The 112,858-nt window shown below is 56.8% G+C and carries 113 protein-coding genes, 1 tRNA gene and 1 pseudogene (1 of these 115 cut by a window edge); 87 read left to right on the top strand and 28 right to left on the bottom strand.

Features of this window, described 5'->3' with window-relative positions; genetic code table 11:
• Positions 1-1,037, top strand: partial view of an LPS export ABC transporter permease LptF gene (gene lptF / locus ACQY5R_RS05965; RefSeq protein ID WP_428605767.1) — the 3' portion only. 76 nt of this gene lie to the left of the window's left edge; 1,037 of the gene's 1,113 nt are visible here — the last part of the coding sequence; the start codon falls outside the window, past its left edge; the stop codon is at positions 1,035-1,037.
• Complete coding sequence (gene lptG / locus ACQY5R_RS05960) at positions 1,034-2,098, top strand: LPS export ABC transporter permease LptG (protein ID WP_428605765.1); 1,065 nt, start codon at positions 1,034-1,036, stop codon at positions 2,096-2,098. The genes lptF and lptG overlap by 4 nt, the downstream gene beginning before the upstream one ends.
• Positions 2,099-2,141: 43 nt before the next feature.
• Here lptG and ACQY5R_RS05955 read toward each other — a convergent pair whose 3' ends face one another.
• The gene (locus ACQY5R_RS05955) at positions 2,142-2,606 is read right to left on the bottom strand and encodes an RDD family protein (RefSeq protein WP_428605762.1); all 465 of its coding nucleotides are present in this window, start codon (positions 2,604-2,606) and stop codon (positions 2,142-2,144) included.
• A gap of 161 nt (positions 2,607-2,767) precedes the next feature.
• Here ACQY5R_RS05955 and ACQY5R_RS05950 point away from each other — a divergent pair, with 161 nt between their 5' ends.
• On the top strand, positions 2,768-3,121 hold the full coding sequence (locus ACQY5R_RS05950) for a PilZ domain-containing protein (RefSeq protein WP_428605760.1): 354 nt from the start codon (positions 2,768-2,770) through the stop codon (positions 3,119-3,121).
• Positions 3,122-3,335: 214 nt separating this feature from the next.
• Here the strand turns inward: ACQY5R_RS05950 and ACQY5R_RS05945 are convergent, their stop codons facing one another.
• A complete protein-coding gene (locus ACQY5R_RS05945) occupies positions 3,336-4,007 on the bottom strand; it encodes a hypothetical protein (protein ID WP_428605757.1) in 672 nt (223 codons plus the stop codon).
• Positions 4,008-4,133: 126 nt separating this feature from the next.
• On the opposite strand from ACQY5R_RS05945, the gene ACQY5R_RS05940 reads away from it, so the two are divergent.
• Complete coding sequence (locus ACQY5R_RS05940) at positions 4,134-4,970, top strand: c-type cytochrome (protein ID WP_428605754.1); 837 nt, start codon at positions 4,134-4,136, stop codon at positions 4,968-4,970.
• Positions 4,971-5,012: 42 nt separating this feature from the next.
• On the opposite strand, the gene ACQY5R_RS05935 is transcribed toward ACQY5R_RS05940, so the two are convergent.
• Positions 5,013-6,545 carry an ethylbenzene dehydrogenase-related protein gene (locus ACQY5R_RS05935; RefSeq protein WP_428605751.1) on the bottom strand — a complete coding sequence of 511 codons (1,533 nt, stop codon included), beginning with the start codon at positions 6,543-6,545 and terminating at the stop codon, positions 5,013-5,015.
• A 164-nt stretch (positions 6,546-6,709) separates the two neighbouring features.
• Entirely contained in the window at positions 6,710-7,810 is a 1,101-nt protein-coding gene (locus tag ACQY5R_RS05930; RefSeq protein WP_428605749.1) for a hypothetical protein, read from the bottom strand.
• Between the two features lie 47 nt (positions 7,811-7,857).
• Here ACQY5R_RS05930 and ACQY5R_RS05925 point away from each other — a divergent pair, with 47 nt between their 5' ends.
• The 26 genes from ACQY5R_RS05925 to ACQY5R_RS05800 all read left to right on the top strand — a co-directional run bounded on the left by ACQY5R_RS05925 (position 7,858) and on the right by ACQY5R_RS05800 (position 34,224).
• Positions 7,858-8,880 (top strand): c-type cytochrome, encoded by a 1,023-nt coding sequence (locus ACQY5R_RS05925; RefSeq protein ID WP_428605747.1) that lies wholly within the window; start codon positions 7,858-7,860, stop codon positions 8,878-8,880.
• 348 nt (positions 8,881-9,228) lie between these two features.
• On the top strand, positions 9,229-10,029 hold the full coding sequence (locus tag ACQY5R_RS05920) for a cytochrome c3 family protein (RefSeq protein ID WP_428605744.1): 801 nt from the start codon (positions 9,229-9,231) through the stop codon (positions 10,027-10,029).
• Between the two features lie 139 nt (positions 10,030-10,168).
• Complete coding sequence (locus ACQY5R_RS05915) at positions 10,169-11,218, top strand: peptidylprolyl isomerase (protein ID WP_428605741.1); 1,050 nt, start codon at positions 10,169-10,171, stop codon at positions 11,216-11,218.
• Positions 11,219-11,238: 20 nt separating this feature from the next.
• Positions 11,239-12,960: a hypothetical protein gene (locus tag ACQY5R_RS05910; RefSeq protein WP_428605738.1), complete on the top strand. Its 1,722-nt coding sequence runs from the start codon at positions 11,239-11,241 to the stop codon at positions 12,958-12,960.
• Between the two features lie 91 nt (positions 12,961-13,051).
• Positions 13,052-13,420: a c(7)-type cytochrome triheme domain-containing protein gene (locus tag ACQY5R_RS05905; RefSeq protein WP_428605736.1), complete on the top strand. Its 369-nt coding sequence runs from the start codon at positions 13,052-13,054 to the stop codon at positions 13,418-13,420.
• Between the two features lie 5 nt (positions 13,421-13,425).
• Entirely contained in the window at positions 13,426-14,442 is a 1,017-nt protein-coding gene (locus ACQY5R_RS05900) for a c(7)-type cytochrome triheme domain-containing protein (RefSeq protein WP_428605733.1), read from the top strand.
• The gene (locus ACQY5R_RS05895) at positions 14,409-15,248 is read left to right on the top strand and encodes a hypothetical protein (protein WP_428605731.1); all 840 of its coding nucleotides are present in this window, start codon (positions 14,409-14,411) and stop codon (positions 15,246-15,248) included. Before ACQY5R_RS05900 ends, ACQY5R_RS05895 begins: the two co-directional genes overlap by 34 nt.
• 19 nt (positions 15,249-15,267) lie before the next feature.
• Complete coding sequence (locus tag ACQY5R_RS05890; RefSeq protein WP_428605729.1) at positions 15,268-16,155, top strand: hypothetical protein; 888 nt, start codon at positions 15,268-15,270, stop codon at positions 16,153-16,155.
• Positions 16,156-16,164: 9 nt separating this feature from the next.
• Complete coding sequence (locus tag ACQY5R_RS05885; protein WP_428605726.1) at positions 16,165-16,722, top strand: c(7)-type cytochrome triheme domain-containing protein; 558 nt, start codon at positions 16,165-16,167, stop codon at positions 16,720-16,722.
• Positions 16,719-17,117, top strand: a complete 399-nt coding sequence (locus ACQY5R_RS05880; protein WP_428605723.1) for a c(7)-type cytochrome triheme domain-containing protein — start codon at positions 16,719-16,721, stop codon at positions 17,115-17,117. The genes ACQY5R_RS05885 and ACQY5R_RS05880 overlap by 4 nt, the downstream gene beginning before the upstream one ends.
• Positions 17,111-18,181 (top strand): 6-bladed beta-propeller, encoded by a 1,071-nt coding sequence (locus ACQY5R_RS05875; RefSeq protein WP_428605720.1) that lies wholly within the window; start codon positions 17,111-17,113, stop codon positions 18,179-18,181. The genes ACQY5R_RS05880 and ACQY5R_RS05875 overlap by 7 nt, the downstream gene beginning before the upstream one ends.
• The gene (locus tag ACQY5R_RS05870; RefSeq protein WP_428605718.1) at positions 18,178-20,595 is read left to right on the top strand and encodes a hypothetical protein; all 2,418 of its coding nucleotides are present in this window, start codon (positions 18,178-18,180) and stop codon (positions 20,593-20,595) included. The genes ACQY5R_RS05875 and ACQY5R_RS05870 overlap by 4 nt, the downstream gene beginning before the upstream one ends.
• Before the next feature lie 7 nt (positions 20,596-20,602).
• Positions 20,603-21,631 carry a cytochrome c biogenesis protein ResB gene (locus ACQY5R_RS05865; RefSeq protein WP_428605716.1) on the top strand — a complete coding sequence of 343 codons (1,029 nt, stop codon included), beginning with the start codon at positions 20,603-20,605 and terminating at the stop codon, positions 21,629-21,631.
• Positions 21,632-21,638: 7 nt separating this feature from the next.
• On the top strand, positions 21,639-22,448 hold the full coding sequence (locus ACQY5R_RS05860; protein ID WP_428605714.1) for a cytochrome c biogenesis protein: 810 nt from the start codon (positions 21,639-21,641) through the stop codon (positions 22,446-22,448).
• On the top strand, positions 22,448-23,782 hold the full coding sequence (locus tag ACQY5R_RS05855) for a hypothetical protein (protein ID WP_428605711.1): 1,335 nt from the start codon (positions 22,448-22,450) through the stop codon (positions 23,780-23,782). Before ACQY5R_RS05860 ends, ACQY5R_RS05855 begins: the two co-directional genes overlap by 1 nt.
• On the top strand, positions 23,775-24,401 hold the full coding sequence (locus ACQY5R_RS05850) for a tetratricopeptide repeat protein (protein ID WP_428605708.1): 627 nt from the start codon (positions 23,775-23,777) through the stop codon (positions 24,399-24,401). The genes ACQY5R_RS05855 and ACQY5R_RS05850 overlap by 8 nt, the downstream gene beginning before the upstream one ends.
• Before the next feature lies 1 nt (position 24,402).
• On the top strand, positions 24,403-24,939 hold the full coding sequence (locus ACQY5R_RS05845; RefSeq protein WP_428605706.1) for a TlpA family protein disulfide reductase: 537 nt from the start codon (positions 24,403-24,405) through the stop codon (positions 24,937-24,939).
• Between the two features lie 3 nt (positions 24,940-24,942).
• Positions 24,943-27,216 carry a PAS domain-containing sensor histidine kinase gene (locus tag ACQY5R_RS05840; RefSeq protein ID WP_428605703.1) on the top strand — a complete coding sequence of 758 codons (2,274 nt, stop codon included), beginning with the start codon at positions 24,943-24,945 and terminating at the stop codon, positions 27,214-27,216.
• Positions 27,217-27,218: 2 nt separating this feature from the next.
• Complete coding sequence (locus ACQY5R_RS05835; protein WP_428605700.1) at positions 27,219-28,592, top strand: sigma-54-dependent transcriptional regulator; 1,374 nt, start codon at positions 27,219-27,221, stop codon at positions 28,590-28,592.
• Between the two features lie 57 nt (positions 28,593-28,649).
• Entirely contained in the window at positions 28,650-29,174 is a 525-nt protein-coding gene (locus tag ACQY5R_RS05830) for a tetratricopeptide repeat protein (RefSeq protein WP_428605698.1), read from the top strand.
• The gene (locus ACQY5R_RS05825) at positions 29,171-30,286 is read left to right on the top strand and encodes a ligand-binding sensor domain-containing protein (RefSeq protein ID WP_428605695.1); all 1,116 of its coding nucleotides are present in this window, start codon (positions 29,171-29,173) and stop codon (positions 30,284-30,286) included. Before ACQY5R_RS05830 ends, ACQY5R_RS05825 begins: the two co-directional genes overlap by 4 nt.
• A 3-nt stretch (positions 30,287-30,289) precedes the next feature.
• Positions 30,290-31,492 (top strand): ligand-binding sensor domain-containing protein, encoded by a 1,203-nt coding sequence (locus ACQY5R_RS05820; RefSeq protein ID WP_428605693.1) that lies wholly within the window; start codon positions 30,290-30,292, stop codon positions 31,490-31,492.
• Between the two features lie 167 nt (positions 31,493-31,659).
• Positions 31,660-32,142: a bacteriohemerythrin gene (locus tag ACQY5R_RS05815; protein WP_428605691.1), complete on the top strand. Its 483-nt coding sequence runs from the start codon at positions 31,660-31,662 to the stop codon at positions 32,140-32,142.
• A gap of 83 nt (positions 32,143-32,225) precedes the next feature.
• Positions 32,226-32,759 carry a hypothetical protein gene (locus tag ACQY5R_RS05810; RefSeq protein WP_428605689.1) on the top strand — a complete coding sequence of 178 codons (534 nt, stop codon included), beginning with the start codon at positions 32,226-32,228 and terminating at the stop codon, positions 32,757-32,759.
• Between the two features lie 30 nt (positions 32,760-32,789).
• Positions 32,790-33,575: a cytochrome c3 family protein gene (locus tag ACQY5R_RS05805; protein WP_428605686.1), complete on the top strand. Its 786-nt coding sequence runs from the start codon at positions 32,790-32,792 to the stop codon at positions 33,573-33,575.
• A 70-nt stretch (positions 33,576-33,645) separates the two neighbouring features.
• Complete coding sequence (locus ACQY5R_RS05800; protein ID WP_428605683.1) at positions 33,646-34,224, top strand: hypothetical protein; 579 nt, start codon at positions 33,646-33,648, stop codon at positions 34,222-34,224.
• Positions 34,225-34,361: 137 nt separating this feature from the next.
• Here ACQY5R_RS05800 and ACQY5R_RS05795 read toward each other — a convergent pair whose 3' ends face one another.
• Entirely contained in the window at positions 34,362-34,607 is a 246-nt protein-coding gene (locus ACQY5R_RS05795; RefSeq protein ID WP_428605682.1) for a hypothetical protein, read from the bottom strand.
• Positions 34,608-34,768: 161 nt separating this feature from the next.
• Between ACQY5R_RS05795 and ACQY5R_RS05790 the strand changes: the two genes are divergently transcribed.
• The 3 genes from ACQY5R_RS05790 to ACQY5R_RS05780 all read left to right on the top strand — a co-directional run bounded on the left by ACQY5R_RS05790 (position 34,769) and on the right by ACQY5R_RS05780 (position 37,596).
• Entirely contained in the window at positions 34,769-35,272 is a 504-nt protein-coding gene (locus ACQY5R_RS05790; RefSeq protein WP_428605679.1) for a bacteriohemerythrin, read from the top strand.
• 113 nt (positions 35,273-35,385) lie between these two features.
• Positions 35,386-35,940 carry a heme NO-binding domain-containing protein gene (locus ACQY5R_RS05785; RefSeq protein ID WP_428605676.1) on the top strand — a complete coding sequence of 185 codons (555 nt, stop codon included), beginning with the start codon at positions 35,386-35,388 and terminating at the stop codon, positions 35,938-35,940.
• 36 nt (positions 35,941-35,976) lie between these two features.
• Positions 35,977-37,596, top strand: coding sequence for a diguanylate cyclase (locus tag ACQY5R_RS05780; protein WP_428605673.1), 1,620 nt, complete (start codon positions 35,977-35,979; stop codon positions 37,594-37,596).
• Positions 37,597-37,658: 62 nt separating this feature from the next.
• On the opposite strand, the gene ACQY5R_RS05775 is transcribed toward ACQY5R_RS05780, so the two are convergent.
• Positions 37,659-41,063, bottom strand: coding sequence for a bifunctional diguanylate cyclase/phosphodiesterase (locus tag ACQY5R_RS05775; protein WP_428605670.1), 3,405 nt, complete (start codon positions 41,061-41,063; stop codon positions 37,659-37,661).
• Between the two features lie 413 nt (positions 41,064-41,476).
• Here ACQY5R_RS05775 and ACQY5R_RS05770 point away from each other — a divergent pair, with 413 nt between their 5' ends.
• Complete coding sequence (locus ACQY5R_RS05770) at positions 41,477-44,038, top strand: PAS domain-containing sensor histidine kinase (RefSeq protein ID WP_428605667.1); 2,562 nt, start codon at positions 41,477-41,479, stop codon at positions 44,036-44,038.
• Positions 44,028-44,648, top strand: a complete 621-nt coding sequence (locus ACQY5R_RS05765; protein ID WP_428605664.1) for a response regulator transcription factor — start codon at positions 44,028-44,030, stop codon at positions 44,646-44,648. Before ACQY5R_RS05770 ends, ACQY5R_RS05765 begins: the two co-directional genes overlap by 11 nt.
• Before the next feature lie 334 nt (positions 44,649-44,982).
• On the opposite strand, the pseudogene ACQY5R_RS05760 reads toward ACQY5R_RS05765, so the two are convergent.
• From ACQY5R_RS05760 to ACQY5R_RS05750, 3 genes and pseudogenes are all read right to left on the bottom strand, one after another.
• Positions 44,983-45,330, bottom strand: a pseudogene (locus ACQY5R_RS05760) (gamma-butyrobetaine hydroxylase-like domain-containing protein); the annotation flags it as partial.
• A gap of 53 nt (positions 45,331-45,383) precedes the next feature.
• A complete protein-coding gene (locus ACQY5R_RS05755; protein WP_428605661.1) occupies positions 45,384-45,986 on the bottom strand; it encodes a TatD family nuclease-associated radical SAM protein in 603 nt (200 codons plus the stop codon).
• Positions 45,987-46,019: 33 nt separating this feature from the next.
• Positions 46,020-47,507, bottom strand: coding sequence for an HDOD domain-containing protein (locus ACQY5R_RS05750; protein ID WP_428605658.1), 1,488 nt, complete (start codon positions 47,505-47,507; stop codon positions 46,020-46,022).
• Between the two features lie 146 nt (positions 47,508-47,653).
• On the opposite strand from ACQY5R_RS05750, the gene ACQY5R_RS05745 reads away from it, so the two are divergent.
• The 16 genes from ACQY5R_RS05745 to ACQY5R_RS05670 all read left to right on the top strand — a co-directional run bounded on the left by ACQY5R_RS05745 (position 47,654) and on the right by ACQY5R_RS05670 (position 60,000).
• Entirely contained in the window at positions 47,654-48,301 is a 648-nt protein-coding gene (locus ACQY5R_RS05745; RefSeq protein ID WP_428605655.1) for an esterase/lipase family protein, read from the top strand.
• 125 nt (positions 48,302-48,426) lie between these two features.
• Positions 48,427-49,173, top strand: a complete 747-nt coding sequence (locus tag ACQY5R_RS05740; protein WP_428605652.1) for a YebC/PmpR family DNA-binding transcriptional regulator — start codon at positions 48,427-48,429, stop codon at positions 49,171-49,173.
• Positions 49,174-49,270: 97 nt separating this feature from the next.
• Complete coding sequence (ruvC, locus tag ACQY5R_RS05735; RefSeq protein WP_428605649.1) at positions 49,271-49,789, top strand: crossover junction endodeoxyribonuclease RuvC; 519 nt, start codon at positions 49,271-49,273, stop codon at positions 49,787-49,789.
• Entirely contained in the window at positions 49,786-50,394 is a 609-nt protein-coding gene (ruvA, locus tag ACQY5R_RS05730; protein WP_428605646.1) for a Holliday junction branch migration protein RuvA, read from the top strand. Before ruvC ends, ruvA begins: the two co-directional genes overlap by 4 nt.
• Before the next feature lies 1 nt (position 50,395).
• Positions 50,396-51,436, top strand: coding sequence for a Holliday junction branch migration DNA helicase RuvB (gene ruvB / locus ACQY5R_RS05725; RefSeq protein WP_428605644.1), 1,041 nt, complete (start codon positions 50,396-50,398; stop codon positions 51,434-51,436).
• Positions 51,437-51,522: 86 nt separating this feature from the next.
• Positions 51,523-51,927 (top strand): tol-pal system-associated acyl-CoA thioesterase, encoded by a 405-nt coding sequence (gene ybgC / locus ACQY5R_RS05720; protein WP_428605641.1) that lies wholly within the window; start codon positions 51,523-51,525, stop codon positions 51,925-51,927.
• On the top strand, positions 51,927-52,601 hold the full coding sequence (gene tolQ, locus ACQY5R_RS05715; RefSeq protein WP_428605639.1) for a protein TolQ: 675 nt from the start codon (positions 51,927-51,929) through the stop codon (positions 52,599-52,601). The genes ybgC and tolQ overlap by 1 nt, the downstream gene beginning before the upstream one ends.
• 27 nt (positions 52,602-52,628) lie before the next feature.
• Positions 52,629-53,054, top strand: coding sequence for a protein TolR (tolR, locus tag ACQY5R_RS05710; RefSeq protein WP_428605637.1), 426 nt, complete (start codon positions 52,629-52,631; stop codon positions 53,052-53,054).
• Positions 53,055-53,060: 6 nt separating this feature from the next.
• A complete protein-coding gene (gene tolA / locus ACQY5R_RS05705; RefSeq protein WP_428605634.1) occupies positions 53,061-54,050 on the top strand; it encodes a cell envelope integrity protein TolA in 990 nt (329 codons plus the stop codon).
• 2 nt (positions 54,051-54,052) lie between these two features.
• Positions 54,053-55,372: a Tol-Pal system beta propeller repeat protein TolB gene (gene tolB / locus ACQY5R_RS05700; protein WP_428605631.1), complete on the top strand. Its 1,320-nt coding sequence runs from the start codon at positions 54,053-54,055 to the stop codon at positions 55,370-55,372.
• Positions 55,369-55,917 (top strand): peptidoglycan-associated lipoprotein Pal, encoded by a 549-nt coding sequence (gene pal / locus ACQY5R_RS05695; protein ID WP_428605629.1) that lies wholly within the window; start codon positions 55,369-55,371, stop codon positions 55,915-55,917. Before tolB ends, pal begins: the two co-directional genes overlap by 4 nt.
• 205 nt (positions 55,918-56,122) lie before the next feature.
• A complete protein-coding gene (ybgF, locus tag ACQY5R_RS05690) occupies positions 56,123-57,007 on the top strand; it encodes a tol-pal system protein YbgF (RefSeq protein ID WP_428605626.1) in 885 nt (294 codons plus the stop codon).
• 167 nt (positions 57,008-57,174) lie between these two features.
• On the top strand, positions 57,175-57,816 hold the full coding sequence (queE, locus tag ACQY5R_RS05685; RefSeq protein WP_428605624.1) for a 7-carboxy-7-deazaguanine synthase QueE: 642 nt from the start codon (positions 57,175-57,177) through the stop codon (positions 57,814-57,816).
• Between the two features lie 27 nt (positions 57,817-57,843).
• On the top strand, positions 57,844-58,521 hold the full coding sequence (gene queC, locus ACQY5R_RS05680) for a 7-cyano-7-deazaguanine synthase QueC (protein WP_428605621.1): 678 nt from the start codon (positions 57,844-57,846) through the stop codon (positions 58,519-58,521).
• Between the two features lie 138 nt (positions 58,522-58,659).
• A complete protein-coding gene (locus ACQY5R_RS05675) occupies positions 58,660-59,868 on the top strand; it encodes a YeeE/YedE family protein (protein ID WP_428605618.1) in 1,209 nt (402 codons plus the stop codon).
• A 56-nt stretch (positions 59,869-59,924) separates the two neighbouring features.
• Positions 59,925-60,000 (top strand) — tRNA-Lys (locus tag ACQY5R_RS05670).
• Between the two features lie 130 nt (positions 60,001-60,130).
• Here the strand turns inward: ACQY5R_RS05670 and ACQY5R_RS05665 are convergent.
• The 3 genes from ACQY5R_RS05665 to ACQY5R_RS05655 form a co-directional block, all read right to left on the bottom strand.
• Entirely contained in the window at positions 60,131-60,874 is a 744-nt protein-coding gene (locus ACQY5R_RS05665) for a Crp/Fnr family transcriptional regulator (RefSeq protein WP_428605615.1), read from the bottom strand.
• A gap of 259 nt (positions 60,875-61,133) precedes the next feature.
• A complete protein-coding gene (locus ACQY5R_RS05660) occupies positions 61,134-61,598 on the bottom strand; it encodes a hypothetical protein (RefSeq protein ID WP_428605613.1) in 465 nt (154 codons plus the stop codon).
• A 229-nt stretch (positions 61,599-61,827) separates the two neighbouring features.
• Positions 61,828-61,968 carry a hypothetical protein gene (locus ACQY5R_RS05655; RefSeq protein ID WP_428605611.1) on the bottom strand — a complete coding sequence of 47 codons (141 nt, stop codon included), beginning with the start codon at positions 61,966-61,968 and terminating at the stop codon, positions 61,828-61,830.
• A 163-nt stretch (positions 61,969-62,131) separates the two neighbouring features.
• On the opposite strand from ACQY5R_RS05655, the gene ACQY5R_RS05650 reads away from it, so the two are divergent.
• Positions 62,132-62,476: a hypothetical protein gene (locus ACQY5R_RS05650; RefSeq protein WP_428605609.1), complete on the top strand. Its 345-nt coding sequence runs from the start codon at positions 62,132-62,134 to the stop codon at positions 62,474-62,476.
• Here the strand turns inward: ACQY5R_RS05650 and ACQY5R_RS05645 are convergent.
• Entirely contained in the window at positions 62,460-63,263 is an 804-nt protein-coding gene (locus ACQY5R_RS05645; RefSeq protein WP_428605607.1) for a TatD family hydrolase, read from the bottom strand. The two genes, ACQY5R_RS05650 and ACQY5R_RS05645, sit on opposite strands and share 17 nt — an antisense overlap.
• A 108-nt stretch (positions 63,264-63,371) precedes the next feature.
• Between ACQY5R_RS05645 and xthA the strand changes: the two genes are divergently transcribed.
• A complete protein-coding gene (xthA, locus tag ACQY5R_RS05640) occupies positions 63,372-64,187 on the top strand; it encodes an exodeoxyribonuclease III (RefSeq protein WP_428605605.1) in 816 nt (271 codons plus the stop codon).
• A 6-nt stretch (positions 64,188-64,193) separates the two neighbouring features.
• Positions 64,194-64,562, top strand: coding sequence for a hypothetical protein (locus tag ACQY5R_RS05635; protein WP_428605603.1), 369 nt, complete (start codon positions 64,194-64,196; stop codon positions 64,560-64,562).
• Positions 64,563-64,623: 61 nt separating this feature from the next.
• Here ACQY5R_RS05635 and mtaB read toward each other — a convergent pair whose 3' ends face one another.
• Positions 64,624-66,021, bottom strand: coding sequence for a tRNA (N(6)-L-threonylcarbamoyladenosine(37)-C(2))-methylthiotransferase MtaB (gene mtaB, locus ACQY5R_RS05630; protein ID WP_428605600.1), 1,398 nt, complete (start codon positions 66,019-66,021; stop codon positions 64,624-64,626).
• A 128-nt stretch (positions 66,022-66,149) separates the two neighbouring features.
• Here mtaB and rmuC point away from each other — a divergent pair, with 128 nt between their 5' ends.
• Positions 66,150-67,583, top strand: a complete 1,434-nt coding sequence (gene rmuC, locus ACQY5R_RS05625; protein WP_428605597.1) for a DNA recombination protein RmuC — start codon at positions 66,150-66,152, stop codon at positions 67,581-67,583.
• 108 nt (positions 67,584-67,691) lie between these two features.
• On the opposite strand, the gene ACQY5R_RS05620 is transcribed toward rmuC, so the two are convergent.
• Entirely contained in the window at positions 67,692-68,120 is a 429-nt protein-coding gene (locus tag ACQY5R_RS05620; RefSeq protein ID WP_428605594.1) for a rhodanese-like domain-containing protein, read from the bottom strand.
• A gap of 81 nt (positions 68,121-68,201) precedes the next feature.
• Here ACQY5R_RS05620 and ACQY5R_RS05615 point away from each other — a divergent pair, with 81 nt between their 5' ends.
• The 3 genes from ACQY5R_RS05615 (at position 68,202) to ACQY5R_RS05605 (ending at position 72,164) form a co-directional block, all read left to right on the top strand.
• Complete coding sequence (locus ACQY5R_RS05615; protein WP_428605591.1) at positions 68,202-69,092, top strand: lysophospholipid acyltransferase family protein; 891 nt, start codon at positions 68,202-68,204, stop codon at positions 69,090-69,092.
• Between the two features lie 280 nt (positions 69,093-69,372).
• On the top strand, positions 69,373-71,214 hold the full coding sequence (locus ACQY5R_RS05610) for a vWA domain-containing protein (protein ID WP_428605589.1): 1,842 nt from the start codon (positions 69,373-69,375) through the stop codon (positions 71,212-71,214).
• Positions 71,211-72,164, top strand: a complete 954-nt coding sequence (locus ACQY5R_RS05605) for a hypothetical protein (protein ID WP_428605586.1) — start codon at positions 71,211-71,213, stop codon at positions 72,162-72,164. The genes ACQY5R_RS05610 and ACQY5R_RS05605 overlap by 4 nt, the downstream gene beginning before the upstream one ends.
• Positions 72,165-72,237: 73 nt before the next feature.
• Here the strand turns inward: ACQY5R_RS05605 and soxZ are convergent, their stop codons facing one another.
• The 4 genes from soxZ to ACQY5R_RS05585 all read right to left on the bottom strand — a co-directional run bounded on the left by soxZ (position 72,238) and on the right by ACQY5R_RS05585 (position 75,806).
• Complete coding sequence (gene soxZ / locus ACQY5R_RS05600) at positions 72,238-72,552, bottom strand: thiosulfate oxidation carrier complex protein SoxZ (protein ID WP_428605583.1); 315 nt, start codon at positions 72,550-72,552, stop codon at positions 72,238-72,240.
• Positions 72,553-72,626: 74 nt separating this feature from the next.
• Complete coding sequence (soxY, locus tag ACQY5R_RS05595) at positions 72,627-73,103, bottom strand: thiosulfate oxidation carrier protein SoxY (RefSeq protein WP_428605581.1); 477 nt, start codon at positions 73,101-73,103, stop codon at positions 72,627-72,629.
• A gap of 443 nt (positions 73,104-73,546) precedes the next feature.
• Positions 73,547-75,007 carry a M48 family metalloprotease gene (locus ACQY5R_RS05590; protein ID WP_428605578.1) on the bottom strand — a complete coding sequence of 487 codons (1,461 nt, stop codon included), beginning with the start codon at positions 75,005-75,007 and terminating at the stop codon, positions 73,547-73,549.
• A gap of 244 nt (positions 75,008-75,251) precedes the next feature.
• Entirely contained in the window at positions 75,252-75,806 is a 555-nt protein-coding gene (locus ACQY5R_RS05585; protein WP_428605575.1) for a hypothetical protein, read from the bottom strand.
• Positions 75,807-76,023: 217 nt separating this feature from the next.
• On the opposite strand from ACQY5R_RS05585, the gene ACQY5R_RS05580 reads away from it, so the two are divergent.
• The 3 genes from ACQY5R_RS05580 to ACQY5R_RS05570 all read left to right on the top strand — a co-directional run bounded on the left by ACQY5R_RS05580 (position 76,024) and on the right by ACQY5R_RS05570 (position 78,008).
• Positions 76,024-76,626, top strand: coding sequence for a hypothetical protein (locus tag ACQY5R_RS05580; RefSeq protein WP_428605572.1), 603 nt, complete (start codon positions 76,024-76,026; stop codon positions 76,624-76,626).
• Between the two features lie 204 nt (positions 76,627-76,830).
• Positions 76,831-77,382 carry a hypothetical protein gene (locus ACQY5R_RS05575; RefSeq protein ID WP_428605569.1) on the top strand — a complete coding sequence of 184 codons (552 nt, stop codon included), beginning with the start codon at positions 76,831-76,833 and terminating at the stop codon, positions 77,380-77,382.
• 32 nt (positions 77,383-77,414) lie between these two features.
• Positions 77,415-78,008, top strand: a complete 594-nt coding sequence (locus tag ACQY5R_RS05570) for a hypothetical protein (protein WP_428605567.1) — start codon at positions 77,415-77,417, stop codon at positions 78,006-78,008.
• A gap of 51 nt (positions 78,009-78,059) precedes the next feature.
• Here ACQY5R_RS05570 and ACQY5R_RS05565 read toward each other — a convergent pair whose 3' ends face one another.
• The 4 genes from ACQY5R_RS05565 to ACQY5R_RS05550 form a co-directional block, all read right to left on the bottom strand.
• Entirely contained in the window at positions 78,060-78,404 is a 345-nt protein-coding gene (locus ACQY5R_RS05565; RefSeq protein ID WP_428605565.1) for a TusE/DsrC/DsvC family sulfur relay protein, read from the bottom strand.
• Between the two features lie 162 nt (positions 78,405-78,566).
• On the bottom strand, positions 78,567-79,226 hold the full coding sequence (gene cas6, locus ACQY5R_RS05560; protein ID WP_428605562.1) for a type I-MYXAN CRISPR-associated protein Cas6/Cmx6: 660 nt from the start codon (positions 79,224-79,226) through the stop codon (positions 78,567-78,569).
• Positions 79,227-79,247: 21 nt separating this feature from the next.
• Positions 79,248-79,952, bottom strand: coding sequence for a hypothetical protein (locus ACQY5R_RS05555; protein WP_428605559.1), 705 nt, complete (start codon positions 79,950-79,952; stop codon positions 79,248-79,250).
• 28 nt (positions 79,953-79,980) lie between these two features.
• A complete protein-coding gene (locus ACQY5R_RS05550) occupies positions 79,981-80,157 on the bottom strand; it encodes a sulfur relay protein DsrC (RefSeq protein WP_428605557.1) in 177 nt (58 codons plus the stop codon).
• Between the two features lie 507 nt (positions 80,158-80,664).
• On the opposite strand from ACQY5R_RS05550, the gene dsrA reads away from it, so the two are divergent.
• From dsrA to ACQY5R_RS05465, 17 genes are all read left to right on the top strand, one after another.
• On the top strand, positions 80,665-81,909 hold the full coding sequence (gene dsrA / locus ACQY5R_RS05545) for a dissimilatory-type sulfite reductase subunit alpha (protein WP_428605554.1): 1,245 nt from the start codon (positions 80,665-80,667) through the stop codon (positions 81,907-81,909).
• 101 nt (positions 81,910-82,010) lie between these two features.
• Positions 82,011-83,084 (top strand): dissimilatory-type sulfite reductase subunit beta, encoded by a 1,074-nt coding sequence (dsrB, locus tag ACQY5R_RS05540; RefSeq protein WP_428605551.1) that lies wholly within the window; start codon positions 82,011-82,013, stop codon positions 83,082-83,084.
• Between the two features lie 26 nt (positions 83,085-83,110).
• Positions 83,111-83,503, top strand: a complete 393-nt coding sequence (gene tusD / locus ACQY5R_RS05535; protein ID WP_428605548.1) for a sulfurtransferase complex subunit TusD — start codon at positions 83,111-83,113, stop codon at positions 83,501-83,503.
• A gap of 16 nt (positions 83,504-83,519) precedes the next feature.
• Positions 83,520-83,909 carry a sulfurtransferase complex subunit TusC gene (gene tusC, locus ACQY5R_RS05530; protein ID WP_428605546.1) on the top strand — a complete coding sequence of 130 codons (390 nt, stop codon included), beginning with the start codon at positions 83,520-83,522 and terminating at the stop codon, positions 83,907-83,909.
• 12 nt (positions 83,910-83,921) lie between these two features.
• Positions 83,922-84,230: a sulfurtransferase complex subunit TusB gene (tusB, locus tag ACQY5R_RS05525; protein WP_428605543.1), complete on the top strand. Its 309-nt coding sequence runs from the start codon at positions 83,922-83,924 to the stop codon at positions 84,228-84,230.
• Positions 84,231-84,279: 49 nt separating this feature from the next.
• Complete coding sequence (locus ACQY5R_RS05520) at positions 84,280-84,612, top strand: TusE/DsrC/DsvC family sulfur relay protein (protein ID WP_275097334.1); 333 nt, start codon at positions 84,280-84,282, stop codon at positions 84,610-84,612.
• 199 nt (positions 84,613-84,811) lie between these two features.
• Positions 84,812-85,531: a respiratory nitrate reductase subunit gamma gene (locus ACQY5R_RS05515; protein ID WP_428605541.1), complete on the top strand. Its 720-nt coding sequence runs from the start codon at positions 84,812-84,814 to the stop codon at positions 85,529-85,531.
• A gap of 39 nt (positions 85,532-85,570) precedes the next feature.
• Entirely contained in the window at positions 85,571-87,115 is a 1,545-nt protein-coding gene (gene dsrK, locus ACQY5R_RS05510; protein WP_428605539.1) for a sulfate reduction electron transfer complex DsrMKJOP subunit DsrK, read from the top strand.
• A gap of 89 nt (positions 87,116-87,204) precedes the next feature.
• On the top strand, positions 87,205-89,160 hold the full coding sequence (locus ACQY5R_RS05505; RefSeq protein WP_428605537.1) for an NAD(P)-binding protein: 1,956 nt from the start codon (positions 87,205-87,207) through the stop codon (positions 89,158-89,160).
• A gap of 8 nt (positions 89,161-89,168) precedes the next feature.
• Positions 89,169-89,690 carry a sulfur reduction protein DsrJ gene (locus ACQY5R_RS05500; RefSeq protein ID WP_428605534.1) on the top strand — a complete coding sequence of 174 codons (522 nt, stop codon included), beginning with the start codon at positions 89,169-89,171 and terminating at the stop codon, positions 89,688-89,690.
• Between the two features lie 2 nt (positions 89,691-89,692).
• Positions 89,693-90,466, top strand: coding sequence for a sulfate reduction electron transfer complex DsrMKJOP subunit DsrO (dsrO, locus tag ACQY5R_RS05495; RefSeq protein WP_428605532.1), 774 nt, complete (start codon positions 89,693-89,695; stop codon positions 90,464-90,466).
• Positions 90,467-90,484: 18 nt separating this feature from the next.
• Complete coding sequence (gene nrfD, locus ACQY5R_RS05490) at positions 90,485-91,690, top strand: NrfD/PsrC family molybdoenzyme membrane anchor subunit (protein ID WP_428605530.1); 1,206 nt, start codon at positions 90,485-90,487, stop codon at positions 91,688-91,690.
• A 407-nt stretch (positions 91,691-92,097) separates the two neighbouring features.
• The gene (locus tag ACQY5R_RS05485) at positions 92,098-93,483 is read left to right on the top strand and encodes a cobyrinate a,c-diamide synthase (RefSeq protein WP_428605528.1); all 1,386 of its coding nucleotides are present in this window, start codon (positions 92,098-92,100) and stop codon (positions 93,481-93,483) included.
• Positions 93,484-93,605: 122 nt separating this feature from the next.
• Positions 93,606-93,932, top strand: a complete 327-nt coding sequence (locus ACQY5R_RS05480; protein ID WP_428605526.1) for a HesB/IscA family protein — start codon at positions 93,606-93,608, stop codon at positions 93,930-93,932.
• A 224-nt stretch (positions 93,933-94,156) separates the two neighbouring features.
• Positions 94,157-94,378: a hypothetical protein gene (locus ACQY5R_RS05475; RefSeq protein ID WP_428605523.1), complete on the top strand. Its 222-nt coding sequence runs from the start codon at positions 94,157-94,159 to the stop codon at positions 94,376-94,378.
• Between the two features lie 172 nt (positions 94,379-94,550).
• On the top strand, positions 94,551-95,366 hold the full coding sequence (locus tag ACQY5R_RS05470) for a CheR family methyltransferase (protein ID WP_428605944.1): 816 nt from the start codon (positions 94,551-94,553) through the stop codon (positions 95,364-95,366).
• A gap of 77 nt (positions 95,367-95,443) precedes the next feature.
• Positions 95,444-95,851, top strand: a complete 408-nt coding sequence (locus ACQY5R_RS05465) for a GFA family protein (protein WP_428605519.1) — start codon at positions 95,444-95,446, stop codon at positions 95,849-95,851.
• 98 nt (positions 95,852-95,949) lie between these two features.
• Here the strand turns inward: ACQY5R_RS05465 and fusA are convergent, their stop codons facing one another.
• The 4 genes from fusA to grxC form a co-directional block, all read right to left on the bottom strand.
• Positions 95,950-98,007, bottom strand: coding sequence for an elongation factor G (gene fusA / locus ACQY5R_RS05460; protein WP_428605516.1), 2,058 nt, complete (start codon positions 98,005-98,007; stop codon positions 95,950-95,952).
• A gap of 166 nt (positions 98,008-98,173) precedes the next feature.
• On the bottom strand, positions 98,174-98,617 hold the full coding sequence (locus tag ACQY5R_RS05455; protein WP_428605514.1) for a hypothetical protein: 444 nt from the start codon (positions 98,615-98,617) through the stop codon (positions 98,174-98,176).
• 1 nt (position 98,618) lies between these two features.
• Positions 98,619-99,020 (bottom strand): RNA-binding S4 domain-containing protein, encoded by a 402-nt coding sequence (locus ACQY5R_RS05450; RefSeq protein WP_428605511.1) that lies wholly within the window; start codon positions 99,018-99,020, stop codon positions 98,619-98,621.
• The gene (grxC, locus tag ACQY5R_RS05445; protein WP_428605509.1) at positions 99,017-99,301 is read right to left on the bottom strand and encodes a glutaredoxin 3; all 285 of its coding nucleotides are present in this window, start codon (positions 99,299-99,301) and stop codon (positions 99,017-99,019) included. The genes ACQY5R_RS05450 and grxC overlap by 4 nt, the downstream gene beginning before the upstream one ends.
• A 146-nt stretch (positions 99,302-99,447) precedes the next feature.
• Here grxC and ACQY5R_RS05440 point away from each other — a divergent pair, with 146 nt between their 5' ends.
• From ACQY5R_RS05440 to ACQY5R_RS05425, 4 genes are all read left to right on the top strand, one after another.
• Positions 99,448-101,157 (top strand): diguanylate cyclase domain-containing protein, encoded by a 1,710-nt coding sequence (locus ACQY5R_RS05440; RefSeq protein WP_428605507.1) that lies wholly within the window; start codon positions 99,448-99,450, stop codon positions 101,155-101,157.
• A gap of 200 nt (positions 101,158-101,357) precedes the next feature.
• A complete protein-coding gene (gene pepN / locus ACQY5R_RS05435; protein WP_428605504.1) occupies positions 101,358-103,988 on the top strand; it encodes an aminopeptidase N in 2,631 nt (876 codons plus the stop codon).
• 152 nt (positions 103,989-104,140) lie between these two features.
• Entirely contained in the window at positions 104,141-105,739 is a 1,599-nt protein-coding gene (locus ACQY5R_RS05430) for a CHAD domain-containing protein (protein WP_428605502.1), read from the top strand.
• The gene (locus tag ACQY5R_RS05425; protein ID WP_428605501.1) at positions 105,736-106,482 is read left to right on the top strand and encodes a ParA family protein; all 747 of its coding nucleotides are present in this window, start codon (positions 105,736-105,738) and stop codon (positions 106,480-106,482) included. The genes ACQY5R_RS05430 and ACQY5R_RS05425 overlap by 4 nt, the downstream gene beginning before the upstream one ends.
• Positions 106,483-106,544: 62 nt before the next feature.
• Here the strand turns inward: ACQY5R_RS05425 and ACQY5R_RS05420 are convergent, their stop codons facing one another.
• The gene (locus ACQY5R_RS05420) at positions 106,545-106,886 is read right to left on the bottom strand and encodes a S24 family peptidase (protein ID WP_428605500.1); all 342 of its coding nucleotides are present in this window, start codon (positions 106,884-106,886) and stop codon (positions 106,545-106,547) included.
• Between the two features lie 66 nt (positions 106,887-106,952).
• Between ACQY5R_RS05420 and ACQY5R_RS05415 the strand changes: the two genes are divergently transcribed.
• From ACQY5R_RS05415 to ACQY5R_RS05395, 5 genes are all read left to right on the top strand, one after another.
• Positions 106,953-108,761 carry an ABCB family ABC transporter ATP-binding protein/permease gene (locus ACQY5R_RS05415; protein ID WP_428605499.1) on the top strand — a complete coding sequence of 603 codons (1,809 nt, stop codon included), beginning with the start codon at positions 106,953-106,955 and terminating at the stop codon, positions 108,759-108,761.
• Between the two features lie 70 nt (positions 108,762-108,831).
• Positions 108,832-109,968 carry a multifunctional CCA addition/repair protein gene (gene cca / locus ACQY5R_RS05410; RefSeq protein WP_428605498.1) on the top strand — a complete coding sequence of 379 codons (1,137 nt, stop codon included), beginning with the start codon at positions 108,832-108,834 and terminating at the stop codon, positions 109,966-109,968.
• Positions 109,969-110,158: 190 nt separating this feature from the next.
• Positions 110,159-111,814: an ATP-binding protein gene (locus ACQY5R_RS05405; RefSeq protein WP_428605497.1), complete on the top strand. Its 1,656-nt coding sequence runs from the start codon at positions 110,159-110,161 to the stop codon at positions 111,812-111,814.
• Complete coding sequence (locus ACQY5R_RS05400) at positions 111,814-112,461, top strand: response regulator (protein WP_428605495.1); 648 nt, start codon at positions 111,814-111,816, stop codon at positions 112,459-112,461. The genes ACQY5R_RS05405 and ACQY5R_RS05400 overlap by 1 nt, the downstream gene beginning before the upstream one ends.
• A gap of 50 nt (positions 112,462-112,511) precedes the next feature.
• Positions 112,512-112,858 (top strand): rhodanese-like domain-containing protein (locus tag ACQY5R_RS05395; RefSeq protein ID WP_428605493.1); only part of this gene is annotated, 347 nt, incomplete at its 3' end.

The raw sequence follows: 112,858 nt of genomic DNA, 5'->3' as shown, positions 1-112,858 counted from the left end.
TGATTGTGGTCACCCATAGTTATATTGACATCCTTCAGGACGCCGCAGCGGGGCTGATCGGTAATGACGCGATGGTGCGGCTGTTGGGGCTTGAGGTGTTGCAGGTGTTGGGGCCGGTGATTCCGCCAACTTTTTTCTTCGCCATCCTGTACTCCCTGGGCCGGATGTACCGCGACAGCGAGATGACGGCCCTGGCGGCTGGCGGTGTCGGACTCAGACGTATCTATCGCGCGTTTGCCCTGGTGGCCATTCCGGTCGCGCTGCTCGTAGCCTGGTTGACCCTGGATCTGGTGCCCTGGGTGAATGCCAGCAAGGCCGAGATCATGGATCGACAGAAGGACGAATCCGCCGAACTCGGCATGGCTGTGGCCGGTCGTTTTAACGAGTTCAGCAAGGGCGGCCTGGTTTTCTATGTCGAGAAGATGAGTGATGACAAGCAGCGCATGCGCAATGTGTTTGTGCAGAATCGACAGCACGGAAAGCTCGGCCTGATCACGGCGGCCGAAGGGTATCACTATACCGAACCGGACAGTGGCGACCGCTATCTGGTGCTGCTGCATGGACACCGCTATGAAGGTGAACCGGGGAATAACGGTTCCTACACGGTGGGCGACTTCGCGAAGTATGCGATCTTGATCGATCAGGGCGATCAAGAAGCGGGTCAGCTGCCAACCAAGGCGCTGCCTACAAGCCGGCTAATCGGGTCGGATGATATCCACTATATATCGGAACTGGAGTTTCGGCTCATGTTCCCGGTGGCGGTACTGGTATTCACCATTATCAGCGTGCCACTTAGCAAGTCCATGCCGAGGGAGGGCATCTACGGACGTCTGGTACTGGCGCTGATGTTCTATATCGTTTTCATCAATTTGCAGGCGGTCTCCGGCAGTTGGATGATCTCCGGGGCGACCCCGGTCTGGATGGGGCGCTGGTGGGTGCAGCCGTTCATGTTGCTGCTGGGCGGTTGCGTAATGCTGTACAAGTCGCCGCGCCTGCTGCGGGTGCTGACCGGTCGATTGCGGGGTGGAAAGGTATGAGGGTGTTAGATAGACACATCGGCACCAGCGTGCTGATGAGCATCCTGATGACGCTGATCATCCTGGTGGCACTGGTGGGTTTCATCACCCTGATGGATGAGTTGAAGGATGTGGGCAACGGCGACTACCAGACTCCGGATGCCTTCTACTATGTGCTGTTACTCTTGCCGCGCAGGGCCTACGAGGTGTTCCCCATGGCGGTGCTGCTGGGCAGTCTGGTCGGTCTGGGCGGGCTCGCCAGTCACTCTGAGCTGGTGGCGATGCGTGCGGCCGGGGTTTCGCTGACCCGCATCATCGGTTCGGTCTTAAAGGCGGGGTTGCTGGCCATGCTGGTGGTGTTGGTTATCGGTGAGGCGATCGCGCCCAATACCGAGCAATACGCCGAACGGATGCGCGCCAGCAAGTTGAGTCAGCAGATTACTCTCAAGTCCAAATACGGTTTCTGGGCCCGTGACGGGGGCTCTTTTGTCAATATCCGCCAGATTCTACCCGGTTCGCAACTGAGGGATATCTACATCTACGAGTTCTCCGAAGAGCGGGAGCTGCGGGTCTCCACGCACGCCAACTTCGCCCAATATCAGGATGGGCGCTGGTTATTGCGAGGGATCAACCAGACCCGTTTCCTGGCGGACCGGATAGAGAGCCGGCAATTGGACGAAGCTACCTGGGATTCGCTGCTTAACCCCAATATTCTCAACGTGGTGGTGGTCAGTCCTACCATGTTACCGGTTTGGGGGCTCTATCAATATATCGATTTTATGCATGAAAACGGCCAGGAGGCGACGACATACGAAGTGGCTTTCTGGAGTAAGGTGATCATGCCGCTGGTGACACTGGTGATGGTTTTCCTGGCGGTCCCCTTTGTCTTCGGTGTGTTGCGCACGGTAGGTATCGGTCAGCGGATTTTTGCCGGGTCTCTGTTGGGACTGGCGTTTTTCCTGCTGAATAAAGTATTTAGCCATCTGGCCGTGGTCTACTCTCTCAATCCACTTTTCGCAGCCGCTGTGCCGGGCCTGCTGTTTCTGGCTATCGGCTTCTGGTTTGTGCGCCGAATACACTGATCGCGAACCCTTATCTCTGGAGCGGCCACGGCAAGCGGCGATGCTACCGCTTGGCGAGTAGTACCAGGCGGGTCCCCGATAGACGGTCATGCCAGGCGAGTCTGTCCCGATCAACCAGTATCCAGAGATAACCCAGCCCCAGGGGCAACCAGGAGAGCAGTGCCGACAGGAGGCGTATCACTGCGTCCGTCCATCGCAACGGTGCCCCGTCCGTCCTGACAACGCGAAGGCGCCAGGAACGCATACCCAGGGTTTGCCCCCCCTTCAGCCAAAACAGCAGGAAAAATGCCGGTGGCACCAGCGCCAGCCAGAGTCGGAACAGAAGGTTGCCTGACAGCGCTTGCGAGGCTGCCTCGCCGGCCAGTATTCCTATCGGCAGCGTGACGATCATGGAGGCCAGCAACAGCAGGCCGAATACCAGTAGGGAGTCATAGAGCATGGCTGCCAGACGGCGCAAGAAGCTTGGATTAACAGCTTGATTAATATCTATTTTATTGCTTTTTTTCATATCCTGGCGTTGCCGGTAGGTAGGTGTGGTGGTGATCACTCATAGCGAGCAGTAGATCACAATGATGCAGTATATTTGGTCTATAGTTAAACAATAGTCATCAGGTTGCCAGCTAAGGCGAGGCGGCAGGGTGTCTTTATAACTATGGAGGATAGTCAGTTGTGGAACATCGCAATTCACCACGCCGGCCGGTAATGCTTTATACCATGCTGAACTATCCCAGCCTTGGATGGGTACGGGGTTGTATTCGAGATATCGGTATGGGAGGGATGTTTGTCGATATCGGACGCATCCAACTACCGGTGAATGCCACACTTCAGGCTTCTCTGATGCTCGGGGCCAGCGACCTTAAATGTCATATGCAGGTTGAGGCGATTGTGGTCCGCTGTGCTGAGCAAGGTGTGGGCCTGATGTTCGATGAACTGGATAGCGATATCCGCCATGCCCTTAACCGCCTGATTTTCGGTCCATCCGGTGTTCAGGATGACAACGGTTGTTCCGAATTTCTGCACTGAATACCACGAGTATACCCAGAGGCGTATTGTATAACCGGAAGATCGGGCGCTTTTGTTCTTGTATGTCAGGATTGAAGCGGTTGGTGGCAGGGTGTCCCGGCCGGCAGATCAGCCACCACAGGCTTGGTAGAAGTGGGGTGAATTTCGGTAATATTCCCGGGAATGGGAAGGCCTGTTTCCCGTTTCCTGGAAACAGGCCTTCCCGAGGGTGTGGTTAGCTAGCGTTTTTCAGCTTTTCGGCAGAGCTGATGAACCAGATGGAGTCGAAGGTTTTGTTCAGGCTCTTGCTATGGAAGTTCTGCATCTCTGAGCCGCCAATCCATCGAATCTGGTCACCGTTGTTGATGCGCATAGCGGGTAGTGCAAGCCAGACTGTCCCGGTGTCCGTTGCCACTTCCAGGTAGCTGTAGCCTGCGCTCTGGCTCGACGAAATTACCTTGCCCTGAACTCCATCGCCTCCCTGGACGATAAACGATGAGATGAAGATGATCTCAGGAAAAGAGCGATCCAAGGCCTTACTGTGGAAATTGCGCATTATGGCGCCATCGCGCCATGCGACCTTCTCGCCAACCTCTATGGCACTGCGATTGGCGGCGATCCACACCGGGCCCGTCTCGGTGACAACTTGCGCATAGGTGTAACCTCCGGCCTGCTGCACAAACTTGACCTGTCCTTGGCTACCGCCAAGAATTTGCGGTTTTGCCACGGCCGCTGCAGTCTTGAAATCGGGGATTCCGGCGTGGGGATTTTCGGCGGCGAGGTTTGCCTGGTTTTGTTTCGCGATAATTTTTTCGACCAGCTCTGCCTGCTGTGCTGAATTGGTCGTCTGCTCGCTACAGCCTGCAGCGGACAGTGCCATGAGAATGACAAGATATCCGGCTTTCACCTTACTCTCCTGAATTGATGTGCGGGTCAGTAATAATTGACCCTTCGGTGGAATGGTAATTGCAATATCCAGGCCAGTGATGGTGAGCCTGGTGTGCCAGGCGCCGATTGAGGGTCGACAGAAATTATGAAACGAAAAGTTTACGGTCTACTGATGACGGCAACCCTGCTCAATATGGGTGTGACGGTCAAGGTGGCTCAGGCCTCTGGTGAGCATGCTGAACAGCCTCCCAACGGTGCGCGGATTTATCATGACTACTGCTCGGTCTGTCATGGTGACCGTGGGGATGCGCGTTCCCGCGCACGCGACAGCTTTTTTCCGCCACCCCGTGATTTTACCTCCATGCAGTCTGCGCGCGAACTCACCCGGGACCGTATGATCTTTTCGGTTACCTATGGGCGGCCCAATACCGCGATGGCTGGCTGGGGTACGCAGCTAAAGCCACAGGAGATCATTACGGTGGTAGATTATTTGCGTGATACGTTTATGAAACTGCCGGATACCGCCACCGTCCCATCCGCCATGGTGGCCGAGGAAGACCAGATCATCCGTGATGGCCGCTTCGATCCTGCCTTCATGGCCCGGCCCATGCCGTACGGCCTGGTGGGGGAGGCGGCCTGGGGTAAACTCTTTTACGAATCCAGTTGCGCGGCCTGTCATGGAGTCAACGGCGACGGCAATGGGCCCAGAGCCTATTTTATCCTGCCGCGTCCTCGTGATTACCGCCATCCAGCCGCACGCCACAAGCTCAATCGCGAGCGCTTATTCAAAAAGATTGCCAACGGTAGTCACGGCAGCGAGATGCCGGCATGGGACAAGGTGTTGACCTACCAGGAGATTGCCCATGTATCGGAGTATATATTCAAGGCCTTTATCTGGCCCAAGGTTGAAGCGGAAGCCACAAGCGTAGAGACAGAACATTCGCACGTCGCTGGGGAAGCGCACTCGCACCCCTCCCATTGATGACAAATGACAACGGCGGCGGATACCCGCCGTCGTTACCGATTACTGTCGATCGGGCGTGTACTGCAGTTGCAGCCAGCTGGCGATATCCTCGATCTCTTGAGGGGTCAGGTTGACGAAGGGCATCAGCGCCTCGGGTGGCTGGCCGTTATGCTGCTTCAGCGAGTGGGCCAGGTACCGGAGGCGGCGTGGTCGCAACGGCGAAACGGTCTTGCGGATCGCCGGCGCCGATACCCGCTGATTTCTTGGGGCATGCCATCCCTCCTCGGCTGATTGACCTTCCGAGTGGGTATGTTCCGTGTGACGCAAGCCTTCACCTTGTTCTCCGTGGCAAGCGGCGCAGGCCTTCTCGTGAAACAGTTTTTCTCCCTTGCCCGGGTCTCCGGCGGCCACCGGCCGGTCTGTCGGGGCAGGGAGATCCTCTCCAGCGACAAACTGCCGGTCATGCGGGTCGCCTGTCACGCGCTTGCGGCGGATTTCCAACTGCCAGCTTAAGCTGGTTTCATCAAACAGGGCGACGACTTGGACGTCGGCAATGCCGCCGCTGGGTGCCACGGGGATGTAGAAGGGCAGCGAAACCCCTTCGGCGAATTGCATATCAGGGGTGATCTCCAGCAGATCCCCTGTTACCAGTTGACGGGTTTCGAACCCGGGCTGCTGATAGCGACCGGCCTGGTAGTCACTGCGGGAGACGTATCGGGGACGCAGTGGCTCCAGGAGCGCATTGTTCTCGAACGGGTAAGCTCCGGAATCGGCCTCGCGTCCGTTATCGCTAACGGTACCAAAATTCAGATGGCCATCCTTGAGGGTATTCATCGGCCGGCTTCGGGTGGCGGTCCAGTGCCAGAGATCGGCCAGGTCACCCGGGAGCACAGTGTGCATCGCTGCTACCCCTGCTCCTGTCAGATCATCGTCGGTAGTCGGCGTCAGGCGCAAATTGGTATGGCAATAACCAGCGCATCCCAGGCCGCCATCGACAAAATTTTTCTGCTTGTCCTGGATAGGGAACATCATCAGCAGCCGATCTTCATCCTCATTACCGGCCAGTGGCGCATCACGATTGACGCTGGCCGATGCGGCTGTGCCGGGTGTCGGCTTGGCATGGGGCATCGGCCGCCAGACGCCTTCGTGATACTGCCACTGGTTACGGCGGATGGAGGCGTCCCGATTGGCGTCTTCATAGCTCAAGGCAAAATAGATGTACTCATCATCAAATGCGGAGGCGATGCGGATCTCTGTCGGCGCGGCATCGTAGTACAGCCCGAGGGGGTAGTTGTTCATCACGCGGCCCCGGATACGGGTGAAGCGCTGTGCCGGCCATTCATCGAGTTTGCCATCGAGTTGTATCGGCTGGGCTACCGTGCGTACCGAGTGCACAATTCGGGAATTGTCTGTCGCAACCTGCGGAGTGTCCGAGAAGGCCAGATACATCAGGTTTTCCCCGTAGTGGTTATGGGAGTTCTCCGTTACCGCAACGGAGAAATAGGTATTGGCCGGTCGTGGCGTTTGTGCCAGTGCGTCAGCACAGCCGGCCGCGATGATCAGGGTGGTGAAGCAGGTCAGGATAGGATTCATCTTGGTCGGGTCCAGTCGGAATTTTGGTTGGTCAATGGAGTCAGAGTGCAAGCGATCACAGCAAGATGCGGGCCATTGCTGCTTATATCTCGCGGCGTTCGGATGAATGATGGGCGTTGTCGCGCGTGGCGACCCGGCGGCCCTGGAAAGGTATTCACCATGCCTCATTCAGCTGATTTCCCCAGATATCCCTTTTCTGGCGGAAGCGTAGCCGGTCGGTAGATATCCACCTTGCGGAAGAACTGCCCCACCAGATAGACCCGGCCATCCTCGTCGACATCAATGCCGGCGGGCAGCATGTATTTTGCCGGTCCCGGCGTGGTGGAGCGCGCACCGACGAACAGTAGCAGTTGGCCTTGTGGATTGAATATCTGGAAGTTGCCGAATGCGGCATCCACCGCATAAACGTTACCCTGCTTGTCGATGCTGATGCCCTTGGGGCGGGAGAACTGGCCGAGACGTGCTCCGGGTTTACCCCAGGCGCGCACAAATTCTCCTTCCTGGGTCAACACCTGTATCCGGAAGTTGCCGCCGTCGGTGACGTAGAGCAAGCCATCCGGACCCAGTTTGACGTCCCGGGGCAGATTGAACTCCCCCTCGCCCGTTCCGCGCCGGCCGATAGTTCGGATCAGGTCACCACTGTGGCCATCGAACACCTGAATGACGTGTTGCTGGCTCTGCACCCCCCCGACATCCACGACGAACAGGTGACTCCCTTCCGGGTCGACGTCGACTCCTGCGGGACGCTGTAGCAGCTCCCGATTGCCGATACTGCGCTGGTAGTTGCCATCACGGTCATAGACTTTAACGGTTTTTGCTCCGTTGTCCGCGACGTAGACGGTACCGGAGCGATCGACGGCAATACCCAGTGGTTTGGTGAGATCACCCTCGTCACCCGCGGTGCCAATATTGAAGGTTTTACCCGTCACAAAGTCCATCACAATCACGTGACGCGTTACGGTGTCGGTAATGAATACCCGGCCCTGATGGACCGCCACGTCGAAGGGCTTGGCAAAACCTTCTCCTTGATCGCTGTCTTCACCGGTCAGGAAGGCGCGTAACTTGTCCTCTTCATCCGCCTGCTTGACGGCGCTGGTACTCAACAGCGTACGTTCATGGTAGAACCGTGCCGGTTCTGGTGGACTTGGGAAGGCCATGGGCGGCTGTTTTTCCGGCGCCTTCTCCGGCAACGTCTGGCAGCCGGCAACCAGCAGCATTGCCAGGAGGGTTAGGCTGTGGTTTATGATGTGTCTGCGTTTTGGCATATTGCTGTCCATCTGATTATCAATAGTTTGCGAGATATCCAATCCCCATGATCCCGGGTCTGCGTCAGTCCAATACCACAATTCTTATCCTGTCAGGCCTGCTGTTGGCGCTCGTCGCCGGTATAGCCGCGGCAACCGGGAAATATTCATCTACCCACCAGGCAGGGAGAGAGATTTATAACTTTCGCTGTTACTTCTGCCACGGTTACTCGGGTGATGCCAACACCCTGGCCGCCACCTATCTGCAACCGCCGCCACGGGATTTTACTGCCCTTGCACCGGATGATCTGAGCCGGGATCAGATGCTGCACGTGATCCGCGAAGGGCGGCCGGGCACGGCGATGAAACCTTTCTCGCGCCTGCTCAATGAAACGGAGATAGAGTTGGTCGCCGACTTCATTCGCGAGGAATTTATCCTCCAGCGCCTGCCCAACACCCGCTACCATTCCCGTGAAAACGGCTGGGTGAATCACCAGCGATACCAGCCTGCGTTCCCCTTCGCCAGCGGTCGGATCCCGCTGGACCGACCCTGGGAACAGCTGACTCCCGGGCAGCGGCAGGGAAAACGACTTTTTCTCGGCAGCTGCATCAGTTGTCACGATCGGGCGCGGGTCAGCGACGAAGGGGCGCCCTGGGCACCTGATGCCGTCTCCTATCCCCGTACCTCGTTCGCCACCGGGGATTTTCTGTTACCCCCGGATGCGCTCACTGGCGCTTCTCCCTTCGCCAGGCATGATATTGCCCGCTCTCTGGATCAGTTGTCTGAACCTGTCCGCAAGGGTGGAGAACTCTTCCTGGCCAATTGCGCTTTCTGCCACGGCGCGGACGGGTCCGGTCGCAACTGGATCGGAACCTTTCTCGAGCCCCATGCCCGGGACCTGACGGATGATCGATTTATGGCCACCATGACCCCGGAGCGGTTGCGTCAGGTTATTCTGCATGGACTTGAGGGGACCTCAATGCCCGCCTGGCGCTCCGTATTGAGCGATTCCCAGATCGAGAGCCTCATCCAGTATATCGATCAGGCGATACATCCACTCGTTCGACTAAATCCACAAACAAGCAAATAACATACCGAACCCCCTTCATTAACCGTCGTAACGCGGTAACTCCCCGCTATCTCCCGGCGGAGTTAAATCTCGGTCGGGTGAGTCCGGCTGATTGGGTCGCTGAATTTACTTGGATTCGGTAAATCCCGCCCATTGCCTCCCGCAATTGGGAAAATTCCAAAATATGCCCTCCCGGATTCGGGAAGATTCGAGAGAAAAAGCGGGCGGTGCGGTGCGGGCTGTCTGTAAGTTATTAATAAATAATAGATTATAAATCTGGCACCGGTATTGCAATTCACTTGTTGAGCATAGGTGAATAGCCACTCTAAACATAGTGAGGGTGCGACAATGAAAACAGGGAATTCCTACATGAACAAGTATATCGTCCTAATCGCGGGCACACTGCTCGCCTTTGGCAGCGCCTGGGCCGGGATCAAGGGTAGCCAGCATGATCTTGGCGGTGGCGGTGCCGGTCAGGGTACCTCGACTGCGACCACCGAGGTTTGCGTCTTCTGCCATACGCCCCATGGATCCAACACCGGTGTCACGGCGCCGCTGTGGAACAAAACCTTGCCCAGCACCACTTACACCCGCTACTCCTCGTTGGGTACCGCCAGCCTGGATGGCTCGGAGGTGACTGTCGGTTCGGTCTCGCTGGCCTGTCTCTCCTGTCATGACGGCAGTCAGGCGATGGATGTGGTGCTCAACGGTCCGGGCAGCGGCAACTACAACGCCGCCGGCAGCGAAATCGATGCCGCCGCCATTGGTACCATGGTGGGTGACCCGATCCCCAAGATCGGCGCCGATCTGCGTAACGACCATCCGATCAGTATCGCCTATGCGGGCGGTGCCTGTACCGGTACCACCGCGGACTGCGATCCCGCTTCAGCTAGCAGCGGTGACCCGGACTTCAAGGTAGCCCAATACGCGTCCATCAATACCCAGGACCAGTGGTGGGTAGATGTCTCCAACGCCACCACTACCGGCACGGCGAATGTGCGGGAGAAGACCGACATGGTCCTCTACACCCGTGACTTCAGCGGTACCAACGGGCCTTCGGTAGAGTGCGCCAGCTGTCACGATCCGCATGAAGATACCAAACGACCGGTGAGCTTCCTGCGTATCGCCAACAACAACAGCGACGTTTGCCTCTCCTGTCATATCAAATAGAAAGCCGTACCTTCGCTGTGTTTACGGGGTGCCAGGGACGTTGTCCCGGCGCCCCGACTTACGTTTAGAGATTTCAAAACCATAAAGGAATCATGGTCTTTTACCAAAGGGTGTGGATACGGTTTCGAGGAACAACGCCATGTGGAATACAAGATTCAGGATAGCCGGCCTCATCGTCTCCTGGACCCTGTTGTGGGTGACAGCGCCGGCGCTTCCTGCCGATGAATCCGGGCAGTTGTTTGCCCGGGTCAACGGCCAGCCCCTTAGCATGGAAACTTACGCCCAGGGTCTCCGGAATGCTGGGCGCAACCGTTTCTATCACGGGACCCCTCCCGAGGACGAAGTCAGGCTGTTTCGCTGGCAGGTGGGGCAGGAACTGATCGACACCATGCTGATGCTACAGGAGGCGGAGCGCCTGGGTATCGCCGCGGATGCCGAGTGGGTCGGGCAGGAACTGGATCGGTTGGTAAAGCGATTCAGCCAGGACCCCCGCTGGGAGGAGAACAAGCAGGTCGTCATCGACGACCTGCAGTTGCGCTTGCGACGCAAGAACATCCTGAACCAACTCGACAAGCGCTGGAAGGAAGCGGTGGACGCGCCGAATGCGCAGCAGCTGCTTGAGTACTACCGGAGCAATCCCGACAAGTTCACTTCGCCGGGGCGGGATCATGTGCGATCAATCCTGCTCAAGGTCGATCCGTCATCCGGTCAGGAGGTGTGGCAGAACACCCGCCAACTGGCAGAATCGCTGAAACTGCGTCTGGATGAAGGCGGAGATTTCAACCAGTTGGCGCGGGATTTTTCCCAGGACCCGTCGGCGGAGTCGGGGGGCGATATGGGTTACCTACATCAAGGCATGTTGGGTGCGACGGCGCAGCAGGCCATCGACGCACTCCAGCCCGGGGAGACCACGCCGGTGGTGCAGCTGCTTGAAGGTTACGCGTTGTTCCGCTTGATCGAGCGCGAGCCACCCCGCATCAATCCGCTCGAGCAAGTGCGCGAGCGGGCCACCGAATTGTGGGTTCGCCAGGCGCGGGAGTCCGCTCGGGAGGCGCAACTCATGGCTTTGCGGGAGCGCGCCCGGATAGAGATTCTGGATCCGCAATATCGTGAATTGGAGCAGCAACTGGAACAGGGACAGAAACTGGCCAAGGTCGACCCCGGTCAAGGTCCGAAGTCAGTGAACTGACTGGGGGCCGGTACGTTTCGGTGGCTCACAAGACGGCTTCCTGTGCGGCACTGGTTGTCTGCTTCGGTCTTTCAATGGTGCTCGAAGCCGCCGAATCGAGTTTGCCGCCGATCAACTACTCCGGGCTTTTGCGTAGTACTTACCGGTTGGACCAGCCCGCAGACGGAAACAACAGCAGTCAAATGACCAATACCGCGGAGATCAGTGCCAACAGCTATATCTGGCGTCCCTGGTTGGCCACCTGGAACGGGCGCCTGGCGCTATCACGCGCCAGCAGCGAAAGCGAGGAAACCGAACAGTCCAGCAATCTCTTTTCCGGCAGCGGGCAGCTGAACCTGTTTCCGCGCAGCCGCTTCCCGCTGCAGGCTTACGCCGATGTGTCGGACAGTCGGATCGACACCAACGGACTGAACAGCAACTCGAGCGACAACCGCAATACCCGTATGGGGCTATTTCAGACATATCGTCCCTTGACCGGCAATCAGCGCTACACCGTGCGCGTCGAACGCAACAGCCAGGAGGCGTTATCCGATGGATTGAACAGTACCCGCGACCAATTGCAGGCGGACATGATTCTCCGTGGCAAAAAGCACGATATAACGGCAAACATGCTGCTGCTGGATTTCCAGCAGGAAAATCCCGACACCCAGCAGACCAACCTGTTGCTGAGCGGTACCCACCGCTACCATCCGAAGGAGCATTTATCGATCGACAGCAACGCCAGCTTCAGCTTGAGCGAGCAGCAGACTGCTACCTCCGCAGGGATCACCAACAGCGAGTTCCAGGCCAACAGCAATCTGCTGTGGCGCGATCTGAAGCGGCCCCTGACGGTACGCGCACGGGCCAATGTCCGGAGTCGCCAGGATGAGTCGGCATCGGCTGTCAGCGACACCCAGGAAGCGGGCGTCAGCGGTGGCATCGAGTATCGTTTCAGCGAGGCCTTCAGGCTGAATGCGGATGCGGGGGTCACGTTACGCAACAGCGAAAACGGCTTCTCCAGCTTCCAGTCGGCGTTGCTGAACTACACACCTAAGGCTCGTCCGCTACTGGGGTTCTCCTACAACTGGCTGGCCAGTGGTGGGGTGCGCAACGAATTCGAGGATGAGGGGGAGGGAAGCCAGTCGGTGAGCGCCGCACTGTCCCACCAGATAAGCCGCTCATTGCCGCTCGGAATTGCCGACTGGACGCTCTCAGTGAATGCCAGCCAGGGTGCCACCGGTGAGTTCCGCTCACCCGATGGTAGCCTGATGACCGTGCAGCATAGTGCTTCGGCAGGCCTGAACCGGGCCGGGGCGGGTGGCAGCTCCAACTTGCGGCTGTCGGTGGTGGATAACCTGATACTGGGTAAAAACGATACCCATATTCAGCTGTTGAATCTGGGCGGAGGACACAGCCAGTCGCTGACCCGCTACGCCGGGTGGAGCGCTGATTTCAATCTCGGCACCTCATCCGTCACCAGTGACAACGAGGTCAGTCAGAACAGTTTTGCCAGCGTCAATGCCAACTATTTTCATCGGCGTTTTCTGGGTTTTCGAAATTTGCGTTTTCAATCCGATCTGGAACTGCGCTCCGAGAGTGAACAGTTGTTCAGCTTCTTCGAGGACGATAACAGATTGCATTGGCGCAACGAGTTCAATTACAGCGTCGGCCGGCTCGGTGTGCGACTTACCACGAATGTTGACCAGAGTGCCGATGGTGAACAAAACAAAAGTATTTTTCTTAGTACCAGCCGTTCCTTCTGAGCCTTAGCGGACGGTTTTTTGTAAACAGGAGCAATCGATGATCAGTAGCAGAAAGAGGTGTTGTGCGGGGGTAATTCCAGGCTTGGCAGTTATGCTTGTGATTCTCCTGCTGGGGACCGGACCGGCGCTGGCGGAGTATGGTGACGTTGTAATCAACAACTATTCCGACAAGGCGGGTATGCGACCTGCGATCTTTCCGCACTGGTTTCATCGCATCCGTTTTCGTTGCAAGGTGTGCCACGCCGACTTGGGGTTCCAGTTCAAGGCAGGCGGTAATGACATCACCATGTTGAAGATCATCGATGGCGAGTTTTGTGGCGCCTGCCACAATGGCGACGTCGCCTGGTCGGTGGAGAACTGCAATCTGTGTCACTCCGGTAAGCCGAACACCTCCACGCAAGTCCATCAGAGCACCCTGCAGAAATTGCTGGCCCCGGAAAAACCGAAGGCTAAGGAGTAATGGCGATGACTGCAAACATGAGACCTGTACTAGGGGTTGTCCTGCTTAGCCTGGTTGGATTCAGGGCTTCGGCTGTCGAAGATAAAGGGAAACAGATTGTCGACACGGTCTGTTCCGCGTGCCATGTCGCGGGTGTGCTGAATGCGCCGAAACTGGGTGACATACACGACTGGATGCCGCGCTTGCAGCAGGGAGAGGCGACCCTGGTCAAGCATGCCAATGAAGGATTCAAATCGATGCCTCCGAAAGGAGGCAACCCTGCACTCTCGGCAGAGGATATCAAGCTGGCGGTGCACCACATGATGGGGCTGGTAGGTGAAAGTATTGTCAGCAGCAAATCCGCAATATCGGTACCTCCCGTCAAGTCCGAGGTAGCAGAGAAAGTACCCGGCAAACCCGTACCGGATAGAGGTAAGGCCGTCGCCGAGAAGAGTCCTGTGGACAGTGCACGTAGCGTGGTGGTTGAAAAACCGGCGGCCAGACCGGTGCCTAAGCCGGTAGTACTCGCTAAGGCCAGTCCCAAATCGCGCCGGGTAAATTCCTTCAACCGGCTGTTGCGACCTGCCGACCAGCGTAATCTGCCACCGGCAAAAGATGGTATTCATGATCCGGAAAATGATGGTACCGAAGTTTTGCAGCACCCCAAGGAGGCCTTTTCTAGCCTCAACAAAGCCAATTCCGGCAACCGTGTGGATTGGGTTAAATCTCTTGAGAGCGACAAGATCGGGCCACGCTATGACCGGCTTGACCCGGACAAACAGCCAGTTGTGCTGGATCTGAATATCGTACGCGAGGTGAAGGGCTCAATGCCCGATGTGGTCTATCCACACAAGCCGCATACCGAATGGCTGGACTGCTCAAACTGCCACCCAGCCATTTTCATTCCCAAGAAGGGGGCGAACAACATCAGTATGGCATCCATCCTGATGGGCGAGCAGTGCGGTGTCTGCCATGGCAAGGTGGCCTTTCCGGTAGCGGAGTGCAGAAAATGCCATTCCAAGAACAAACCCATGAAAAAATAAGAGGCCCGTTGCTGTCGCTGCTGCTGTCGGTATTGAGTATCGGCAGTGCTGGCCCCGCCAACGCCTCAACCCTGGAGCAGAAGCTACACCTGGTGGAGCGGCTGCACCAGCGTTTGCAACTCGATCCGAAGAATGATCCCTATCGGGCTTCCCTGGCAGAAGCCAGGATTTTGATCGAGCAGGGCCGGTCGGAGCAGGCCAAGGTGCAGTTGGATGAGATGATTCGGCAACTGGCCAGGACATTCCGTACGCGCACCAGCGAAGACCGGGCTGAGCGGCAGCGGAGAAAATACCAGCAGCGGCGGGGTGAGGTTCGGTCACTGCTTTCGTCCCTGGAGCAGTGGATAGAGCAACAGGGAACCGCACAGGTCAAGCTGGATATGGCGCAGCTACACGCAAGACTGGCAGCGGCTGACAAGACGGCCGGAACTGATGGGATCGCCAGGGCGATCGATCAGTTGGGCGAGATCTATCAGGAACTGGCGACTGAGCTGACCCGCTTGCGAGACAAGGAGACGGTCAACTACCGACTTGAGTTTAAGGGTCCGGATGACGAGTATCGATACGAAGCCAGGCGCTTTCAGACCTACCAGTTATTGTTGCACATGAAACTGGATGAACAGGTCTTTGGTGATGCGCGAATGGGTCGGGTTCAGGCGTTACGGCGTCAGGCGTTGGAATTAAACAGTGAAGCTGAAAAGCAGGCACAGACCGGAGAGTTTAAAGCGGCAATTACTGCCCAGTCCGGCGCGACGGACATATTGATCAAGGCGTTGGCGGTGGTTGGCGTCTATCTTTCCAAATAGGGTTTTACGGGAGTGAAATATGAAGAGGAAAAGTCTTATGGCGGGCGTATTGGCATCGCTCCTAATCCTGCCGCCAGTGTTGGCGCAGGAAACCAAGAAACCGCCGCAACCGACGGTCAGCGAAGAGTCGGTCAGTAGTCGTCTGGAGAATCTGCAACGCCTGGTGCGGACCTCCTCCGGTGCCCGGCGTGTCGCAGCCAGCGACAATAGCAAGGCGCAGGATTACCAGAAACAGGCGGACCAGAAGTTGGTTGAGGCGGAAAAACTGTTAGGCCAGGGCGATTATGAAGCGGCAAATCGACAGTTGGGTGAGGCTACGGCTCTAATGTTTGGTGCCATCCGCGAGGTGGGGGCCGCCAAGGAGATCGCACAGAAACAGCGTAACGATTTTGATGCAAAGGCGGCCAGTGTGGATGTGCTGCTGAAGGCGCTGAAACGGATCGCCGCTGAAAAAGCGGCAGGCAACGAAAGCAGCGAGACGATAACCCGTGTGGAGCAGGGCTTGAAGCAGGCCCAGCAGCTGGCCTCCGAAGGAAATCTGGATGCTGCACGCAAACAGCTGGACGATGTCTACTACCAATCCAAGGTGGCTATCGAAGGGCTGCGGCGGGGGGATACCCTGGTTCGGTCGCTTAATTTTGCAAGCAAGAAAGATGAGTACACCTACGAACTGGACCGCAACGATACCCATAAGATGCTGGTATCGGTGTTGCTGGAAGAGAAGATGAAATCCACCAACACCCGGAAAATGGTGGACGGCTTCCTGGCCAAGGCGGCGGAGTTTCGTGCCCAGGCCGAGCGGAAGGCGGCGGGTGGCGATTATAAACAGGCAGTAGAGTTGCTTGAGTTATCGACAAAAGAGCTGGTACGTGCGATTCGCGGGGCCGGCGTCTATATCCCGGGATAAGGGGGCAAAATGGGACAGCACGGAAAGGCACGATGGTTTTCACTGGCGCTGTTTATGACAGCGCTGTGGTTGGCCGGCCCGCTGTTAGCGGAGTGGACCCCGTTGGCCGAGGACGGACTGCATGATCCGGATAATCCGGCCCTTGAAGTGATGCAGAATCCGGGCGATGCCCTCTCCCAGTTGCCGCGGGATGATGCGGGTGATGTTGGCAATAAGGTGCGTTGGGTGCAGGCGCTGGAGATGGGGTACATCGAGCCGCGGACCAACATCCTCCCAGAGACCAAGATCGAGGTGCTGGATCTGGATATCATCATGAAACACACCGGCAGTACCGCTTATGTGCGTTTTCCCCACAAACCCCATACCGAGTGGCTCGACTGCAGCAATTGCCACGAAAAGATCTTCAAGATGAAGGCGGGCGAGACCCCGCTCAGTATGCTCGCCATCCTCTCTGGCGAGTATTGTGGCCGCTGCCACGGCGCGGTGGCCTTCCCACTGGTCCTCTGCAACCGCTGTCACAGTGTGCAACCGGACACATTGGAAAATAAGGTAAATCAGCGGCAATGATTGAACGTCACGCCATACACAAACGAATCGGCCCTGCCGCACTTGTCATACTGCTGCTTGGGTTGTTCACGTTGCCGGTTTTTGCCGAGTATGGCGATGTCATCCTCAATCACCGCGCGGAAAAAGAGGGGATGCGGCCGGTGATCTACCCACACTGGTTTCATCGCATCCGTTTCCGCTGCAAGGTCTGTCACAAAGAACTGGGTTTCGAGATGCGGGCGGGAGCCAACGACATCACCATGGCCGATATTATCGATGGCAAGTTCTGCGGCATGTGTCACAACGGGCAGGTCGCCTGGTCGGTTGAAAACTGTGATATCTGTCATTCGGGGCGCAAGGGGCTGCAGACCCGCATCATGGGTGGCCATCAGACCGGAGGGCCGGGGCGATGGTAAAACAGCGGGTACGCCACGGGTTGTGGCTCGGATTGGTCTTGCTGGCGGGCTGCGCCGGCGTGAATGCGCCGCATCATTACGATCCGTTCGCGGGGGTGGTCCGGGAGCAATGGCCGGTCTGGCCCACCGCCCCGGAGGTGCCGCGTTATATTTTCTCCGGACAATTGAGCGGGGAGGAAAATTTTGTCGCCGATCGCCCGGCTGATGGCAGTCGGGGGCTGTTCGCCATCCTGGTCGGGCTGGGTCAGGAGGAGCGGGTCCCCCGGATATTGCAGCGCCCACAGAGCGGACTGGTGGATTCGACCGGGCGAATACTGGTCACCGACGTGAGCCGTCAGGCGGTCTATGTGTTCGACCCGCGGCAGGCGCAGCTGATGATATGGGAGATGGCCACCGAACAGCGACGCTTTATCGCTCCGATCGGGATTGCCGAAACTGACAACGGGGACTATCTGGTCACCGATGCGGAGCTGGGGCTGGTAGCGCGGTTGGATCGAAGCGGCCGGCCGCGCGGAACGCTGGGCGAAGGCCTGCTGACGCGACCGACCGGTATAGCCCGTGATGCGCTGAGCGGTGAACTGTTCATCGCCGACACCCGGGACGGCTCCATCAAGGTTTTCGATTCCGCCGGCACGCTGCTGCGTCGCATCGGCGCGCCCGGAGATGGTCCCGGAGAGCTCAATGCACCCACCTACATCGCCTGGCATGAAGACCGGCTCTATGTTACCGACACACTCAACTCGCGTATCCAGATTTTCGATCGCCAGGGTGGGCTGCAGGGGCTAATCGGTGAACGCGGTCTGTACATCGGCAACTTCTCACGCCCCAAGGGGATTACGGTCGATCTGAACGGCTACATTTATGTGGTGGAGTCCTACTTCGATCACCTGCTGATTTTCGATCCCCAGGGGCAGTTCCTGATGGCAATCGGCGGTAGCGGACAGCTGCCGGGGCAGTTTTTCCTGCCGGCCGGTGTGTGGCATGACAATCAAGATCAGATCTATGTGGCCGATATGTTCAACGGTCGGGTCCAGGTCTTCCAGTTCCTTGGGGGCACGCCGTGAACGGGCACAGGTTTATCATCGGATTACTGTTGCTGGGGCTGCTTACAACCGTCCAGGCGGCTCGGGTGTCGGACATCCGCAGTACCAAACACAACCTCTCGGTGACCGGTCCCGGTACGGTGAAGGCGGTCAGTGAGACCCAGGTCTGCGTGTTTTGTCACACACCTCACGGTTCGACCGTTTCGCAAACTGCCCCGCTGTGGAATCGCGAACTCTCCGGTGCCACTTACACCCCCTACACTTCCAATTCGATCAACGCCACCGACATCGCCGCCGAGCCGGGGGGCAGTTCCAAGTTGTGCCTATCCTGCCATGACGGGACCCTGGCAATCGGATCGGTGAATGTCTCAAGCGGCCAGTCCGGGGTGAGTATCGATCTGAATGGGACCGGTACCGGCGGAACCATGGCCACCGGCCAGGGCGAGACCAGCGGTTTTACCCGCAAGCTCGGCGTGGACCTGACCAACGACCACCCGATCTCCTTCACCTACGACAGCACCCTGGCTCTGGCAGACGGTGAGCTGCGCGACCCTGCCAGTGCCGCCCATATCGGCACCCGGGCGCCGGGTATCAAACACCAGGTTCCACTGGAAGACGGCAAGGTGGAGTGCGTCAGCTGTCATGACCCCCATATCCGGGACAGCGACCCTACCAGGAATATCAAGTTCCTGCGCCTTAACCGCTTTCAAAGCAGCACGCCCGGCGGTGGTGCCTTCAATGAGACCGGCGATATCGTCTGTCTCGCCTGTCATGACAAGCTGGGTCAGGCCTGGGCGGGTTCGGCACACGCCAATCCATCGGTAGCGGATGAAACCTACAAAAGCGGTGCCGCGGCCCTGCGCGAATTTCCCGATACCACCCGGGTGTGGGAGGCTGCTTGCCTCAACTGTCATGATACCCACACCGTGCAAGGTTCCCGTCGCCTGCTACGCGAAGGTACCGACGCCGCCGGAGGGCCCACCACGCCGCGACTGGGCGGAAGCCCCGCCATCGAAAGCACCTGCTACCAGTGCCACAGCAATGCGGCGGAGAGCATTCTCTCCACGGTGACCGATGTGCCGGATATCAAGACCGACTTCCAGCTCTCCCGCCACATGCCCATCAGCAGCAACGATCAGCCGGCGGGCTCGGAGCAGCACAATATCAAAGACGCGGATTTTATCGAAACCCAGGATAACCTCGGCAAAGATCAGCTTACCAACAACCGCCATGCCGAGTGCACCGACTGTCATAATCCCCACCGGCTGATGAAAAACCGTCTGTTCAACGGCTCCGGCAGCTCCGCCGATTCGACCCATGATCCGGACACCCCCTCCAACCTGGCATCAGGTGCCCTGCGTGGCGCCTGGGGGGTGGAGCCGGTTTACAGCTCCACCAGTTTTCAGGATAAGCCGTCCGGCTACACCGTGAAAAAAGGGGATGGCGGCAGCGGGGCCAGCACCGCCGTAACCAGCTCCCACCTGACCCGCGAATACCAGATTTGTCTCAAGTGCCACTCGGACTATGGCTACCAGGATGACAACCTCTATCCGGCCGGTACCCGGCCGGACCTGGGGGATTCGGGCGGAGGGACCCCCTCGGGGACCAACGGCATGATCCAATATACCAATCAGGCCAAGGAGTTCCAGGCACCGTTCAGTCACCAGGGTGAGGGGAGCGCCGCCAATACCGGCGCCGGCAGTGGCTATGCCACCGACAACCACCGCTCCTGGCACCCGGTGATGGATACCACCGGTCGTACCGCTACGGAGCGCAATATGGACGCCAACGCTTTCCTGCTGCCCTGGCGCAACAATATCGGTAACCAGACCATGTACTGTACCGACTGTCACGGTTCGGCCACCGCCAATGCCACGCGGGTGCCCACCGGCAGTAACCCTTGGGGGCCCCATGGCTCCAGTAAGAACTTCATCCTCAAGGGGGACTGGGACAGTAACACCGGTTCGGGCCAGTCCGATGACCTCTGCTTCAAATGTCATGACTTCAATACCTATCCGGCGGACGGAGGCAGCCGCACCGGGTTCTACAACCCCGATAGCGACAAGGGCCGCGGCGACCTGCACTCCTATCACCGCAAACAGATTGGCGCGATGAAGTGTAGCTGGTGCCATGTCGCAGTGCCCCACGGCTGGAAGAACAAGGCATTGCTGGTCAATCTCAACGATGTCGGTCCAGAGGCGGGCAAGGCGGCCGGCGGAGAAGAGATCTGCACAGGCAGCGGCGGCTGGGGCAGTACCAACGGCGGTTGCAGCAAGAATAATGGCTATACCAACGCCCCTTACTACCTGAACGCCTTTTTAAAGGTGGTCAACTTTCGCCCTAGCGGGCAGTGGCGGGAGAACGACTGCGGTTCCAAGTCGGGAGATACCGGGCGCAACTGGATGCGCGACGCGGCCTGCCAGAGCCCAAACTGAGACCGCGATGGCGACCATTGAACAACAGCGTGTGGGAAGTCGAGGGGCAGCGGTCTGGCACCTGCTTGAGTGGCTCGGCTCGCTGAAGTATACCCTGATGGCGCTGCTGCTGCTGTTGGGGGTGGTGATACGCGCGCTGAGTCTGGTGGAAGGTTTCACTTGGTGGGTGGCGCCGCCTCTGGGGGTGCTGGCGCTCAATTTGCTGGCCGCCATCCTGGTCAACCCGTTGTTCCGCCGGCAGCTACCGTTGCTGCTGTTTCATTTGGCCCTGCTGGCCTTGATGGTGCTGCTGGGCATCGGACGCATGACTTATCTCAAGGGCTGGGCCGAAGTTTCCGAGGGGGCGGCGTTCGACGGGCAACTGGTGAAGTATGAAGCCGGGCCCTGGCATGACTGGGTGCTGGACCAGGTCCGCTTCGTCAATGAACGGTTCACCATCAACTATGCCCCGGGTCCGCGCCGTACCACCACGCTGAATCAGGTCCGGCTGTTTGACGAGACGGGCGGGTCACGGGTCCAGGTGATCGGCGATGACCGTCCGCTGATCGTGCGGGGCTACCGTTTTTATACCACCTTTAACAAGGGGTATGCCCCGGTATTTCAGTGGCGACCGGACGGGTCGGGCAGCCCGGTGACGGGTGATGTACGGCTACCACCCTTCCCGGGTGAGGCGCTAAGGCAGCATACCACATGGAGCCTGCCCGGGCTGGCTGAGCCTGTCTGGGTTCAATTGGAGTTCGATGAGACGATTCTGTCTGAAGAGCGGGCGTCGGTATTTCGACCGCCAGCCCGACACCACTTGATCTTGCGCTTGGGAGAGCAGCGTTTTGACATGCAACCCGGAGATCAGGTGCGCCTGGGCGAAGTGGGCGTGCTCAGTTATCAGGGGCTGCGCACCTGGATGGGATACAACGTGGCCTACGACTGGACTCAGCCCTGGCTGGTAGCCGCGGTGCTGCTGGCGGTTCTCTCCCTGGCTTGGCACATGGGGCGCAAATACCGTCAGCGTAGTTGGTTGAGCGACACGAATCACTGAGGATGATATGGAACAGGAACAGTTGATACTTTGGATTGCATTGGTCGCCTATGTCGGGGCCGGCTGTATTGCGATCTTTGCCCAGGTGATGAAGCGTCGCCCGGAGCGGAGTGTTCTGGCATTGCTGATACTCGGTCTGCTGTTGCATACCCAGGCACTGGCATTACGCTGGGAGCGACTGGGACACGGTCCCTTTGTCACTATGTACGAGATCCTCTCCAGCAACATCTGGAGCCTGGCCCTGATCTACACCCTGGCCAGTCTGTGGATTCGTCAGATCCGTCCGGCAGCGGCGCTGGTAATGCCAGTACTGTTCCTGATGATGGGCTGGATGATGATGACCAACCCGGGCGAGGGGTTGCTGCCGTCGACCTACCATACTATTTGGCTTTATATCCACATCGGCTTCGGAAAGATCTTTTTCGGCAGTGTGCTGGTGGCCCTGGGGCTCTCCGGGGTGATACTGAGCCGCGCCCTGGCCGGGGATAACCGGTTCGCCCGCATGCCGGACAATGTCAGTCTGGAGGAGTTGGCCTACCGGTTTCTGATGCTGGGTCTCATTTTTGACACCCTGATGCTGCTGGCCGGCGCCATCTGGGCCCGGGATGCCTGGGGCCGCTACTGGAGTTGGGCCCCGCTCGAGAGCTGGTCACTGATGACCTGGATCTTTCTCGCCCTGGCCATCCACCTGCGACTAACCCTGAAACCTCGGCATACCGTCGCGGCACTGCTGGTGGTGGGAGTGTTTGCACTGGGTTTTCTCACCTTTTTCGGTATCCCCTTTATCACTCAGGCACCACACAAGGGGATGGTCTAATGGTCCGCTCCAGACGGCCAGGTGTTGACTGCAATCGCCTTCCGCAAGCTTGGATCGCCCTCGCGGTAACGGCATTTCTGGTCTCGGTTTGTTATGCCCTGCTGCTGGTACTTGCCAGGAGCGGTATGGTGACGCTTTTCGGCGATAACGAACGGGGCTTTCATAGCGCCCTGGTACTGCATGTGAATTTTTCGCTTCTGGTCTGGTTCCTGTCGATGGGCGGTTTTTTCTGGAGCCGAAACCGTCAGTGGGCGAGTCGCCGGATCAACTGTGTTGCTTTCGCCGCAGCTTTGGCGGGTGTCCTACTGATAGCGGTGGCTCCCCTCGTGGGTGCGGTAACACCGATCATGAGCGATTATCTGCCGGTACTCGATCAGGTTTTTTTTCTGGCCGGGATCGGGTTGTTTGCGCTAGCGGTGAGTGTTGTATCACTGCCCTCCCTGGTCCATTTGCCACAGGCTTTGGCCGGTCGGGCCGATAGCGCAAGCCTGCTTTGCGGCGCCGCCGCCCTGGTGTTGCTGCTGGCCGATGTGCAATTGGGTATTGCCGCCTCGTCTGCCCTGCCGGATACGGCGTTGCTCCGCTATCAACGACTTTTCTGGGGGGCTGGGCATCTGTTGCAGACGGTCAATCTGCTCCTGGTGATGCAGGCATGGCTGTGGTTGTTGGGTAGATCGCAAGTAATCGGTTGGCCGGCGCGCCTGTTTCGGATCCAGGTGCCGCTGATCCTGTTTCCGGCCCTGATTTCCCCGTTGTTTCCATACCTACCCGCGCCGTATGACATGCGTCTTTTTACTTGGCAGATGGAGTGGAACGGATTGTTGGTGATGCCGTCGCTGCTTGGCCTGCTCCTTGCTCGGTCCAGCACCGGTGCCGGTTCCGCACTTCTGTTTTTCCTCCGTTTGCCGATATGGCTTCTGTTACTGGGTTTTATCCTGGGGTGGCTGATCGAGGAAAATAATGCCTGGGTCCCTGCCCATTATCACGGGGTGATTGGCGCTATCACCCTCAGTTACATGGGGGTTTGTTATCGCCACCTGGGGATCCTCGGGAATACGCGCGTTGCGCAACGCCTGCTCGCCTGGCAGTCCGGCCTCTACGGAGGCGGGATATTGCTGGTGATGGCCGGCCTGATTGTCTCGGATATCCCTCGCAAGAATCTGGTCGCGGTTGGCGACCTGCCACCGCTAGGACGTTTATTAATGGCGACGGGCGGCGGGGGCGCACTGATCGCCAGCCTGTTGTTCGTGGTCCTGATGGCTCAACACCGGCTTTGCGGAGCTGGATCCCACAACAAGCTTGCAGATCTGGCGCGGGGGGCGGGCGATGTCTGAAAGTACTGGTCGAGCCACCCGCAGAGACCGGAGGCCACTGGCGCTTTTACTTACGCTGCTGATGGTGGCAGGGCTGGGTGCGTTGATCTCCTGGCTGCCGGATTATCGCAAGCCGTTGCCCCTCTCCGGGGAGTCGGTTGGGATCGATCAGGCCGGGCTGAATGAGCCACCCAAACTGGCGGTGAAGAGACAACTTGATCAGGCCTTCGATGAAGGGGTTTCCCTGCTCCATGCCCGGGCCTATGAGGGAGCGCTGATCGCCTTTAACCGGGTGGTGCACATCGCCCCCAGGTTGCCGGAGGCCTATGTCAATATGGGCTACGCCCTGCTTGGATTGGAGCGGTATGCCCAAGCGGAGCGGGCCTTCAGTTACGCAACAGAACTTCGACCGGACCTACCCAACGCGTATTACGGATTGGCATTGGTGTTTGAACAGCACGGTGATCTGCAGGGGGCAATGGGCGCCATGCGTACCTATGTACACAGAGCGCATCAGGACGACCCCTACCTGTCCAAGGCACGGGCGGCGTTATGGGAGTGGGAGCAACAACGTGCCGCTATCAACAATGAATCCGCTAAAGGGACAACGCCTGGTTACACGGTTAATGATGAGGGTTGAAATGATGTCTATTCACTGGAGCGGCCGACTGTTACTGCTGTGTCTGCTTTTGCTGCCGGTACTGGTCGGGTGCCGGCAAGAAGCGGCTTATCAGGTCGGAGAGCCGATTGGCGATCTCCAACTCCAGGGACTGTTTGGCGGTGAGTTGAATCTGGCTCAGCTGAAAGGTAACTATGTCCTGTTGAATATCTGGGCGCCCTGGTGCGGCCCCTGTCGTGCCGAAATGCCGAGTCTGGACCGGTTGGTTACCCACATGGCGGATAGCCGTCTGAAGGTGATAGGCCTGGCCCTGGAGGATCGGTATGCGGCAGAAGAGTTTCTACGCAAATACGGGGTGAAATTCCCCAATTACTTTGATGGCGACGATAAACTGGTGGAGTTGCGCTATTCCGTGAACGCCTATCCGCAGACTTTTCTTATCGGCCCCGACGGTATTGTGCGTGCCCGAATCGTCGGTGCCCGGGAGTGGGACAGCCTGGAGAACCTGATGGATCTCAGGCAGATGATGAACCAGTCCGGTAGCGGCGAGAGAGGCTGATCCATGTCCACGCGTCTCAAACGTTTTGCCCTGGTCAGTCTGTTTGGCGCATTGGCGCTGACCGTTTTATTTATCGGTTTCTTTCGCTATCTCTCGGAGGACGCGCTTTTCCGACACCATGCGCAGCACAATCAGATATTGGCCAGTATATTCGCCAATTCACTCGACCATCACGGATTGATGCGGCTTCTGCAAGACGGAGCCGATCTGCAGGAGGGGCAGTATCCTGCCTATGCACACGAGTTCGACGCGACGATCACTGAGCATATCCAGGGCCTGCCGATCGTCAAGGTCAAGGTTTACAATCGACAGTTGCAGACCGTTTACTCTACCGAGCGTGGGGAGATCGGAGAAGATGCCCATCTCAATGCCTCATTGAAAATGGCGCTGGCGGGAAAAACTGTCGGACAACTGATCTATCGGGACACCTTCAACAGCTCCGATCGGGTGATAGTCAAGGCCAATCTGTTTGAAAGTTATGTGCCGATATACAACGGTGTTGGCCGTGTGCTTGGTGCCTTTGAACTTTATTCTGATGTAAACAGCGCACTGTCGGAACTGGATCGGCAGAGTATCCGCATGATCTTCGGCGTTGTGCTGTTGCTTGGCGCCTCCTATGCGGTTTTGTTCGGGCTCTTCTATCGCACCGACAAGGCACTGAAAGTAGAAGAGGCCAACCGCGAAAGACACTTGGCGATTGTGCAGGAGGTTAAGGACCAACTGGAAGTCAGGGTGCGGGAACGAACCCGTGAACTGGAGAATGCACGAACCTTTCTGCAGTCGATCATCGATGGCATAGCCGATCCGGTGATGGTGATCGGTCGCGACTTGCGGGTGACGGACATGAACCGGGCCGCCAGGGCACTGGTCCCTGAAGACAAGGTGGAAGAGTATGTCCACTGTTACCAGATCAGCCATCGGCGTAGTACCCCGTGTGAGGGTGAGGACCAGCCATGCTCCTTTGTACAGGTGCTGGATAAGGGAGATACCGTCAAGCTGATGCACATCCACTACAACAGCGAAAATGAGCCACGTTACGTCGAGGTGGTTTCAACCCCATTGCGAGACTCGGAACATCAGATTGTCGGGGTCATCGAAGTGAGTCACGATGTCTCCGAAGTGGTGATTGCCCGGGACCACCTGAAAGAGAGTGAGGCACGTATCCGCGCGGTCATGGATACGGTCGAGGATGCCATACTGACTATCGACGAGCAGGGCTTCATCCACGACAGCAACCGGTCGGCTGAAAAGATGTTTGGTTACACCAGGGACCAATTGATCTCAATGGACGCCATACGGCTATTCACTCCGCCCGGCAGGGAGGACTCGCCGACGGCCAGCGTGCAGAGCATCATCGGACCACTGGTCTCCCACGGGGTACGCGAGAGCAGTGTATGGAGTGCCAAGGGATGCGAGCTGCCGGTCGATCTCTGGGTAGGTACGCTCTCATTCCAGGGTAGCAAACGCTATATCGCTGTTTTTCATGACATCAGGGAACGAAAGCAGGCCGAGCACGAGTTGGAGACCACTCGCCAGCAATATTTCCATCAGGAGAAGATGGCCGCCATCGGCCAACTGGCGGCAGGTATCCTCCATGAGGTGGGTAATCCAATCGCGGCGATCTTCGGTTCCCTGCAGACGATTCAGTCGGTCTACCATGAAGTACCATGCAGTGGGGAAAGCTGCCCGGTAGGCAAGGATGTGATATTGCATCTGGGACTGATCGAGGAGCAGGTCAACCGGCTCGCCGGTATCACCCGAGAGATTGCGGATTTTGCCTCGCCTCGTCCTGGCGAGCGGGAACTGCTCGATTTCAACAGCCTGATCAAGGGTACGGCCAACCTGTTGCGATACGACAATCGGTTCCGTAATGTTGACCTGCAACTGGATCTTGATGGCGCGTTGCCGGCCCTGGTGGGCGTGGCGGACCAGTTGATTCAGGTGATCATGAATCTGCTGATCAATGCTGTGGATGCCTGTGAGATGGGTGAGGTCAAGGAACCGGTGATACGGATACAGACGGCCCTCGAAGAGGGGCGGCTTCATCTACAGGTGATGGACAACGGTTGTGGCATGGACGAAGTGACACAGTCGCGGGCCATGGATGCCTTCTATACCACCAAACCAGCCGGCAAGGGGACGGGTCTGGGGTTGTCACTGTGCAGTGCCATCGTGAGTAAACATAAGGGTTTTATCACACTGGAGAGCCGTCCTGGCCAGGGCGCCTGCATCCATCTCTATCTGCCGGTAGAGCCGATTGATTCCTCTGTGGAGTAGGTATGGCAAATCTTAATGTACTGGTTGTTGATGACGAGACTGCGATCCGGCAGGTTTTGGCTTCCCAAATCAAGAAGGCCGGGCATCAGGTCTCCCATGTGGGTGATGGCCATTCTGCGCTTGAGCGGCTCAATAACGAACAGTTTGACGTCTGTGTCTGTGACATTCGGTTACCCGATATTGATGGCATCGAGGTACTGCGACAGGCGCGGAAATCGGGTATTGAGACGGTTTTTTTGATGCTGACCGCTTTCGCCTCAGTCAATACGGCGATTACCGCCATGAAACTTGGCGCCCACGACTACCTGATGAAGCCGATGCGTAACGAGGACGTGATCCATCGGCTGGTTCAGATCGGCGATCTGTTGGGCTTGCGCGAGGAGAACCTGCGGCTAAAGCAGATGATCAAGAGCCAGACACCGCGTGGTTTCGTTAGTAGTGCGTCATCCATGATGCAGATCGAGCGCATGATCGAAAAGGTGGCGCGCACCTCGGGGACGGTATTAATCACTGGCGAGAGCGGTACCGGCAAGACATTCATCGCCCGGCGTATTCATGAGATGAGTGGACGGTCGGAACGCAGTTTTGTTTCGGTCAACTGTGGAGCGATCCCAGATAATCTGATGGAGAGCGAGTTCTTTGGTCACGCCAAGGGTGCCTTTACCGGTGCCGAGCGGGCCAAAAAAGGGCTGTTTCTTGAGGCCGATGGCGGCACCCTGTTTCTGGATGAAATCTCCGAGCTGCCCTTGGGTCTGCAAGTGAAACTGTTGCATGCCCTGGATGAAAAGGAGATCCGCGCGGTCGGGACCGAGATAAGCCGCAAGGTGGACGTTCGCATCCTGGCGGCCACCAATCGGAATATCGAGTCGATGGTTGAGGATGGGACCTTTCGCGAAGATCTTTACTATCGGCTGAACGTGTTGAATCTGGTCCTTCCGCCGCTGCGTGAGCGCCAGGAAGACCTGCCTGACTTGATACGTTATTTTCTCAACCGGGAGGCGGAGCGCCTGGAGCTGGAACAGGCGTTTACTCTGTCGGTGGAGGCGGAGCGGATACTGCTGCACCACGATTGGATGGGTAATCTGAGGGAGTTGCAGAACACGATCGCACGCACCCTGATATTGGCGGAGGATACGGAGATTCAGGTCAATGACCTGCCGCCGAAGACGCTGCATCAGGCGGCGGCGGATGAGCGCCTCGGCATCACCATCAGTTCCACCGATGGCCCCCTCAAGGAGCGGGTTCGGCAGTTTGAGGTGGATGTGATCCAGCAGGTGATCGACGAAGTGAGTGGGGACCGCCAGGAAGCAGCCAAAAAACTCGGTATCGGACTCTCAACCCTCTACCGCAAGCTGGAGGAGGATGAGCAGGGATGATTTCATCGGCACGTTTATTGCTTTGAATGTCAGGGAATTCATACCGAGTAACCGACCATGAAGCGACTTTTATTGATACTTGCCTGTCTCAGTACTCCAATACTGGCCGACAGCCAATCCGATTACGAAACCGGCTTCGCGGCTTTTCGCAACGAAGATCTGGTTGTCGCCCTCCAGTATTTGGAGCGAGCCTCGGATCAGGGGCATGTCCGCGCCCAGGTGTTGCTGGCTTACATTCTGGATAAGGCCGAGGAGAACCAGCAGGCATTGGCACTCTACCGTAAGGCGGCAGAGACGGGCGACGCCGAGGCGCAGATGGGATTGGCGATGATGCTGGCGGCGGGTGAAGGGGCGGAAGTGGACAACACTGCCGCATTTTCCCTGCTGCTGAAGAGCGCTGACCAGGGCCACGTCCCCGCCATGCTGCAGATCTACCAGGTATTGGAACAAGGCGCCATGGGGCAGCAGGCAAATCAGGCCGAAGCGCGTAACTGGCTGGAAAAGGCCGCTGCCGCCGGTGATGCCGAGGCGAAAGCGCTGCTCAGAAAAAATGCTAAACCATTAACAGCTGGGGAAAAATGAAAAAACTGCTGATTCTTTTAGCGCTGCTGCTGGCGGCCTGCGACGATACACCACCCCCGGAAGCCGCCAAGCCGGCTACCGCTACTGCGGAAGTCGGGATCTCGGTCGCCAAGCCGGCGGTACTCGACCTGTTCAATGTCGGTGACTCGGTCTATGTGCGGGCACTGGCAATAGAGCCCGGGACCAACGCGCTGTGGGTGGGTACTTCAGTCGGTGTACACGAGGTGGACCTTGATACGCTGCAGATCCGCCAGACCCTGACCCGTAAGGATGGCCTGGCCAATGAATATGTCTTCGCCATCGGTATCGATAAGCAGGGCAACAAATGGTTCGGCACCAATGGCGGCGGTGCCTCCCGCTACCGGGATGGCGAGTGGCAGACCTTTTTCCCCATGCACGGGCTTGCCGACTACTGGGTTTACTCCTTTACCTCACAGGATGACGGCACACTTTGGATAGGGACCTGGGCCGGGGCCAATCGGGTGAATCCACTCACCGGACAGTTCTCCACCTATGTCAAGGAGCTGATCAACGAGTGGGTGTACGGGTTGGCGGTGGATTCCAGGGACCGGGTCTGGTTTGGCACCGAAGGGGGCGTCAGCCGGTTCGACGGTAAGCAGTGGGTCTCCTGGTCCCACGCCGACGGTCTGGGGGGCGGAAATGGAAGCCACCTGTCTCCCAGTCGCAATACCGGCCTGGGTACCCGCTCCCGTCATGACTTGGGCGTGTTGAGCGGGGGGCAGGCTACGTATAATCCGAGTTATGTATTCTCCATCCATGTCGCCCGGGATGATCAGGTGTGGGCGGGGACCTGGGGCGGAGGTGTGAGCCGGTTTGACGGCGAGAAATGGCAAAATTTGACAACACATGACGGGCTGGCCGGCGACATTGTCTACAACGTCATGCAGGACAGCAAGGGTATATTCTGGTTCGGCACCAATGGCGGCGTATCCCGCTACGATGGCAAGAACTGGCAGACCATCGGATTGGCCGAAGGATTGCCGGACAGCAATGTTTACGCCCTGGTGGAGAGCCCGTCAGGAGATATCTGGGCCGGTACCCGGGCCGCTGTGGTGCGCATTGGCATCCAACCCTCCAAGAGTAAAGAGTGATCCATGAAGGCAATGATTCTAAAAGCGCTGATTGCCCTGGTGCTGGCGGCGGTAAGTTCAAGTAGTTTCAGTCAGAGCAGCACGCCTACCGCGGGTGGCCATACCGTCGCACCGGGTCAGCCGTCGACCGCTCCCACGGACGGCAAGATGCGGAATGGGTTCAAGCGTGCGGCGAGCGGCGTCCAATTCGCCCATTTCCGGGTAGGTAATCGAAATGTCAAGGCGATGCTGGCGGATGGTCCGATCGTTTGGGTCGGCACTTCCGGTGGGGTAATCCGTTATGACACCCGCAGCGATCAATACCGTCTCTACGATGTGCGCTCCGGCCTGCTTTCAAATGGCATTTTTCACCTGAGTAAACTAGGCGACCGGTTGCTGGTTGGTACCTACGGTGGCGGTTTGTCGATTCTCGATGAGCAGACCGGTACCTGGGAGAACTACAACATTCAGGACGGCCTGGCGGACGCCTTTATCTATGACATGCTGACCCTGGACAACGGCGACATCTGGATTGCCACCTGGTCCGGGGCAAACCGGGTTCGCGGTGGCCGGCTGAAGGACGTTGGCAGCTGGGATACCTACACGGTGGAGAGTACCCAGGGCGGTCTGCCGAACGACTGGGTTTACGGTCTGGCCAAGGGCAAGCATGGCGAAGTCTGGATGGCCACCGAAGGTGGGTTGGCCCGTTTCAGTGAGGGTAAATGGACCAACTGGAAGCATGAACAGGGGCTGGGGGCCGATTATGAATTGGTAAAAGACCAGATCGACTTTACCCGGGATCCGGCCAAGGAGTCGAGCCATCACGCACGCCAGAAGGCGGAGATGGGGCTGACCAATGTGGATGTCGCCTACAATCCCAATTACATCGTATCCCTGCTGGTGGATCGGCAGGGCGCGGTATGGGCCGGTACCTGGGGTGGCGGTCTATCCCGTTTCGACGGGACCGAGTGGAAAACTTATACCTGGAAGGATGGTCTCCCCTCAAACCATATCTTCATGCTGGGCCATGAGCGGAACGGCCGTATCTGGGTAGGAACCAGTAACGGACTGGCGCGCTGGGATGGGGAGAAATTCCGCGTATTCACCGTGCACGACGGTCTCTACACCAACAATATCTTCTCCATGGCCAATGCCCCGGACGGCAGCCTGTGGATCGGCGGATTTGGTGGGGTCAGCCGGCTGATAGGTCTCGGCTCGATAGAGTGAGTCTGTCCGGCGGGATTTTCAGCGAAACGCCCGTATCATGCACCGAACAACCCGGGCTCGTTTAAGGCCCTGTTTTTTATCTCTATCGGCGCTGGAAGAGGGATAATACCTGATTGATTTGGCCCGCAAATTGCGAAGGTTATTACAAAATATAGTGGGGGGGGATAATGCGAAACCTATTTGATTGGAACGAGAGCTGGAATATAGGCGTCGGTTGGATGGACGATGCCCATCTGCAATTGGCCCACGGGCTGGCCGGTCTGTTCCAGCAGTATACCGATGAGGGAGCGTCACTCCCCCCTGAGCGGATGGCGGACTATTGCGATTGTCTTCTGGAACAGGCCAAGGTTCACTTTCGGGATGAGGAAGAGTGGATGGAGTTCCTTAACTATCCCGGGTTTCTTAGTCACGTGCGCGAACACAGTATGTTGCTTGCCGAACTCAAATATTACATCAAGGAGATCAAGTCCGGAGGCAATGGCATCAGTCTGGAAGTGCTGATGGCGCTAAAGGGCTGGCTAGTAACCCATGTGACCGAAAGTGACCGCGAGTTTGTCGATTTTCTAAAAAAACACGGTCTGTTTGACAGCCGGCACATGGAGGGGCGTCAGTCACTCTCCGAGGAGTCTACATTCGCTGAAGTTTCATAACATGGATTCCTGAATTTGAGACTCGTTCCTAATTTTTAGAAAGGGATGAGCCTGTCAGGATTGATCTTAGACCGGGAGTTTGTGTGACGTCTGGCTCGCTGTTCCATCTGAAGATCGTGTTGCGTATTGCCGCGTTGTTAACCATTCTCGGTGCGCTGGTTATGGTGTCTGTCGTGCTGGCGGTTGGACAGACCGAACAGCAGGGCTATCTGCAGTCGCTGAGCCGATTGCAGATCAGTCAGGAACGACTGATGCCGCTGGTGCTGGCCGCCGGTCTCTTCCTGTTGACAGTTTCCGCCTTTGTAACCTGGTTGATCGCCCTCTACAGTAGTTTTCGCATAGCCGGACCACTCTACCGGTTCACCCGTAATCTGGAACAGGAACTGGAACATAGCAATTTGGAGCGGCCCGTGCCGATACGCCGGGAAGATCAATTGCAAACCTCTGGACGACTGTTAGCGGAGTCGGTGGCGGCGCTTAACGAACATTACCAAGAGTTGGGTCGGCAACTCATGGCAATGGATAGACATCTGGCCGACGGTACGATGGAGCCAGACGAGGTCCTGCGGCAGTACCGGGAGCAACTGCACAGGCTGCATGGCGATGTGCATTACTAAAAAACAAAACATAACTTGGGCGAATCAGGGATGAAGCCAGGTAGGGTCGTCGCGGTTCTGGTCTCGCTGTTGGTGGGGGCCGGTTTGGTTCTGGTGGCGCATGTCGGTACCGGTGAGCGGGGGCTGCCGCATCCGGAAAAGGCCGATTGCGGGGGGTGTCATCTTGCCGGCGTCGCGGTGAACAAACGAAATGCCGCTCAATTGATCCGCAGCCAGGAAGAGCTCTGTGTGGAGTGCCATGAGTCGGCCATGCGGGTCAGTCATCCCAGTGGTTTTCCAGTAAGCCGGGAGCTACCGACGGGATTTCCCCTCGATTGGAAAGGGGACCTTACCTGCAGCAGTTGCCATGCGGTCCATGAAGAACCCCGCAACCGCTTGCGAAGCCGCGAGACCGGCCGTAATTTTTGTCTCTCCTGTCATGTTCAGGCCTTTTTCGATCGGATGAAGGACGGCGCCGAATCGCTGCTCGACTCGGGGCATTTCGCATCGGATCAACCTTCCGGGGTAGAGCTGGATGCCTATTCCCTCAAATGCATGGAGTGCCATGCCGAGCAGGCATCACTGCCCGGACTGAGTGTCAGGTTGACCCGCAATGTGGCCCGTCACATGGGCAGTTCGGTCAATCACCCGGTGGGTGTCTCCTATCAACGGGCCGAGCGGTTCGGGGGGTATCGTCCCGGAAACCTGTTGCCCGTTGAGTTATTGTTGCCTCGGGGCAAGCTGGCCTGCGTCTCCTGCCATCTCGGCTATAGCGAATCCCATGGAAAGCTGATTGTGGAGTCCGGCAGGCTCTGTTTCGAGTGTCACGATTTATGAAAAATTGGCAGAACAGACAATTTCCACGACCGGAGACCGCTCCTCAGGGTGCGGCCCAGGGATGTGCCGCATGCGCACAGTAAAGAACTACGAACAGCGCCGTATCAAGTACGTCGATTACCGGATCCAGTTCTGGTTGATTGCCGCGCTGGTGCTGCTGGAGATTGTCATCACCCTGTTGGGAACCGGTTATCTCTACCTGGTGTTTGATCAACGGCTGGAGCAGCAACTTTATTCGGTGCATAGGGCGGCAGACGGCCTCTACGTTGACCTCTTTACCCAGGTGGGCTATGTGTTGGCGGGGATGACAGTCACCAATCTGCTGGCGCTATTTGTGGCAGATCATCTGTGGCGGGGGCATGTAGATTCCGTAACCCGGGAACTGGAGCGGGGGTTACGTTTCACCCGAGATCTTGACCTGCGCGCCCACACGATTGAGCGTGACGCCCATCAGATCCTCGATAGACTGGCGTCGTGGCGAAACAGTGAGCGGCAGCGGATGGAAACAATCTGGTCCGGACTGGTCCCGCTCATGAATAAGCAGGAGTATCCGCTTGACCGGATACGGCTGCGCCAACAGATTCGACGGTTGGCGCAGCAGTTACCCGTGGGGGCAGCGGCCGATCAGGATTCAGCTATTGGTGGCTGATATTGTGGGTCGACGGCGGTTGCCGCCAAATCACGTCATCGGTTGATCCACGCGGTCCGTACAAGGCTGCCGCAGGCGCCGAGCCACGGCGGCAGGGGAATCCAAGACATCTCCAATGCGCGTGTCGGCGGACATACCTACTTCTTCCCGAGCAGGGCCAGGGCCTGGGCCAGGGTATCGACCGACTGCTGGTGCTGGCCAGACCGGTGCAGTTTTTCACCCTTATCCCGAAGCTGGCGTACTTGTGACACTTGTTCATCGGTCAGGCCGTGCTCCTGCATCAAGGCTTGGTCGATCTGTTTGATGTCCTTCGGGCAGTGAAACGCCAATGCAGGTGCGCTGGCCAGCAGCGCGATAACGGATAACAGGTAACGGATTTTCATTTGGTTCTCCTTTCGAATAGTTAATCTGTACCACACTATGGCAAACATCTGCCGTTGCCCTTTTATTCCACGCCCCGGCGTTTTTTTTTAGCTGAATGGATGATAGCTAACTGGCCTGCATCTTGCTCCGGATTGGACATAAAACCTTTGGAGTGTCAATCATGAAAGGTCGCCTGAATTGGAACAAGAACTGGAACCTGGGTGTTGTGGAAATGGATGAGGCCCATCAGTCCATTGCCGCCAAGCTGGACAGGCTGTTTTGCCTTTGTCGGGATCACCATGGGCGCCTGACCCACCGGACGTCGCTGACGCGAATTTCCGAGCATCTCTTTTTTGAGCTTTGGGAACACCTCCACAAGGAAGAGGAGTTGATGGTGGAAACGGGATATCCCAATGAAAAAGAGCATCTTATGGAGCACTATCGGCTGCTTGAAGTGTTTCGGCACTTCTTGCGAGAAGTTCGTTGTGAGCGAGAGCATTTTGATCTTGGGGTATTGCGCTCCCTCAGGAGCTGGTTTATCAACCACCTCGACGATGATGACCGGGAACTCTCACAGCATATCCTTAAATATCGTCGGCAGTTTGTGAAAAGGCCGCAGGGGAGAAAATCATCCCACTCCCCGGAGACTTTTACACTCATTGATCGTTTTAATGCTTCGGTCTGAGTGGATCCCTTCCACCCCGGGGTTATCCTGGAATTGAGAATCCATGTGCACCATTTCTCAATAACTGGATTGGATCCGGATACGGCGGCGTGTTGCCCAACGGGAGTGAACATATGTACGGTTTAGTCAATCAGGCGATTCGTGACATGGTTGTGGAGCGGTTTGGAGTGGAGACCTGGGGTGATATCTGTGCCCTGACGGGAGCGGATGAGCTGTTTCTCACCATGGGGCAATACCCTGATGAGCTGACCTTTAGCCTTATAGAATCGCTATGTAAACTGCAAGGCTGCGAATCCGATGTAGTGTTGCAGAACTTTGGAGAGTACTGGATTGATTACGTCGCCAAGAACTACCAGGAATTGTTTGCGATGGCGGGTGGAGACTTTGTCACTTTTGTAAAGAACCTGAATAGTCTGCATACCCGTGTCGCACAGATGATGCCGGAGCTTCAGGCGCCCGGGTTCTCGATCAGTGACGCGCAGGAGGGACGCTTTGTGTTGCATTACTATTCGCAACGGGATGGGATGCAACCGATGATCATTGGATTGTTTCGTGGATTGGGTAGGCGTTTCGCAACCGCGGTTTCCCTCACCTATCTCGAAGGCAAGACAGAGGGTCTTGATCATGATTGTTTTCAGGTTGAATACAGTAGACATGAGGACGATTGATACATAATTATTGCGCATTCAGGTACGTAGATGCCCATGCTCAAACTTGACAGACAGTGGCGTGAGTTTTCCCTACCCTATCGCTCGTTGTCCTCCGTATTTCCGTTTTTCCTGGCATTTGATCGGCAGGGAAAGATCTGCTCCGCTGGCCCCAGTCTGGTGAAGTTTTGCAGTATGCTGAAGCTGGGCAGTGATTTCGAAAAGTTGTTTGAACTGGTGACACCGTCTATCGGATTCGATTTCGATCGGATCATGGAGCAGTTGTTTACTACTTTTTTCATCAGGATACTTGATACCGAAAAGCTACTGCGCGGCCAGATGCTGCTCCGCGCCGATGATGAGTCTGAACTGCTGCTGTTTCTTGGCGCCCCCGTGGTGCGGGAGATGAGTGATATTACCCGCTGGGGACTCTCATTGAAGGATTTCGCCATCCATGATTCTGTGATTGATCTGCTGCTGGTTCTTCAGGCGAAAAACAATACCATCCGGGATATCAAACGTATCCACGGCTTGCTTGAGCGGGAAGTCGAGACCCGCCGCAAGGTGGAGCGGGATCTACACGAACTGAATGAGCAACTGGAACAGCGGGTGGTGGAGCGGACCCTCGAACTGAAACGATCGAATCAACGTCTGGGGCAGAGTCTGACGCTGTTGGAAGAGAACAATAGGGAGTTGCGTGTACTCAATAAGATGGGGGAAATGCTGCAAGGATGCGCGTCGCTGGAAGAGAGTCTGGATGTCATCAGTTACTCTCTCGGACGCTTGCTTCCCCACGCCAACGGATTTCTCCAGTTACACGCCGATGAAACGATTCAGCCGGAATTGTCCATTACCTGGGGGGGGCTCTCCCACCAGCCGGTGTTGCAGGAGATAGCCACCGATTGCCAGGCAATCCGGACCGGTGAGGCAGTTCTCTACCGCAGTGGCGGGAATCTACCCTGCTGTCATCATCTGCAAGGCACTCCGGAATGTGATTCCGTATGCATACCGTTGCTGGCGAATGACAGCTGTTTCGGGCGGCTGTCACTGCAGTGCTTTGATCGGGAACGTAATAGTGACCTGGGTTTTCAGGCCCGGCTCCAGTTGATCTACACCGCCGGTGAACATATCTCCCTGGCCTTGGCGAATCTTCGGCTTCAGGAAAACCTGCGTCAACAGGCGGTGCAGGATTCCCTGACCGGACTGTATAATCGACGCTATATGAATGCGACGCTCGACCGCGAAATCCTGCGTGCAGATCGCGAAGCCTCCACCGTGGGGCTGGTGATTCTCGATATCGATCACTTCAAACGGATTAATGATCAGCATGGCCACGAGACCGGTGATCGGGTTCTTCAGTGCCTGGGTGTTTTTCTGAAACAGCGCATTCGTGGTGATGACGTTGCCTGCCGCTTTGGCGGGGAAGAGTTTGTCTTGATCCTACCTGGGGTGGGCCTGGATGACTTGGTGCGGCGGGCGGAGAGTCTCTGCTACGAGATTGCGCAAGGAGAGTTTGGAGTGGGGGTGAGTGAATTGCCAGCCCTGACCGTATCCATGGGTGTTGGACTCTATCCTGCTCATGCGTGTGCCCAGGATGATTTGCTCATATGCGCCGATGCGGCACTTTATCGCGCCAAATCCGCTGGCAGGAATCGGGTTGTCTGCTACCGGGCGTAGCATCGTTACCCGCTGCCGCCGATGCAAGCGGTGGTTATTGTCTCCCGATAACTTTGGTGGTTCTATCGCATCGCACTTGGCTGCGCATCTAGACCCGGATAGGACTGTCGCCAACAGATCCGGTTTGTCCAGCTCAAGCGGTTTTGCGCACTGCGTTCCAGCAGTTCAGTCAGTTCGTCCACGGGCAAGGGTTTGCTGAACAGAAAACCCTGGATCATGTCGCAACCGAGCGTTCTGAGCATTTCGAACTGCCCCCAGTTCTCCACTCCCTCGGCGATGACCAGTTTTCCGAGATTCTTGCCTAACTGGTTGATCGATTCAGTAATGGCTAGATCCGCATGATCCCGCTGGATCGACTGGATGAAAGAGCGGTCGATCTTCAGCATGTGGATGGGGAACCGCTTGAGATAGGAGAGCGATGAGTAACCGGTACCAAAATCATCAATCGACAGCACCACGCCAAGATCATTCAACTCGGAAACACGCTGTGAGGCATTGAATGCCTCATCCATAATAGCGCCTTCGGTGAGTTCGATATCCAAATGCCGGGGATTGATGCCAGTGGCCTCCAGGCAGTCTCGTACCGTCTTGACGATATTGCCGTTCCGGAACTGGATCGGAGATAAGTTCACCGCGATGCGCAGGTCTCGAAACCCCTGTTTTTCCCAGGCCGCGATCTGTGCACAGGCGGTTTTCAGTATCCACTCGCCGAGGGGAATGATCAGTCCGCTCTGCTCGGCGAATGGAATAAACTCACCCGGACTTATCGTGCGTCCGCTGACACTGTCACGCCATCTCAGCAGCACTTCGGCACCAACGATTGTGCCATCGAGTACCGAAACCTGGGGCTGGTAATGGAGGACGAACTCACGCTCCTCGATGGCGCGCCTGAGATTGTTCTCCATGGCTAATTGCCGTGAAGAATCGTGGCTCATCTCCTCGGTAAAAAATTCATATTGGTTTGGCCCGCGTTTTTTCGCCTTGATCAGCGCGGTACCGGCATTGTTGATCAGCTCCGATTCACTGCTGTTGTCCTTCGGGAACAGGGTTATGCCAATGTTCGATGCCAGCTTCATTTTCTGACCCTGAATGGTCAATGTTTCGCTGATCGTCGAAATGATTTTTTCACAGAAACGTTTCAAATCTTCACTTCCACGGACCTGGTCCAGTACCAGAACAAACTCATCATCCCTGAGACGTGCAAGGCTACTTTCCGGGGGCTGAATCGACTCCAATCGCTGGCTCAGTTGTTTGATCACCTCATCGCCGGCGTCGAAACCAAATGTGTCATTGATCCGCTTGAACAGGTAGAGATCGATGTGGAGTATGCCGGTGGAGTGTTCAGTCACCTTTGATCTGACGCAGGCGCGACGCAAACGGTCGATCAGCAGCAAACGATTTGGCAGACCAGTCAGATGGTCATAATGCATCATTCTTTCCAACGAATGGGCGGAATTGCGCAGCTCGCTGATATCACTAAAGATATAGATGTAATGTCGGATGTTGCCACTGTTATTGCGCACACAGGTGATACTGCTCTGTTGCGGGTAAATCGAGCCGTCCTTCCTGCGGTTCAGGATTTCTCCCTGCCAGCGCCCGGATGTGGTCAGGCAGCTCCACAGGTTCTGGTAGAACATGCGTCCCTGACGCCCTGAATTCAGCATGCGCAGGTTGTTGCCGACGGCCTCTTCGCGGCTATAACCGGTGATCTGGCTGAACGCAGGATTGACCGAACAGATGTTCCCATCCGGATCGGTGACAACAATCCCCTCCGCACTGCTTTGGAATACCTCTTCGGCAAGGTCGAGTTGCCTTTCCGCCCTTTCACGGGCTTCCATCTCCTGTTCCATGGAGTGGATGGTTTCCATTAATTGGTTCTGTTTCTTCCATAGGCTGCGGTTGGCCAGGCGGCGGGCTATTTGGGCCTGCGCCAATACGCCACAGCCACCGGCCAACAGTGGTGTGATGAAAATCAATAAAAGCATCAGGTTCGAGATGAAGTGGTGTAGCGTGGGGTCACTCCAGATCGATGGGCTGTAGACAGCGATTCCCCAGCCCCGGGTAGTTTGGCCAAGTGCAGGGTGCTGTACCGGAGTCAGCGCCCGGTGAGAGAGGAATGTCTCATTTTCCCGTTGGGTTATCCGGTTGGAAAAGCCGCTGATAAGGGCGTTTTTTGTGAGCCGTTCAATCAGATCGGGCGCGCCGGAAATTCCGGCGTTTGGTGCGCTCATGACCGTGCCGCTGGGGGTAATCAACAGTACCGTTCCTGCCTGTCCGTTGTTGTGTCGAAGCAGCCGTCCCGCCAGGCTGGCACCGCGCAGTTCCAGCATCAGGAATCCCTGCTTGTTTCCTTCCGCGTCCGTCACCGTAGTTCCCAGGCGCAGTGCGAGATTATGCCCTGGGTTGGCGGGGCCTTTCGGGGAGAACAACTGTACGTCGGCAGATTGGAGCTGCTGTGACTCAGTGATGGACAGTGCGGTGGGTGGTATCTCGAGCTGCCGGGACTCTGGCTGATCTACTTGAAGACAGAATTCCGGATCGCCATTAGTACGATAGTAACAGAATCGGGAATATCGATTCCCAATACTGAGAAGGTCGCCGAACTCGCTCAATCTCCGGAAGTCCATGTGCTCATCGATGAGACCGGTCAAGCGTGGATGGTGGCTCAGCGTCAACAGTGTGGCCGCTGCCTCTTGTATCAGCGTATTGATATCTTGGCTGACCTGGTCCAGAAGACCCAGGTTGGTCTGTATTTGATCACTACGACGTTGTTCCAGCTCTGAGGCGAGCATCAACAACGCGAGTCCACCCACCAACACAAACAGCGGAATAAACAGGCGCAGGAAGCGCCGTATGGTGGAGTCCAGCAGCGGTTTATCATCTTCCCCTGAAGCCGCATATTGCCGCAGCAGGAGATAGAGTAGCGGGGTGGCCGCCAGGCAGATGAGCGTCGCGTCCAATAGCGGCTGAAGCTTGATGTTGGTGGCATTAATTAGCTGGAAAATCAGCATGATGGCGCTTTCTATCGAGAAGATTCCGATACCGAATATGGCCGCCACTATACCCAGCGATAGATCATTTCTCCGGCCATGCACCGACCAGTCCACAGCATCACGCACGCTCTTCAGGGCGGGTGTCAGACCCCAGATAGTAATCTCCTGATCACCGCGCAATGGGGCCAGGGACCAGGAGTAGATGATCGGTGAGGAGAAGAGGGTCAGCAGTGAGGCATCGGTTAGCACCTCTAGCCAGCCCGACGTATAGAATTCAAAGTTTGGGAGCAGGCTCATAATGGCCCACTCGGTAAGAAACAGGACCAGGAGTGTGCGCGAAAGCGCACGGTAAACCGGCCGGTTGGTTGTCACGAAAGCGGAGAGATTGACCACAATTCTTATTACCTGAAACTTCTGGCATCCCTCCCTTGATGCAAAAATACCCCATATGGAGTTCTGTATCGCAAGTCTCATACCAATTGCCCAGTCTCCGGTTTGACGATCACAGCCTTTAGTGATCACGTGGCTATTGAAGTCCCCGGCCATGTCGAAGCGCCGTGCGAATCTGGTGGATGCCGCTGATAAAAGGTGTGAAACCACTGGTCGCTCGAACGTTGCGACAGTGCAGTGTCTCGTCATGAATTTGTAACCTGAAGGAGCGGTTATCACCTCGCTGGACGCATCAAAATTGTCGATAAGCGCTACCGTTGGCCGATTTCGCACCAGTAGTTGGGTGGTCTCTCTGGCAAGGGTTCGGGAGGCGGCAGGGCACCGACCGATACCACCGGTTTGTAATGGCCGGCCAGCAAGGCATAATGACGGGCTGAAGCTGGTTCCCGGCCTGGCGGGAAAAGTTCCCGCCCCTTGAGGTTTGAAATCATTCCGATATGCCGTTACCCCTGAAACGACCCCAGAAACTTTCGTTGCCCCGGCGTATTCCGATGCCGCTGATGTCGGTCATGATCGGTCTGTTTTGCGGTCTGGTGGTTTGGGGTATGTTGGATCAGGTACAGCCACAGGCGCTGAGGAGTATCTTTGCCGAAGAGTTGAAGACCCGGCTCAATCAACAAGCGCGGGAAACCCTGATCCGCTTTGATAATTACGTGCTGGCGCATACCTCGACCGCCCGGTTGCTGGCCAACCACCGTCAATTGGCCAACTACCTGGAACCGATCTACTGGTTCAAAGGGGATAAAGACCAACCCAAACAGTACCGTTCTACGCCCCCCTGGTTACCCAGCTCGACCCTGTGGCAATCGTTGGTCAGGCCAAGCCATATTTTATTACTGGATAGTGATGGGCGAACCCGGGAGATTTATCAGCTCGGCGATCGTCCCTTGCCGGCTGAACTGGCCGGTACCACGGAACTGTTGTTTAGCGAACGCCGGGTGCAGGCGAGCCTGACCACCCTGGGTGATCGACCCTATCTGCTGATATCCGAAACGGCGGAGGATGCGACCGGCACCGAGATGGGTTTTCTCATGCTGGTGGCTCCAATCGATGAACAGTTCCTGGCGGCGTCTCAGCAGGGGGTTTCATCAAACGGCGTGTTGGTGGGGATTCTGGAAGCCGATGAACAGCGGTTTCTTGCCAGTAGCGATCAGGCACGGCTTCCTCCTCAGAAGCGTTTGTCCGAGGTCGAGAACGATTTTCTGGTCACCGCACAATCCTTTTCCGAATATGAAGGGTCGACGCTGAATCTGCAGTTTGCCACCCTGGTTCCGCATTCGGTGGTGGAGGCGATGCGGGATAGGGTCGCTAGTCTGGAGAGGCGGCAGCGGTTGGTGGCCGCTTTCACCTTTGTCAGTGTCTTTACGCTGGTCTTCTACCTGTTGTCGGAGCGGCTGAACAAGATATTGCAGCGTATCTCACGTTTTTCGCAGCGGGCGCTGGGTTCCAAGCAGCCGGTCATGGAGCGCGGTAATCAGTTGTTTGTGCTGGAAGACTGGATACGTCAGTTCATCCAGTTGGTACGGGATACGCGTGAGGAGATGCGCCAACAGCATGAGACTGAGATGCATGAGTCGGAGATGCTCAAGCAGGCGATCATGGAGACGGCGCTGGATTCGATCATCACCATCGATCGGCAGGGGGTGATCATAGAGTTTAACCCGACGGCTGAACAGACGTTTGGCTATGCGCGAACTGAGGCGCTGGGCGAGGTGTTTGCCGATTTGATCTTTAACCATGAGAGCCGGCCCGAGTTCAGCCGGCTGATGGCAGACGTGCTCAGTTCCCGGGATCAGCATCCGGATGAGATGCGGCATGAATTGACCGCGGTGAAACGGGACGGGGCGGCGTTTCCGGTCGAACTGGCGATCAAACCCATCCGGCTAAAGAACCGCCTGGCCTTTACCATCTATATGCACGATATCTCCAACCGCCGGCGTATTGAGCTGGAGATCCGCAGTCTCGCCAAGTTCGCCTCCGAAAGCCCCAATCCGATTTTGCGTGTTAACCGGCGTGGGGTCATCCTCTATGCCAACGGTGCCAGCGATCAGTTACTCGCCTACTGGGGATGTGAGCGGGCCCAGACCTTGCCACTCTATTGGCGTAACCGGGTGACCGACATTCTGAGCAGCGGCCGCGATTGGCAGACTCAGGTGATCAGCGCGACCCAAGTCTATTCGTTGCTTTTGACCCCGGTGGTGGATCTGGGTTATGTCAACATCTACGGGCGCGATATTACCGCTGAGCAGGAGGCGGAACGACAGGCCAGGGAGCATCAACAGGAGCTGATTCATGTTTCGCGCCTCAGTACCATGGGGGAGATGGCGACCGGGCTGGCACATGAGCTCAACCAGCCGCTTTCGGCCATTGCCAATTATGCCAACGGTTCGGTGCGACGGCTGCAGTCGAGTGGCCGGGAGTCGGAGGATATCCTTTATGCTTTGGGGCAAATCACCGCCCAGGCGGATCGGGCCGGGGAGATCATCAAACGGTTGCGTGCCCTGGTGGGCAAGCAGACGCCGGTGCGTAAAATCGCCGATATCAACGATGTGGTAAGCGAAGTATGCAGCTTCGTCGAGTTTGAGGCACGCAAGGCGGGGGTCGTTATCGAACAGGAGTTCAGCCTTCACGCCCTACCCGCTAAAATCGATGTGGTGCAGATTGAGCAGGTGCTGCTCAATCTGATAAGAAATGCCCTTGATGCCTTGCTGGAGATACCGGAAGATGAACGCAGCCTGGTGATACAGACCCACTGCCGGGATGGGGGTTGGGTGTTGATCCGGGTGTTGGATACCGGCCCCGGAATCCGGGAAGAGGACAGGGCAAGGTTGTTTGAACCCTTTTACACCACCAAGGAGAGCGGTATGGGGATGGGGTTGGTTATCAGTCGCACCATTATCGAAGATCACAACGGCAGTATCACCGTGGAACCGCGGGCAGAGCGCGGAACCTGCTTTAACATTTTGTTACCCAGCAATAGGAACAGAGATGAACAGTAATGCCACCGTATTTGTAGTGGATGATGATTCCGCCATGCGTAATTCGTTGAAGTGGTTGATCGAAACGGTGGGGATGAAAGTGGAAACCTTTGCCTCAGCGGAAGAGTTTATCAAATCCTACTATCCGGGCCGGGCCGGCTGCCTGTTGCTGGATGTGCGCATGCCGGGGATGAGCGGTCTGGAACTACAAGAGTATTTCGTCAAACAGAATATCCGTATTCCGGTCATTATTATCACCGGTCACGGTGATGTGCCGATGTCGGTCAGGGCCATGAAGGCCGGAGCGGTGGACTTCATCGAGAAGCCGTTTAACGATGAACTGCTGCTGGAAAGCATTCGCAATGCGCTGGAGGTCGATCAGGACCAGCGCTCGCTGCAGGCGGAGAAGGCGGAGATTGCCGCCCGGCTTGCCCAGCTGACGCCCCGCGAACACGAGGTGATGGAGATGGTCACCAATGGTAAAGCCAATAAGGAGATTGCCAGCGCCCTGGGGGTCAGCGCCAAAACGGTTGAGGCGCATCGCGCCAGGGTGATGGAGAAAATGGAGGCCAATTCACTGGCCAGCCTGGTGAAGATGGTAATCGCCGCCAATCTTTACAGCGACCACTGAGCGGAAGCGGAGTCTGTCACAACGAATAGGCGGCCCGCTATTTTTTTGCCGGGGCGTTGGGCGAAGTGGGGATGAGCGCCACTTCATCGCCGTTGTCGATGCGGGTGAAAGGCTCGCTGAACTGTTTGTTCACCGTTACCTGATAGCTCCCCTCCTGGAACAGGTGGGCCTGATCCGGATTGCGTCGTCGTAGCCACTCGCCCAGCGTGTTGACGTCGGTGACCGCCGCCGGGATCTCCACCTCTTCGGCTTCTTTCTGTAACTGTTTAACCAGATAAGTAAAGTAGAGCAGGCGAATGCGGCGTGGGCCTTCGTTGGCGGTGGTTGCGCCCGGCTGGTAGCCGGCCTTTGCCAGGCTCTCTTGATAGGCCTGCCAATTCTTTTCCTGGTTGACCCCCAGGTCGTAGAGGGTGTCCCAAGAGTAGATGCTGCTGTCGTGCCCGTCATCAAAGACCAATCGTATCGCATACTGTCCCTGTGGCTCGATCTGGGTGATATTGACCGATTCCTTTCCGGTAACCGGGCTCTCCAGGGTGCGCACCTCCTTGGCCTTGGCAAATACCCGCAGGTATTCGCAGGGTAACCGGAAGCTGGCGCCGTCGGAAAACTCTATCGCCAGCAGACGGGATTTGCTGTGCAGATTGATGGCGGTGGGGGTCCGTATCGGTTGTTTGTCACTCATGTTACTGCTCGGTTCGGGATGTAAATAGGATCAGGGAGGAGGCACCGCGCCGTTCAGCCGACCACGTCCAGGACGCGCCGTCGGAACTTGGCACCGCGTGTCTCGGCCAGTTCACGGCACGCCTCGATATCCACACCTTCCAGGCCATCGATCGCGGTGGCGGTCACATCGGCTATATATTTGGGCGCCTCGGAGACGAAATCGAGCATCTGTTCGAAGGAGCCGGCCAAGCCCGGCTGGCAGTGACGGTCGTACACCTCGGCATTCTGCGCGTTCAGGGAGATGGAGAGGGCATCGATGCACTCTGCCATCTCCGGCAGCACGTTGCGCTTGTTGGCCAGATTAGCAAGGCCATCGGTATTGACCCGTACCCGGCCGCCATGAGCTTTGATGTATTTCGCCACTTCCAGCAGCACCTTCAGGCGCAGGGTCGGTTCTCCGTAGCCGCAGAAGACCACCTCTTTGTAGGCGGCCGGGTCATCGATAGCGGCGATTATCTCGGCGCTGGAGGGGCGGTGGTCCAGGGTCAGATCATATTCATGTACCTGCAGGACGCCCTGTGTTTTGGGGCAAAAGGCGCACTCCAGGGTACAGCGGTCGGTGATATTCAGATAAAGACTGTCGCCGATGACATAGCTGAGCTGTTGATTGTTCACGGATATCCGAATGTGTTGCGAAAAACGGGAATTCTACACCAGCCTACGATCGGTAAGAAGGGAAGCTGTCTGGTTAGACCCGTTTTTCCGTGAGAGTTCATGGCAGAGTCGTTGTGACAAACGCTTAAAACGCTGGAAACCTTCCGGGCTGAGGGAAGTTACATCTGTGTGGTCGGCGTAGAGAATGCCGACCGGCCGGTTGTTGATGTAGAGCGAACTCAGGTAGAAACCCCTTACATCGAAACTGCCTTGCAGCGAAGCGTTCATCCTGGCCAGCAGTTGGTCGCGGTTTTCCGGTCGTAACCAAATGCTCTGGGGCTTTTTCATCAGCAGGCCGAGTAGCTGTCGTTCACTCAGCGGTTGATGGAAGCGTCTCAGGGGGGAGTCCTGATCTGCTCCGGAGATGAACTTTGCCTTGAGCGACTGGCGATCAGGCGTGAGCATGGCGAACATGACCCGCTCTACGCCTGCCGATTCGCGCAGTTCCCGGAACAGGCGGGAGAGGCCGGCCTGGAGTGGATTGTCGGCGGCAGCGGTTGCCCGGCTCTTGTTCTGGCTGGCTGCTGGCGCAGTCGGAGCGGTTTGCCCGATCGGGATGGTATCGCCATCAATGGGGGGCGGCATGGGAGCGTCGGTTGGCCGTTTAGCCTGTTTTTGGGATGCCTTGGGTCGCTCCAGCAGGGCATAAACGGTCAGGGTGAGTGGCAGCCCGCTCAAGTTCCTTGCGACCCCTGCGGTTAATTCGTGTATATAGGCCCGACCCCGATCCGGTTCCAGTCCATTCAGTGTGGCAGCCAGCCCGATCAGCTCATCGGTCTGATCGCTGTGCCAGCCGTCGCGGCTCGCCCGTGCCAGTGCCGCGGCCAGCATCACGGCCAATGAACGCATCTGGAAGGCGCCCACCGGCTGCAGTGATAGTGCAACCAGCGGCGGGAGATTCCAGCGTTGCGCCAGCTGCAGGCTGAGTTGCTGCAGGTTAAAACCGAGGATGGTCTCTTCTGCGGTGCTGGCGTTCATGCCCCGCTTGATCAGCGCGGTAATCTGCTGCATCTGTTGCTCGGCGTGAGTCCAGAGCATCATCTCGCCCAACTCATGTAGCAAAGCGGCGATGGCCATCTCTTCCGGGTTGGACAGGCGCAGGTCATGGCCCCAACGATAGGCGTACCAGGCGGCGTGCCCGGCTCGGGAATAGCAATCGTAAAGCGCGGTTCTGGCCGCATTTTTCAACTGCTTTTCCAGATTGGGCAGCTGTCGATCCGCCTGGGTCGTGGGTTCGATGCCGAGCAGGGCGATGGCGTGGGCGAGGTTAGTGACCGGCTCCCGGGGCGGTTGGGGCAGAGTGCTGAACAGGCGGAAGATAGCCAGGGTAAAGCCCGGATCCCGGGAGAGGATGCGTTGCAGATCGGCGTGGGTGGTGTTGGGGCTGTCCAGAAGCTGCATCACCCGTTGTCTTGTCAGCGCCATCGCCGGGAGTGTCAGCGGACTGAGCCGCTCAATCCAGTCAGTTAATGCTTTGTCCATGGATATCCGTCTACTTCTCGGCAATGGTTCTTTACGCGGGTCATCGCCTGATCGGCCGGTACGACGGAATCGATAGGGCGCGACGATACCTGCTGGTAAACTGCAGTCGACACCACTTCAGTTCAACTTAGGGATGCAGGTTTGAGATGAGTACCACACGCAGCGAGAATGATTGTAGCAGGGTTTTGCTGGTACATGGGATCTGGATGACCGGTATTGAGATGGCGTGGTTGGGGCGCCGCTTATCGGCGGCGGGTTTCCAGGTGGATCGGTTCCATTATCCCACACTCACCCGGACGCCGGCCGAGGGGGCGGAGCGGCTGCAGCGGTTTATCCAGCGGCGCGGCTATGGCTGCCTCCATCTGGTAGCCCATAGTCTTGGCGGAGTGGTGTTGCTGAATCTGTTTGATCGCTATCCCGACCAGCCCTCGGGGCGGGTCGTGCTGCTCGGTTCGCCGGTCCAGGGTAGTGCGGTGGCCCGGCGTTTGGCAGTGCGCCGATGGGGACGCTATCTGATCGGTCGTTCCGGTGAACGGGGATTGGTAGAAGGGGCGCCGCCCTGGCGCGGCAAGCGGGAACTGGGCGTGATCGCAGGCATCCATGGGGTGGGGCTCGGTCGCCTGCTGGGCGGTGTTGAAGGAGAGAATGACGGTACAGTGATGGTGAGTGAAACGGTCCTGCCCGGTTCGTCGGACCGGCGTCTGCGTGATACCGGTCATATGGGGCTGCTGTTTTCCGCTGCGGTAGCCAACGATGTGGCCGGTTTCCTCCGCAGTGGCCGATTTCCGGCATAGAGCCGGGATTAGGGATGATAAAAGACGGTTTCACTGTGAGTTTGTGGCAGAAATCCCTCCCTGTTATTTCTGCCTGCCCCGGGTGATGGTAAACTCCCGCCTGACCGAATATTGAGAGGAGTGTTATGGCGGGACATAGTAAATGGGCCAACATCAAGCATAAGAAGGCGGCCAACGACAAAAAGCGGGGCAAAATCTGGACGAAGTTGCTGCGTGAAGTCACGGTGGCGGCGAAAGCGGGAGGGGGTGAAATCGAGACCAACCCCCGGTTGCGCCTGGCGGTGGACAAGGCCAACGGGGCCAATGTCCCCCGGGACACGATTGAGCGGGCGGTCAAGCGCGGTGCCGGTGGTGAGGACACGGATAACTACGATGAGCTGCGTTACGAGGGCTATGGTCCGGGCGGAGCCGCGGTGATCGTTGACTGTATGACCGACAACCGTAACCGTACTGCGTCGGAGGTACGTCACGCCTTTACCAAGCATGGCGGGAATCTGGGTACCGATGGTTCCGTGGCTTACATGTTTAATAAGCAGGGGATTATCAGTTTCGCCCCCGGTGCCGATGAAGATGCCATCATGGAAGCGGCGCTGGAGGCCGGTGCAGAGGATGTGATCACCAACGATGACGGCTCCATCGACATCATGACCACGCCAGAGACCTTCTCGGATGTCAATGACGCCATTGTCGCCAGCGGGCTGAACCCGGATAACGCCGAGGTCACGTTCAGTGCCTCCACCATGGCTGAACTGGATCAGGATGCGGCTGAGAAGTTGATGAAGATGATCGATCATCTGGAAGATCTGGATGATGTGCAGGACGTGTATACCAATGCGGATATCTCGGAAGAGATCATGGCGTCCATCGAATAGGGAGCAACCTTTTGAGGGTCGCTATTGCGGCCCTCACACTCAGCAAGCGGGAAAGCCTATCAAACTCACCGATCACAGTGTCGCGACAACCGGGGCTTTGGGAACCAAGCGCCGTATCCTCGGTATCGACCCTGGCTCCCGTATCACCGGCTACGGCATCATCGAAAGCGATGGTATAAAAAGCGCCCACGTGGCGAGCGGCTGCATTCGTGTGGCCCAGGAGGCGTTTCCGGATCGCTTGGGTGAAATCTATCGTCAACTGACGGAACTGGTGGCGCACTATCAGCCGGCCGAAATGGCCATTGAACAGGTGTTTATGGCCAAGAATGCCGCATCGGCCCTGAAATTGGGTCAGGCACGGGGCGCCGCCATTTGCGCCTGCGTGATGGCCGGTTTGCCCGTGTTTGAGTATGCGCCGCGCGCGATCAAGCAGGCGGTGGTGGGATCAGGCAGCGCAGACAAGGATCAGGTACAGCACATGATAAAACATATCCTGCAACTGCATGAGACGCTTACGGCGGATCAGTCGGACGCCCTGGCGGTGGCCATCAGCCACGCCCACGCCAATAGCACGCTGCAGCTGATCGGCCGTTCCAAGCGCGGAGGATGGCGATGATCGGTCGCTTGCGGGGGGCGTTGGTTTATAAGCAGCCGCCGTTTTTGATGGTGGACGTGGGTGGTGTCGGCTATGAGCTGGAAGCGCCTATGTCTACCTTTTACGAACTGCCGCTGCAGGGAGAGCAGGTAACCCTGTTTACCCATCTGGCGATCCGTGACGATGCGCACGTGTTGTACGGGTTCTCAACCGATACCGAGCGTGCCCTGTTCAGAACACTGTTAAAGGTGAGCGGTGTCGGGGCCAAGATGGCGCTGGCGATACTCTCCGGCATGAGTGCGGATGAGTTTGCTCTCTGCATTCAACGTGACGATACCGCGGCGCTGGTTCGATTGCCGGGCATCGGTAAGAAGACGGCTGAGCGGTTGATTGTCGAGATGCGCGATCGCCTGGATCGGATCGAACCGGCCGCTGGCATAACCATGCCGCCGTCCCGGCCGGTGGGTGGTGCGGTGGAGACGCCGGTATCGGATGCCATCGGCGCCCTGATCGCCCTGGGGTATAAACCCAATGATGCCAGCCGCATGGTTCGCGCGGTGGAGTGTGAGGGGCTCTCCAGTGAAGAGATCATCCGGTTGGCCCTGCGAGCGGTGGTGACGAACTGATATGAACGAGAATGTACGGATAATCAGTGCCGAAGCGGGGGCGGATGATGCCGCCCTGGATCGTGCCATCCGGCCCCGGCTATTGGCGGATTATGTCGGTCAGCCGGTGGTGCGGGAGCAGATGGAGATCTTCATTGAGGCGGCCAAGGCGCGGGCTGAAGCGCTCGATCATGTGCTGATCTTCGGGCCGCCGGGTCTGGGGAAGACCACTTTGGCCCATATCATCGCCAATGAGATGGGGGTGAACCTGCGCCAGACATCGGGGCCGGTGCTGGAGAAGCCGGGAGACCTGGCCGCCCTGTTGACCAATCTCGAGCCCCACGACGTGCTGTTTGTGGACGAAATCCATCGTCTCAGCCCGGTAGTGGAAGAGGTGCTCTATCCGGCCCTGGAGGATTACCAACTGGATATCATGATCGGCGAAGGTCCAGCCGCCCGCTCGATCAAACTGGAGCTGCCGCCCTTTACCCTGATCGGCGCTACCACCCGTGCCGGCCTGCTTACCTCGCCGTTGCGGGATCGTTTTGGCATCGTGCAGCGGCTGGAGTTTTACTCCAATGCCGACCTGACCCATATCGTGAGCCGTTCCGCCGGTATATTGAACATCGAAACGGATGCCGCAGGTGCCGCGGAGATCGCCCGTCGCTCCCGGGGGACGCCCCGTATCGCCAACCGTTTGTTGCGCCGGGTGCGGGATTTTGCCCAGGTGAAGGCGCAGGGCAAGGTGACCAGCGAAGTGGCCGATAGCGCCCTGAGCATGCTGAAGGTGGATGGCAACGGTTTTGATATTATGGACCGCAAGCTGCTGAGCGCGATCATCAGTAAATTCGACGGCGGACCGGTCGGGGTGGATAGCCTGGCGGCGGCCATCGGCGAAGAGCGTGGCACTATCGAAGATGTATTGGAGCCCTATCTGATCCAGCAGGGCTTTATGATGCGCACCCCTCGGGGTCGGGTGGCGACCAACGCCGCCTACCTTCACTTTGGCCTGGAGCCAAAGAATGAGATGCCGGAGGCGGGAGATACCGGCACGCTGTTCTGAATGGGGGGTACGGTTGCCGGAGAAGTGGGTGCCCATCCACTCAAAACAGATAAAAAATTACGGATTTCTATCGAATTGTGACAGGCATGAAGGAATTTCTCTGGCCGGTAAGGGTCTACTACGAAGATACGGATTCCGGTGGTGTGGTTTACTATGCCAACTACCTGAAATTCATGGAGCGCGGACGTACCGAATGGCTGCGCAGTCTGGGATTTGAACAGGATGAACTTCGGCAAAAAGAGGGTGTTCTGTTCGCGGTGCGCCAGGTCGGTATCGACTTCAGGTCGCCGGCCCGTTTCAATGATGCGCTGCAGGTAAGCGTACAACTTATTTCAAGGGGAAGGGCGAGTTTGGTGTTCCGGCAGGAAATCAGAACGACCGTCGACAACAGGCTGTTATGCGATGCTGAAGTGAAGATCGCCTGTCTCGATGCGGACAGCTTTCGCCCCGTCCCTATTCCCCATGCTCTTCTATCGGTGGTCTCTGGATAATGTCATCTGATCTCTCTTTTATCTCCCTGGTGGCGGGCGCCAGTCCGCTTGTGCAGTTGGTGATGGCGGCATTGATGCTGGCCTCGGTCATCTCCTGGACCATGATTTTTGATCGGGCGCGGGTTCTGAAGCGGGCCCGCCGTGCCGCCGAGGCATTTGAGCGGCGCTTCTGGTCTGGTGGGGATCTGGGCGAACTTTATCGGGAGCTGGATCGGGAAAATGGCGATGCCACGGGCATGGCGACCATTTTTCATGCCGGATTTCGCGAGTTCGCGCGGCTGAAAAAGAATCCGGATATCGAACCGATGGCCGTGGTAGAGGGAGCGCGCCGTACCATGCATGTGGCGATGAATCGGGAGATGGACGGTCTGGAGAGCAACCTGTCGTTTCTCGCCACGGTCGGCTCCACCAGCCCCTATGTCGGTCTGTTTGGCACCGTTTGGGGCATCATGAATTCGTTTCACGCCCTCGGTAGCGTCAAACAGGCGACCCTGTCGCTGGTGGCTCCCGGTATCGCCGAGGCGCTGATCGCCACCGCCATGGGTCTGTTTGCCGCCATTCCGGCCGTGGTCGCCTACAACCGTTACTCCAATGATGTGGAACGGTTGAACGGGCGTTATGAGGATTTCCTCGATGAGTTCACCACCATTCTGCAGCGCCAGGCCCATGTCTGAGTCCGGTCGTGCCAGGAGAGAGGGGCGATGAGCCGGCAGAAGAAGAGCCGTCGACCGATGGCGGAGATCAATGTGGTGCCCTACATCGACGTGATGTTGGTGCTGCTGGTGATTTTCATGATCACCGCTCCGTTGCTGACCCAAGGGGTGAAGGTTGACCTGCCCCAGGCGGATGCGGAACCTCTGCCGGCCGAGGTCGACGATCCGGTGGTCGTGTCGGTCAACAGTCGGGGAGAGATGTTCATTGATGTGGGCGAAGGCAAGGATCAGCCGGTGGATCCCGATACGCTGGTCACCCGGGTGGCGGCGGTACTGGCCTACAAGCCGAAAACGCCGATCATGGTCAAGGGCGACCGGAATGTCGATTATGGCCGGGTGGTGGAGGCGATGGTCCTGGTTCAGCGCGCCGGCGCGCCCAACGTCGGCCTGATCACCGAGACGCCGGAGCGATAAATCCGCATGCTGCAGATTCTCAAACGCAATCCATTGGCGGCGGCCATCGCTGTATTGATGCATCTGGTGATTATCCTGCTGCTGGTTTTCGGCGTTGATTGGCTGAATCCGCCGGAACAGCCAAAATCCACCATCCAGGTGGTGCAGGCCCGAGTGATCGATGAAGCCAAGGTGCGGGAGCAGGTGCAGCGGCTGAAAGAGGATGACGCGCGTCAGGCGGAAGCCAAGCGTACCGCCCGGGAAAAGGAGGAGCAGCGGCTGGCCGAGTTGAAGCGCAAGCAGACACAGGAACGGCAGCGTCTGGCTGAACTCGAGAAGCAGCGTCAGGTTGAGGACCGTAAGCGGGAAGAGGCCAAAAAACAGCGACTGGAAGAGGAGCGCCGCAAAAAAACCGCTGAGCAGCAGCGTCTGCAGGCTGAAAAGGCACAAAAAGCGGCCGAGGCCAAACAGCAGGCCGAAGAGCAGGCGCGTAAGGAGGCCGAGACAAAACGGATCGCGGAACAGAAGAAGCGCGAAGAGGCGGCAGCCAAAAAGGCGGCAGAAGCAAAGAAGCGCAAAGCCGAAGCGGAAAAGAGACGCAAGGCGGAGGAGGCTCGCCTCAAGGCTGAGGCGGAGAAGAAACGTAAGGCGGAAGAGGCGAAACGGCAGGCGGAAGCGGCCCAAAAGGCGCGGGAAGCGGAGCTGCTGGCGGCGATGGAAGCGGAACACAACGCCCGCGAACGGGATCGCTATATCATCCAGATTTCACAAAAGGTGGTTCGCTCCTGGTTGCGTCCGGCCGGCATCAGTGACGGCTTGAAGTGTACCTTGCGGGTGCGGTTAGCCCCTGGCGGCAGTGTCTTGGCAGTCAGCGTGATTAAAGGCAGTGGCAACGGCGCCTTCGATCGTTCGGCCGAGGCGGCCGTATTGAAAGCGGATCCGTTACCGGTACCCGGCGGTACTCTGTTCGAGCAGTTCCGGGATATCAATTTTGAATTCGATCCAAACAAGAAATGACCATGATGAAAAGATTTGCGAGTTTGATTCTACTGTTTTGCTGGGCCGCCACGGCCAGTACGGCACCGCTCACCATCGAGATCACCGAGGGTGCCGAAGGGGCGCTGCCCATCGCGGTGGTGCCGTTCGGCTGGTCCGGTCCCGGTGCCAGCGATGTCGGCAGCGCTATCGCGGAAATTGTGCGTAATGACCTGCAGCGTAGCGGTCGGTTCTCCGCCCTGCCGGTGAAGGATATGCTGGCCCGTCCCCAGTCGGACGCCGATGTGGAGTTCCGTGACTGGAAAGTACTCGGCATGGATAACCTGGTGGTGGGGCAAGTGCGGCCCAACGGACAGGGCGGTTTCCTGGTTCGTTTCCAGCTGTTCGATGTGTTCAAAGGTGAGCAGCTGACCGGCTACAATTTCCCCACTACCAGCCGCGACCTGCGTTCCACCGCTCACCGGATCGCCGATATCATTTATGAAAAGCTGACCGGGCAACCGGGCGCCTTCGATACCCGCATCGCCTATGTGGTCTCCAGCAACAAGGCGGATGGTTCCCAAGAGGTCTCCCTCAAGGTGGCGGATGCCGACGGCTTCGATCCCCAAACCATTGTCACCTCATCCGAGCCGCTGATGTCTCCCGCCTGGGCGCCGGATGGCCGGCGGCTGGCTTATGTCTCTTTCGAACAGAAGAAAGCCTCTATCTATGTCCAGGAGGTGTTTACCGGCCGGCGTAAAAAGGTCGCTTCATTCAAGGGTATCAATGGTGCCCCGGCTTGGTCGCCCGATGGCAGGAAACTGGCTCTCACGCTGTCGCAGGATGGCAATCCTGAGATCTATGTGCTGAATATTAATACCAACAGTCTGAACCGATTGACCAACCACTATGCGATCGATACCGAGCCGTCCTGGTCGCCAGACGGTCGTTATCTGATATTTACCTCGGATCGGGGCGGTAAACCGCAGATCTACCGGGTGCCGGCATTCGGTGGTAAGGTCACCCGGGTCACGTTCGAGGGTAGTTACAATGCCCGTGCTTCTTATGCCCCGGACGGTGAGTCCCTGACTTTGGTAACCCGGCAGGGGGGCGACTTCCGAATAGCGGTACTGACGCTTGCCAATAACGCCTTGCAGGTGTTGAGTGATGGCCGGTTGGATGAGTCGCCAAGTTTTGCCCCTAACGGCAGCATGATCATTTACGCCACCAAGATTAACGGCAAGGGCGAACTTGCCGCCGTCTCGGTGGATGGCCGTATCCGGCAACGGCTTGCCCTCCAGGAGGGGGATGTCCGGGAACCGGTCTGGTCACCTTACACAAAAACCAACAGGAGATACCCATGAAACTGAGTATGCGCAAATTCGCCCCGATACTGGCATTGTCGCTACTGCTTGCCGGCTGTTCAGGCATGCCCGGGATGTCGGGCAGTGATGAGGCCAAAGACGGTGCTCCGGTCAGTGAGGCTGGACAGGACGGCGCCGCGGCAGAGGGTGCCCAGACTTCCGGTGCGATGGAAGGCGGTGCCTGGAGTGGAAGCCCGTTGGAGAACCCCAACAGCCTGCTCTACACCAAAACGATCTACTTCGATTACGATATCGACGAGGTGCGCGCCGATTATCGCGACGTGGTAGCGGCCCATGGCGACTATCTGGCCGCCAATCCTTCGGTGACCGTTACCGTTGAAGGGCATGCCGATGAGCGCGGGTCACGGGAATATAATATCGCTCTGGGTGAACGGCGTGCCAATGGTGTCAAACGCCTGTTGATGGCTCAGGGTGCCGCAGAGGGGCAGATCATCACCATCAGTTATGGTGAAGAGCGTCCGGCCGCCACGGGCTCCGGTGAGACCTCCTGGGAACTCAACCGCCGGGTCGAATTCGTCTACTGATAACAACCTTCACCGGCCGGTTATTTTGCCCAGGGAAGGGCTTATAACGCGAAGCACAAGGAGGTGCGAGAGCGTATCTGCCCAGGGAAGGGCTTATAACGCGAAGCACAAGGAGGTGCGAGAGCGTATTTGCCCAGGGAGGGGCTTATAACATGAAGCACGAGGCCGTGCTGATATTGTGAATGCATCAATTTAGGAGAACAAGGTGACCAAAAACCAGTTTGGCTTGTTGTTGGGGCTGCTTTTGATTGCTTCAGGTACATCGATACAGGCGCAACAGCGGGCGGAAAAACTGACCCCTGAGCAGGCCCAGGCACGCCAGATTGAGTTGCTTGAGCGTAAACTGGCCGCCATGTCTGATCTGGTGCTGCGGGTCGACGCCCTGCAGCGAGAGGTGCAGCAGTTGCGGGGTGAAATCGAGGTGCAGAACCATGCCATGGATGCCCTCAAGAAGCGACAGCGCGATCTCTATCTGGATGTGGATCAGCGCATCAATCAGTTGGCACACGGTAGTGCGCCGATGGCGGCGACCCCGCCTGCTCAGGGTGTTGTACCGACAGATTCAGCCACGCAAGCCGATGCTCCGGCTGCTGCGCCGGTAGCGGATGCCACGGCGTACGCGACGCCGACACCTGCCCCAAGTGCTGTTCCCGCTGAAGCGGCGCCTACGTCGCAGCCGGCTCTGGCCGCCCCTATTGATACCGTGGCCGAGGAGCGGGAGTACAAGCAGGCTTTCAGCCTGTTGATGCAGCGACGCTACGATGAGGCTCGTAGCGCGTTTCAGACGTTCCTTTCCCTTTACGGGGCCGGCAGTTATGCCGATAACGCCCAGTACTGGCTGGCGGAGGCGAGCTACGTGACTCGAGATTTTGATGTGGCTTTGGCGGCATTTCAGAAGGTGATCAGCAGCTACCCCAACAGCAGTAAGGTGCCCGATGCGATGTTGAAAAGCAGCTTTATTCACTATGAGAAAAAACAGTGGGCTGAAGCACGGGATCTGTTACAGCGCCTGGTCACGCTCTATCCCAGTTCAACCGCCAGCCGCCTGGCTACCCAGCGGCTTGACCGGATGCAGTCAGAGGGACATTGATCCTCTCCCCTGACAGTGAACTGTCAGGGGGGTATGATTGCCATAACCCATGTTCCACTCGGACAGCGTTTCTCTATACATCCTGAGCCGGCTCGGTTCCGCTGCTAAAATAGGCGGAGTGAGCGGCTTATGCCGATATTCTGTTCACTCCTAGCGGACTGCTTCTGATGGCGCAACTGCGCATTACCGAAATTTTCTACTCATTACAGGGCGAATCAAACAGCGTAGGCCTGCCAACGGTATTTGTGCGGCTGACCGGTTGCCCCCTGCGCTGTGGTTACTGCGATACCACCTACGCCTTTAAGGGGGGGGAGTGGATGGCGCTCTCGACCGTTCTGGAGCGGGTGGCCGCTTATGCACCGCGCTACGTTACCGTAACCGGTGGTGAGCCGCTGGCCCAGGAAGCCTGCCTGGAGCTGCTGACGGCGCTGTGTGACGCCGGTTACCGGGTCTCCCTGGAGACCAGTGGGGCGTTATCGATTTCTCGGGTCGATCCGCGCGTGGTCAACGTCATGGACCTGAAAACCCCGGGATCCGGGGAGATGACCAAGAACCTGTTCGACAATATCGATCTGCTAAAGCCACAGGATCAGGTCAAGTTCGTCATCTGCGATGCGGCGGATTATGATTGGGCCTGCGAACAGCTCCGGGTGTGGGATCTTGCCAATCGTTGCGAGGTGCTGTTTTCTCCCGCGCTGGGGCAGCAGGATGCCACGGAGCTGGCAGAGTGGATTCTGCGTGATCGATTACCGGTACGGTTTCAGATTCAGTTGCACAAATATCTTTGGGGGGATGTCTCCGGCAAATGATCCCTGTTTGCCCGATGAACGGATGTTATGAAAAAAGCAGTCATTCTACTCTCCGGCGGCCTCGATTCCGCCACTTCACTCGCGATTGCACGTGACCAGGGTTACAGCTGTTATGCGTTAAGTCTCGCCTACGGCCAGCGACACGCTGTGGAACTGGAGGCGGCCGGTCGCATAGCCTCCGCCCTGGGCGTGGTGGAGCATAAAGTGATCCCGATAGCCCTGGATGCCTTCGGCGGATCGGCGTTGACTGACCCCGGCATCGCGGTTCCGGAACAGGAAGGGGAGGGGATCCCGGTTACTTATGTGCCGGCCCGCAATACGATCTTTCTCTCCCTGGCGCTGGGCTGGGCCGAAGTGCTGGGGGCCCATGATCTGTTCCTCGGTGTGAATGCGGTGGATTATTCCGGTTATCCGGACTGCCGTCCGGCCTTCATAGAAGCCTTCGAACGGCTGGCCAATCTGGCCACCAAAGCCGGTGTAGAGGGAGAGACGTTTCGCATTCATGCGCCACTGATCGAGATGACCAAGGCGGAGATTATCCAGACCGGCACCCGGCTCGGTGTCGATTACGGATTGACCATCTCCTGTTATCAGGCCGATGCGCAGGGTGTGGCCTGCGGTCGATGCGATTCTTGCCGGCTGCGCGCTGAAGGGTTCCGCCGTGCTGGGATAACCGATCCTACCCGGTACCGTCTGGGCCCTTGAATACCCGCTCGGTTTTACTGCTTATGCCGTAATGGATTGATGTTTTCCACGATAGCGGGCCGCTTGGGCCTATGCTAATCTCGCTTCGTTTATAATCATTTACTAATAATTAGATATGAACCAGAGCGGGAGGAGCTTATGAATCTCGAAATCACCACGCAGGTGATAGTGTGGGGCGGTGCGCTGGCTTTTATCTTGGGTGCCGTCGCCAGTAAAACCAATTTTTGCACCATGGGTGCGGTGTCCGACTGGGTCAATATGGGCGATACCGGTCGAATGCGGGCTTGGTTCTTGGCCGTGGCGGTGGCGATTATCGGGGTGGCGCTGCTCCAGTCGATGTCGCTACTGGATACCGCCACGTCCCGGGTTCCCTATCGTGGCAGCGTTTTTTTCTGGCCGCGCTACCTGCTTGGCGGATTAATGTTCGGTGTCGGTATGACACTGGCGTCGGGTTGTGGAAACAAGAACCTGATCCGTATCGGCGGCGGCAATCTGAAGTCGGTCTTTGTGGTATTGGTTGCCGGTATCATGGCTTATCTGATGACCAAAACCGACTTCTATGGTGTGGTATTCCATAGTTGGATGTTGCCCCTCAGTCCCAATCTGGCGGCATTCAATATCTCCGATCAGAGCATCGGCACGCTGGTTGGGTCGGCGTTGGGTATGACGGATAGTGCGGCACTGAATCTCTATCTGGGCCTGGCTTTGGCACTGCTTCTGCTGATAGTGATTTTCCGTTCAAAGGATTTTCGCACCAGTCTGGATCTGATAGCGGGTGGACTGGTTGTCGGCCTGGTGGTACTGGGTGGTTGGTATGTCACCGGTGGGCCGATGGGCGCGGCCTGGATGGAAGCGGTTGAATTCATGGATAGCCCGCCACCGAGTACCGGTACCCAATCCTTCACCTTCATCAACCCCATGGGCGAGGCGCTAAGCTATCTCGCCAATCCGGCCAAAACCAGCTTGATCACCTTTGGTGTGGCTTCCCTGTTTGGCGTGATTCTCGGCTCATTGGCTTACGCATTGGCCAGCCGCAGTTTCCGCATTGAGTGGTTTGTCGATCTGCGGGACTTTATCAATCATATGGTGGGTGCTGTGCTGATGGGCATCGGCGGTGTCCTGGCCATGGGTTGCACCATCGGTCAGGGTGTGACCGGCGTATCGACGCTAGCGGTGGGATCGTTTATGGCAATGGGGGCGATTATCCTGGGTAGTGCCCTGACCATGAAGGTGCAATATTACAAGCTGGTGTACGAGGAAGAGGCTAGCTTCGTCAAGGCGCTGTTGAGCGGTCTGGTGGATCTCAAACTACTTCCTGAGCAGTTACGAAAACTGGAAGCGGTATGAACCGGGGATTTTCCGTTGACTGAGTCATCGGGTGATGTATAATCCCGCGCTTCATCGGGCCGTTAGCTCAGTCGGTAGAGCAGTGGATTTTTAATCCATTGGTCGTAGGTTCGAATCCTACACGGCCCACCATTGATACTCGAAGCCCGGACCCTGTGTCCGGGTTTTGCGTTTCCGGTGCCCCGATTTGAGCCGATTCATTTAAATCCAACCTTGCGGTGGGTATTTATCGATGCGGCAGCGGGTGGTTAGAGTGTCTTGTCTATATCCAGAGGCATGAGATAAGTTCTTGCTCGCTCCCCAGAATCTCTATCTCCCTCGCCCGATTGCGGATGATCCCCTCTTCCTGCAGTTTCGATAGTGCCCGGCTGAGGGATTCCGGGCGCAGGCCGAGGTGAATCGCGATGTCGCCTTTGGTCATGGGCAGGGTAACAGTACGGTGGCCTTCCGGCGTCATTTTGCCCTTGCGCTGATAGAGGTCGTTGAGGAACAGCAAAAAACGCCGGTCGGCGCTCAAGTAGCGTCCCTGGACGATAGTCCGGTTGGTGTAGCGGATGCGTTTACCAAGCAGTTCCAGGATTTCGTGTTGCAGCTCGGGGATCTGGGTGCAGAGCGTCTCGATCTGGTTAAAAGGTAATTCGCAGATCCAGGTGGTCTCCAATGCTACGGCATCGTTTTGATATTGGGCATCGCCCACCGCCTCGATGCCAATCAATTCTCCACCGAAATAGAACCCATGAACCAGCGGTGTCCCGTCGTCCAGCGATGACTCTATCTTTACCGAGCCGGCTTGTATGGCAAAGATCGATTTGAAGGGATCCTCCATCTTAAAAATGGTTTCGCCCGCCTGATAGGGCCCCTTTTTACGGATGACGTTTGTGATGCTGTCCGTTTGGCTTGGATCCAATCCTGCTCCGATGCACTTTCGCGGCAGTGTACAGCTGTCGCAATCCCTATCGACGTTGACCAGATGTAGTCCGCATTTGCTGCTCTTCCTTTTTGCCATTCCTCACCCCTCGAGTGTCGACCACAGTTTGTTATTATTTATTCTTGTGTGAGACTAAGCATAGCGGATGGCAGCTTTATTACATCCTCTTTATTCAAAGGGATATTGCGGTGGAGGTGGGTGAGGGATAGCGGCTTGGAAGTGGGCTGAATAGCGCCGGACCGTGTCTTTACCCGGGTGTTATCTAGCCTATTTTCTGGTGCGCGGCCTGGATGATCGACCGCGCCATACCGCCTATTTCTGTGAAAATCGGAATCTTTTATCTGGCAGCAAACAGACGTGGTTGCGTCAAGCCTCCGTGCAGAGGCGCGTACTCCACTAAGCTATCCAGTTGGCTGACAACCAGACTCATCTCTTGTTGAGCTTGGTGTGAACGCTGTTTTTTCACGGCCGCATAGATAAAACCACCCGGCAGCGCGGCAATGATGAGGGCGTCTTTTGTCGTGAATTGGCTCTGTTCAATAATCTGTGCCAGGTCTTCTCGGCGCTGTTTCAGCTGTTGACTCAGCGTATGTATTTCGCTGGATAGTTGTTGACGGTCGACAACGGGTAGTGAATAGAGAAGTCCATCATCGGCTACCAGGGTTCGGTTGGTCGTCCAAGTGGTTTGTTCCGTTTCAGTCTGGGAGGTGCCCTGTGCCAGCGGTGAAAACAGGTATAGCGATAGTAGGGTTGCTATCAGCCGGAACAGGCCGTTTCGGAATTGTCTGTATAGGGTGCGCATGTCGATTCTCTCGTAAGCGGATATTGGTGGTCTGTTAGGTTGTAAGCTAGACCTTACCCAGGTAGCGTTACGTGAACCGCTTCAAACAGGTCGGGGAATTTTTACTTTCTGTGACGGACGAATCGGGTGTGGCGTGCAGAGTGCCGTTTTTTATGCAACAGAGATCACTTCCCTCCGTCTGGTCAATTCATTGAGCGGACGGAGGGCGTTGGTGACCATCTCGTGGCGCTTATTTCTCTGTGCGCTTTTCAGTCGAGTCGAGGCAGGGCTTACAGTCCTTGCAGCGGCTGCGATTCTTGGTGCTGATGAGAAAAACAGATATCAGTGCGACCAGGGCCAGGGCGACGAATGTCAGGTTGTCGAAGATCATGGTAGTAAACCTCAGTGTTACTGCATAAGAGGATAAGTAAATACTAATATATATGACGGGAAGAATCCCGGATTGTTTAATCGTATTTTTTTATGGCTGAAAAAATAAATTTATAATGACTATTGTCTGGGCAACGAAAAACAGAGAGGGATTTGGTGTGAAGATGCGGTGGATATTGTTCGGGTTGCTGTGGGTCGTATTGCCATTGCACGCTCAGCAGATACCCCAGGTTCTGGGTTATGGGGTAAAAGGTTGCGATCACTATAACCGGGTATTTGAAGGCTGGGAGAATGGGCAGGGTGAACAGATAGCGGAATATATTCACTACCAGGACTGGTTGACCGGCTTGGTCACTGGACTGTCACTGGCCACCGGCATGGATGTGTTGAAGGGGGTTGAGATCAAGGGGGCACTTCGCCGCATTCAGGTCTATTGCGACGAACATCCAACGGATGACTTCTTCACCGCCTCGATGGATCTGGTACGGATACTCAGCGGGCTGAAATAGGCGGCAGGTTGAATAGTCGGCGGGCGTTGCGGGTGGTTGCCTCCGCCAGCTGAGCTGGTGGAACGTCTTTTAATCGGCTGATCACCTGCAGGATAGCGGGCAGGTAGGCCGGTTCGTTTCGCTCGCCCCGGTGGGTGGCGTCCGGTTGATCCGGAGAGTCGGTTTCCAGTAGCAGTGAATCGATCGGCATCCAGGTGATCAGTCGATGCAGGCGATGCGCATTAGGGTAGCTGGCGGGTCCACCGAAGCTCATCATGAATCCTAGGTCTATCAGCCTCTCGGCCTGTTGTTTGCTACCCGAAAAACTGTGTAGTACACCGCGCAAACCGGAAAACTGTCGTAAAATCTGGATCACCTGTTCGACCGCTTTGCGGGCGTGAATAATCACCGGTAGTCGGTATCGGTGGGCTAACTCAAGCTGCGCCTCAAAAAAATACTGCTGGCGTTTTTTATCCGGATCGGGAATGAAAAAATCCAGTCCGCACTCACCTACCGCGACCGGGTTGCCGGTGTTCAGCCAATGTGCCAGATCGATCAGATCTTGCTCGCGGTGTTGAGATAAATACATTGGATGCAGTCCATAGGCCGGTTGCAGTTGCGGATACTGCCGGCAGAGTTGTCGTAGCGCCGCCCAGCCCGACGCCTGGATTGCCGGTACGACGCATTGACTTACCCCGACTTGATTGGCCCGTTCCAGAACCTCCACAATGTCGTTTGCGAATGAGGGGTCATCCAGATGGCTATGGGTATCGATGATTTCCATAACCCGTAGTATAACAACCGGCATATGGCATCGTACCGGATGTGTAGCGGGAGCGAGCGTGTTAAGGTTTTGTGGCGGCAGATTTAAGCGCTGTCTATTTACAAACTGACTGATCAGCAAGAGAAGGTGGCTATGAAAGTTGTCTCATTCAATACCAACGGCATCCGTGTCCGTGAACATCAACTGATGAGATTAAAAGAACGCTACGATCCAGACGTTATCGGTATTCAGGAGACCAAGGTACAGGATTCTGAATTTCCTCTGGAGATGATTGAGGCACTGGGCTATCACGCACAGTTTTTTGGTCAGAAGGGCCATTACGGTGTGGCGCTGCTTTCAAAACAGGCGCCCTTGTCCGTGCAGAAAGGTTATCCGTTTGATGTGCCGGATGCGCAACGCCGAATCATCTGTGGTGAATATGCCACCCCATCCGGCCAATCGATCAAAGTGATCAACGGCTATTTTCCTCAAGGGGAGAGCCGTGATCACCCGGTTAAATTTCCCGCCAAACAACGTTTTTATGCCGACCTGATGCGCTACCTTGAAGCGCATTTTTCTGCGGATGAGGCTGTGCTGGTAATCGGTGATATGAACATTGCGCGACTGGATCAGGATATCGGCATCGGTGATGAAAATGCGAAGCGCTGGTTGAAGAGTGGTAAATGCAGTTTTCTCCCTGAAGAGCGGAGCTGGATGGATCAGCTGTTGGGGTGGGGGCTGTCGGATACTTACCGCGCTTTATACCCCGAAATATCGGACCGCTTTAGCTGGTTTGATTATCGTAGCCGTGGTTTTGATCGGGAGCCGAGGCGGGGCTTGCGTATCGATCTGATATTAGCCAGCCCGACACTACAAAACTGCTGCACCGACGCGGGAATCGCCTATGATATAAGGGGGATGGACAAACCGTCCGATCACTGTCCGGTGTGGGCTGATTTTTCGATCTGATACGCTATGCAATCAAAAACGCTGTTTCTGAACGACTGGGAAGAAGGAGGGGTGGATGCAATCAAGCACGCCTTCAGTCTCAACGACAACAGCCTGGCCGGCATCGAGCTGTTGCTGGCTTCCTATTCGCGAGATGCCTTTTGTGGTGAAGCGTTTGTGCTGTTCCGTCAAGGTATGGCTCTGTATGAGGTGAATGCCAGTCACGACTCCAGCGACTGTATGGATGGCCAGTGGGACCCTGAAGAGACGCTGTTGATGGCACTGGAGTTCCGCCTGGAAAGGGGGCGCCTCGGTCTGCGTACCGACGGTAAAAACCTGTTTGCCGATGAACTCCGTTTTTTATTGGCTGAATTGAAAGCAAATGGTTTCAGCTGACCTTCGAGGGTCAGTCCACGCGGTGTCTGGCGCCAGCCTTGGCGCGTAGTGTTAGACGATCTTATAGCTCTTGTTCAAGCGTGGCGATCAGCGCATCGCCCGAGTCGGCGAGTCGTTGAAGTTGGACTTCCACCACCCGGTTTTCCAGGTTGCAGTCAGTCGGTGGGGTGATTTTTACCCGCAGGAAATTCGGTGTATAGCCTTCCCTGGCCGATCCGCCGTCTTCCGGGGCGCTCTCAATCAGTACCGGGAATCGGCGTCCGATAAAACGACTCAGGGTTTGACGTTTCATCCTTTCTCCCAGCTGATGCAGCGTCTCACTACGCTGTCTGATGCGATCCCGGGGGACTGGATTGGGCAGTTCAGCGGCGCGGGTGCCGGGTCGAGGGGAGTAGGCGAAGATATGCAGATGGCCAAAACCGATCTGTTCAACGAAGTCCAGCGTCTGTTGCCACTCATCGTCAGTCTCTCCGGGGAAACCAACGATGATGTCCGTGGTCAGGTTGATATCGGGTATCCGGCAACGGGCTTGATCGGCCAGGCGCTGGAACTCCTCTCTTTTGCAGCGACGAGCCATGCGCTTGAGTACCGAATCCGAACCGCTTTGCATCGGCAGATGGAGGTGGGGCATGAGACGTGGATTGTCGAATAACTCCCAGAAATTTTCCGGCAGATCCCAGGGTTCTACGGCCCCCAGACGCAGGCGCGGGATGGCAGTCTGCTCCAGGATGGCTTTAATCAATTGATAGAGATCGCTGCCGTGATCACTGCCGTAACCACCGATGTGTACGCCGGAAAGGACCGCTTCATGGAAACCTTGCTGGTGCCGGTCGTTAACTTCTGCAACCACCTGATCGATGGAGCGTGAGCGCTCTTCACCCCGGGCTACGGTGACGATGCAGAAGGTGCATTGATAACGGCAGCCATCCTGAATCTTGATGAAGGCGCGCTGGCGTCCCCGGCTGAGCAGGCTGGATTCGCCTGGCGCCGTGGCTTGCTCCGGCATGGCGTGCAGGTTCAGTTCACGGGTGGCAATGTCAACCAGCCGCTCTTTGTCCCGATTATCCACCACCAGATCGACCCCCAGTGATTGGGTGTTTTCCGTCGGGTTCAGGGTGGCGAAGCAGCCGCTGACCACCAGTTTCGAATGGGGGTTCTGACGTTGCGCACGACTCAGTAGTTTGCGTGATTTACGCACCGCCTCACCTGTTACGGCGCAGGTGTTGACCACCACCAGATCGGCGTCGGCCAGATGGGGAGTTATCTGGTGGCCGCGGCTCTCAAAGTCCCGGGACCAGGTTTCCAGTTCGGCTTCGTTGAGACGACAGCCCAGCGTTTTCAGGTGTATGCGCATCAGCGTGGTCGGTTTGTCGGTGCAGAATCTGCGCAAGTTTACGGTTGTCGGCAACAGATGCAAGCCGGTGGTGAAAAATCCGCCGCTGAATGCGGACTCACTCAATGAGCCGCGTCTGTTGTAGGCTGTGTCGATAACTTGATGAATTGATGTAACATGCTGTAAATATTTAAAAATATTGGCTGCTAAGGGCCATTCCCTGATGGCCGTGGCGCTTGGAAAGGTGATTGAATATGAGTCCATGGATAGAGCAGGTGTTAAATTATCGTGGTCTGATTTTGCCGCCCTTGCTGTTGCTGCTCCTGGTGGCGGTGTGGCGGGTCTGGTCGCGGCAAGCCGCACTGTTCGATCGCATTGAGGCGCAGACACAGCAGGCGCACGCCGAGGCGGAACGGCTTGAATCACGGGTCAAGGAGCAGGGACGCCAACTGGTTCAGTTGCTACTGGATGATCGGGACCGGCAGCGGGATCTGGCGCACCGCCTGCAGCAGCAGTTGCAACGATTGACGGCCCACTCCCACCAGGCTTTGGAGAGGCGGTTGGGGGAGCTACAGCAGGTGCTGGTCCAGGATAGCGGCAAGCTCCGGCTTGATCTGACGGAGCGTTTCGATCAATTGCAGCAGCGCCTCACCCAGAGTCTCTCCGAAGGGCGAATCGCCCAACAGGAGGGATTGGCGCAAGGGCTCGAGGCGGTCGGTCGCCAGTTGCTGGAAGGTTTGTCGCGTACCACCGAATCCCTGAATAAGCAGGTTTCACAGTTAACCGAAAGCACCGATCAGCGGCTTAAGGAGATCGGCGGGTTGGTAGAGCAGCGGCTTAATGAGGGATTTGAAAAGAGCAACGAAACCTTCAATCGGGTGTTGCAGCATCTGTCCCGGATCGATGAGGCACAGAAGCGGATCACCGAACTGTCATCCAACGTGGTGAGCCTGCAAGAGGTGTTGTCGGATAAGCGCTCCCGCGGGGCATTCGGTGAGGTGCAGTTGAGTGCACTGGTATCCAATCTGATGCCGGAGAACAGTTACGCGTTGCAGTACACGCTCAGTAATCAGACCCGTGCGGATTGCATGTTGTTCTTGCCGGAGCCGACGGGAAAAATCGCCATCGATGCAAAATTCCCCCTGGAAAGCTATCGGCGGATGACCGATAACGAGGCCCCTGAATCGGCGCGTAGTCGTGCCGCCAGTCAATTCCGCCAGGATATCCGCAAGCATATTGACGATATCGCGGGCAAATACATACTGCCAGGTGAGACCTCCGATGGCGCGGTTATGTTTATCCCGGCCGAATCGGTGTTTGCCGAAATTCATGCCCACTATCCGGACCTGGTCGATATCGCTTACCGGCAGCGGGTCTGGTTGGTTTCACCCACCACCATGATGGCCATTCTGACCACGGCGCGGGCCGTGTTGAAAGATGCCGATACCCGGGAGCAGTTGCATCTGATCCAGCATCATCTCCACCTGCTGTCGAAGGACTTTGGCCGCTTCCAGGGGCGTATGGATAAGCTGGCGGTACATATCCGACAAGCCCATGAGGACGTGAAGGATGTGAATATCTCGGCACACAAGATCAGCAAGCGGTTCGGGCAGATTGAGCGGGTCGAGTTGGATGAGTTACCGGTTCCGCGGGTCACGGATGGCGCCGAAGAGGTGTCAAGCAGCTGACCGATGAGCCGATGAAGCAAGCGCCGCCTATCGGACTGGGTTGGTTTGGTGGAGGGAAATTTTATACAAGCGGGGAGTGGCGTGGCCGCTACTCCCCGATTGGGTTATTCAGCACTGCTCCCAGGGCAATCCGTGGAATCGCCAGCCATTGATCGAACTTCGTTGGTGGTGGTCGTTGAGTTCACCTTCAAAACCTTCGTCGACGTGGAACACCCGATGGAAGTCGGCCTTGAGCAGCTCCTTGCCCGCTTCGTGGGAGCGCTTGCCGCTGCGACAGATCAAAATGACCGGCGAGCAGCCTTCATCTTCACTACAGACGGCCCCGCCCAATACCAGTTTTCTAATGTCGGTGACAAAATGAGGGTTCACTGTCCAGTCCGGTTCATCAATCCAGGGCACGTGAACCGCCCCTTTGGCATGACCGACAAACAGAAACTCCATGCTCGAGCGGATATCCACCAGGATGGCCCGGGGATCATCTTCCAGCATCTGGTAGGCCTGTTGCGGATTCAATGCAATCGGTTCAACTTCACTCATCTCTCTACTCCTGGTTTGATATCGGTACGTCTGACGCCGGGGTATAATACCGACAATCCGGACTTTTTATAAATATATCTAATGCGCGACAAGATTATACTGTTCATTTTAGCCCTTTTTTCCCGATTGCCACTCGCTGTGGCGCAGGGTGTGGGAGTGGTAATCGGTCGCCTCGCCTTTTGGATTCCCAACAAGGAGCGGCGCATTGCCCGGATCAATATCGAGACCTGTTTGCCTGAATGGAGCCCGGAACAGCGTAACGCTTTGCTGCGGGAGAGTCTGATAGAAACCGCCAAGGGGTTGGTCGAGATGCCAGTGGTTTGGGCTTCACCTCCCAGTCGCTGGATCGATCGCATGCAGTGTGGTGAAGGGGCCGAGCTGTTGGAATCGGCTCTGGCCCAGGGCAAGGGGGTCATTGCTGTCGGACCTCACCTCGGAAACTGGGAGGTGGGGCTGCACTATCTCACTTCCCTGTCCAAAGTAACCGCCATCTATCGGCCACCCCGCCAAGAGGGGCTGGATGCGTTACTGAAGCAGGGTAGAAGTAAGGGCGGTGCAACACTGGTACCGGCTACACCGCAAGGTGTGAAGTCCCTCTATGGGGCGCTTAAGCGGGGCGAGATGATGGCACTGCTGGCAGATCAGCAGCCCAAGGCGGCGGGTCGCCAAGGCGGCGTCTATGCCCCCTTTTTTGGTCATCCGGCGCTGACCATGGTGCTGGTAGGGCGCTTGGCGCGCAAGACCGGTGCACCGGTGCTGTTCTGGTTTGCCGAGCGGTTACCCAAGGCAGCGGGATATCGCATGCACTGGTTTCAAGCGCCACCTGGGATAGACAGTGAAGAGCCGGAAGTGATCGCCGCCGCACTCAACAGCGGTTTGGAGGTCTGTATTCGCCAAGCACCGGCGCAGTACCTCTGGAGCTACAAACGTTTTGCCAGCCAGCCGGAAGGGGTGATCTCGCCCTATTACTGAACGGCGTGACGATCCCCCCTCCACCACAACCATATCCCCTCTCCTTGCCCGAACGGGTGGAACTTCAGTCACTTCATGGATCGGCCAATCATTTTGAAGACCACAAAGGGCCTGAATTGGGTGTGCAAATTAGCTAAAATTCCGCTATCTTCAACAAGATGAGCCCCTTTTTTTATCAAAACCCTAAAGTGTTGTTTCAGGTTTGCCGTTAACAAAACTGGGTTAGGTTGATATCGACGGCAGGCGGACAGGTCGCTGTCCATGACGTGAGAGACCATTGATGGTGCATAGAAAAAGCGTACAGAACAGTTTGCTGCGACTATTTGTCGGGATACTGCTCATCGCCAGCTTCAGCGTGCAGGCTGCGCCAGAGGAGGGCGACAAAGCGGATGCCCGGATACTGATAGACATATCCGGCAGTATGAAGAAGAACGATCCGCAAAATTTGCGACGACCGGCTTTGCGTATGCTGGTGGGGTTGTTGCCGGAAGACGCCAGGGCCGGTGTCTGGACCTTTGGTCAATACGTCAATATGTTGATACCGCTCGGCGAGGTGGATGCTGCCTGGAAAAGAAAGGCGCGCAGTGAAGCCGGCAAAATCTCATCGCCGGGCCAGTTCACCAATATCGAAGATGTTATTAAACGGGCCAGTGCCGACTGGGAAGGGCCACCTACCCATTTTCAGCGCCACCTGATGTTGCTCACCGACGGCATGGTCGATATCAGCAAGAATCCGACAAAGAGTGCTGCATCCCGGCAGCGCATCCTTGAGCAATTATTACCAAAATTGAAATCCCTCGGCGTCCAGGTGCATACCATTGCGCTCTCCGAACGTGCCGACCATGAATTGATGCAGACCCTGTCCCGTGAAACGGGTGGTTGGTATGAGCAGGTCAATAGTGCCGATCAGTTGCAGCGGGTATTCCTGCGTATATTTGAGAAAGTCGGGCGGCCAGATACAGTGCCGCTGAAAGACAACAAGTTTCTGGTGGATAGCAGTATCCAAGAGGTGACGCTGCTGGTATTCCGCAAAGAGGACGCCCAGCCGACCCAGGTCATCACCCCTTCCGGGAAACAGTTTGAAGCGAAGAGCGCTCCGAAAAACGTCAGTTGGCATCGGGATATCGGCTACGACATGTTGACTATCACCCATCCGGAGACGGGTGAGTGGCGCATTCAGGCCGCGATGGATCCGGATAACCGGGTGATTGTGGTGACAGACCTGAAGATGCGTAGCACGCAACTGCCAAGCCGATTCGTATTGGGTGAAATGTTGCCGGTGACGGTCTCTTTCACCAATCAGGGTAAACAGATTACGCGTAAGGATTTCCTGGATGTGGTCAACCTAAAAAGCGGCCACACCGACAGTAATGGTCCGGGGGAAGAGCAACCGATATTCGATGATGGACAAAATGGCGATAAGGCCGCGGGTGATGGCAATTTTACCCTCCAGGTTGGACAGGATTTGGCGCCCGGCAAAGTCGAACTGGTTATTCTGGCTCAAGGCAAAACTTTTCAGCGTGAACAGCACCAGACATTTGAGCTGGCCGACCCTATTTTGATGAAGATCGAGGGGAGTGACGCGGGAAGTGATGTATTACGGGTACGCCTGGAACCGGATAGTGAGCTGGTGGACCTGGACACGCTTGAACTGAAGGCCAGTCTGGTTTCGCAAACCGGTGAAGAGCAACCGGTGATGCTGCTGCCGGCTACAGAGACGGGTGTGCAGGAAGCCACCGTTAACCCCCAAGAGTTGGTTGGTGATTGGACCTTGTCACTGACTGCACGTGGAAAAACCCGCTCCGGTTCTGATCTGGATCTGACGCTGGATCCACTGCCGGTGCAGGGTAAGGCGGTACCTCCCGCTCCCGAACCGGTTGTCGAGAAGAAGCCAAAAGCGGAAGAGCCGGTTATGGCTCCGCCTCCACCACCTGTGCCACACGAACCGATGGCGGAGGAAGATAATTTTAAGTTCCAAGTGGCCATATTTGGCGGAGTCAATATTCTGCTCATTATTCTGGTGGTCGTGGCAATTTTGATCATGCGGCGGCGTAAAAAGGCGTCCGAGTTTCAATTGGTCGAGGAAGATGATCAGGCGGTTGAGGAGGCATCAGCTCCATGATCGAGGTGAGTAAATTTCTACTGCTGGTAATAGGTGAGGTGCTCCTGTTGAGTGTCGTCTATACGGGAGTAGTTAATTTTCTGGCCTTCTCAAAGCGGCAACGTGAACGTGCCGCGATTAAAAAGTTGATTGGAAGAATCAAGGAAGACAGTAGTCGACGTGAATCCGAGACACGCAAGATTATGCAGGAACGTTATGGGTTATCTGATAACAACCTGGAAGAGGTGGTACACAAGATCGCCCGTGAAGAGAAGATGTTTTATCAGACACTGATCGACGTCTTTGTCAAACGTGATGCGGAGGCGATTCAGAATCTATGCGTTGATTATGAGGGTTCGGTTGAGGTTTATCGGTCGATAAATATCCCCAAAAAGGGCGAGTCCGGTGACGAAGGCGAGGTATCAGAGGAGCACACCGAGGAGCTGATCCTTCTTAAAGCCGAAAATCAAAGGCTGACGGAAGAGCTACAACTCACCATGGATACCATGGGGAACATGTTGAGCGAATATACCCTGATGTTTGCAGGTGGTGCCGATGTGAGTCTGGATCGCGAGAAAATGCGCGAGATACTCACGCCTGAGGTGTCTGGTGAAGCGACGCCTGAAGCTGCCGAGGCGGAAGATGATTTTATCCAGCGGCCCTCTTCTGAGGAACCGGAACAGGTGCCAGTCTCGGAAGAGGTGGTTGATGAGGCGGTGGCTGGCGACAGCGCAACGGCCAATGATGAGCTGAAGACACTGGATCAAGATCTGGATATGTTGGAGCTCTCTGCCGAAGATCTGGCGGAGAGCGACAGTCCTGCGCCAAGCGACATGGATGAAACCGTTGTCTTTTCCCCCGATCCGGCGCCGACGGCGGATGACGATGTTGAAGATGAGTTGGCCCACCTGGATGATGAAGTGGTGAATCTGGACGACGTGCTGGATGATCCCGAATCAAGAGGTTCGTGATACGCTCATCCTTGCCGTGACGCCAAGCCGGTATGCCGGGGCATACCTCCCTGTACACCCCGTAGAACGGGACTTAGCTTACCTTTACGGAAGCGGACTCACTCTTTCCCTTGTTGTCCACCCAGGTCAGCGTTAATTCATCGCCTTCCTTCGCGCCCTTGAATTTGAATGAGATATAAGGATTTTTGGAAATGCCTCCACTCCATTGGGCATTGATCACCTCTTTGCCCGCAGCGGTGCAGGTAACCTCCTGGATAAAATGGGCCGGAATGGTTTCGCCTTTACTGTCCTTGCGGTTGCCGGTTTCCATGGGGTGAGTCATTAGTGCCTTGACGGTCACCACGTCCTCTTTCAGTTTGGCGCGTATCTTGATGGAGTTGTTTGCCATAATACAGTCCTCGAAAATTCTAATTAGGGCGATTGATCCGGGTGGATGGCGTTCACACCCGGCAGGTCGGGCGCTTAACCGCCACAGCCACCGATGGTGACCTTGACCTCTTTGCTCGTCTTATAGAGTTTGCCGCCGGATTTGACCACGGCAATTACGTCGCCGCTCTTGCCCATTTTGATGCGGGTGGAAACGAAGCCTTCCGCTCCCTCCTGGAGATTGAAGTTGGCAATCAGTGGCACCGGGTTGTTGGCGGCGATAATGGCAATCGATTCTATGTTGGCAAGCGTGGAGGCTACCGTAACCGGTACCACGGCGCCATTCTCAGCGATGTCCGGCGCCTTGATATTGATCTCTCCGCTCTTATCGGCACTTTCTGCTCCCATCAGAGCAGTGAGTGCACCCGGAATATCCTTGGCGGTAAAAGCCGCCTTTGGCCAGGCCGCCATGACCGCTTTCGGGGTCAGCAGTCCGGCGCCTATCGCGATGCCAATTGCACTGCTTGCGACGGTACCTTTCAGTAACATCCGACGTTTTAAATCAGTCTTCATTTCAATCTCCTGTCTCAACAGAGGGATGATGTGTATCTGTCGTTAAGAGGCGGAATCCGTTTGGCGCCAGGGCCCAACGGATGCCCGATCAATCTGGGTCTGGGGAGTGCGGTCCGTGCCCAATGCTGTGAAAGCGGCCTCCGCTGAATGACGTCCAGAGGGCGTCGGATTATGTTTCAATCGGCTGCTTGGTTGATACCCCATGGGGCATAATTATAAGCAAGAGATATGACTACATAAGCGGTGTATGTGCCGTGAAATCACTCCTGGCTGACCTCGATTGAAAGGTCTGTGTGTATAACCTCCGATAATGTCCGTGGCCGATGCTGAGACGGATTATCATTATTATGGATCGTGCGTTCCGTCATGCTGAAGCGGCTGGGCGGACCAAGCATAACCCATGCCTTTGTTATGGGAAATAGGGATATTACTAACAGCGTGGTTTATCGGTCGCGCGCCTCAAGGTCCTGTTTTTCTGCGCGAATCTCTTTCAGTCGCGCCGCCATTTTAGCGCTTTGGTAGTAATCCAACGTCCGGTCCTTCAGGGCGATCTCCAGCTGGATAACGGCCGATTTCAGCGCGCCCGTATGGTAGTAGTATTCGGCTAGATATTGGTGGCCCTGGGTTTTGTCTCCGGCGTCGCCGGCGGCCTGAGCCAGCAGTTTGTACAGCAGGCTATCGTCGGGTCGTCCGCTGAGAAGGGGTTCCAACAGCGGCTTGACTTCGTTCGGTCTGCCCAGATCAAGCAGTGCCTGGGCGTAATAGATGGAGATCGGATAGTTGGCCGGGTGTTCGTTAAGCCCCTGTTTCAGTATCTCAATGCCCTGTGCCGGCTGGCCGGAGAGTTTATCCAGTTCCGCCTTGGCTACGATGTATTCAATCTGATCGGGTCGCTGCTCGATGAGTTTGGCGATGATTTTCTGCGCCTGGTCGTAGCGTCTACCGGCCATCAGCGAGAGCGCATAGCCGTAATGCTGTGCCTCTTCATTCCGGTAGCGACCATCTTCCAGGGCCTTGCTGTAAAACTCAATGCCCTCCTTGGCGTCGTTGAATGCCATGACCCGCAGGCGTTCCCGGGCGAGATGGTAGGCCAGTGAATCACTACGCTGTTTGTAGGGGAAGGCGTCGGCGCGGCCGTAGGCATCGGCAATGCGATTGCTGGTGACCGGGTGGCTGCGTAAAAATTCAGGCAGTTTCCCATTGTCGTAGAGCCGCGAAGCCTTACCCATCCGCGAAAAGAATACCGGCATGGCGGTGGGGTCAAATCCCGCCGCCGCTAAGGTCTTGATGCCGATACTGTCGGCCTCCTCTTCATGAGATCGGGTGAAATTAATCTCCCGTTGCATCATGCCTGCCTGAATGCCAGTTGCCGCCGCCACGGCTACATCAGGGTTTTTGGTAGCTGCGCCGATAACCACTGCGGCGATGGCGACAGCCGCTGCCGGAAGGGACATGCTATTGACGGCATCGTATGTTCTCACCAGGTGCTTTTGGGTGACATGTGCCACCTCATGAGCAATGACGGATGCCAGCTCACTTTCCGATTCCGTAGTGGTAACTAGGCCGGTATACACCCCTATATGGCCGCCAGGACCGGCAAAGGCGTTAACCTGGGGTTGGCTAATGAGGAAAAACTCAAAACTGCCGGTTGCATCCGCATTGGCACGGGTCAGTTGTTCACCCAATGACTGTATATAGGCCGACAGTAGCGGGTCCTGAATGACGGGCATCGAGTTGCGAATACTGCGCATGAAGGCGCGACCCAGCCGCTTTTCATCGGCCGGTGAAAGGACATTGCCAGAGGGGTTGCCGATGTCCGGCAGGGCCAGGGATTCGTTGGACCAGGCGAGTGGCGACTGACACAGCAGCAGGGAGAGCCCGCCGAGCAGCAATCGATTGGCCACGGCTTTTTTAATAGATGACCGGAACATGCCTTGAGAGACAAGGTTGTCGGTTAATAGTTCAGACGAACGCCAATTCAGCGATGCACTTGAGCCCACAATAATCCCTGTTAACGATCATGTTTTGTATCAGTAAACGTGAACAATATAACAGGATTCCACTGGCAGCACAGTGAACGGGGACTCGGCTTGGTCGAGTCTTTCTTCCCTCTATCGGTAAGAAGGTTCCGATTCGGATAGAGAATATTCAGGTGAAAAGATTTTTTACTACACGGGTAAGTTGTTTCAAAAGCTCCGGAGCGTCACTGTCCATCACCTGATCGATTACCCAGCGGTTCACTTGGCTCTCGCCCATCGCCTGTTGGATCTCATACCCGAGATGGCGCAGGAAAGGATAGGTAGGACCCTCGTCGGTGTAGCCGAATTCGGCGTACTCACTGGCCCGCTGATTGAACCTGTCGATAAAGCCGGAGCGGTAATCGCCTTCACCTAACATGGAACGGCTGTTTTCCTCAAAATGATCGGCAAGCTTTAATACCAGGGCTGTCACCAGCTCTTTACGCTGTTCGTCGGTGATGGATTCAAACAGCATTCGTTCAACGGCCAAAGCCTGGAAGATCAGGTATTCTGCCACCACCGCCAAGCGCTGGGCGTCGTCGCGGTAAGAGAACTGTTTGCTGTGTAAGTTGATCGCCTTATCCACACCCAGGCGCCAGGCATTGAAGGCGATTGCGCCTCCAATCTCTGCCAGGGTCCGCTCTGACTCTTCTTTATGCCACTGGCTCTTCAATCTCAAGGCCATGCTGTTTTCCTCTTTGCTGACGGGTTGTTGCAGTCCGTCTGTTTTGAATATTAGATCAAGTTAATATAGCACAGAGTGATGGGGCTTTTGGGGTCGGATGAAAAAATATACAGCCACCGGATGAGTGGAATTTCGATAAATTTGATCTGGCATAAGGTGTCCTGCCTGAGGCATGGGGATAATGCGACCTGGTAAAAAACCTGACTTGGAGCCAGTCATGAAATACCCCCCGTTTTTTGATTTGATCGAGCCTGTGCAACTACGCGACCCGCTAGCCGAAGTGCTGGGTGCCATGGAGGGCGGAGTCATGCAGATCGGTTATCTGGATGTGGTAAGGCTAGCCGGCCACTCCTGCCCCACCGTGGCGGGTGCTTTCCTGATGGCGCGTAAAGGATTGGCGGCGCTGTATGGTGATGCTTTGCCTGTGCGGGGTGAAATCGCCGTCAAGCTGCAACAGCCGATAGGTGAGGGGGTAACCGGTGTAATCGCCAATGTGCTCTCTTTTATCACTGGAGCGACCGACCAGGGTGGGTTTCATGGGCTTGCCGGCCGCTTCGACCGACGAAATTTATTGAGTTTTGAATACGACAATCCGACCCCGGTGACCCTGATGCGTACCGATACGGGACAAACGGTCTCGTTGACCTATGATGCCAGTTTTGTCTCGGCCGATCCGATGATGGGGCGGCTTTTTTCCAAGGTTCTGGGCGGCAACGCTACCGCACAAGAGGCTAAACAGTTTGGTCTACTCTGGCAGGGCCGGGTTGAGGCGATTCTGTGTGAATATGCGAATGACCCGCGCTTGGTCACCGTGATCTGAATGCATGAAAGGGTATTTTTTGATACATGGGCAAAAAAACCTTGCGGGTGGATTTTGACTGTGTGAGTATTTTCTGCGGTTGAAACCTACGGTGTCCGGTCAGTCTTATCTGGCATTCATTGGATTTCAATCTCGCAGGAGGATGAGTCCGATCGTGTAATCCTTAGGATTGATGTCATCACAACAGCTAAAGGAGAGCTGAGTTTGAAAAATTTAAAATATCTTGTAGTCGTTTCCGCATTGCTGGCTTCCGGTTGTTCTACCGTCGCCCCACATTATCAGGCATCGTTTGAGAATACCCAGAAGCTAAAGAATAACGATAGTAGTCAAGTGACTGTCAGTCAGTTCCAGGCCGCGGACGATAAGGTTAATCACCTAACCATTCGCGGGGGTAATTTTGCATCGCCAACCAATGGCTCGTACGTGGAGTATCTGAAAAAAGCGCTGGAGCAGGAGTTGTATGATGCTAATAGACTGGCCGACGACTCTGATGTGAAGGTTGGTGGGACATTGCTTGAGAATGAGATTGATGCTTCCGGTTTCAGCGTCGGTGTAGCCCATGTCAAGGCCGAGTTTACGGTGAAAGACAAGGAAAAGACCCGTTACCAGAAGGTTCACAGCGCAGATATCCAGTGGCCTTCCAACTTTGTTGGGGCGATTGCCATACCCAGAGCTGTCCAGGAGTATCCGCGGGTATTCAGTGAGCTGTTGGGGAAACTGTATGCCGATCCGGATTTCATGAATGCACTCAAGTAGTCACTAGCAACAAGAATAAATAGGGGAAAATGATGAATAAGCTCGCACGCTTTGCTTGCCTGCTCTCTGTAATCACATTGGTGGGTTGTGCGCATCCCATTACCATTACGCCGAATCTGTCGACTATCGATCGTAAGAATGTGACGCCGATAGATAAAAACGCCGGTTATTTTATTTCAGATCAGGACCGGGAAAATAAGGTGATTACCCCTGGGGGCGGGGGTGACAAGGTGGAGTACACCCCTTACAAGGATATCGAACCCGCCTTGCAGAAGGTTCTGTCTAATCTGTTCGCGAAGGTCTACAAGGTCCCTTCACCTGAGGATACAAAGTTTATCGCTGACAATGATCTCGCCTTTGTCTTTGTACCACGGGTGCAAACCACATCCTCTTCAAGTGGGATTATGACCTGGATGGCGACTGACTTCACACTGATTCTCGATTGCAAGGCGATCGATCGGAGTGGAAAGGTGGTGTGGGAGGATAGCATCAGCAAAAGTGGCCATGCTGAATTTAATGAGATGATGGAGACGGGCGATTATCAGCTCTCATCTAGACGTGCCAGTGAGGCGGTATTTCTGTCGCTGCAAGAGCAGCTCAACAGTAACGCTACATTTCGCCGATGATTTGAGAACTGGCTATGGATGGTGGGGTGGGAGCCCCACCATCCATAGTGATCAATACCCGCCTTTACGCTTGGTCTCCGGCAGGCCGGCGATCTTTCCCGCTTGCTTGGCCGGGCCCATGGGGAAATGTTCATACAGGGTCTTGGCATCCACTTTGTCCAGATCGGTCCAGACCGATTTGAAGTGTTTGACCATGTTGCGTTCATTCGGCTGATTGCCGTTATTGTTGAAGTACTCGTCGCGCAGGTAGTTGATCACTTCCCAGGCTTTGTCTGACAAATTCACGCCTTCCGCTTCTGCGATGACACCTGCCAGATCTTCGTTCCAGTCTTCGTGATTCACCAAATAGCCGTTTTCAGTGGCCTCAATGGTATTGCCATTCAGTTGGTAGGACATGGTTTACCTCCGGTATTGTTATATCAGCATCCGCGGCCACCTTATTTGGTCGGCATCGTCTCTCTAGTTGGATGACTGTAAGTTAAGGATATTAACGAAAGCTTATATGTTATAGGGGCCGTTTGTAAAATTAAACAATTTTTTGCCTGGGGGTTTGTTTGGCTAAAAGGACTTTTGTGGCAGGAATAGACCGCACCCCAGCGTGCGATGGGGTCCCAGGCCCTGCTCTTGTAACCGGATAGCATCTTCATAGGGAAGTTCTGCCACCAGCAGGCTCCGGGTGTGAATCGGTCCTTCGGGGCTTTGCAGCAGGTGGGTCTTGCCACAGAGAATTTTCTTGAACCGCAGCCCTCGGCGTTTTAATTCATCCACGGACCCGGCAATAAACGCCTCTTCCGAAAGACCGGCGTCGGTGGCGATATAGCGGGCATAGAGAAAACGGGTCATGGCCAGACGCTTCGGTTTGCTTGAATGGATCTGCATCACGTGGCCGGCGATATCCAGGGTGCGCCCAACCAACGCCTCGGCTGCTTCGACCCATTCGGCCGGGAGTCGCAGGGTGAGCGGGGTTCTTTTCGAGAGATGTAGCAGGGCATCCTGATCTTCAGGCCGCTCCCAGCCGTTACCGGATTCGGCGCAGTGAATCAGGTGCAGGCCGACGCCGGGTTCTTGCAGAAACCAGGGGAGGTGTTGCTGAATGGCCTGTGCCAAGGGCCAGGCGTGATCAACCGGCAGGGTGGGACAGCTAATACGGAACTGAAGATCAATAATATCTTCAGGAACGGTAAAGCCCTCTTCGCCACGCTCTTCTTCCCAATACATCGTCTTGGTCCTGTGTTTATCTCAGTCCGGTATCAGCGCCCGCAGGGCGTCCCGGTCGTACCACCAGTTATCATTGACCAATACTTCCAGCACCTTGGCCAGTCGGGGTAAAAATTTCTCCGGTTGATCCAGCTCCAACTGTTGTACCCAGAAATCGAATATCTCCTGCTCTTCCACCTGACTATGGCGACGCGCCACCTGTCCCATCAGCTGATTGGTGAAAAAGAGCAGATTTTCCCGACTCTGTTCGTCGGCACGCAGATCAACGATGTAATTGGCTACCGCGGCGGCGACGGCAGCGCCATCGGAGCGGTCCGGCGTCTCGTCGATCAGGTGCTGCAACATGGCCACAGTCAATTCCGGGTCGATGGGGAAGGTGACACTCAGCCAGATGCCATGTGCCAGTGCGGCAATCGAGTCGGGCTGCTCGGACTGGAACAGGATGTCGCATGCCTCGACCGCATGCTGCCAGAGTTGTGCGTCCAGTGCGTGGGGAAACAGTGTGCGGGCCAGTGCCGATGCTTCGTCAAAGCGGTTCAATTCCAGCAGGGCATAGCCACAATCCAATTCCAACTGCAACCGGTCAGTCAAGGGTGCTGCGTCATCCAGGTCTGCCAGTTGCTGCTGCGAGTCGGCCAGGCGCAGCTCAATTTTCTGGGTCGAAGGTACCGCGTCCTCAGCGGAATCGTTATCACCCATGATGGTTTCGGTCTGCAGGTATTTCACGCAATCGCTTCCTTCTATCAATTCGGCTTTAGGTAAAGGCGGCTTCCAATCGATCTTCCCAATCCTCCGGTGTATCACTGAAGGGCGGTTTCACATCAATGCGAAAAAACATCTCCGACTGGCGGCGTATCTTGATGATTTCGATCAGCTCCTCGAAAGAGTCGACTTCGGGACTTTGTATCAGGACCTCACTCAACAGGAGCATGTGTGTACCTCTTTAATAATGGCAGTAAGGCAGTAAAATGACGTCCGCTTTTGGCGCTGCCTGAATACCCAAGTAAACTGCTTGGGCAATTATTGAACCCCAGGGATTGTGCCTGACGCAAGCCCAAAATGGGACAGGGGGTATGCTGCACCGCACTATCCGTTTGCGCTAAAAAACTTAAAACCGGGTAAAAACTAAAAACATAACTATCTGTTATATATGGTAATTTAAAGTTAGTGACTTATTGTTTTCATATATTACCAAATTATCATATATCCCATAGTGGATATGCCTTTTTTCTCCACTCCCCCCCATTAGCGGGGTATTTTTGCTGCATAAGTGAATCCTAAAATGCTTGCCATGTTCTGGAATAAGGGTGTGTGCTCCGAACCGGATTACAGGTCCTGAATTTCCCGCTCATCAAGTGCTATCGGTCTACATCTAAGATCCGGTTTCAAGGTGAGTAGGAAACCACTATATAAATCGAGATCAATGGGAGAATAACTGATGGCGAAACCGATGCATGATACCCCCATGCTTGATCAGTTGGAGAGCGGCGTCTGGCCGAGCTTCGTAAGCGGACTCAAGCGCCTGGCTAAAGACAACGACATGATGGTTGACCTGCTCGGCCAGCTTGAAACTTCTTACGAAACTCGTAAGGGTTATTGGAAAGGTGGTACGGTCGGTGTCATTGGTTATGGTGGTGGTGTGATTCCACGCTTTACCGAACTGAAGGACGAGAACAACAAACCGTTGTTCCCCGCCGCGGCCGAATTCCACACCCTGCGTATCATGCCGCCTCCTGGCATGCACTACGATACCAAAACCATCCGTCAGTTCTGCGACATCTGGGAAAAGTACGGTTCCGGCCTGATCGCCTTCCACGGCCAGTCCGGCGATATCATGTTCCAGGGTTGTACCACCGACAATGTCCAACCCGCATTTGATGCCATCAACGAGATGGGCTTCGATATGGGCGGTGCCGGACCGGCTGTACGTACCGGCATGTCCTGCGTGGGTGCCGCACGTTGCGAGCAGTCCTGCTTCGACGAAGCACGCGCTATGCGTACTTGCGTTAACGCTAACCTGGATGACATGCATCGTCCGGCCCTGCCTTACAAACTGAAGTTCAAGGCTTCCGGTTGTGCCAATGACTGCATGAATTCGATCCAACGTGCCGACGTCTCCATGATCGGCACCTGGCGCGACGACATGAAAGTTGATCAGGCTGAAGTGCAGGCCTATGTGGCCAACAAAGGTCGTAAATATGTGATCGACAACGTCATCACCCGTTGCCCAACCCAGGCACTGTCACTGAACGATGACGACACCCTGGCGGTTGATAACCCTAACTGCGTACGCTGCATGCACTGCATCAACGTCATGACCAAGGCCCTCTCTCCCGGCGATGACCGCGGTGTCAGCATCCTGGTCGGCGGAAAGCGTACCCTGAAGATCGGTGACTTGATGGGTACCGTGATTGTGCCCTTCCACAAGCTGGAAACCGATGAAGACTTCGAATGGCTGGAAGAGCTGGGTACCAATATCCTCGACTTCTTCGCCGAGAATGCCCTGGAGCATGAGCGTACCGGTGAGATGATCGAGCGTATCGGCTTGACCAACTTCCTGGAAGGTCTCGAGCTCGAAATCGATCCCAACATGATCAACCAGCCACGTACCAACCCTTATGTCCGTACCGATGGTTGGGCAGACGAGGCGGCCAAGTGGAACGAGCGCCAGGCGGCTCAGTGATTTATTAAGGTGAAGGCCCGCCGTACAACGGCGGGCCGACGAACCGGACCGGTTCCGGTATCAATAACAGATTCAGATACTAAGAGTTTTTGGAGGTAAAAATGGCTGAAGCACCTCGCATGCCCGACGAGACAGGCGTACCAGAGATAGAGCCCTATCTTCACCCTGTCCTGAAGAAGAACTACGGCAACTGGAAGTGGCATGACCGTCCCCGTCCCGGTGTTCTTCATCACGTGGCCCACAGTGGTGATGAGGTTTGGACCGTACGTGCCGGCACCCAGCGTCAGATGGATGTCTACACCATTCGCAAGCTGATGGATATTGCCGACGACTTCGCAGAAGGTTATGTCCGCTTTACCATCCGTTCCAACATCGAATTCATGGTTTCGGAAGAGTCCAAGGTACAGCCGCTGATCGACAAGCTGCTGGAAGAGGGCTTCCCGGTCGGTGGTACCGGTAACTCGGTCTCCATGATCTCCCACACCCAGGGCTGGCTGCACTGCGATATTCCAGCGACCGATGCCTCCGGTGCGGTTAAGGCGCTGATGGATGAGCTGCATGAAGAGTTCGTGCGTGAAGAGATGCCGAACCGTGTACGTCTGACCACCTCTTGCTGTCAGATCAACTGCGGTGGCCAGGGCGATATCGCCATCAATATCCAGCACACCAAGCCGCCCAAGATCAATCACGATCAGGTCGGTAACGTCTGTGAGCGTCCCTCTGTTGTGGCGCGCTGCCCGGTGGCGGCGATTCGTCCCGCTGTGGTGAACGGCAAACCGACCCTGGAAGTGGATGAGCGCAAGTGTATCTGCTGTGGCGCCTGCTTCCCGCCTTGCCCGCCGATGCAGATCAACGATCCGGAGCACTCCAAGTTTGCGATCTGGGTAGGTGGCAAGAATTCCAACGCTCGTTCCAAGCCGACCTTCCACAAGCTGGTGGCAGCCGGTATCCCGAACAACCCGCCGCGTTGGCCGGAAGTGGCTGCCGTGGTCAAGAACATCCTCCGCGTATACAAGGAAGATGCCAAGGATTATGAGCGTATCGGTGAGTGGGCAGAGCGTATCGGTTGGCCGCGTTTCTTTGAGAAAACCGGTTTGCCGTTCACCAAGTACCACATCGATAACTGGCGTGGAAGTCGTGCGAATCTGAATGCCTCCGCACACATCCGCTTCTAAGTTGATTGGCTATAAGGGAATCGATAATGAAATTTGCGATTCAAGTAAATGAAGGTCCATACCAGCACCAAGCGGCTGATTCGGCCTATCAGTTCACCAAGGCCGCCCTGGAGAAGGGGCATGAGATCTTTCGTGTCTTCTTCTATCACGACGGTGTGAATAACGCGACCAAGCTGACAACGCCACCGCAGGATGACCGCAATATCGTCAACCGCTGGAGTGAGCTGGCCGAACAGCACAACCTTGACCTGGTGGTCTGTGTGGCAGCGGCTCAGCGTCGCGGTATTGTGGACGAGGGTGAAGCCAAGCGTAACGGCAAAGATGCCGAGAATATCGCAGCCGGCTTCCGTATCTCAGGTCTTGGCCAGTTGGTAGAGGCCGGCATCCAGGCGGATCGCCTGGTTGTGTTCGGCGACTAAGAGAAGGGGTAGAGAGATGTCCGAAGAAGAGATGATGGACGACGAGGTCGTCAAAAAATTCATGTTCGTCAACCGGCGTGCCCCGTACGGTTCCATATACGCCCTGGAGTCGCTGGAAGTGGTGCTAATTGCCGCTGCATTTGATCAGGATGTAAGCCTGGTGTTCAGCGATGACGGTATCTATCAGTTGAAAAAGGGTCAGGAGACCGCCGAAGTAGGCATGAAGAACTTCTCACCCACCTACCGGGCGCTGGAGATGTACGATGTGGAAAAACTCTACGTCTCCAAGACCGCTATGGATGAGCGTGGCATCAGCAAGGATGACCTGATTGTCGATGTGGAAGTCCTGAGCGATGAGGCCCTGGCGGACCTTATGGATGACCAAGACGTCATCTTCAGTTTCTAAGAGGTGGGCAAGATGAGTATTTTACACACGGTAAATAAATCACCTTACGAGAAGAGCTCCCTCGATAGCTGCCTGAGTCTGGCGAAGGCGGGGAGTGCAATACTGCTGATCGAGGATGGTGTATACGCTGCGTTGAAAGGCGCGGCAAAAGAGTCTCAGATGCAAGAGGCTGCCCAAACAAAGAAGCTGTATGTTCTGGGACCGGATCTGAAAGCACGCGGTATGGCGGAAGATCGGGTTATTGATGGCATAGAGATAGTAGACTATGCCGGCTTTGTTGACTTGGCCGCTACGCACGACAAAGTCAACGCGTGGCTCTAGTCACAAATAACTGAATTTTTTACACGAGTACTTTACTGGAGAATGAATCATGGCAATTGAAGTCAACGGCAAGTCTTTTGAGACGGATGAAGAGGGCTACCTGACCAATCTGTCCGATTGGGAGCCAGGTGTGGCAGAAGTCATGGCCAAAGAAGATGACCTGGAACTGACCGAAGAGCACTGGGACATCATTAACTTCCTGCGCGAGTACTATGAAGAGTACCAGATCGCACCGGCTGTTCGCGTTCTGACCAAGGCGGTTGGCAAGAAGCTGGGTAAGGAAAAAGGCAACAGCAAATATCTGTATGCCCTGTTCCCCTACGGCCCCGGTAAACAGGCTTGCCGCTTTGCCGGCCTGCCGAAACCGACCGGCTGTATCTAATCCGGTAGTTGTTGGAAATAGTCACCCTCTCTGCAGTCGATGGGAGGGTGTGACAGGGTGACCTTCTCCGCCATGGAGAAGGCGACTCTGCGCAACGGAAAGCGAGGTTTCCAGATACTGACACACTTCGTTGAAGTGCTTCGCAGACCGGAGAGGTAACGCCTTCCGGTCACTAGAATAGCTTGAGGATCGCAGGAACATGTCCACTGTCTATGCGTTGCTGTTTATCGTAGCGACCGTCGTGCTGGTGATTGGCCTGGCAAGAAAGATTGTCCAGTATGCCAAGACACCGGCTCCATTGAAGATTCCTACCACTCCGGCCCCGGTGACGCAAACCGGTGTGGTGATGCGCCTATTCCGCGAAGTGGTGTTTTTTGAAAGTCTTTTCAAGAGTACCAAGTGGACCTGGATTTTCGGTTGGCTGTTCCATATGGCGCTGTTTGTCGTACTGTTGCGCCACCTGCGTTATTTTATGGATCCCGTCTGGCTGCCGATTGAGCTGATCCAGCCGATCGGTGTTTATGCCGGTTTCGCCATGCTCGCCGGTCTGGGCGGGCTGCTGATCCGCCGCCTCTTTGTCGACCGGGTACGCTATATCTCTGCGCCCTCCGATTACCTGTGGCTGCTGGTTCTGATGTTTATCGGCTTCAGTGGTCTGATGATGAAGTTTGTCGCCCACACCGATATCGTCATGGTGAAACAATTCTTCACCGGTCTGCTGGGCTTTAGTATTGGCACTTTGCCGATCGATTTTCCGTTATTGGTTCACCTCACCCTGGTGGCGCTGCTGATGATTCTGTTCCCTTTCAGCAAACTGCTGCATGTGCCGGGTATCTTTTTCAGCCCGACCCGAAATCAGGTGGACAACCCCCGAGAAAAACGTCACCTCGCCGATTGGGCGAAGGCGATGGAAGAATAATCGCAGCAGCATAAGACTGATAGCCGAAGAGGGTATTACATGGCTAAGGCAGAATTCGATGTACCGGAACTCCAGGAATACGTGGATGTGCCGGAACTCGTGGAAGGCACAATGGCGCATCTCAGCCCGTTTGTTGCCAAACCGGATCACAACACGCCACTGGGTTTTCCCGGTGAGCTGGTCGATGACTGGCACGACAAGGTGCTGGAGAAACTGGATGATCTGCGTTCACGCTATCGTTCCCTGCAGGTCTATCTGGATGCCTGTGTAAAGTGTGGTGCCTGTACCGATAAGTGTCACTACTATCTCAGCACCAAAGATCCGAAGAATATGCCGGTGGGCCGGCAGGATCTGCTGCGTAAGGTCTATCGCCGTTACAACACCTTTGCCGGCAAGTATTTCCCCTGGCTGGTGGGTGCCAAGGATCTGACCCGCGAAACCCTGGATGAGTGGTACAGCTATTACCATCAATGTTCCCAGTGTCGTCGTTGCTCGGTGTTCTGTCCTTACGGCATCGATACCGCCGAGATCTCCATGGCGGCGCGCGAGATTCTCGACAGTGTCGGCTATGGCCAAAAGTACTGTAACGAGATCATTGCCAAGGTCCACGAGAAGGGTAACAACCTGGGTCTGCCCGGTCCCGCGATCCTGGATACCCTGGAGGGTCTGGAAGAGGATGTCTTTGACGAGACCGGCGTTGCTGTCAAGTATCCGCTGGATGTGAAAGGTGCCGAGATCCTGTTGGTGACCCCTTCCGCCGACTTCTTCGCCGAGCCCCACGTCGACGGCTTGATCGGTTACGGCAAGGTATTTCATGAGGCCGGCGTCAGCTGGACCCTGAGTACCACCGCTTCTGAAGCCGGTAACTTCGGCATGTTTATCGGCAGTTACGAGAACATGCGCCGGGTGGCATTGCGCATTCGCCAAGCCGCCCTGGAATTGGGCGTCAAACGTATCGTGTTCGGTGAGTGCGGCCACGCCTGGCGTGTGGCTTATGCCTTCCTGAACACCTTGGCCGGACCGTTCGATTTCCTGGATCCCCGTTATCCGGTACCGCAGCATATCTGCGAATACACCCATGACCTGATCCAGCAGGGCAAATTGCAGTTCGACAAGTCAGCCAATGATGACATGACCCTGACCTTCCATGACTCCTGCAATGTGGCCCGCGCCACACGCATGGGCGACAAACCGGGTGGCCAGTTCGATATCCCCCGTGCCGTGATCAAGGCGGTCTGTAACAACTACGTCGACATGGATCACGAAACCATCGGTGAAAAGACCTTCTGCTGCGGTGGCGGCGGCGGACTGCTGACCGATGACCTGATGGAGATCCGGGTCAAGGGTGCTTTGCCGCGCATGACCGCGCTGCAGAATGTGATCAAGGATGAAGGTGTCACGCACATGGCTGCCATTTGCGCCATCTGTAAAAGTCAATTTACCAAGGTGTTGCCGTACTACGGCATGGAGATGGACCAGATCGTCAGTGTCCACCAGCTGGTCAGCAACGCCATCATTCTCACCCGTAAAACCGAGGTGGAGGATGACGCCGATAGCGACGAAGACGTGGACGGCGACGCGTAACAAAGAGTTGAACGAGTTTGAGGTATAACGCGCTGGTGACCGAATGCCGGCGGTGTTTTAAGAATTATATAGGTTGAGGAGAGAATTCCATGGCAACTCCTACGGAACAGATGAACGAAAAACTGAGTTTCCGCCGCTTTAAGGATGGCGATAACGAGTGGGACGATTTTAGTGAGAAGATCTTCCGGGAAGATACCTCTTACAAATGCCCGACCTACATCCACAAGACGCCGCCCTGTCAGGGGAGCTGCCCGTCCGGTGAGGATATCCGTGGTTATCTGGCGATCGCCCGCGGCCAGGAAAAGCCCCCCGAGGGTGTCGAGCGTGACGAGTACATGTTCCGCCGTTCCACCGATGCCAACCCCTTCCCCTCGATGATGGGCCGGGTCTGTCCGGCACCTTGTCAGGACGGTTGTAACCGCAACGATGTGGAAGACTTTGTCGGTATCAATGCCGTCGAGCAGTATATCGGTGATTCGGCGATCGCCAACGGTTACAAATTCGCGCCCGGTGCGGATATCGCCAAGAAGGTGGCTGTTATCGGTGGTGGTCCTGCCGGTATGTCTGCCGCTTATCAACTGCGTCGTCTGGGCTACGGTGTCACCATCTTTGACGAGAACGAAGAGCTGGGCGGCATGATGCGCTACGGTATTCCGGGCTATCGTATTCCGCGTGACAAGCTGGATGCCGAACTGAACCGCATCGTTGAGATGGGTGTAGAGCTGCGCCTCAAGACCCGTGTCGGCCGTGATGTGGCCGTCGCGGATGTCGAGAAAGAGTTCGATGCACTGCTCTGGGCCCTGGGTTGTCAGAGTGGACGTGGCCTGCCGGTCCCTGGCTGGGAAGGCACCCCCAACTGTGTAACCGGTGTCGCTTTCCTGAAGGCCTTCAACGAAGGTCGCATGAAAGTGACGGCGGAGAAAGTGGTCTGTATCGGTGGTGGTGATACCTCTATCGACGTGGTCTCCGTGGCGCGTCGCCTGGGACATGTGCAGCACACGAACCCCACCGATCGTCCCGAACTGGTCGTGCAAGACGGTTACGTCGCCCATGATGTGGCGGTAACGGCAGAAGCCCAGGGTTCCGATGTGACCCTGACCTCGCTGTTCACCAAAGACAAGATGATGGCCGCCGAGCACGAAGTGCACGATGCCACCACCGAGGGTGTCACCATTCTGGACGGTGTCATGCCGCTGGAAGTGATCGTCGGCGAAGACGGTCGTGCGACCGGCCTGAAGGTATGCGATTGCACCATGGACGGCATGAAGCCGATCCCGGTGGAAGGTACCGAGCGGGTACTGGAGGCGGATCTGATCGTCTCCGCCATCGGCCAGGGCGGTGATATGAGCGGTCTGGAGGATTTGGCCAACGACCGTAACCTGATCGATGCCGACAAGTTCTTCCAGGTGCCGGGTAAGCAGGGTCACTTCGTGGCCGGCGATATTATCCGCCCGCACCTGCTGACCACCGCTATCGGCCAGGCTTCTATCGCCGCCGAAAGTATCGATCGCTTCCTTAAGCAGGAAGAGCTGGTGAAACGTCCCAAGGTGGATGTGCACCATTTCGATCTGCTGGAGAAACTGCACGAAGCGGGTAAGGATCCGGAGCACTTTGATCCAAAGGTGGGAGATCAGCGCGGTACGGCTGATGCCAAGTATGCGGTACACAACTTCGAGAACCGTGCCGAGCAGGAGGTGATTCCGTCCAGCGATCTGTTCCTGGGTCACTTCTCCTTCACCCCGCGCAACAAGCGTACCGAGGAGGTGCCTTCCGCTGAGGTGGTACTGGGACACTTCCATGAGCGTCTGCATCCCTACAGCGAAGAGCAGATGGTAGCCGAAGCGAAACGCTGCATGAGTTGCGGTATGTGTTTCGAGTGCGACAACTGTGTGGTGTTCTGTCCGCAGGACGCGGTGTTCCGCGTCAAGAAGACGGAGGCGACCACCGGCCGCTATGTCGACACCGATTACAACAAGTGTATCGGTTGCCACGTGTGTAGTGATGTCTGTCCGACAGGCTATATCCAGATGGGTCTTGGTGAATAGGAGCGGTAATGGGCAGTTTATCCGGCATTAGGCGACTTGCTGGGTTCCTGGTGGCGGGAGCGTTGCTGCTCCTTGCCAGCGGGGCGAGCAGCGAAACGGCGGTGACCAAAGGGTCCAAGGCGGCTGGCCTGGATACCTGTGTGGCCCCGACTGCAGTGATGCGGCGCAATCACATGGACTATCTCAAACATGATCGCAATGAGACGGTGCACAAAGGTATCCGGGATACCCGTTTCAGCCTGGCTGAGTGCGTCGATTGTCATGCGGAGAAGGACAGTGCAGGCGCCTATAAACCGGTGAATGCCGAAGGCCAATTCTGCGATACCTGCCACAGCTATGTGGCGGTCAATCTCACCTGCTTCCAGTGTCATAACAAGACGCCGGAGAAGCGCAGCGGTAACGGCACGGCCAAGCGAGAGGGCGAAGACGACGCCAGGCAGGCATTGGGTCTGTTGCAGTCCATCGACCAGCCGCTTTCGCTGAGCCGGGATGAGCTGGCCCGTCTGCATGCCACGGTAAAGGGGAACTGATCATGAGCAATAGAAATGACCAGCCTGATATGCAGCGGCGTGACTTTATTGGTAAGACGGTACTGGCCGCCGGTGCGGCGACTATCGCCCCGGGTGTGTTGCTGACCGTCGCAAACGCCTCCTCCACCGAGGGCGTATCCAGTCAGGTACGTTGGGGCATGCTGATCGACACCGACAAATGTGCCGACGACTGCAGTGCCTGTGTCCAGGCGTGTAACAAGGAGAACGGCATCGACCTGATCGATCGTCCGCAAGGGCAGTCCGATGAGATGTGGAATGCCCAGCGTCCGCAGTGGATCCGCAAGGTGAAATTGCGTGACATCCAGACCGGTGAGATCTCACAGCTGCCGATGATGTGCCAGCACTGCGAACACCCACCCTGCGTGGATGTCTGTCCGACCGGTGCCTCGTTCAAACGGGCCGACGGTATTGTCATGGTGGATCGGCATATCTGTATCGGTTGCCGGTACTGCATGATGGCCTGTCCTTACAAGGCGCGCTCCTTCATCCACCAGGATGTGGCGGAACAGGTTACCGGGGCGCCTCGTGGTAAAGGCTGTGTCGAGTCCTGCAACCTCTGTGCCGGCAGAATCGACGCCGGGCAACAGACCACGGCCTGTCAGGATGCCTGTAACCGGGATGGACACAAAGCCATCTTGTTCGGTGATCTGAAAGATCCGAATAGCGAGATTGCGCAGGCACTGAAGGCACACCATAGCCGCCAGATTCGGGCCGATCTCGAACTGAATACCGGCGTTCGCTACACCAATGTCTAAGCGGTAGGGAAGAAGTCGATGAAAAAAATGCAATACCGCGAGCTTTACTGCAGTTCCCCACGCTATTGGGGTGGACTGACCTCTCTCGCCTTTATCATTCTATTGGGCCTGGGTGCGGCCTTCCATATGGAGCATAACGGCCACTTTGTGACCGGTATGAGCAACCAGATCGTTTGGGGGTTACCCCATGTGTTCGCCATTTTCCTGATTGTGGCGGCCTCGGGTGCGCTCAATGTCGCCTCCATCGGTTCCGTATTCGGCGGTCCGCTGTATAAGCCGTTGGGTCGTTTTTCCGGCTTGCTGGCGATCGGTCTGTTGGCCGGTGGTCTGGTGGTGCTGCTGTTGGATCTGGGCCGGCCTGATCGTCTGATCGTGGCCATGACGTCGTACAACTTCAAGTCGATCTTCGCCTGGAACATCATTCTTTACACTGGCTTCTTCACTATCGTCGGCCTCTACCTATGGGCCATGATGGACCGCAAGATGGGCCACCTGAAACGGCCGATCGGCTTTGCCGCCTTCTTCTGGCGTCTCGCCCTGACCACCGGTACCGGCTCCATCTTCGGTTTCCTGGTGGCGCGTGAAGCCTATGATGCTGCGATCATGGCGCCGATGTTTATCATCATGTCCTTCAGTTACGGATTGGCGTTTTTCATCATCACCCTGATGGCCGCTTACTGGTGGGCGGGACGCACCCTGGGTGATCTGCGCCTGGCCAAGCTGAAAAACCTGCTGGGGGTGTTTGTTGGGGCGGTGCTCTATTTCGCCATGGTCTATCACCTGACCAACCTGTATGTCACCCAGCATCACGGGGTGGAGCGTTTCATCCTGCTGGAGGGCGGCGTCTACACCAACATGTTCTGGATCGGCCAGGTGTTGATTGGCGGTGTCATTCCGCTGTTCCTGCTCTATTCGCCGGCCTTTGCCAGCTCGCGCTTTGCCATTGCGGTGGCTTCCCTGTTGGTCCTGATTGGCGGTTTTTTCCAGATCTATGTGATCGTGATCGGTGGCCAGGCGTTTCCGATGAACCTGTTCCCGGGCAAAGAGGTGCTGGAAAGCAGCTTCTTTGACGGCGTGGTAGCCGCATACACACCCACCTTGGCAGAGGCACTGCTGGGCATAGCCGGCGTCTCCGTTGCGATGACGCTGGTGGCGATCGGTGCGCGCATGTTGCGGGTGTTGCCGGAGAGCTTGGAAGACCCTGAAGAAGGCGAATGCATCTGATGTCACGAAGCTTTTGTCCGGCTTATTGAAGGAATCCACCGTCGATTTTCGGCGGTGAATTTTTTGTCCAGGGATGGACTTATGCCGCGGAGGCCAAGGATGGCCGGGAGCGGCTTTGCCAGGGATGGACTTATGCCGTGGACGACTCCAAGGATGGAGGAGGTAGGGCAAAGCAGGAGGCCAGAGTCGAGGACAAGGATGGCCGGGAACGACTTTGCCAGGGATGACCGGAAAGGGCTTTGCCAAAAGTGATTGGGAAAACGTTAGCTGGCGTGCACCCCGGTCGTCATAATCGGTTAACCCGGCCACTTTACAGTCAAATACGGAAGGGCGACTATAGCGAGCAGGCAATCCACCATCAGTCCGGCAGCGGTCTGAAGGTTCCGCTACTCAACTGATCAAGGCCTATGTCCTATTTCTTTATCTCCGCCGCCCACAAGTCTTCCGGCAAGACCACGTTGTCGATCGGTCTGACAGCCGCCCTGAGTCGACGCGGCATGCAGGTGCAGACATTCAAGAAAGGCCCCGACTATATCGATCCGCTCTGGCTCACTGCCGCCAGTGGACGCCCCTGCGTTAATCTGGATTTTTTCACCATGTCGCAGCAAGAGATCAGCGACGAGTTTGGGCGCGCCATGGCCGCGGCGGAAATCGGCGTCATCGAAGGCAATAAGGGGCTGTATGACGGTCTCGATCTGGACGGCAGCAACAGCAATGCCGCCCTGGCTGCCAAGCTGCAGGCGCCGGTATTTCTGGTGATCGATGCGCGGGGCATGACTCGCGGCATCGCACCGCTGATCCTGGGTTATCAGGCGTTTGATCCCAATGTACGCATTGCCGGCGTCATCCTGAACAAGGTCGGTGGCAGCCGGCATGAGGCGAAGCTCTGCAATGTGATCAACCACTACACCGACTTGCCGGTGGTGGGGGCGGTACACAGCGCTGCCGAGCTGGTGATCGATGAACGGCACCTGGGGCTGATGCCGAGCAATGAGAGTGAACTGGCGGACAAAAAGATTGCGCAACTCGGGGAAAAGATCGCCGAACAGGTAGATATCGACCGGATACTGAGTATCGCTGCCGACGTTCCGCCCCTGGACTACAACGAACCAGCCCCGCTCGAGCTGCCAGTCGAGCCGCTGCGTATCGGTTATCCCCGGGATCGCGCATTTGGTTTTTACTATCCGGGGGATCTGCAGAAGATGCGCAACCAGGGCGTGGAACTGGTACCGTTTGATACCCTGGGCGATGCCCACTTGCCGGAGGTGGACGGGCTGTTTATCGGCGGCGGCTTTCCTGAAATGGTGATGGACGGGCTGGAGGCGAACACTTCGTTACGTCGGGAGATCAAGGATTTCATCGAACAGGGCGGCCCGGTCTATGCCGAATGCGGCGGACTGATGTACCTGTCCCGCCGTTTGTCATGGCAGGCCAAGCAGTGTGAAATGGTCGGGGCCATCCAGGCGGATGTGGTGATGTACGAGCGTCCTCAGGGACGTGGTTATGTTCGACTGGAGGAGACCGGGGCGAATCCCTGGCCTAAAATAGCTGGATGTAGCCGCGAAATTGCGGCACATGAGTTCCACTACTCGGCACTGGAGAATCTGGATCCGTCGATCAATTTTGCCTACAAAGTGACCCGGGGGACCGGAATTGACGGCATACACGACGGGATCGTCTATAAAAATCTGTTGGCCAGCTACACTCACCTAAGGGATGTGGGCGGTAATCTATGGATTGAACGTTTTCTGGCGCATGTGCGCCGCTGCCGGGACCAGCGTAAAACACAATAATCCGATAACGTCAGCGCGGGTGCGTCGTGCGGTTGAAACGTCGGAACAGTTAATTGAAAGGGTAGGTATAACCGGGATAATCTCATTAAGGATCGTCCCTACAGCAGTACGGAGCATTCTCAATGTTTGAAATTACAGAAAATGCCGCTGAGCAGGTACGCAACGCGGCGGAGCAGGGTGGCACAGAGGGTATGGTGCTGCGTATGGCCGCCAGGATGAAAGAGGACGGCAGCATCGATTACCTGATGGGTTTCGACGAAGCCAAAGAGGATGACATACACCTTGTCACCAATGGTGTCGAAGTCGTGATGGAACCGCAATATGCGCCGCTGCTGGATGAAGCCGTGATGGATTATGCACAGTTGGATGATGGCGAGTTGCGCTTTATCTTTCTCAACCCGAATGATGCCAACTATGTACCGGCGGCGAAGACGCGATCCAAGTCATAGCCGCCGGAAACACCTTTCCAAAAAGGGGCGCTTAGCGCCCCTTTTTTTATCCCCGCATGGGGTTGTCGACGATTGTTCTGCAGTGAGATAGATGCTATCAATGGCTCATATTTACCAATGAACACAATTGGTTTAAGGGGTTTGTCGATTTGGTCTAAACTTGAATAACCAAGTAAACAGGTATACTATTTTTTCACCACTCACAACCGAATACAGAGGTATTTATGGATAATCAGGTACAGGTCACGCTGGACAAGGCGGTCCATGATCGGCTGGTGGCGTTGCAGACCGGCTCTTTTCATGACATCAATGCGGTTGTTGAACGGTTGCTGTTCCATGGCGACCGCAAGGTACTTCTGGATGCAGCAGAGCCGCACTACACCATGGAACAGGAGATACAGAGAGAGCGGGATGGCGTGTTTGCAAGCTCTGGCGTATCCTCTTAAGGAAGCCCTGATTAAAGCCATCCCTGGCTTTATCAGTACACGAAAACAAAAAATACGTTTTTTCGTTTTCTTCATTTTCAATGGCTTACAGCCACCGAAAATGGCAGCATATCCCTGTACTGCTGGTAGTCTGTTTATAGTGGTTAAATAAGCACGGAATATCTTGAACACCATGGTCAGTAAGGGGAGTGGGGGTGGAGCGATAGCATATCCTGATCCGATACGGTTACGTGCGGCGACCGATGTGAGCATTGGGACGACAGCTTTTTTCCGTAACCGGTCACTGTTAAAGGTTCTCTGTGAGCGGATGTCTGCATTGCCGTCTGGCCGGATTAATATCCTGGTTCATGCGGGTTCTATTGGTGCAGAGGCGTGGTCTTTGGCGGTAGCGACAGCTTTGGATCCCCGGCTTGCAGAACGTGAAATTGTAGTGACCGTTACCGACATTGAAGCGCAGTTTTTGGACTATGCACGTATTGGTCAATACCCGCGCGAAATCCTCTCCGGCATGACATCTTCTGAACGTGAGTTCTTCACCCCGCTGTCTGATACGACGGTTGCCGTACGGGACGATTTGCGTTCCCGTGTTCGATTTCTACCGGCTTCCTCTGTCGAGGATTTCAGAAGCAGTGAGATGTTCGATGTCGTTATGTTGCTAAATGTGCTGCTCTATATGCCTGGTGAAAGACAGTCACAGGTACTCGACCAAGTGGCGCTTTATAACCGCCATTTGCTGGTTACCACGGGGTTCCACTTCGATCGGATCAAACATGATACGTTACGTAATGGGTATAGACCCATTAGTACTCAAGCCCGTGCGATTCACGATGGTTGGCTGGATCGTCGACGGGAAAAGAGCAGTCACGATGAAGTGATTCCAGGCAGGATATTTCATCCTTGGAGTCTGCCGCCCTTTGAGGAAATCGCCGACTATGAATATATATATTGCGCTATTTTTGAAAAATCGGCTGTACCAACTAATCTCTAGTGTGTGCGGCGGTGTTCAATTCGATAAGCGATCGTGAAGTTTGATTACCTGCGATCTACTGCAAAACGGGAGTACATATGAGCAACGTCAAGGGCAGTTGTCTGTGCGGCCAGGTGAGCTACGAAGTGACCGGACCGCTTGAGCAGTTTCACCTTTGCCACTGCTCCCGCTGCCGGAAGTCCACCGGCTCGACGCACGCCTCCAATATCTTCACCAAACCGGATAACATCCGCTGGCTGTCCGGCGAATCCCTGATCAAACGTTTCGATTTGCCGACGGCAGAACGTTTCGCCCGCTGTTTCTGCACCCATTGCGGTTCGGGCGTTCCATACCTGAGCCGTAACGGACTGGCTCTGATCATCCCGGCCGGTTCCCTGGATGTGGACCCGGGCATTCGTCCCCAGGATAATATCTTTTGGCGCGACCGCGCCTGTTGGTATGACGAGGGACTGGAAGCCCCCCGTTTTGATGAGTATTCCACTTAGCTGTCCGGGACAAAGCAACGCGACCCTGGGGTAGTGTACGCGTGGGCACAAAAATCGTGCCCACCCTACGGGACTGTCCATTCAGCAATCCGCTTCGCTTACTCTTCCTGATGGTGAACCCTGAGCTGATGTTTTTCAGCCAGGTTGCGTTGTACGCTGTCCGGTACCGGATCGTAGTGGCTGAAGCTGATCTCGTAAGTGCCTTCCCCTCCGGTCATGGATTTTAGCTTGGTGCTGTAGCTGTCCAACTCGGCCAGGGGGGCTTGTCCGCTGATCACCATCCGGCCATCCGGCGTCATTTCGGTATTGTGGATGCGTCCCCGTTTCACCGTGAGGTCGGCGGTGATATCGCCCATGGCGTCGCCGTTGGCGGTGATGCTGATGTTGACGACCGGTTCCAGCACTATCGGCCGCGCCTTTTCCAGGGCGTCGTGAAACGCCTTTTTTCCGGCCGTGACGAAGGCGATCTCCTTGGAGTCGACGGCGTGAAATTTGCCGTCATACACCGTGACTTGCAGATCCTGGATCGGATAGCCGGCGATATACCCCTCTTCCAGCGCCAGCCGCACCCCTTTCTCGACAGCCGGGATGAACTGGCCCGGTATTACCCCGCCTTTAACCTCATCGATAAACACAAAGCCCTCGCCGCGGGGTAGCGGAGCCACCCGCAGTGAAACCTCTCCAAACTGACCGGCGCCGCCGGTCTGCTTTTTATGCCGATGATGTCCCTCCGCGGAGGCGCCGATGGTCTCCCGGTAGGGGATGCTGGGTGGGCGGGTATCCACCCGCACGTTATACCGCTCTTCCAACTGCTCCATTACCACGCGCAGATGCAGTTCCCCCATACCCCGGATGACGGTTTCATTGGCCTGGGTGTCGTGTTCGATGGTCAGGCAGGGATCTTCCGACGCGATCTTCAGCAGGGCGTCGGAGAGCTTCTGTTCATCGCCCCGCTTCTGCGGTATCACGGCCAGACCGAACAGTGGCATGGGAAATTGTTCGGGTTGCAGGTGGAAGTGATCTTCATCATGGGAATCGTGTAGCACCGCATCGCGGAATATCTCGTCCACCCGGGCAACGGCACAGATGTCTCCCGGAATGGCCTGGGCAACCTCGGTCTGGTTGCTGCCCTGAATCCGGTAAAGGTGACTCGGCTTGAACGGTTTGCGTGAGTCACCGATAAACAGTTGGGTATTGGTGGTGACCGTGCCCTGATAGACCCGGAACATGCCCAGTTTGCCACGGAACGGATCGTTGCTGACCTTGAATACGTGGGCGACCACATGCCGGCCCGGATCGGGCAGGACTTCCACCGGTTTGGCCTGGGGTAGTTCACCCTTGAGGAAGTGGGGTGGGTTACCCTCGGTCGGGTCCGGCAGCAGCCGGGTCATGATCTTCAGCAGTTGCTTGATGCCGGCGCCGCTCTTGGCCGAGACAAAACAGATCGGTATCAGGTGTCCTTCGCGCAGTGCGGCTTCGAACGGGTCGTGCAACTGGGATGATTTCAGCTCTTCGCCCTGCTCCAGGTAGAGTTCCATCAACTGCTCATCCATCTCCACTACCTGGTCGACGATATTGGTATGCGCCTCGGCCACGGAAGAGAAGGCGGTCGGGTCGCCATCCGGCGCGAAGAAACAGTCCACCACCTTGCCTTGCTCGGCGTCCGGCAGATTGAGCGGGAGGCAGACATCGCCGAAGGTTTCGCGGATACGGTTCAACAGCGCTTCCAGGTCCAGATGGTCGGCGTCGATTTTGTTGATAATGATGGCGCGACACAGACCGTCGTTCTGCGCATGCTCCATCATCGCCAGTGTAGCCGGCTCGATGCCGGTCTCCGCATTGATGACGATGGCGGTGGTTTCCGCGGCTTGCAGGACGCCAAAGGCGCGGCCGAAGAAGTCAATCAGCCCCGGTGTATCGAGTAGATTGATGTGGGTGTTTTCTATCTGCAGGTGGGCCAGTGCGGCGTCGAGTGAATGTTCGTAGCGTTTCTCCTGGGGATCAAAATCGCAGATGGTGTCGCCCCGTTCGATGGTACCCTGGTTTTGTATCACGCCAGCGTGATACAAGAGGGCCTCGACCAGCGTCGTTTTACCGGCGCCTGATTGGCCCACCAGGGCAATATTCCGGATATCCTGGGTGGTATAGGCAGGCATTATTCTCTCCTCGGAAGTTTAATAACGGCGTTCTTGAATCTTTTCTTATCCCACTGGAAGATGGCCCGGGATGCCATGACCCCGATCAACAAGTGGTTGCGCAGCGGGTGGCCGCACCGTTTCTTCAGAGTGTAGTCGCTGGAAACCGCCGGGACAGGATGTGGCGTCAGCCGCGGCGCCCTTTGAAGGCGGCGATCTGTTGGATGATGCGGTTAAAGGGCAGGTGTTCAAGGGATTCGAACTGACGCCGGGCATGGCTGACCAGGGCATGGATGTCCGCGATAAAGCGGGAGGGCTCCGGGCGCTCTTCCATGACCAGGTCCAGCCCGCGCAAGCCGCCCACCTGGATGCGCAGTGCCTGGGCATGATTCAGTACACCACTCCCGTCGCCCGATTTCAGGGTAAAGCGGCTGTGGTGGCGCAGCAGCTCCAGCAATTCGGCACACTGGGACTGGGCACTGTCCGACTTGCAGTGGATGCCTTCGCGCTCGGCCAGATTGAATTTTTCCGACTGGGAACAGCCGGCATGTCCGGCGAACAGGCACTTCTCAAACAGGCAGGCACGCTCATTGATCCGTTCGTAGGTCTTGCGGTAGGCGTCCTGGTCCATGCTAGTCCTTGCCGGTAAAGCTGTGGATCAGGCGCCGGTCCCGCTTGCTGGGCTTACCCGGGGCGGGGCGGGGGGCTGCGGCCCGCAACAACCGCTGCTCTTCAATCTGCTGTTGACGTTTCAGACGACTGCTTTCGTCTTCCAGGTAGAAGTGAACGGCTTCACTGGCTGGACGCCTCTGTTTCGGCAGTTCCCGTACTTCGATCTGCCACTCCAGCGACTCCTTGTGGATGGTGAGCCGACTGCCGACGCTTACGGTTTTGCCCGGCTTGGTGCGCTGGCCGTTGAGATGGACCTTGCCACCGTTGATCGCCTCAATCGCGAGTTGACGGGTCTTAAAGAAGCGCGCTGCCCAGAGCCATTTGTCCAGACGCATATCCGCTGCCTGCCCTGGTGCGTTCATGTGATGATTTCCGGTTCACCCTGTGGTTCCAGCCCCAGTAGCGGGTCGAGTTTGCCCATCATATCCAGCTCCGCCATGTCGTCATATCCCCCGATGTGGTAATCGTCGATGAAGATCTGCGGCACGGTATTGCGTTGGCTGCGCTGGATCATCTCCCGCATGCGTTCCCGGTTGCCCTCTATCTGCAACTCTTCGAAGGTGATTCCCTTTCGGTTGAGTAACGATTTGGCGCGCAGGCAGTAGGGGCAGATGGCGGTGGTGTACATTACGACTTTAGGCATGTCCGGTCTCTAAATTGCAGAGTAATTGGCCTATCGTACCAAGTGCCATGAGGGGGGTCTAGCAAGGCTCAGGTGCAATTTAGAGCTACAGTTTGAGTGGAGGATGACGCTACTGTATTGGGCAGTCGATTAAGAGCTCGAACAAGATGCAACGCTATATCCTCAATCGCAGTTTCTGGTTCGTACCGCTCGCTGTTTGGAGCTTGGTGGCCGGCTTGTCCCTGGTCTGGAATTGGAATGCACTGGATCGCCATTCCCGGGAGATCGCCGAAAACCGTGCCCAGTTCGTTTTCAAGATGGTGGAATCGATACGGCTGTGGAATGCCCGCCATGGTGGGGTCTACGTGCTGGTGGACAAGGATACCCAACCGAACAAATATCTGGAGATCGAAGAGCGTGATATCTCCACCCCTTCCGGCAAGCCGCTCACCCTGTTGAATCCGGCCTTTATGACGCGTCAGCTCACCTACGTGGTGGAAGAGTTGTCCGATATCAAAGTCCATCTCACCAGCCTTAAACCGATCAACCCCGACAATGCCGCCGATCCCTGGGAAACCCGGGCACTGCAGGCGTTTGAGAACGATGTTGAGCTGGTGCAGGAATTTGTCGGTGAGGGCGATGCTTCGCTCTACCGTTTTATGGCGCCACTGATCGCCAAGAAGCCCTGTCTTAAATGCCATGAAAAACAGGGCTACGAAGTGGGTGATATACGGGGTGGGGCGAGTGTCACCTTCAAAGCCGCCTCCCTGCTGACCCCGCAATATGAACAGAAGTGGAACATGGCCGCCATCCACTTGGGCATCTGGCTGCTGCTATCGGCGCTGACGCTGTTTGGCCTGTCGCGTTTCCGTACCCAGATGTTGTTGCTGAAGGGGGCCAAGGAGCAGCAGGATAGGGTGGTGGAGCAGCGCACCGCAGAGTTACGCCAGCAGGTGCATGATCGGGAGCAGGCGGAGGAGGAGTTGCGCTTGCTGATCGACTCGTCCGGCGAAGGGATTTACGGTATTGATAACGCGGGTTGTTTTACCTTTTTAAATCCGATGGCCCTGCGCCTGCTCGGTTATCAGGATGCGGCACAACTGATTGGCCAGAGCGTCTATGACACTGTGCATGACACCGGTGCTGACAGCCCGCCCGGAGGGGGTGCGTCCCGCTTGCGAGCGGCGCTGCAAGAAGGGGAGGTGGTGCACAGTGAGGCGGGGTATTTCCGGCGTGCCGATGGGAGCCGTTTCCGGGTCGAATTTCGCTCCCATCCCCTCATGCGCGAAGGACGGCTGCTCGGTGCGGTCGTCACCTTTGCCGATATTACCGAGCGCAAGGCACTGGAAGAGAAGATCTGGCGTCAAGCCCATTACGATATGCTCACAAAGCTACCCAATCGCAGCCTGTTCCATGACCGGCTGAGTCAATGTTTGCTCAAGGCGAAACGCAACCAGGAGTCGTTTGCCCTGCTGTTCGTCGATCTGGACCGCTTCAAATATATCAACGACACCTTTGGCCATGAGGCGGGGGATCAACTGCTGATAGAGGCGGCCGGGCGGCTCACCGCCTGCGTACGCAGCAGCGATACCGTGGCGCGTATGGGGGGTGATGAATTCAATATCATTCTCACCGGCGTGGAAGGGGCTGAAGCGGTGGCGCAGGTGGCGGACAAGATCCTGGCACAGATGCGCCAACCTTTTATCGTTGCCGGTAGTGAACAGCAAATCTCGGCCTCGGTGGGCATCGCCTGCTATCCGATGGATGGAACCGCTGAGACGGAGCTGTTGCGAAACGCGGATCTGGCCATGTACCGGGCCAAGCAGGATGGTCGTAACGGGTACCAATTTTTTCAAGCCGATGCGGTGACGGGCTGACACCGCCAGGGCATCTTACCGTTCCCGTAGTTAGGCGGTTGCAGCGTGCTGATACGCTTCCGGATCGGATATTTATCGGTGGATACATCGACGGCGGTGGATGCGGTGTGAAAACCGCCACTCCACGCAGGGTTGAATAGTGGGATAAAATCCTGATCTATTGAGTCACCCTTTTCCAAGACAGCCATACGAGACCGCCCATGCTTCGAGACACCCCCGCCACCGTCTACCTGAAAGATTATCGGCCACCGGAATTTCTGATCGACCAGACCCAGCTCTGGTTTGATCTGGGGGAAGAAGAGACCCGGGTGCGGGCGCGACTCGCGCTACGTAGAAATCCCGCTGCCGAAACCCACAGTGCGGATCTGGCTCTACATGGCGAACAGTTGGAACTGCTCTCCTTGGCGATCGACGGCCATCCGCTCGACCCCGAGTCCTACCGGCAGGATAGCGAAGGGCTCATCTTGAAACAGGTGCCGGATCAGTTTGTGCTGGAGAGTGAAGTACGCATCCTGCCGCAGCAAAACACCGCCCTCGAGGGGCTGTACAAATCGGGCGGCATGTTCTGTACCCAATGCGAGGCGGAGGGGTTTCGCAAGATCACCTGGTTCCTCGACCGACCGGATGTGATGAGCCGCTTTACCACCACCATCACCGCCGACCGACAGCGCTATCCGGTGCTGCTCTCCAACGGCAATCCGGTTGAAACGGTACAGCTTGATGATGGCCGGCAGCGGGTGACCTGGACCGATCCGTTCCCCAAACCGGCTTACCTGTTTGCCCTGGTGGCGGGGGATCTGCGGGCCATCGAAGATAGCCATACCACGCCGTCGGGGCGTGAGGTAGCGCTGCGCATTTACGTCGAGCCGGAAAACGTCACCAAGTGCGATCACGCCATGGCCGCGCTCAAACACGCCATGCTCTGGGATGAGCAGCAATACGGCCGCGAGTACGACCTGGACATCTACATGATCGTCGCGGTCAACGACTTCAATATGGGCGCGATGGAGAACAAGGGATTGAATATCTTCAACTCCAAGTATGTGCTGGCGTCTCCGGCTACCGCCACGGATCGGGACTTTCAGGGCATCGAATCGGTCATCGCCCACGAGTATTTCCATAACTGGACCGGCAATCGCATCACCTGCCGTGACTGGTTCCAGCTCAGCCTGAAAGAGGGGCTGACGGTGTTCCGGGACCAGGAGTTCTCCGCCGACATGGGCTCGCGCGGGGTGAAGCGGATCGAAGATGTGCGCCTGTTGCGCGCCCACCAGTTTGCCGAGGATGCCAGCCCCATGGCGCACCCGGTGCGCCCCGACTCCTACATGGAGATCAATAACTTCTATACCGTCACCGTGTATGAGAAAGGGGCCGAAGTGGTACGCATGCAGGCCAACCTGCTGGGGGCGGAGGCATACCGGCGCGGGACCGATCTCTATTTTGAGCGCTTCGACGGACAGGCGGTCACCACCGATGATTTCGTGCAGTGCATGGCGGATGCCGGCGAACGCGATCTGACCCAGTTCAAGTGCTGGTACAGTCAGGCCGGTACCCCCGAACTGGCGATCCAGGGGCACTATGATGCCGCCAACCAGACCTATTCACTGGATGTGCAACAGCACTGTCCGGCGACGCCCGGTCAGACCGACAAGGCGCCGTTCCTGATTCCGCTGGCCATTGGTCTGCTGGACAGTCGGGGCGACGATATGGCGCTACGGCTCCAGGGTGACACCGTGGCGGGCACGGGTACACGCATGCTGGAGTTGAGAGAACCTCGTCAGCAGTTCCTGTTCGAGCAGGTTGCCGAAGCGCCGGTACCTTCGCTGCTGCGCGGTTTCTCGGCACCGGTAAAGGTGCGCTTTGACTACAGCGACGAGCAACTGATGTTCCTGATGGCCCACGACAGCGACGGATTCAGTCGCTGGGATGCGGCCCAGACCCTGGCCCAGCGTATCCTGCTGCAGCGGGTGGCGGATCCGGAATGCCCAGTGCCGAGCGGATTCATCAACGCCTTCCTCCAGGCGCTGACCGATGACAGCACGGATCCGGCACTGCTGGCCGAAGTGTTGACCCTGCCCGCCGAGGGTTATCTGGGCGACCAGATGGAAGTGGTGGACGTGGAGGGCATCCACCAGGCGCGGGAATGGCTCAAGACCACCCTGGCGAGCGAGTTGCAGGAAGCGTTGTTGGCGGTTTACCACGCCAACGCCGTAACCGGTGCCTATCGGCCGGATGCCGCCTCCATCGGCCGACGCAGCTTGCGCAATCTGGCCCTCGCCTATCTGATGCAGTTGCCGGAAGCAAATATTCACCGGCTCTGTGTCGAGCAGTACCGGAGCGGCAACAACATGACCGATGTGATCGCCGCGCTCTCGCTGCTGGCCGATCGCGACACCCCCGAGACGGCCGAGCTGTTGGAAGCCTTTTATCAGCAGTGGCAGGCCGATCCCCTGGTGCTGGACAAGTGGTTTAGTCTGCAGGCGATGTCCAAGCGCAGCGATACCCTGGAACGGGTGGAGGCACTGCTGCAGCATCCCGCCTTCTCCATCGCCAACCCGAACAAGGTGCGTGCCCTGATCGGTGCTTTCTGTTCCGGTAACGGCGTGCGCTTCCACGCGGCCGATGGCAGCGGCTACCGGTTCCTGGGCGATCGGGTGCTGGAACTGGATGGGCTCAATCCGCAGGTGGCGTCGCGCATGGTGCGGTTGATGGCGCGCTGGCAGCGTTACGACCCGTCTCGCCAGCAGCTGATGAAGGCGCAACTGGAACGCATTTTGAACACCGAAGGGGTGTCCCGGGATGTGTTCGAGATCGCCTCGAAGAGCCTGTAAGTCCCCTCTTCGGCCGGTGTGTACAGTGCATGGCGAGCGCCCTTGGGGTGCCCGCCATGCACTGTAATGGTAATTCTATGCCCGCTTGATTAGTATCTAGCACCTGAGGTATGGGGATCGACACTCCCGGGACAAGGGCAGGATATAACAATATGAAGGCGCCATCGCTCCAGTTTCAGCTAACGGATTCGGAATCGCTCGGGGAGGTGGTGAGTGCGCTTTCCACCCAGTTCCAGCTGACCAGCGAGCCGGAAACCACCACCCGACATATCTTTCACGACAGCTTCGACTGGCGCCTGTATCAGGCCGGTGTCCAGTTGGACGAAGTACGTGGCAAGGGCGGCGCGGCATTGACCCTGCGTAAACTGGCGGATGGAACGGCGATCGAGACGATCCGTCCGGAGGGGCCGATTGAGCGGTTTTACCGCGCTTATCCGCCCGGGCTGCTGCGGGAGCAATTGGCCGCGGCACTGCAGATGCGGGCCCTGCTGCCCCAGGTGGAGATCCGTTGCCGCGAGCGCCTGCTAAAGGTGCTGGATAGCGAACAGAAGACGGTCTTGCGGATTGCGTTGCTGGCACAGAGCGCCCGGACGCCGGGGCGGGGCGAGTATCAACCGATGGCGGCGCTGATCCATCTGCAACCGGTGCGTGGCTACGCTAAACCGCTGACGCAAGTCAGCCGCTTTCTCGGCCGTAACCTGAAACTTGCAGCGCAACGTGAGCCGTTGATTGCGCTGGGCCTGGCCGCAATGGGTCGGCAGCCGCTCGACTACAGTTCCAAACTCGATTTCACCCTGCATCCCGAGACCCCGACGATCGAGGTGGCGCGGCAGATCCACCGTGCCCTGCTGGACACACTGGAGATCAATCTGCCCGGCGCCCGCGCGGATCTGGATTCGGAGTTTCTGCACGACCTGCGGGTGGCGGTGCGCCGTACCCGCTCGGCGCTGAGCCAGATCAAGGGGGTATTTCCCGAGGAGGCGGTGGAGAAGTTTCGGGAACAGTTTGCCTGGATCGGCCAGCTGACCGGCCCTACCCGGGATCTGGACGTCTATTTATTGGGGTTCGACGATTATCGTAACAGCCTGCCGGAAGCGCTCCAGCCCGACCTGGATCCGTTGCGGGATTTTCTCATCGACCATCAGCAGGCCGCGCAGCGGGCCATGGTGCGCAAACTCAATTCACCCCATTTTCATACCCTGCTGAAAGAGTGGCGCGCGTTTCTGTCGGCACAGGACGACCCTGAACAGACCGCTCCCCACGCCCACAAGCCGATCGGCAAACTGGCGAGCAAACGCATTTACCGGACCTTCAGGCAGGTGCTGGAAGAGGGTTTGGCGATTCACCCTAAGGCCCCGCCGGAGGCGCTGCATGAGTTGCGCAAGAGCTGTAAAAAGCTGCGCTACCTGCTGGAGTTTTTCCAGAGTCTCTATCCCGCGGAGCGGATTAAGCCGCTGATCAAGAGTCTCAAGGGGCTGCTGGATAATTTGGGGGATTACCAGGATCTGGAGGTCCAGGCCGACAAGTTGCGTGAATTTGCCCATCAGATGGTGGAAGAGCGGGCGGTGCCGGCCGACACCCTGCTGGCGATGGGGATGCTGGTGGATGGCTTGTTGAAACGGCAGCAGCAGAGCCGCTCGGAGTTCGCCGAACGGTTTGCCCTGTTCGCGGCCCCGGAGCAGGTGGAGAGCTATGAGACGCTGTTCGGCTCAGGCAAGAAGAAGGGACGCCGCGGCGGGGAGAAGGGATGAGGATTATCGGCGTCTATAACATCAAAGGCGGAGTCGGCAAAACGGCCACGGCAGTCAATCTCGCCTATCTGTCGGCCCAGGCCGGCCTGCGCACCCTGGTGTGGGACCTGGACCCGCAGGGGGCGGCCAGCTACTACTTCCGCATCAAGCCCCGCGTCAAGGGCGGCGGCCGCAAGATGATCAAGGGCAAGCGGGAGCTGGACGACTTGATCAAGGGGAGCGATTTTTACAATCTGGATCTGCTACCGGCCGATTTCTCCTATCGCAACATGGATCTGATGCTCGGAGAGGCCAAGGGGCCGGTGAAACAACTGCTGCGGCTGTTGCGGCCGCTGTCGCAAGAGTATGACCGGATCTACCTGGATTGCCCGCCCAGTATCTCCCTGGTGTCGGAGAATATCTTTCGTGCGGCGGATGCCCTGATGGTGCCCACCATCCCCACCACGCTGTCACTACGCACCTATGAGCAGTTGGTGGAGTTCCTGGACGGGCACAAGGTGGGGGAGGTGAAACGGCTGCCGTTCTTCTCCATGGTGGACCGGCGCAAGCGCATGCATCTGGAGATGATCAAGCAGCTACCGGCGCGCTTCCCCGAGTTGCTGGAGGCCCACATCCCCTACGCCAGTGACGTGGAGCGCATGGGCTTTTTCCGCGCGCCGCTGGGCAGTTTCGCCCCGCGTAGCGCCGCCGGTGTCGCCTACGAGGAGTTATGGCGGGAGCTGGAGTCGGCGCTCAGGGCCTGACGGGACCCTAGGGTGGGCACGCGGTTTGTGCCCACGCGAATACGCCGATCCCGGAACCCCGCTCAATTCACGGGGCCGTGATTCTCTTCATAGGGCTTGTAGTGCTTGATCTTGCGGCGGATATTGCGCTGGACAATCACCCCTTCAATCTTATGGTTGGTTCCGGCCAGCGCGATGCTAGGGTACTGCGGGTTGAGCGCGACCAGCTGCACCTGACCCTCGGTATTACGCACCCACTGCCGGAACAGCCGTTCACCTTCCACGGTGATAATCACGTATGCGCCACTGGCGCACACCTCGGAAGGCTCGATGACAATGATACACTTGGCCGGAAATTCCGGTTCCATGCTGTCATCCAGCACCTGCAGGGCGTAAAGTTCGTTATAACTGCAATCTTGTGTCATAAGGGTTGGCTCAGGAATTCGGCTAGAATCCCACTCTATTAGCAAATTATTAAACAGTCTCTCTATATGGCACACAATCGTCAAGCCCAAGCACGTCCACACAGCGACCGCCGCGACTGGAAAAACCTCAGAAACATGCTCCCCTACCTGTGGAATTACCGTGGGCGGGCCCTGTTGGCACTGGGCTGCCTGGTCTCGGCGAAGGTGGCCAACGTGGGTATTCCGATGGTGCTCAAGGAGATCGTCGACGGCATGGAGCACAACCAGCAGACCCTGCTGGTCCTGCCGGTGGCGCTGCTGATAGGCTACGGCGCCCTGCGCGTCAGCAGTACCCTGTTCAACGAGTTGCGCGACGTGGTGTTCGCCCGGGTGCGCTATCACGCCATGCGCCGCCTGGCGACCGAGGTGCTGACCCATCTGCACCGGCTCTCCCTCAGTTTTCACCTGGGACGCCAGACCGGTGCCATCAGCCGGGATCTGGATCGTGGTACCCGCAGTGTCAGCTCCATCCTCAACTACATGGTGTTCAGCATCATCCCGATGGTGGTGGAGTTTTCCCTGGTGGCGATCATTCTGCTCACCCACTATGACCTGATCTTTACCCTGGTCACCTTCGGTACGGTGGCGGTCTATATCGTCTTTACCTTCGCCGTGACCGAGTGGCGGATGGATTATCGCCACACCATGAACCGGCTGGAGTCCCTGTCCAACTCACGGGCGGTGGATAGCCTGATCAACTATGAAACGGTCAAATACTTCGGCAATGAACAACTGGAACTGGTGCGTTTCGACAACACCCTGGATCAGTGGGAAGAGGCGGCGGTCAAAAGCCAGAACTCCATGTCGCTGCTCAATTTCGGCCAAGGCGGCATTATCGGCATCGGGGTCACCGCCATCATGTTCTTCGCCGCCGGCGGGGTGGTGGACGGCAGCATGTCGATCGGCGATCTGGTGCTGGTCAACGCCTTCCTGCTGCAACTGTTCATCCCGCTCAACTTCCTCGGCATGGTCTATCGGCAGATCAAATACTCGCTGGCGGATATGGACCTGATCTTCAAGCTGATGGAACAACAACCGGAGATCCAGGATCGTGCCGATGCGCCGGCCCTGCAACTGCAGCGCGGTGAAGTGCGTTTTCGCCACGTCTCTTTCTCTTACGTGCCGGAGCGGCAGATCCTGCAGGATGTGGATTTTACCATCCACCCGGGTGAAAAGGTGGCCGTGGTGGGCCACAGCGGTGCCGGCAAGTCGACCCTGTCGCGGCTGCTGTTCCGCTTTTACGACGTGACCGGCGGTGCGGTGCTGGTGGATGGCCAGGATGTACGTGAGGTGACCCAGGACAGCCTGCGCCAGGTGATCGGCGTGGTGCCGCAGGATACCGTCCTGTTCAACGACACCATCTACTACAATCTCGCCTATGGCCGCCCCGAGGCGACACAGGCAGAGATTGAAGCGTCGGCGGGCATGGCCCATATCCGGCGCTTTATCGAATCCCTGCCCCAGGGATACCAAACCCTGGTGGGGGAGCGGGGACTGAAACTCTCCGGCGGTGAAAAACAACGCATCGCCATCGCGCGGGCAATCCTGAAACGGCCGCGTATCCTGGTGTTCGACGAAGCGACCTCATCGCTGGATACCCAGACCGAACAGGCGATACTCGAAACCATGCAAGAGGTGGCGGAGAACCACACCACCCTGGTGATCGCCCACCGACTCTCCACCGTGGTGGATGCCGACCAGATCCTGGTGATGGATCAGGGGCGCATCATCGAGCGCGGCAGTCATCGGCAGTTGTTGGAACAGGCCGGGGTTTATCGGGAGATGTGGCAGTTGCAACAGGAGGAACGCAAGATGCAAGTGGAGCAAGCGGTATGAAAAATTGGCAGGATAGGCAATTTTTACGCCCGACGGCCAACCGTCTGAGCGTGCTGCAGGGAGGTGGGGCATGAACATCTATCTGGTCGGTGGGGCCGTGCGTGATCGTCTGCTGGGTATTCCGGTTAAAGATCGGGATTGGTTGGTGGTAGGGGGAACGGAAGCGGAGATGCTGGAGCGCGGTTTTAAGCGTGCCGACGGGGAGTTTCCGGTGTTTCTGCATCCCGATACGGGGGAAGAGTATGCCCTGGCCCGCCGTGAGACCAAAACCGCACCGGGTTACAAGGGGTTCAGTGTGGAGTTCGGCACCGACGTCACCCTGGAAGAAGATCTGCGGCGCCGCGATTTCACCATCAATGCCCTGGTGGAGGATGAGGAAGGCGAAGTCATCGACCTGGTGGGTGGACTGGCCGATATCGAACAGCGCCGCCTGCGTCATATCACCCCGGCCTTCAGTGAAGATCCGGTACGGCTGCTGCGCGCCGCGCGCTTTATCGCCCGCTTCTCGAAGCAGGGCTTTTCCCTGGCCCACGACACCTTTGGCCTGATGAAGCAGATGGCAGCGAGCGAGGAGTTGGCGGCACTCAAACCGGAGCGTATCTGGCAAGAGCTGAAACGTGCGCTGCCGGAGCCGGAGCCGTGGCGTTTTTTTGAAACCCTGCAGCGCTGTGGCGCACTGGCTCCGCTGCTTCCACCACTGGCCGAGGCGATGGGCGGCGGTTCCGCACACGACTCACAGCCGGTCAATGAACCGATCCTGGCGCTGAAACGTGCGACAGCGGCCGGCGCCGATCCGCTGGTGCGCTTTGCCGCCTTGTTTCACAGCCTCTGTCAGGGGCCTGCCCGCAGCCGTTGGCTGAAAGAGGCGCTACCGGTGGAGCGCGACTATCTGGACCTGCTGGCCCAGGCGCAGGGGGTTGCCCGCTTTTATCCGCCGGCGCTGCAACGGCAAGCCGAGTCCACGCTGGATCTGCTGATCCGCGGGCGAGCCCAGCAGCAGCCGGAGCGTTTTCGGCGCCTGCTGATCCTGTGTGACGTACTCTGGCCCGACCCGTCGCGGCAAGCGGCAAGCTGGCTGGACGCCGCCGGACGGGCCATGGCGTCGGTATCACCCGCCAAGCTCAGTGAAGAGGGTCTGCAGGGGGCGGAGCTGGGCAAAGTACTGCGGGAACGCCAGATCGCCGCCATCGCCGCACTCGGGACATGATCCATTTGCCGTAACCCCCGGCCAAGTGCGTAGGCTGGGCACGTTTTGTGTGTCCACGCGGATTCGGCTACAAGGGATCACGGCGTCACCCCCGACGGGCGGTTTCCTCCCTTGGTGTAAATCATGCTAAATTAGCAACTTCGAATACAGTGTGCTGATCCGCCCGATTCGCATCCAGATAAGGTGAACGATGAACAAGGCCATGACGAACGAAGAGAACACGCCTCATTCCCCTGTGCCTGAGGGCGGTGGCCTGCTGATGACCATCATGGGCCGTTATCCCTACCTGCAGGTTCTGGTGGCCGCCCGCATGCTCGGGCCGCTGATCACCCTGGCGGCCGTTTTGCTGTTCAATCTTCTATTGGTCCTCTGGTATGCACCGGGGGCGGATTTCGGGATGGTCGGCCTGCTGATGCTGGCTTCTACGTTGGTGGCGATCGGTGCCTTCATCGTCGGCGTCAACCGCTTGCGTAACCGGTTGCTGGCACCACTGGTACAACTGGAGCGGGCGGTGGGGGATGTCTGCCAGGGCGAACCCTGGACCACACTGCTGATCGACGATGTCGGCGTGCTGGGTCCCCTGGCGCGGGATCTGGATAGCCTGAGCAGCGAGCTGATCGACCTCTACGAAGACATGGACAACCGGGTGGCGCGGCAGACCCGGCGCCTGGCCCAGCAAACCACCGGTCTGAAGGCGCTCTACGACGTGGCGGCCAGTATCAACCAAACCGATGATATGGACGAGCTGCTGCTGCGTTTCCTGCGGGTGCTCAAGGAGATGGCCCACGGCGTGGCGGCCACGGTGCAGTTGACCACCCCCCAGGGGCTGATGCGTCTGGTGGGCAGTATCGGACCGGATGACCGGATCCTGACCGAAGGCGAACAGTTACCGGTACCGCTCTGCCAGTGCGGCAAGACCCTCTCCAGTGGCGACGTACTGTGTGAACATGACGCCAAAGCCTGTTCCGAGCGCAATGGTCGGCATATGTACAGCAGCGATGAGTTGGAACAGATCACCGTGCCGCTCAAGTTCCATGGGGATGTGCTGGGGCTGTATCGTATCCTGATTAAAAAGTCCGGTCTGGAAGGCCGTGAAGAGACCTATGATCTGCTCTACACCATCGGCAGCCATCTGGGTATCGCCATCGCCAAACACCGTTCGGATGAAGAGGCGCGGCGGCTCTCGATTATCGAAGAGCGCACCGCCCTGGCCCATGAGTTGCACGACTCCCTGGCCCAGACCCTGGCCAGTCTGCGCTTCCAGGTGCGCATGCTGGACGAGACCCTGGAGCAAGAGCCGGGTGACAGCTCCCTGGCGCGTAATGAACTGGAGCGGATCAAAAACGGCCTGGACGAAGCCCATACCGAACTGCGTGAGCTGCTCAACAACTTCCTGGCGCCGGTGGATCAGCGCGGATTGATCCTGGCGCTGGAAAAGATGACCCAGCGCTTCCGCCAGGATACCGGAGTCCCCATCTTCTTCCAGTGCGGCTGCCGTCAGGTCAATATGGGCGCCAGCGAAGAGATGCAGTTGCTGCGTATCGTGCAGGAGAGCCTGGCCAATATCCGTAAACATGCCAAGGCGCATACCGTGCGGGTACTGCTCACCTGCAGTGCCGAGGGCGAGTACCGGTTGCTGGTGGAAGATGACGGAGTCGGCTTCGATAACGTGCGGCCGCCCGGCAGTCCCGGTGAACATATCGGACTCTCCATCATGGAGGAGCGCGCCCGTCGGGTGGGAGCCGAGATCAAGATCGAGAGTGAACCCGGAGAAGGCACCCGCGTGGAGTTGACTTATAATCCGGGCCTGAACGTCCGCAAGAGTGAGCAGAAAGAGATCAGTTGATGCGTATCCTGTTAATCGATGACCATGCGCTGTTTCGAATTGGCCTCCAGGAGCTGCTGCAGCGCCGGGGCATCAATGTGATCGGCGCCTTCGGCAACTGCCAGGAAGGTATCGAACTGGCGGCACAGGAACGCCCCGACGTGGTACTGCTGGATATGCGTATGCCGGACATGAGCGGCATCGAGGTACTGAAGGTGTTGCGGGAAAAGGGGCTGACCATGCCGATCGCCATGCTCACCACCAGCCGTGAAGAGAGCGATGTAATCAACTCGCTGCAAGGCGGGGCGCAGGGTTACCTGCTGAAAGATATGGAACCGGACGAACTGATCAACGCCCTGCGCGCCATTGTCGGTGGCGCCACCATCGTCGCCCAGGAGTTGACCGGCATCCTCGCCAAGGCGGTGCAGGGTGAAACCCAGGCCACCGCTACCCGGGATATCTTTTCCGACCTGACCCCGCGCGAGGCGGAGATCCTCTGCCTGCTGGCGGACGGTCAGAGCAACAAAGTGATTGCGCGCAATCTGGGCATCTCCGACGGCACCGTCAAACTGCACGTCAAATCCATTCTGCGCAAACTCAATGTGCACTCGCGGGTTGAGGCGGCGGTCATCGCCGTTGAACAAGCCCTCTGCTCCCGTGATCAATAATGGTGTCACCCCATCAACGATAACCCAAAGTAGTAACAGGACTTATCCCTATGATGCGTTTTATAGAACTGATCCGTAGCTGTCTGACGGATGTGAAAGAGATCATGCCGTGGGATCTGGAAGAGCGGCAACTGGCCAATCCCGATCTGCTGATTGTCGACGTGCGCGAACCGGAAGAGTTCGCCGCCATGCACATCCCCGGCTCCATGAACGTACCGCGCGGCATCCTCGAATCCGCCTGCGAATGGGACTACGAAGAGACCGAACCGGAACTGGTGCGGGCGCGCGAGCGCGAAATCGTCGTGGTCTGCCGCTCCGGCTACCGCAGCGTACTGGCCGCCAACTCGCTGCAGGTGCTTGGCTTTGAGAACGTCGCCTCGCTCAAGACCGGCCTGCG

Source organism: Sedimenticola sp. (genome assembly GCF_050289425.1).
Taxonomy (GTDB): domain Bacteria; phylum Pseudomonadota; class Gammaproteobacteria; order Chromatiales; family Chromatiaceae; genus Sedimenticola.
The sequence above is the reverse complement of the archived record's forward strand: the minus strand, read 5'-3'. Positions and strand labels throughout refer to the sequence as shown.

Coding starts and splice junctions, on each gene's coding strand:
- lptG (WP_428605765.1), top strand. CDS start 1,034: ATGAGGGTGTTAGATAGACACATCGGCACCAGCGTGCTGATGAGCATC.
- ACQY5R_RS05955 (WP_428605762.1), bottom strand. CDS start 2,606: ATGAAAAAAAGCAATAAAATAGATATTAATCAAGCTGTTAATCCAAGC.
- ACQY5R_RS05940 (WP_428605754.1), top strand. CDS start 4,134: ATGAAACGAAAAGTTTACGGTCTACTGATGACGGCAACCCTGCTCAAT.
- ACQY5R_RS05935 (WP_428605751.1), bottom strand. CDS start 6,545: ATGAATCCTATCCTGACCTGCTTCACCACCCTGATCATCGCGGCCGGC.
- ACQY5R_RS05930 (WP_428605749.1), bottom strand. CDS start 7,810: ATGCCAAAACGCAGACACATCATAAACCACAGCCTAACCCTCCTGGCA.
- ACQY5R_RS05925 (WP_428605747.1), top strand. CDS start 7,858: ATGATCCCGGGTCTGCGTCAGTCCAATACCACAATTCTTATCCTGTCA.
- ACQY5R_RS05920 (WP_428605744.1), top strand. CDS start 9,229: ATGAACAAGTATATCGTCCTAATCGCGGGCACACTGCTCGCCTTTGGC.
- ACQY5R_RS05915 (WP_428605741.1), top strand. CDS start 10,169: ATGTGGAATACAAGATTCAGGATAGCCGGCCTCATCGTCTCCTGGACC.
- ACQY5R_RS05905 (WP_428605736.1), top strand. CDS start 13,052: ATGCTTGTGATTCTCCTGCTGGGGACCGGACCGGCGCTGGCGGAGTAT.
- ACQY5R_RS05900 (WP_428605733.1), top strand. CDS start 13,426: ATGACTGCAAACATGAGACCTGTACTAGGGGTTGTCCTGCTTAGCCTG.
- ACQY5R_RS05895 (WP_428605731.1), top strand. CDS start 14,409: ATGCCATTCCAAGAACAAACCCATGAAAAAATAAGAGGCCCGTTGCTG.
- ACQY5R_RS05890 (WP_428605729.1), top strand. CDS start 15,268: ATGAAGAGGAAAAGTCTTATGGCGGGCGTATTGGCATCGCTCCTAATC.
- ACQY5R_RS05885 (WP_428605726.1), top strand. CDS start 16,165: ATGGGACAGCACGGAAAGGCACGATGGTTTTCACTGGCGCTGTTTATG.
- ACQY5R_RS05880 (WP_428605723.1), top strand. CDS start 16,719: ATGATTGAACGTCACGCCATACACAAACGAATCGGCCCTGCCGCACTT.
- ACQY5R_RS05875 (WP_428605720.1), top strand. CDS start 17,111: ATGGTAAAACAGCGGGTACGCCACGGGTTGTGGCTCGGATTGGTCTTG.
- ACQY5R_RS05865 (WP_428605716.1), top strand. CDS start 20,603: ATGGCGACCATTGAACAACAGCGTGTGGGAAGTCGAGGGGCAGCGGTC.
- ACQY5R_RS05860 (WP_428605714.1), top strand. CDS start 21,639: ATGGAACAGGAACAGTTGATACTTTGGATTGCATTGGTCGCCTATGTC.
- ACQY5R_RS05855 (WP_428605711.1), top strand. CDS start 22,448: ATGGTCCGCTCCAGACGGCCAGGTGTTGACTGCAATCGCCTTCCGCAA.
- ACQY5R_RS05850 (WP_428605708.1), top strand. CDS start 23,775: ATGTCTGAAAGTACTGGTCGAGCCACCCGCAGAGACCGGAGGCCACTG.
- ACQY5R_RS05845 (WP_428605706.1), top strand. CDS start 24,403: ATGATGTCTATTCACTGGAGCGGCCGACTGTTACTGCTGTGTCTGCTT.
- ACQY5R_RS05840 (WP_428605703.1), top strand. CDS start 24,943: ATGTCCACGCGTCTCAAACGTTTTGCCCTGGTCAGTCTGTTTGGCGCA.
- ACQY5R_RS05835 (WP_428605700.1), top strand. CDS start 27,219: ATGGCAAATCTTAATGTACTGGTTGTTGATGACGAGACTGCGATCCGG.
- ACQY5R_RS05830 (WP_428605698.1), top strand. CDS start 28,650: ATGAAGCGACTTTTATTGATACTTGCCTGTCTCAGTACTCCAATACTG.
- ACQY5R_RS05825 (WP_428605695.1), top strand. CDS start 29,171: ATGAAAAAACTGCTGATTCTTTTAGCGCTGCTGCTGGCGGCCTGCGAC.
- ACQY5R_RS05820 (WP_428605693.1), top strand. CDS start 30,290: ATGAAGGCAATGATTCTAAAAGCGCTGATTGCCCTGGTGCTGGCGGCG.
- ACQY5R_RS05815 (WP_428605691.1), top strand. CDS start 31,660: ATGCGAAACCTATTTGATTGGAACGAGAGCTGGAATATAGGCGTCGGT.
- ACQY5R_RS05805 (WP_428605686.1), top strand. CDS start 32,790: ATGAAGCCAGGTAGGGTCGTCGCGGTTCTGGTCTCGCTGTTGGTGGGG.
- ACQY5R_RS05800 (WP_428605683.1), top strand. CDS start 33,646: ATGCGCACAGTAAAGAACTACGAACAGCGCCGTATCAAGTACGTCGAT.
- ACQY5R_RS05795 (WP_428605682.1), bottom strand. CDS start 34,607: ATGAAAATCCGTTACCTGTTATCCGTTATCGCGCTGCTGGCCAGCGCA.
- ACQY5R_RS05790 (WP_428605679.1), top strand. CDS start 34,769: ATGAAAGGTCGCCTGAATTGGAACAAGAACTGGAACCTGGGTGTTGTG.
- ACQY5R_RS05785 (WP_428605676.1), top strand. CDS start 35,386: ATGTACGGTTTAGTCAATCAGGCGATTCGTGACATGGTTGTGGAGCGG.
- ACQY5R_RS05780 (WP_428605673.1), top strand. CDS start 35,977: ATGCTCAAACTTGACAGACAGTGGCGTGAGTTTTCCCTACCCTATCGC.
- ACQY5R_RS05775 (WP_428605670.1), bottom strand. CDS start 41,063: ATGAGACTTGCGATACAGAACTCCATATGGGGTATTTTTGCATCAAGG.
- ACQY5R_RS05770 (WP_428605667.1), top strand. CDS start 41,477: ATGCCGTTACCCCTGAAACGACCCCAGAAACTTTCGTTGCCCCGGCGT.
- ACQY5R_RS05765 (WP_428605664.1), top strand. CDS start 44,028: ATGAACAGTAATGCCACCGTATTTGTAGTGGATGATGATTCCGCCATG.
- ACQY5R_RS05750 (WP_428605658.1), bottom strand. CDS start 47,507: ATGGACAAAGCATTAACTGACTGGATTGAGCGGCTCAGTCCGCTGACA.
- ACQY5R_RS05745 (WP_428605655.1), top strand. CDS start 47,654: ATGAGTACCACACGCAGCGAGAATGATTGTAGCAGGGTTTTGCTGGTA.
- ACQY5R_RS05740 (WP_428605652.1), top strand. CDS start 48,427: ATGGCGGGACATAGTAAATGGGCCAACATCAAGCATAAGAAGGCGGCC.
- ruvA (WP_428605646.1), top strand. CDS start 49,786: ATGATCGGTCGCTTGCGGGGGGCGTTGGTTTATAAGCAGCCGCCGTTT.
- ruvB (WP_428605644.1), top strand. CDS start 50,396: ATGAACGAGAATGTACGGATAATCAGTGCCGAAGCGGGGGCGGATGAT.
- ybgC (WP_428605641.1), top strand. CDS start 51,523: ATGAAGGAATTTCTCTGGCCGGTAAGGGTCTACTACGAAGATACGGAT.
- tolQ (WP_428605639.1), top strand. CDS start 51,927: ATGTCATCTGATCTCTCTTTTATCTCCCTGGTGGCGGGCGCCAGTCCG.
- tolR (WP_428605637.1), top strand. CDS start 52,629: ATGAGCCGGCAGAAGAAGAGCCGTCGACCGATGGCGGAGATCAATGTG.
- tolA (WP_428605634.1), top strand. CDS start 53,061: ATGCTGCAGATTCTCAAACGCAATCCATTGGCGGCGGCCATCGCTGTA.
- tolB (WP_428605631.1), top strand. CDS start 54,053: ATGATGAAAAGATTTGCGAGTTTGATTCTACTGTTTTGCTGGGCCGCC.
- pal (WP_428605629.1), top strand. CDS start 55,369: ATGAAACTGAGTATGCGCAAATTCGCCCCGATACTGGCATTGTCGCTA.
- queE (WP_428605624.1), top strand. CDS start 57,175: ATGGCGCAACTGCGCATTACCGAAATTTTCTACTCATTACAGGGCGAA.
- queC (WP_428605621.1), top strand. CDS start 57,844: ATGAAAAAAGCAGTCATTCTACTCTCCGGCGGCCTCGATTCCGCCACT.
- ACQY5R_RS05675 (WP_428605618.1), top strand. CDS start 58,660: ATGAATCTCGAAATCACCACGCAGGTGATAGTGTGGGGCGGTGCGCTG.
- ACQY5R_RS05665 (WP_428605615.1), bottom strand. CDS start 60,874: ATGGCAAAAAGGAAGAGCAGCAAATGCGGACTACATCTGGTCAACGTC.
- ACQY5R_RS05660 (WP_428605613.1), bottom strand. CDS start 61,598: ATGCGCACCCTATACAGACAATTCCGAAACGGCCTGTTCCGGCTGATA.
- ACQY5R_RS05655 (WP_428605611.1), bottom strand. CDS start 61,968: ATGATCTTCGACAACCTGACATTCGTCGCCCTGGCCCTGGTCGCACTG.
- ACQY5R_RS05650 (WP_428605609.1), top strand. CDS start 62,132: ATGCGGTGGATATTGTTCGGGTTGCTGTGGGTCGTATTGCCATTGCAC.
- ACQY5R_RS05645 (WP_428605607.1), bottom strand. CDS start 63,263: ATGCCGGTTGTTATACTACGGGTTATGGAAATCATCGATACCCATAGC.
- xthA (WP_428605605.1), top strand. CDS start 63,372: ATGAAAGTTGTCTCATTCAATACCAACGGCATCCGTGTCCGTGAACAT.
- ACQY5R_RS05635 (WP_428605603.1), top strand. CDS start 64,194: ATGCAATCAAAAACGCTGTTTCTGAACGACTGGGAAGAAGGAGGGGTG.
- rmuC (WP_428605597.1), top strand. CDS start 66,150: ATGAGTCCATGGATAGAGCAGGTGTTAAATTATCGTGGTCTGATTTTG.
- ACQY5R_RS05620 (WP_428605594.1), bottom strand. CDS start 68,120: ATGAGTGAAGTTGAACCGATTGCATTGAATCCGCAACAGGCCTACCAG.
- ACQY5R_RS05615 (WP_428605591.1), top strand. CDS start 68,202: ATGCGCGACAAGATTATACTGTTCATTTTAGCCCTTTTTTCCCGATTG.
- ACQY5R_RS05610 (WP_428605589.1), top strand. CDS start 69,373: ATGGTGCATAGAAAAAGCGTACAGAACAGTTTGCTGCGACTATTTGTC.
- ACQY5R_RS05605 (WP_428605586.1), top strand. CDS start 71,211: ATGATCGAGGTGAGTAAATTTCTACTGCTGGTAATAGGTGAGGTGCTC.
- soxZ (WP_428605583.1), bottom strand. CDS start 72,552: ATGGCAAACAACTCCATCAAGATACGCGCCAAACTGAAAGAGGACGTG.
- soxY (WP_428605581.1), bottom strand. CDS start 73,103: ATGAAGACTGATTTAAAACGTCGGATGTTACTGAAAGGTACCGTCGCA.
- ACQY5R_RS05585 (WP_428605575.1), bottom strand. CDS start 75,806: ATGGCCTTGAGATTGAAGAGCCAGTGGCATAAAGAAGAGTCAGAGCGG.
- ACQY5R_RS05580 (WP_428605572.1), top strand. CDS start 76,024: ATGAAATACCCCCCGTTTTTTGATTTGATCGAGCCTGTGCAACTACGC.
- ACQY5R_RS05570 (WP_428605567.1), top strand. CDS start 77,415: ATGAATAAGCTCGCACGCTTTGCTTGCCTGCTCTCTGTAATCACATTG.
- ACQY5R_RS05565 (WP_428605565.1), bottom strand. CDS start 78,404: ATGTCCTACCAACTGAATGGCAATACCATTGAGGCCACTGAAAACGGC.
- cas6 (WP_428605562.1), bottom strand. CDS start 79,226: ATGTATTGGGAAGAAGAGCGTGGCGAAGAGGGCTTTACCGTTCCTGAA.
- ACQY5R_RS05550 (WP_428605557.1), bottom strand. CDS start 80,157: ATGCTCCTGTTGAGTGAGGTCCTGATACAAAGTCCCGAAGTCGACTCT.
- dsrA (WP_428605554.1), top strand. CDS start 80,665: ATGGCGAAACCGATGCATGATACCCCCATGCTTGATCAGTTGGAGAGC.
- dsrB (WP_428605551.1), top strand. CDS start 82,011: ATGGCTGAAGCACCTCGCATGCCCGACGAGACAGGCGTACCAGAGATA.
- tusD (WP_428605548.1), top strand. CDS start 83,111: ATGAAATTTGCGATTCAAGTAAATGAAGGTCCATACCAGCACCAAGCG.
- tusC (WP_428605546.1), top strand. CDS start 83,520: ATGTCCGAAGAAGAGATGATGGACGACGAGGTCGTCAAAAAATTCATG.
- tusB (WP_428605543.1), top strand. CDS start 83,922: ATGAGTATTTTACACACGGTAAATAAATCACCTTACGAGAAGAGCTCC.
- ACQY5R_RS05520 (WP_275097334.1), top strand. CDS start 84,280: ATGGCAATTGAAGTCAACGGCAAGTCTTTTGAGACGGATGAAGAGGGC.
- ACQY5R_RS05515 (WP_428605541.1), top strand. CDS start 84,812: ATGTCCACTGTCTATGCGTTGCTGTTTATCGTAGCGACCGTCGTGCTG.
- dsrK (WP_428605539.1), top strand. CDS start 85,571: ATGGCTAAGGCAGAATTCGATGTACCGGAACTCCAGGAATACGTGGAT.
- ACQY5R_RS05505 (WP_428605537.1), top strand. CDS start 87,205: ATGGCAACTCCTACGGAACAGATGAACGAAAAACTGAGTTTCCGCCGC.
- ACQY5R_RS05500 (WP_428605534.1), top strand. CDS start 89,169: ATGGGCAGTTTATCCGGCATTAGGCGACTTGCTGGGTTCCTGGTGGCG.
- dsrO (WP_428605532.1), top strand. CDS start 89,693: ATGAGCAATAGAAATGACCAGCCTGATATGCAGCGGCGTGACTTTATT.
- nrfD (WP_428605530.1), top strand. CDS start 90,485: ATGAAAAAAATGCAATACCGCGAGCTTTACTGCAGTTCCCCACGCTAT.
- ACQY5R_RS05485 (WP_428605528.1), top strand. CDS start 92,098: ATGTCCTATTTCTTTATCTCCGCCGCCCACAAGTCTTCCGGCAAGACC.
- ACQY5R_RS05480 (WP_428605526.1), top strand. CDS start 93,606: ATGTTTGAAATTACAGAAAATGCCGCTGAGCAGGTACGCAACGCGGCG.
- ACQY5R_RS05475 (WP_428605523.1), top strand. CDS start 94,157: ATGGATAATCAGGTACAGGTCACGCTGGACAAGGCGGTCCATGATCGG.
- ACQY5R_RS05470 (WP_428605944.1), top strand. CDS start 94,551: ATGGTCAGTAAGGGGAGTGGGGGTGGAGCGATAGCATATCCTGATCCG.
- ACQY5R_RS05465 (WP_428605519.1), top strand. CDS start 95,444: ATGAGCAACGTCAAGGGCAGTTGTCTGTGCGGCCAGGTGAGCTACGAA.
- fusA (WP_428605516.1), bottom strand. CDS start 98,007: ATGCCTGCCTATACCACCCAGGATATCCGGAATATTGCCCTGGTGGGC.
- ACQY5R_RS05455 (WP_428605514.1), bottom strand. CDS start 98,617: ATGGACCAGGACGCCTACCGCAAGACCTACGAACGGATCAATGAGCGT.
- ACQY5R_RS05450 (WP_428605511.1), bottom strand. CDS start 99,020: ATGAACGCACCAGGGCAGGCAGCGGATATGCGTCTGGACAAATGGCTC.
- grxC (WP_428605509.1), bottom strand. CDS start 99,301: ATGCCTAAAGTCGTAATGTACACCACCGCCATCTGCCCCTACTGCCTG.
- ACQY5R_RS05440 (WP_428605507.1), top strand. CDS start 99,448: ATGCAACGCTATATCCTCAATCGCAGTTTCTGGTTCGTACCGCTCGCT.
- pepN (WP_428605504.1), top strand. CDS start 101,358: ATGCTTCGAGACACCCCCGCCACCGTCTACCTGAAAGATTATCGGCCA.
- ACQY5R_RS05430 (WP_428605502.1), top strand. CDS start 104,141: ATGAAGGCGCCATCGCTCCAGTTTCAGCTAACGGATTCGGAATCGCTC.
- ACQY5R_RS05425 (WP_428605501.1), top strand. CDS start 105,736: ATGAGGATTATCGGCGTCTATAACATCAAAGGCGGAGTCGGCAAAACG.
- ACQY5R_RS05420 (WP_428605500.1), bottom strand. CDS start 106,886: ATGACACAAGATTGCAGTTATAACGAACTTTACGCCCTGCAGGTGCTG.
- ACQY5R_RS05415 (WP_428605499.1), top strand. CDS start 106,953: ATGGCACACAATCGTCAAGCCCAAGCACGTCCACACAGCGACCGCCGC.
- cca (WP_428605498.1), top strand. CDS start 108,832: ATGAACATCTATCTGGTCGGTGGGGCCGTGCGTGATCGTCTGCTGGGT.
- ACQY5R_RS05405 (WP_428605497.1), top strand. CDS start 110,159: ATGAACAAGGCCATGACGAACGAAGAGAACACGCCTCATTCCCCTGTG.
- ACQY5R_RS05400 (WP_428605495.1), top strand. CDS start 111,814: ATGCGTATCCTGTTAATCGATGACCATGCGCTGTTTCGAATTGGCCTC.